Below are 115343 nucleotides of genomic sequence, written 5' to 3'. Positions count from 1 at the left end.
TGAGCTTGGGGCCCAGGTTCTCGCGGCGGATGTAGAGGTAGAGCAGCTCCGCGTCGGTCGTCACGTGCTGCTCGGTCAACAGCCGGGCAAGCGCGCGCGGACCGGTGCCCGAGGGAATCTCCACGGTGACGGGCGTGGCGAGGGTGACGGCGGTGGCGGCGAACTCGGTGATGCGCTGCTCGCGCAACTGGTACCAGCCGCCCGCGGCGGCGCCCGCGAGCAGCGCGAGGACGAGGAGGGCGAGGAGGACTTTCTTCACTTACGGCTCCGGGTCGTAGTCATCGGCGTGGAGATGGGTCTCGGGCGGCCGGTGGGCATCGAGCCAGCCCTGAAGGATGAACTGCGCCGCGAGCTGGTCGATGACTTCCTTGCGGCGGGCGCGCGAGACGTCCGCCTCCAGCAGGGTGCGCGTGGCGGCCACGGTGGACAGGCGCTCGTCCCAGAGCTCCACGGGGATGGACAGGGCCTGAGCCACCACGTCCGCGAACTTGCGCGAGGCCTCCGCGCGAGGCCCCTCGGAGCCGTCCATGTTGAGCGGCAGCCCGATGACCATGCGGCTCACCTCATGCTCCTGCGCCAATCGGCCGAGCGCGGCGAGGTCCGCCTTGAGCGAGGTGCGGCGCACCGTGGTGACGGTCTGCGCCGTCAGGCCCAGGCCGTCCGAGACGGCCACGCCGATGGTCTTGGTTCCGTAATCCAGGCCGAAGGTGCGCATGGGCGCGGGACTCTAACCGCAATCTCCCTCAGCGGACCGCTCCGTCCGCGGTCGGGGACGTGTCCTGGTTGGTCGCCGACCTAACTGGCGGATTTCGCTGGAGGGGTCCCCGCCGCGGCCGTCGGCACCCGTGCTGCAACCCTCACGGCCCGTCCGACAGACGGAGCGCGGCGTCCAGCGGCAACCACTCGAACCCGCCGCGCGGGAGTTTCCATGCTCGAAGTTTTGAAAGGTGTGGCGAACCTGCTGGGCGGTCCCATGAGCAGCGTGGTGGACCTCGCCGGCAACGCCCTGGGCCTGCCACCCGTTGTCACGAACGCCGTGAAGACGGTGGGGGGCGTGATGACGGGCAACGTGATGATGGCGGCCAGCGGCGCCATCGGGGTGGCCGAGGAGCTGTCCAAGCATCCCCCCGCGAAGACGGAGTACCGCGCGCAGCAGGACGCATCCCGCGCGTGTGATGGCTATGCCCGCCGGTCCGCGCCCCCGTCCAGTCCGGGCAGTCCGCTCGATCCGAAGCTGCTGGACCACGAGGTCGCGCTCAAGACGGTCGAAGCGAACTTCAGCTACCTGGACATGTTGGATGGAAAGAAGGACGGCTCGCTGTCCAAGGCGGACCTCCAGCGCGTCGCCGCGGACCGCGACGTGTCCCCCTCGCTGCGAGATGCCGCGCGCGTGTTGGTGTCGGACTCGGCCCGCTTCGAGCAATGGGAGACCACGCCGGGACTGACCGGGAATCCGTTCGCGGTGATCGCCTCGATGCGCGACGATGACCGCATCACGCTGCTCAATGTGAAGGGCGCGCTCGCGGGACTCTCCGCCGACTTCGCGAAGTACGGTCGCCCGGAGAAGCCAGAGGCTTCGCGCCCGTGCCCGCCGTCCGAGCCTCCGCCGAAGGGTGTCGACGGGGCGCCGTCCACGCCGGGCGGCACTTCGGGCACGGGGTGTTCGCCCAGGCCCGGCGGAGGGGCGCCCTCGTCGGGAGGCACGTCGTCGTCGGGCGGTACGTCGGGCGGTACGTCGGGCGGTACGGGCGCGTCGAAGGACGGCGCCCTGGACCCCGACTTCGAGGGGTATCGCGACGCGTTGAAGGTGCTGTCGGGGAACTGGGACACCTTCGACACGGCGGTGGGGCGCAAGGACGACAAGCTCACGATGGCCAACTTCCACGCCATCCTGGCGGACAAGGCCGCCTCCCCCACGCTCAAGCGCTGCGCGCAGTTCTTCGTGGACCACTCGGCGTACTTCAACCGGCTGGAGATGGCGGCCGGCATCGGCGGGCCGGATGGAACGGCGAGCCGAAAGGACCTGACGGCGGCGCTCCAGTCCGTCGCGGCGGTGCCGGAGCCCGAGTCCTCCACTTCATCGTCTTCATCATCGGGCAGTGGCAGCAAGGCCTCGGGCGGGAGCAGCTCGAAGGTGCGGGACATCCTCGACAACCCGAACATGAGCATCGAGGAGAAGATCCAAGCCATCCTCATGGTCATCACCGAGGACACGGACGACGAGCTGCTGTCGGTGATGAACGACATGGCGAGCGCGCGGGATGAGCGCGCGAAGCTCGGCACGGGTCAGAAGGACAAGGAGCGCGCCGCGAAGCTCGACACCAGCATGCAGGAGTTGGAGCTGCGCCTGCAGAAGCTGATGGAGAAGCGCAAGGCGATGTTCGACCTGATGAGCAACATGTCGTCCAAGTTCAACGAGATGGCGAAGACGGCGATCTCCAACCTGCGCAGCGCCTGAGGTCCGCCATGAATCGAATCATCAAGCACGCAGAGGGCATGGAGCCGCGGATGGACGTGGGCACAGCGCGCAAGCTCAAGGCGTTCGCGCGAGGCGAGTCGACCTGGGCCGAGGTGGAGGGGATGACGTTCGAGGAGGCGAAGGCCATCGCGCAGGTGGGGTGTGAGCTGGCCGCGGCGGGGCGCCTGGACGAGGCGCGCATCCTGTTCGAGGGCCTCGTGGAGGGGAACCCGCGGGACTCGGCGGCGCGGGCCGCGCTGGGCACGGTGTACCAGAAGCTCGGACGCCTCGATGAGGCCGTGGCGGAGTACAGCGCCGCGCTGGCGCGGGACTCGGCGAACCCGGTGGCCCTGGCCAACCGAGGCGAGCTGTACCTGCGCAAGGGGGAGCGTCAGGGCTTCACGGACCTCGCCAATGCGGTCGAGGTGGATCCTCACGGAGAGACGGCGGCGGGGCGTCGCGCGAGGGCGCTGGTGAAGGCCATCGCGTTGGTGGCGGTGGAGCAGTTGCGGGGGGACGCCACGCCGTCGTCGGCGTGAAGGGGGTGGGCGCGACAGGGGGCGCGCCCGCGGGGGGAGGGAGTGCCACCGGCCTGAAAGGGGGAAGGCCGGTGGCGGCTGCCGGTGGGTGGGCTCGGGCGGCGTGTCGAGGGAGTTCAGGGGAGCCCGCCCGCCGGCCGCTTTTTCAAGGCACAGGGATGTCCGCGATTCGTTCGCCGATGGGGGGATGGCTCATCCCCTTGAGCACGACCCAGCGAGGGGGCTCGGGGTCCATCTTGTTGACCCGAGCGGCCTTCACCAGCATCCGCCGGAAGGCCTGGGGATCGCCGGTCAGTCGCAGTCCATAGCGGTCCGCTTCGCGCTCGCGTTCACGAGAGAAGGCGCCGGAGAGCGGGCTGGACAGGATGATGACGAAGAACAGGAGGAGAGAGATGAGGGGGAGGGTGCGGATGTCGGCGAAGCGCGTGGCGCCCCACCAGGCGCGTGCCTGCGCAAGCCGCAGCAGTCGGTCGATGGCGAACAACAGGGCCAGCAGGGCCAGGGACGAGGCAATCCGTCCAGGCCAGCGGCTCTCGTTGACGTGGCCGGCCTCATGGGCCACCGCCGCGAGGATCTCGTCCTCGCTCAGCTCGCGGACGATGACGTCGTTGAGGACGATGGTGCGCGTGGGCCCCTGGCCCGCGAAGTACGCGCCCACGCGCCGGGAGGCGACGGAGGTCTTCTCCACCACCACGTCCGCGAAGGCGATGTCCGCGCGGGCCATCAAGCCGGTGATGCGCGTGCGCAGCGTGCCGGCGGGGAGGGGCGCCTGATCGAAGTAGAGCCGAGCGCGGTAGGGGTCCAACGCCGAGGCGACGAGCATCAGCACCGCCACCGGCACTCCGAGCACCAACCACCACCGGCGCACGCGGCGCGCCAGCCCATACAGCCCGATGACGAGTGCCACCACTGCGGCGGCTCCCAGGAGCGTGCCCTTGAGCAGGTCCCAGGCGAAGGCGCCGGGCGTGTACGTGGACAGGCCGTGGCGATGCTCCAGGACGTAGGAGAACCAGACGTCCACCGGCAGGTAGAGCACCTTGATGAACAGGTCCACGCCGAGGGCGAAGAGGATGGCGGCGCCCCATCCCGACTCGCCCCACAGCCGGTCCATGGCGTGGAACACGACGCGCAGGACGGGGGCCTCGCGCAGTGCGCCGAAGCGGCGCTCCAGGCCCGCCGCGGCGGCGCTGGCGCCTCGGTAGAGCGGGTGGACGAGCACACCCAGCATCAACGCGAGGAGGCCCAGGCTCACGAAGGGATCCACCGCGGCCCGGATGTAATAGGGCAGGTGGTACGCGTGAATGTCCGCGAGCTGCTCAGGAGTGAAGAGGGGCTCCATGCTCCGTCACGCTATTCCCGGAGCCCCTCCCATGCCCAGCCAGGGGGACGTCAGGAGTGAGGCGCGGACGGGTTGGGGGGCGTGGGCGTGGGCTCGCCCTCCGCGTCCGCGTCCGCGAGGAGCAGCTTCTTGACCTTCTCCAGGCTCTCGCGCGTCCGGTCCACGAAGGCGCTCTGGGAGCCAATGCGCTCGGCGGCTTCCAGCGTCCGCTCGTAGATGTTGATGGACTTGGTCAGGAGCACGCGGATCTTCTTGCGCAGTTCCTGGCGGTAGACCTGGGCCTCCTCGGCGTTCAGCTCCGCGGGCGCGGGCGAGTTCACCATGTTGTCGTAGAGGTTCTCGTACAGCGCGCCAATCTGCGCGCCGGAGGCGGTGGCCCAGTAGCCGTTGCCCACGCGGATGGAGCGCAGGTAGTGCCCTTGCGCGGACAGCAGCAGCTCGGCCTTGTAGTTGAGGTCGTGCGCGAGCGCGTCGCTGCCCTTGGCGGGGTCCAGCTTCACGTCCTCGTAGTGCAGCCGATAGATCTCGCCGATGAAGAAGTGGGCCTGGGCCGGGAAGTAGTCGTCCACCTCGGCCTTGTCCTGGAGCGCCTCGTAGGTGGTGATGGACTTGCGCAGCGTGGTCTCTGCGTCCTCGGACTTGCCGGCCTCGAGTTGGCAGATGCCCTGTTGGACCTGGGCCTCCACCCGGCGGTTGATGCTCAGGTCCTGTCGCGCGGCGATGGTCGCCAGCATCGTGGCGGCCTCGTCGAAGCGCTCCAGATGGTAGAGCGTCTCGGCGACGCGGAAGGCGGCGTCCAGCGCGTCATCCTGTCCGTGCGCCGCGTCCGCGAGTTCCGAGAAGCGGTGCCAGGCTTCCTCCCACTCCTTCAGCCGCTGGTGCGACAGGCCCGCGTTGTAGAGCGCCTGCCGGCGATGCGGGCTGTTGGGGTGGAAGTCCACGAGCCGCCCGAAGTAGCGCGCCGCCTGCTTGAAGTCGTTGGCGGCGAAGGCGGAGGTGCCTCCCGCGAAGAGCTCCTCGTCGTTGAGGCGGTCCAGTTCCAGGTCCGCCGTCACCGTCACCGGCTCGAACTCCAGGACCTGCTGGGTCACCGGCGGCGCGTCCGGCTTCACGGCCGTGCCCGCGGTGCGGCAGCCCGCGAGCCCCAGGCCCAGCACCCCGAGCCATACCCAGCGCCGGACGCCCCGGGCCCCGTGTGTCCTCTGACAACCGTTCACGCTGACATCCTCCTGGGCCGGTGGACCGGCCCCCTCCGGACAGCGGCGGAACGCTGGGGGTTCCCGCCTCCCGTGGGGTTCGTGCAGCTTAATGCGCGCCGCGCGCCCCCGCCTCCCCGACCGACGGGCGCCGCGCGCCCGGCGCATGCGTGGGACTGCACAAGTGCGCCCGGCGTGCAGCGGGCGGGCGAGCAGGGGCGCTCAGGCGAGCACGTCGTCGCCGAGCAAGTAGCGGCCGGTGTTCCACAGGGCGGTGAGGTCGTGCACGTCCAGCCCGAAGCGGGGCACCTGGATGATGGGCGTGCCGGGGCAGGCATCCTTCAACTGCGCGATGCCCCGCAGGTCCTGCTCCGCGAGGACGCGAAGCTCGCGCAGCGTCTCCTCGACCTTCGTGCGGCGACCGGGAGCCAGCGTGGCGGCCTCATCCCAGAGCGATGGGGCAGGCAGCGGGTGGACGCGGTTGACCACCAGCGCCAGCACGTCCATGCGGTTCTGCTTCATCAGGGCGTGGAACTGGATGGCCTCGTCCAGTCGCTCCGGCGAGGGGCTCGTGACCAGCACGAAGCCTGTTCGCGCGTCCTCCAGCAACGCACGCACGCCGCGCGCCCGCTCGCGGAAGCCCTCGTTCATGCTCGACATGGCGAGCATGAAATTGGACAGCTCCTGGAGCATCTCCGCGCCGGTGAACTTGGCCAGCGCGCGCGTCACGTAGCTGCCGCCGAGGTTGAAGAGGGACAGGCCCACCTTGCCCGCCTTCAGCGCGGGTGTGAGCAGCCACTTCGCCGCCTCGTTGTCGAGGAAGTCGAGCACGCGGTTGGGCGCGTCGAGGAAGTCCATGGCGTGCGCCGTGGGCGGCGTGTCCAGGACGATGAGCTCGTAGTCGTCGCGGCGCCGCAGCTCCCAGACCTTCTCCATGGCGATGTATTCCTGGCTGCCCGCCAGGGCCGTGGAGAGGGACTGGTAGAAGCGATTGGCGAGGATGCGCTCGCGCTGCTCGGGCGGAGCCACGCGGGTGATGAGGTCATCCCACGTGGCCTTCATGTCGAGCATCATCGCGTGCAGCGAGGCCTTGGGGCTCACGCCCATGGGCTCCAGCACCGAGGCGGGGACCTCCGCCTCCGCGTTGCCCAGCGCCTTGAGTCCCAGGGAGTTGGCCAGTCGCTTCGCCGGGTCGATGGTGCACACCAGACTGGAGCGCCCCTCCACCGCCGCGCGCAGCGCGAGCGTGGCCGCCACCGTGGTCTTCCCCACGCCTCCCGAGCCGACGCAGATGAGGACGCGCTTGCTCGCGAGCGCGGGTCCGAGTGCCGTCGTGCTCACGTCTCTCCCGTCACCAGGGGCTCCAGGTGCCCCATCACCTGCTCCACCGCGTCGCGTCCGAAGCGGGGAACGAAGAGCCGCGGCACCGCATACACGGGCGCGTGCAGGTTGCGCTCCAGCTTGGTGCCCGCCAGGACCGCCAGCGCCGCCCGGTCATGGTGAGCCTGGGCCACGCGCTGCAACTCGGGATGGCCCGCGAGGGCCTCCAGGTCGCCGTCCGTGAAGCGCTCGGGGAAGGACTGGTTGAGCACGGCCGCGTGCGTGCGGATGCGAACCTTGTCCTTCAGCGCGGCGTGCAGCTCCACCGCCTCGTTCACCGGCATCTCCTCGGGCAGCGCCACCAGCACCGCCGCCGTGACCGCCGGGTCCACGAGCAGGTCGCGCATCTTCAGCGCCTCGCGCGTCATGGGCCCGGGGGGCAGGGTCTGCAGCAGCACCTGGGGCACGCTCAGGAACGAGATGGCGTGGCCCGTGGCCGGCGCGTCCAGCACCACCGTGTCATAGCGCCAGCGCCCATCCGGCAGCTTCTCCTGCAGGTGGAACATGATCTTCCCCAGCAGCACCAGCTCCTGCAGCGAGGGGACGAAGCGCAGGAAATAGCGCACCAGCCGGTTCTCGAAGACCGTCTTGTAGAGGGTCTCGAAGCGCAGGACCATGATGCCGTACTCGCGCATGGCCTCCTGGGGACGCACGTCCACCGCCCAGAGGTTCTCTTCCAAGCGCTTCACGTCGGGGCCCGCGGGAGGGCGCTCCAGGAGCCCGCTGATGCGCTCTTGGGTGTTCACCTCGCACACCAGGGTGCGGCGGCCCGCACGGGCCGAGCGAAGCGCCAGCGCGGCGGCGATGGTGCTCTTGCCCACGCCCCCCTTGCCGGAGACGATCCACAGTCGTTTGTCGAGCAGTCCGGCCATAAAAAACGAGCGGCGAACCGTAGGGATGGCCCCCTCGGGAGTCAACGACCGACCGCCATGGGCCACCCTCAGTGTCGCCCGGCTTGACACGCCGCGTTGGAGCCCCACAGAGTGCGGCGTCTCAATCCCGACTTCCCGAGGGCCGTGCGAGCCGTCGGGCGAAACGCACGGTCATGCTCAAGAACAACCCGGTGATGAAGAAGCTCGTGGAGACGGGCGAGGAGCGCGTTGGCAAGCTGGCGCAGCAACTGCTCTCGAACGAGAAGTTCGTCGCGGCGGTGCAGACGCTGGTGTCGCGCTCGCTGGCGGCGAAGGGGACCATGGACCAGACGCTGCGCACGGCGCTGTCTGCCATGAACCTGCCGTCCACGGCGGACCTGGAGCAACTGCGCGCGAAGGTGGACGACCTGGAGCGCCTGCTCGCGTCCGTCGAGGGCAAGCTGGACGCGCTCGTCGCGGCGAAGTCGAAGAAGTAGCCGCATGCGGCGCATTGCCTTCATCAACGAGAAGGGCGGCACCTGCAAGACGACGCTCGCGGTGAACACCGCGGCGTGGCTCGCGCGGGAGCGAGGGCAGAAGGTGCTGCTGGTGGACCTGGACACCCAGGGCCACGCGGGCAAGGTGCTGGGCCTGGACGTGCGGCGGCTGCCGCGCAACGTCTTCCACCTGCTGACGGACGCGGCGGTGCGCTTCGACGAGGTCGTTCAGCCCTCCCAGGTCGAGGGCTTGGACGTGGTGCCGGCCTACAAAGAGATGGCGGACTTCCCCGTGGCGGTGGCGTCCGACGCGCGCCGCGCGCACCGGCTCGCCGAGCGACTGAAGGCCGCGGAGGCCGCGGGCTACGACACGGTCGTGTTCGATGCGCCGCCCTCGCTGGGCCTCACCACGCGCAACATCCTGGTGGCCTCCACCGAGGTGGTGGTGCCGGTGGCGCTGACGTACCTGGCGCTGGATGGCTGCGCGGAAGTGGCGGAGACGGTGCGGCAGGTGGGGGAGGCCGAGGGGTGTCCTGAGCTGCGCGTCACCAAGGTGGTGCCCACGCTCTACCGGAAGACAGCGCTCGCCACGGCCATCCTGGAGCGGCTCAAGGCGTACTTCCCGGACGCGCTGGCGGCCACGCCGCTCGGATACAGCGTCAAGGTGGACGAGGCCCAGAGCCACGGGAAGACCATCTGGGAGTACGCGCCGCGGAGCCCTGGCGCGCGGATGCTGGCGGCCATCGCGGCGGAAATCCATGGCGAGCCCGCCCCGAGGCGAGGGCGGGCGGCTCGGCGCGCCTGAGGGCGGCTACGGCGCGCTCGGGTCCTTCTTCTCCAGCGACTCGAGCTTCTTCTCCAGCTCTTCCAGGCGCTGCGTGAGCGACTGCATGTCGCGACCAAGCGCCGGCAGGTTGCCGGTGAGGTTCTCGACGACGTGCTTCACGCGCTCGTCAATCTTGCGCTGCCAGTCCTCGAACGCGCGCTGGCTGGCCTTGAGCAGGTCCGCGGGATTGAGGCCCGCGCCGCTGGCGTCCGACGGGGCAGCGGCCTCCTCGGCGGGGGGCTCGGAGGGGGGAACCTCGTCCGGGCGGCGGCCGTCCTCGCGGCGCAGCAGCTTGTCCAGCCGGGACTCGGCCTCCTCGCGGATGGACGCCACACGCGGCGTGACTTCCTTCTGGATGAAGCCGGAGATGGACTCGCCGGGGTGGCGGATGATTTCCCGCAGCACCGACAGCGGCATCTGGTTCTTCTTCTTCTCCTCCTCGAAGATGATCTGCGCGAGCGTGACGGAGGTCAGGTCCTCCTTCGTGCGGTTGTCGACAATCCGCACTTCGGTGCCTTCCTTGATCATCGCGGCGATTTCATCGAGCGTGACGTACCGGCTCTCCACGGTGTCGTAGAGCTTCCGATTCGTGTACCGCTTGATGATCTTCGGCTCCTTGCTCGGAGCGCCTGCTTGCTCGGCCTCGCTCATGTCTATCTCCGACCCAGGCGGCTGGATGCTTCCTGACTGTGCCATGCCTGGGTCTCGAAGGGGCGGATCTCGTACCAGAGGGGTTGGGAGCGAGCAAGCCGCCCGAACCGTGCTCGCCGTGTTCGCCCGGTATGCCTATACTCGCGTCCCCTGCCGGGCCTGCTGATGATCGTCAAGTGTGAGCGGTGCCAGACGCGGTTCAAGATCCCCGACGAGAAAGTCACCGAGAAGGGGGTCAAGGTCCGCTGCACCAAGTGTCAGAACACGTTTCGCGTCGCGCGTGAGCCCGCGTCGGACCCGAGCGCCCTGGTGGCTGCTCCGGAGCCGTCCGGGCAGGTTGACCCCTTCCAGGACTTTGGGGTCGCACCTGACCCCAAGGGCGTGGAAATCACGCGCCCTGGGTTCTACGGCGCGGGGGTCGAGGCGACGCGTCCGCTGCCCGCGGCGTCGTCCTGGAATGACGTCGACATCGATGTGGACGAGGAGGGCAACGAGGAGCCCACGCGCACGTTGACGCTGCCCGTGGGCGTGTATCCGCCCGCGCTGGCCGGAGGGCAGCCGAGCCCCGAGAGCCTGTCCGGCGAGGATCCGTTCTCGGACTTCATGACCGCGCCGGCCACCGCGCCGCTCACCAGTGACTTCGACCTGGGCGCGGAAGAGGTGGGCGCGGCGCCTCCTCGCGCGCCGACCCCCGCCGCGCCGCCGCGGGCCATGTCACCGCCGCCGGCTCCGCCGCGTGCGCCGGTTCCGGCGGTCGCGGTGCCGGTGGCCTCGGCCGCGGTGAGGGCCCCGGTTCCGCCGTCCGCGCCCCCTCCGGCGCCTCGGGCTGAGTCGCTGCTCCGCGCCGCCAGCGCGCCCACGTCCGCTCCCGCTGGGGCCAGCCCGCTGGGGCCCCTGCGGACCGCCAGCGCGCCCGCTCCGGTTGCCGTCGAGGAGGAGGACCCCTTCGCCTCGCTGGACCTCGACGCTCCGTCGCCGGTGGCGCCGCCTCCCGTGGAGGAGCCCGGGTCGACGGTGCAGGACACCGTGCCGACGGAGAACCTGGGCGACCTGTTCGACTTCTCGGGCGGCGCCTCGGGAGAAGAGGGCCTCGGGGCGACGGACACGGGGCGCGCGGCGCTGCTCGGCCACGAGCCTCCCGCCGAGCCTCCGGGCGTGTCGCTGCTCGGAGACCTGCCCGCGCTGGACGCCTCGGATGCGCCCACGGGCATGTGGCGCGACGTGGTGGACCTGCAGGACGTCCCGGCCAGCGCGGGGCCCGCCGTCTCCGTGGCGAAGCCGTCCGCGCGGCCCGAGGACGTGGGCATTCCCCAGCGCAGCGGTTCCAGCCGAGCGCGCAAGGTGACCGGGCTCGTCGCCAACGTGGCGATCGCGACCGTGCTGGTGGTGGGCCTGGGCGCGGTGGGCCATGTCTACCTGCGCGAGGGACGGCTCGACCTGTCCGCGTTGTCCCCCGAGCGCCTGCGCGCGCTCGTCACGCCGACCGCGTCTCGTCCCCTCCAGGCGCGCGACGTGTCCAATGGCCTGTACGAGACGCGCGATGGCCAGCAACTCTTCCTGGTTCGCGGCGAGGTGCGGAGCACGGCGACCTCCGCCTCGCGCGTCCGCGTGCGTGCCGCGCTCTTTGACGGGGACCAGCGCGTGCGCTCCACGGAGGGACTGGCCGGAGCGCTGCCCACGCCCGAGGACCTGTTCGGCCTGTCCACCGCGGAGTCCGTCTCCGCGCTGCGCCAGCGACTGGACGCGGCCGCCACGGTGGTTCAGCCCGGCGGCGCCGTGCCCTTCCTCGTCCTGTTCCACGAGTACCCGGCGGACCTCGCCAGCTTCCGGTTGGAAGTGACGCTCGAGTTGGCGCCGGCCTCCGCGCCACCGGCCCCGAAGGCGGAGTAGCAGGGCATGGCCACGCTGGACGAGGCCCGCACCACCGCGCGCCACCTGCACGCCCTCGCGGGGGGCCCGGGCGTGCGCCGCAAGGCCGCCGCGCGCGAGCTGGCGCGGAGGGATCCGCTCGACGCCAACGAGCTCATCGGTCACTTGCTCCTGTTGTCCCGCGAGGGCTGGGAGCCGGCCACCTGCGTGCTGCCGGACTTCATGGCCGCGCTCGCCGAGGAGTCGGAGAACATCCCGCACGCGGCCGCGCTCAAGCGCCTGGCGCACGTGCAGTCCCTGGAGTCGGTGGCGGACCTGTTCGCGAAGGGGCCGGCTCGGCGCGAGTTCGACGCGGATGCGGCGGCCCGCTCGGATGCGCTGGCCTTCAGTCAACCGCTCGGACACCTCAAGCAGCAGGCCCGGCTGACGCGCGACCCGGACGTGCTCTCGCGGCTCGCCACGGTGAGCGACCCGTCCGTGCTGCGCAACGTGCTCATCAACCCGCGCCTCACCGAGGAACTGGTGGTGCGCATCGCCGCGCGGCGCCCCGCGCGTCCCGAGCCCTTGGTGGAAATCTGGAGGTCGCCGCGCTGGTCCGTTCGCCACGCGGTGCGGCGCGCGCTCGTCTTCAATCCCTACCTGCCGGTGGATATCGGCGCCAAGCTCGTCCCGCTGCTCAACGCGGCGGACCTGCGCGAGCTGGCCTCGGACACGAGCGTGCACTCCGCGCTGCGTGAGCAGGCGACCCGGTTGCTCACCGAGGTTCCGCTCGGGCGCTAGCGCCTACGGACGGCGGTCCTTCGGGCCCTCGGTGAACTCGGCGTCGCTGGAGCCGCGGCGGCTGGTGGGCAGCTGCTTGGCGTCCACCAGGTCCTGCCCGCGCGAGGCCTTGCGGAACGAGTAGACGAACTTGCCCACCGCGTTGCCGAGCTGCCCCATCCTCGACGCCGAGAAGACGACCAGCAGGATGAATCCGAGAACGATGAGCTCGCCGAGGCCCAGCATGATGCGGGGCACAGTGCAGCAAAGGGCGAGGGGAGGCAAGCCGCGCGTCCGGCGGCGAACGCGCCACCCCACAAGAGTCTGCCCGCCCGGCGGGATTCCGGCGCAGACTGGCCGCCATGCTCCTGCTCGCCCACCGAGGTGCCAGCGCTGACGCCCCCGAGAACACCCTGGAGGCCTTCGCGGAGGCCGTGCGTCAGGGCGCGGATGGCATCGAGCTGGACGCGATGGTGTGCGCCTCCGGCGAGGTGGTGGTGTGCCACGATGAGCGACTGGAGCGGCTTTCGGGGCAGCCCTGGGAGGTGCGAGACACGCCGTGGTGGAAGCTCCAGCGCGCGGACGTGGGCTCCTCGCTGGGCTTCGCGCCGGCGCGCATCCCTTTGCTGGAGGAGGTGCTGGACGCGCTGCCGGACCACTTCCTGGTCAACATCGAGCTGAAGTGCGACCGCTTCGATGACGGCGGGCTCGCGCGTCGCGTCGCGGAGCTGGTGCGCGGGCGGGACATGGCCGAGCGCGTGGTCGTCTCCAGCTTCAACCCGCTGTGCCTCTTCCGGCTCGCCGCCGCGGATGCCTCCTTGCGGCGCGGCTTCCTCATCGACCCGGACAAGTCCTGGACGCCTCAGGCCCATGTGCTGAGCCCGCTGGTGTCCTCGCACTCGGTGCACCCGTTCCACGAGGCGTGCACCCAGGAGCGCATGGCGGCATGGCACGCGGCGGGCCTGCGTGTGGCGGCGTGGACGGTGGACTCGCCCGAGCGCGCCCAGGAGTTGGACGCGCTGGGGGTCTCCTACCTCATCACCAACCGCCCGGGCCTGATGCGCGCGGCCCTGCGCGGCGCCTAGAAGTCGAGGCCCAGCGTGGTGTTGACGGAGAAGACCGCGGGGAGGCCCCGGCTCTCCGTCACGGACGGGTCCGTGCCCGTGGGCATGTCCACGCTGCCCGTGCGCGTCAGCGACAGCTCCACGCCCAACTGCAGCGCGCCGCCGATGAAGCGCGCGCCGCCGTAGAGGCGCTGGTTCATGTTGTCGCCGAAAGAGACCTTCTGGTACGCGGCGGCGTTCACCAGCGCGGCGCGCGAGTTGTCCGCGAGCGAATCGTCGAGGGTCTGCCCCGTGTCGAACTGGAGCGTGCGCGAGGTAGCGCCCACCATCACGAAGTCCAGGCCGCCGTACGGCGTCAGCGTCACCATGCCGCCGATGGGGAACTGCTTGCCGATGCCGATGTCCACGCCGAGCGTGGTCAGGTCCAGGTCATGTGCGCCGAACAGCTTCGTCACGTGCCCGCGGACGCCCACGTCGGGCAGGTAGGTGAAGCCCTCGTTGATGGCCCACTTCACCTCGCCCGTGGCCGTCACCATCCGGCTCTTCTCCACCCAGCCCACGCGCCCGCCCAGCTCCAGCGAGAACGGCAGGCCCTTGCGCACGTGGAGCGAGGGCACCAGCACCGTGCCCGGCTGCGCCTTCTCCGTGGGGATGCGGACCGTGTCCGGCAGCGACACCACGGACAACTCCATGTTGAGCGCGTAGCCCGAGTGCCCCGTGGTCTGCGGCGGCATCAGGTTGGTGGACGTCATCACCGCCGCGAACGTGCGGGCGAACGCGCGGAAGTCCGCGTTGGCCGTCGCGCTCCCGTTGACGACGCCCTCGCCCGTGCGCGGGTTGCCGAACTGCGAGATGTGCAGGTCGTTGTCATCCGCGTACGCGGTCATTCCCGACAACACCGTCGCGAGCGCAATCCACCGACTGAACGTCCGCATCTGGGGTCACCGCCTCCCGGGCGCGCGCGGCCCGGAGGCGCCCACCGCGCCGGACGCTAGACCCGGCCCACCTGGAGCGTCAACAAAACGGGCGGCCTTGCTCCAGCACCCCGGTGGGGAAGTTGGAGCAAGGCCGCCCGAGTCAGGCGGACCGCGCAGTCGCGCTGGCTACTGCGGCTTCACCGGCGTGGCGGTGGCCGTGGACGGCGCACTCACCTTCTGCGCCACCTCCGCCGGGCGGCGGCGGATGACGAGCGTGCGGCGGCTGGCGAACTCCGTGCTCTCTCGCGCCACCACCAGCACGTTGTTGTTGCCCTCCTTGAGCTGGAAGTCCGTGGAGAACTTCAGCGTGTTGGGCTCGCCGCCCTTGGGGTCCACCGCCTTGAAGTAGACCTTCTGGTCGTTCACCAGGACGTACACGTCGAGCAGCCCGTTGGGGTCCTTCACCGTGCCGGAAAGCGTGAACTTGTCACCATTCGTGACGAGCCCCCCGTGCGACGGGTCCGCGTCCAGCTTGATCTCCGGCGGCTGGTGCGTGGTGGCCCACGCGATGCTCTTGGGCGGCGTGGCGCGGCCCGTCTTCACCTCGCGGGCATCCTGCGCGCGCACGAAGCCCACCCGGTCCTTGTCCAGCTCGACCTTGTAGTAGCCCTTCGTCACCGCGGTGGAGGTCAGCACGGTGCCCTGGGGCAGCCGCGCCACCGGACGCGCGTCCGACGTGGGCGCGCCGAGGATCTCCGCCTTGTCCGCCACACGCACCAGGCCCTTCTTGGCCTCCAGCGTGGCGACGGGCGCGTCCTTCACCGGCAACTGGAGCTTCTCCAGCACGAACTCCTCCAGCGGCTCGTCGAGGATGGCCAGCTTCAGCGGGAAGGTGTCGCCCTTGAAGCCCTTCTTCACCTCGAGCTGGAAGCGCGCCGTCTTCGTCTCGCCGGGCTTGAGCTCGCCCAGCTTGAAGCGCCCCTTCTCGATGAAGATGTTCGCGTCGCCGCCATTCTTGATCTGCGCGAACGAGTCCAGCGCCGGGCCCGCGCCCGTGTTGGTGACGTCCAGAATCACCGAGACGTCCTCACCGCGCTGGACCACGCCGTCGCCGTTGCACTCGGCGCAGTCATCCACCACCTGCCAGTTGAAGGCGAACGACGGGCGGGGCAGCTCCAGGAAGCTCAGCTCGGACACGAGCGTCTCGGGCAGCGGGCCGTTGTCGTCCACGAACTTCACCTTCACCTCGTCGCGGCGGCTGGTGAGGTCCTTGGGCAGGCGGACCTGCACCTTCCAGGACTTCTTCTCGCCCGGGTTGAGCGCGCCGAAGACGAACTCGCGGCGATCCAGGATGCCGTTGTCGCTGTCCGTCCACGCGCGCACGCGCTTGAGCGGCTCGGTGCCCTTGTTCTCCGCCGTCAGCACCATCTCCAGCATCTCGCCGGCCAGCACCTTCTGGTCCGCGCCCGGCGAGAAGCTCGCGTCGAGCTTCACGTTCTTGGGCGTGGGGCCCGCGCTCCAGTCCACCCCGAGCGCGCCGATGGCGCCGTTGATGCGCTGCTCCTCTTCCTGACGGCGCTGCTCGATGAACGCCTTGCCCTGCGCGAGCTGCTGCGGGCGCGTGTTGGCCGGCACGCGGAGCACGAAGTCCCGCGCGAACTGGACCTCGAAGTCCTCCTTGATCTCCTCCTGGGACTCCGCGTCGAGCTGGTCATCCAGGTCCTCGCCCTGGCCGGCCACGTCCACGTCCAGCAGCGGATCATGCTCGCCGTGCGCGCGCTTGTCCTTCGCGTCCTTGGCGTCCTTCGCGGCCACCTTGGGCTCGGCCTTCTTCGCCGCCTCTTCCTTCTTGGCGATGGCGGCCTGCTGCGCCTTCTCATCAATCTTCAGGTACTTGATGCTCTCCCACGGCTTCTCGCGGTCCAGCACGTCCTCGCGCTTCTTGGCCGCGGTGGTGGAGTCCGGGTTGCTGAAGTGCTGATCCAGGTCCGCCTCGCCCATGCTCTTGCGCGGCGCGAACACGTCCAGGCGCTCCGCGGTGACGCGCGTGGGAACCAGCTGGATGTCCGGGACGATGCCCACCTCCTGGATGGAGACGTCGCCGGGCGTCAGGTACTTGGCGATGGTCAGCTTGAGCGCGCTGTCATCCGGGAAGTCGTACAGCACCTGCACGCTGCCCTTGCCGAACGTCTGCCGCCCGATGATGACCGCGCGGTTCAGGTTCTTCAGCGCGCCCGCGACAATCTCGGAGGCCGAGGCGCTGCCCGCGTTCACCAGCACCGCGATGGGGTAGTTCTCCTCGCCCTCGGTGGGGTGCGCGCGCTTCTCCTCGCGCAGCTTGTCCGACAGGCCCACCGTCGCGACGATGGTGCCGTTGGACACGAACGTGTCGGACACCTGGATGGCCTGCTCCAGCAGACCGCCGGGGTTGCCGCGCAGGTCGAGCACCAGGCCCTTGAAGCCGCCCTTGGTCTCGGCCACGCGCCGCATGTCCGTCATCGCGGCCTCCAGGTCGCGCGTGGTGTTGCCCTGGAAGTTCTTCAGCCGCACGTAGCCCACGCCGCCAGCCAGGAGCTTGTGCTGCACGCTCTCGATGGAGATCATCGCGCGCGCCAGCGTCATGACGCGCGGCTTGTCCCAGCCCTCGCGCTCTACGGTGATGGTGATCTTGCTGTCCACCGGACCGCGCAGCTTGGACACGGCCTCGTTGAGGTCCATGTTGACGGTGGACTCCTCGCCAATCTTCTTGATGCGGTCGTCCTTCTGGATGCCGGCGCGCGCCGCGGGCGTCTTGGGCAGCACCTTCACCACGGTGAGGTTGCCCTCCTTCATCTGGATGACGAAGCCCAGGCCGCCGAACTCACCCTTGGTGGACAGCTTCATCTCCCGGTACAGCTCCGGGCGCAGCAGCACCGAGTGCGGATCCAACGTGGACAGCATGCCGTTGACCGCCGCGTACTCGATGTCCCGCGTGTCCTCGATGGGCCGCATGTTCTTGGACAGGAAGTCGAAGACGTCCTTCAGTGCGAAGGACATCTTCCACAGCGAGTCCACGTGGGAGATGTCGAACTCGCGCGTCTTGCCGTTGACGTTGACGGTGAGCTTGCCGGCGTCGGCGTTGCCATCCACCAGCACGTCCGGGACGCTCTTCTCCACGTACTCCAGCGAGGAGATCATCATCTCCTTGGGCTTCACCCGCTTGGGGTCGACGTAGTTCTCCTTGACGTACAGGATGACCTTCGTGAGCACGCGGAGGCTGTTGAGGTCGTGCGGGGCCTTCTCACCCTTGCCCTGGGAAGGCAGGGCCCCGTCCCAGGAGCCTTGCCCCGCCTCGGCAGCTCCCAGGGTGAGCGGCAAGGGCGCGCGGTCGCTGCCCGCGAAGGCCCAGGCGCCAAGGAGCACGGCGACGGCGATGATCCGGCGGAAAATGCGCGGCATTTGATTCATCCAAGCTGGAGCGGTTTTCGGCGCCCCGGGTTGTTGCGAGAAAGCCTTGTGAATCCGAAAGGTTGACGGCGAAAAACAGGCACTGGGGGCAGCCGGCCAAGCCTAATCACGGGTTCCCGGTGCTTCAAGGCATCGCCCGCTGCCGAGGATCGAGAACGTCTTCGGCGGGCAATGCGTTCCCGCCCGCTGTGGCCAGACACGTGGAGCGCCCCTTTATTTCATGGGGAGCGAGCGCGCGGGTCCCGCATCGGGGGGCGGAGGCAGCGCGCCGGCCGCGCGCAGGCCGCGGTACAGAAGCGTCCCGCCGATGATGGCCACCGGGAGGAAGAAGGTGTTGAGGATGGGCACCCAGAGCAGGACGTAGACGCCCGCTCCAAAGCCCAGGCACAGGGCCGCTCGCTCGCGCAGCATGCGGCGCACCTGGGCAAAGGGGTAGAGGTGGCGCGTCATGGGCGCGGCCAGGTGTTCGCCAGCCATCCACAGCATGGTCCACAGGCTGGCGAGCACCGTGAACGCGATGCTGCCCACGCCCGGCACCAGGTGAAGGGGCATCAGGACGAGCAGCCCCAGCATCAGGAACGCCACCCGCGCCAGGGTATGGAGCACCCCGGTGACGGTGCCGCGGACGAAGCCGGCCAGGGTGAAGGGGGGGACTGCCTCGTTGCCGCACTCGGCCTCGGTGGCCTCGGACAGCGGGTCCTGCAGCGGCGCGAGGAGCACCGGCGGCACCACGTTGGCGCCCACCACCCAGGCGACGAGGGCCGTCAACACCAGCACGAGGTACCAGCCCATGCGGCCGTACCAGGACTCGGGCTTGGTCCAGAGTGACTCCAGGAGCCCGGGCGCGTAGCGGTAGAGGACGACGGCGAGCCCCACCAGCGCCACGGCGGTGATGACGGCGCAGGCGGCGGACAGGAGGAAGAGACGCCGGGAGCCGAACGCGAGCCGGAACGCGCGTCCGAGCAGCCCCAGCCCCTGGAAGAAATCCGACAGGCGGGCCTGGGGGGCGATGGCGGGAACGACGGGGGAGGGGGGGCTCATGGCGCGAGAATGCTCAAATGAGGGCGAGGTCCAGTCCCCCCGTTATATAGGGCGCCCACATGTCCCTCGACCTCAAGCGCGCGACCTCCGAGCCCATCACCTCCGTCGACATGCTCGTGGACGGCTTCCGCAGTGCGGAAAAGCCCCGGTCCGAGCATCGGCTGGGTTTGGAGCACGAGAAGTTTGTCTACCCCGCCGCGTCGGCCCAGCCCGTGCCCTATGAGGGCGCCTCCGGGATTGGCGCCCTGCTCGGTCGGATGGAACCCGCGGGGTACCAGCCGTTCCGCGAGACGCCGGAGTCCCCTGTCATCGCGTTGCAGCGCGGCATGGCCGCCATCTCGCTGGAGCCGGGCGGGCAGCTGGAATTGTCCGGCAGTCCCTTCCGCACGGCCCGCGAGGCGCACGCGGAGAACCTGGGCCACCTCGCCGAGGCCAAGGCCGCTGCCGAGTCGCTGGGCCTGCGCCTGGTGGCGCTGGGCTACCGCCCCACGGGCACGACGGCGGAGATGCCGTGGATGCCCAAGACGCGCTACCTCGTCATGCGGCGCACGTTGCCGGAGCGCGGCCGGCTGGCGCTGAACATGATGCTGATGACGTCCACCGGACAGGTGTCGCTGGACTGGGCGGACGAGGCGGACTGTGTGCGCAAGACCGTGACGGTGGCGCGGCTGGCCCCGCTGCTCGTGGCGCTCTACGCCAACAGCCCGCTCCTGGAGGGCAAGCCCTCGGGCTACATGTCGTTCCGCAGCCGCGTTTGGGAAGAGGTGGACCCCACGCGCTGTGGCTACCTGCCGTCGTGGTTCGATGGCTCGTTCTCGTACAAGGCCTATGTCGACTGGGCCATCGATGCGCCGCTGCTCTTCCTGCGCCGCAACGGGCAGTACCTCTATCCCAAGCTCACCTTCCGCCAGCTCATGAAGGAGGGCTTCGAGGGGCAACCGCCGGACCTGGGCGACTGGACGGACCACCTGTCCACGCTCTTCCCCGAGGTGCGGTTGAAGAAGGTGCTGGAGGTGCGCGGCGCGGACTGCGCCAGTGCGGCGATGACGGGTGCGCTGGGGGCGCTGTGGCGCGGCATCCTCTACGACGCCACCGCGTTGGAGGAGGCCGGGAACCTCTTGCCGAAGCTCACCTTCGCGCAGCACCAGGCGTTCCACGACACCGCGCGCCGCGAGGGGCTCGAGGGCAAGCTGGGGGCGCAGTCACTGAGCGCGCTGGCCGCGGAGATGGTGGCCATCGCGAAGCGCGGCTTGGAGCGGTTGGATCCCGCGGACGCGCCGCTGCTCGCGCCGCTGGCGGAGGTGGCCGCGTCGGGCCGCTCGCCCGCGCGCGCGGTGCTGGACGCGTGGACGCAGGACCCTCGGCCGGAGACGCTGCTGTCTCGCTTCGTGCTGTAGCGCCACGCGGGGGTGGCGGCCGCTGTCAGAAGTGGCCGCCCACCGCGAGGTTTCCGTTGAAGAGTCCGCCACGAGACTCCTGCTGCGTGCCGGGGATGAGGGTGAGGCCCTCGCCCCCGATGAAGCGGTAGGTGGCGCGGACGCCCGCGAAGATGTGGCCGACTCGGTAGTCCACACCCGCGGCGAGCGGGAACTCCGTCTGCACGTCCGTCGAGTAGACGCCCCGCGTGTCATCCGAGGGGTTGAGGTAGCTCACGCCGAAGCCCGCGCCGATGAAGGGCCGCCAGTTGCGCTTGAGCAGCGGGCCAAACTTGCCGAGCAACGTCCCATTGTGGCGCCAGAGCGAAGCGTCCGCGGGGACACGCGAGTCGTCGATGGGCAGTCGCTGGCCCTCGTAGCCCAGCTCCACTCCGACGAGTGACCAGGGCTGCGCCAATGCGTTGATGCCGAAGGTGGGGCCCACATCCGTGCGCTTCCCCAGGTCACCCGTGAAGGACCCAATGCCCATGCGCACGTCGAAGCCGACCTCGACGTGGCGCGCGTGGAAGTCGAAGGCCTTCGCCACCTGCGTGGCATCCGCCGCGAGCGCGGGGCTGGCCATGGCGCAGGTGCCCGCGACCAGGAAGCGTCTCGCCACTGCGTGCCATTCCATGCGCGTCCTCCCGGGCGTCTGTTGGCTGGCGGAAGGATGGGCACCTGGGCGCCACGCCGCACGCGCGGCCCAGCGAGCGGTGGGCGTCCTGCTCCCCCTCGGGTCGAGCGGCGTACCTCTTGGATGGCGCCGGTCGCGGGCCTCAGCGCCGGCCGAAGAGCTTCTTCAGTCCGGAGAGGAGCCCGGCGGGGCGCGGCTCGGGAGCGGTGGCGAGGGGCGAGCGAGCGATGATGGCGTCGCGTGCCGCGTCGTCCAGGTCCTCCGTGGACAGGGCGACGGGCTGGCGCTTGCCATGGGGGAGCGTGGCTTCCAGCGAGAGCGCGCCATCGGCGGACAGGTGGAAGTGCAGCTCCGCGTCGCCTGGGCGCTCGACCACGAGGGAGAGGCGGCCGAGGTACTCGTTCTCCGCGGCGGGGGTGGCTGTCCCTTGGAAGAGGGTGAGGTCCAGCGCTCCGGGGAGGACCGGGAGCACCAGCGTCTTCGTGGCCGGGAGTCGCGTGTTGCGCTCCAGGACTCGGCGAAGCGCGCCGCCTTGCTCGGCCACGCCGATGGGCAGGGAGAGCACCTCGGAGATGGTGGCCGCGGGACGGCCCGCCTCGGCGAGCAGGAGCGCCTGGCCCAGCAGGGCGGCACCTCGGGCCACCGCGCCACGCGGATCCGCTTCCTCGCGCACGGGGACGCCGAGGCTCTCTTCGAGCCGCCGCCGCACCAGGGGGGCACGCGACTGGCCACCCACGAGGACGACCGCGTCGAGTCCCTGGGGGGACAACGCGTTGGACTCGAGGACCTCGCGTGTCACGGACACCACGCGCTGCGCGAGGTCCGCGGTGAGTGCCTCCGCGCGCTCTCGCGTGAGCGGCGGCACGGTGCCAGCGGGGAGTGAGACCTCGGCTTGCTCGCGCTCGGAGAGGGTGAGCTTGGTGTTCTCGGCGGTGCTGCGCAGCGGACCCCAGTCGAGGAGATGCTCGGGACGGGGGACACCTTGCTCGGAGAGGTCGCTGACGAGCGCCTCGGCGATGCGGGCATCGAAGTCGAGTCCGCCGAGCGTGGGGTCCGCGCCCGTGGTGATGATCTCCAGGTCATCGCCAGTGACCTGGACGACGCAGACCTCGAGCCCTCCTCCGCCGAGATCCACCACCAGCACGCGCTTGCGAGCGAGCCCTCGGCCGTGACCGTAGGCGAGCGCGGCGGCAGCCCCGTTGGTGAGGACGCGAGGGACATCGAGGCCCACGATGGCGGCCGCTTCGCGAAGGACCGCGCGCTGGCGCTCGGTGAAGTGCGCGGGGGCGCAGATGACCGCGCGGGTCACATTTCGGCCGACGAACGTCGAAGCCGCATGGCGAAGCTCTCGCAGCAGCATCGCCGCGAAGATCGTGGGAGCGACGACGCGCCCACCGAGCTCCACCCCCGCGTCACCGCGTGAATCGGTGGCCACGGTGAAAGGAAGCTGTGGTCCGAGCCAGCGCAACAGCGGTGAGCGGGCGCGCAAGCCCAGCAGTCGCTTCAGGGCGCCGGTCGCGCGGCGGGGGGCGCGTGAACTCTCGACGAGCGCGGCGGAGCCCACGAGCAGCTCACCACCGCTGTCGACCGCGAGCATGGCCGGCAGGTGGGGCTCATCCAGGCCGGGGAGGGGCACGAGCGTGGCCGAACCGTCATGAAAGACGGCGACCCGCGCATGCGAAGTGCCGAGGTCGATGCCGAGGACCACCTCGGGAAGCGTGGGGGTGGGACCCGAGACCGGAACCTCCAGCAAGGCACGGCGCCGATTGCGAGGGAGCGCGGAGTCGGAGTCGAAAGCGGGCTCAGCGCGAGGAGTCGCCGGGAGGGAGTCCGCGCCAATGTGAGGCAGTGCCCGGGCCGCGTCTGAAGTGTGGGAGGTATTTGCCGCCCGGGGCTCCGTTGCAGGCACGTGAGAGTGCGCCGCAGGAGGAGGCGAAGACGCACCCTCGGCGGGGGTGTGAGCCACCTCCGGAGACGTCACCCCCGAAGCACGAGTCGAGGCCACCTCGGAGTGCATCGAGTCGAGCGATGACGGAGGACTCTCGGCACCGCCTCGACGTGTCTCCGCGTGCACTTCGAGTGGCCCGGTCGCAACGCCATCTCGAGGCGTCGTCGAATCCGTCTTCGACGGAGGTGCCTCCGCCGTGACTCGATGCTCCTCTGCACTCGTTGCGAGCGAATCGCCCGTGGAGCCATTTCCTGGAGGGGTCGCATCGAGTGGCGACCGAGGCGTCTCCGCCGTGGCCTGCTGATGCGCCTCCGCGTTCGCCGCGAGCGGCCCAGTCGCGAAGCCATTCCCCAGCGCCGCTGAGTCGAGCGGCGAGCGAACACTCTCGACAGAACCCTGCGGTGCCTCGGCGCTCGTTGCGAACGCTCCAGCCGCGACACCATTCTCGCGGCGTGTCGAATCGAGCTGTGGGCGAGGACTCTCGGCAGTGACCTGCGGTGCTTCTACGTTCGCCGCGAGCGACTCGGTCGCGACACCATTCTCCCGAGGCGTCGAGTCGAGCCGCGAGGGATGCGCCTCGTCAGCGTCCTGCGCGGCCTTTGTGTGTGTCCCGAACGACTCGGTCGCGGCGCCATTCACTAGATGCGCCGAGTCGAGCTGCGAGCGAGGATTCGCTGAAGTGTCCTGCGGTCCCTCCGAGTTCGCCGCGAATGACTCAGTCGCGACACCATTCTCCTGAGGTGCTGAGTCGAGCTGCGAGCGAGGCGCCTCCGCAGTGCCCTGCGGTGTCTCTGGGCTTGCCGGGAGCGACTCAGTCGCGGCGACATTCCCTGAAGGTATCGAGCTGAACTCGGAGGGATGAGTCTCGGCAGTGCCCTGCGGGGTCTCTGCGTTCGCCGCGAGCGAGTCCGCCGCGGCGACCTCCCCTAGCGGCGCGGAGTCGAGCTGAGCGCGAGGCACCTCAGCAGTGACCTGTGGCGCATCTACATTCGCAGCGAGCGGGTCATGCGAGGCGCCATCCCCTGACGACGTCGAGTCGAGCGCCGAACGAGACGTCGCGGGCTCATGGCCCAGAAGGTCCACCGTCGGCACGGCGGTGGAGTCTGTCGTCGCTCGGCTGAAGTCGCCCGAGTTGAGTTCCGACCCCGATGCCTCGGGTGACGGATTCGTCAGCTCGGTGTTGCCAATGTGGGCCGAGTCAATCGCTGGGCTCGCGGTCTCTTGCACCTCGAAACGGACCGGTGGTGCCCCCTCGTGAGGACGCATCGGCTCCGCGCTGTTTGTCGAAGCGATGACCGCCGAATGCTCGGCTTGAACCGGTGACGTGCGAGCGGACGAGGGCACGTCGCTGGGCAGGGATGCGGACTCGAACGCCGCCGCGAAGGCATCGCCCTCGGCGTCGCCCGTGCTCGACGTCGCGTTTCGGTCAACGTTGTGCGTCGAATGGCTGTCGGAGGCGGCGGATGAAGTCGCGCTCTCGCGAATCAGCGGGGCGACAGATGGAGGGGTCTCCGTTCCTCCTTCGAGCGAGGACTCACTGATGCCTTCGGGGTCGGATGTCCTTGTGCGTGCGATTGCCTGTGTCGCTACGCCGCTTGGCTCATCGAGCGTGTCCGCGCTGCCCGTCGCTGCGGATACCGACTCAGGAGATTGCCCCGTCGCGAGCGCATCGGCGGCGAATGCTTCGCGGTGGGACGTGGCCTCGGGTGACACGTCCAGGCTGCGCGGATGCGCGGTCTTGGAGCCAGACTCCGTGTCGAACTCTGTGACCTGAGTGGGCGCTTCCGCACGCTCCTCGGCGCTAACGCGATCGCGCAGGCTGGGAAGCACATCCGACTTGTTCGGGGCTTCTGTCTCGTCATGGCCGTCAATGCGAGCAGAGGCAGAATGGGCGCTGGAGTCAGCGTCGTCCGAGTCTGATGCCGCCAGAGAGGGACGGTTCGAATCCTCCCAAGCAGGACGGGTTGCAGGAGAGGTCGACGGCTGGCCCGCTGCTGCTTTCGAGAACGCGCTGCCCGGCTGAAGCAGCGAGGCGGGTTCGAGCGACTCAACCGAATGCGGCGTCGCCAGCAGCCTCCCGTCACCGTGGCTCGTGTCCGAACGTGTCGGAGCGTCAGTCGGTCGACTCGGCGGTGGCCCTGCGGAGACGCTTGGCGCGCCGAGTTGCGTGGTCCCGAGCTTCGCGGTGAATGCGCGCGGTACCTCGTTGGACGTGTCCTCGTCCGGGGCTTGATACCAGGACGGCGTCTCCGTGCGCGGGGGACTCGTCCGAGTCTCCGCGCTGACGTGCGAGCGTTCGTGTTGGCTTCGAGGTCCTTCATCCGCGGCTCGCGAACTCCGCGTGTCCTCGCTGGAAGAGAGGGAGGGCGGGTGAAGAGCGTCGCCGTGCGCAGCCCCAGGCGCGTGGTGTGTGTCGTCGCTGTGAATGGGCGCGGAGCGAGCGCTTCCGTCCGTGGCCGTTGGGACGTGCTGCGAGTCCTCACCGTATGCGGTGGAACGGGCGAACTCGGTGTGTGTCGTGCGCTGCTCGGACTCTGCGTGGGCGGCGTGTCCCATCGCATCCGAGGGCAGCCACGCATCCAGCCGCTGTGCCTTCACTTCATCTTGGGAGACCGGCGCGACGGGGTCCGGCCCGCGAGGCGGCTCCAAGAACGACGGATTGACGTCGATATCGAAGTCGTCGGGCTCTGGAGTGGGTGGCGGGGGCGCAGGGCGGGGCGCCGGTGCTTGAGGTGGCCCGGCGTGATGCGACGGAGGGGTCCGCCGCACGAGCCCCGGAGGCAGCGCCGCGCTGTCCTTCAGCAAGGCCTCCGCGCCGCCTCGCTTCGCGACCACGCGGTCGATGAGCGCCTTGCTCGCGGCATCGAGCTTCACGAAGCGCACCTTCATCCCGGTGCGACCGCTGCCCGCCTCGGACTGCGTCTTCATCACCACGCCCTCGCCGCGCAGCAGGCGAGTGCCATCCGCGAGCACGAACTCGAAGGCCAGCCCGGTCCCCTCGGGCTTCAGCGCACGCGTGGCGACGAAGACGCCCGCACGCGCCACGTTCGAGCCGTACTTCTCGATGAACTCCTCTTCCGTCGTGTACGGGAGCCGGATGCGCAGCGGCAGGAGCTTGGGGGTCTGCCCGCTCATCGCAAGGGGATCCGCACGTCCCCGCCAGAGCCCTGGACCACCAGGGTCAAGCTGCCATCTTGTTGCAGGGTTGCCGGCGGTACTTCGAACAGCAAGACGAGGTCCGAGCGCTCTTCCGGAGGATAGCTGCGCGTCATCGGCCGCGTGCCCGCCACGGCCTGCGCATCCCGCGCGAGCCGGTACACCTGGGCCTGCGCATCCTCGAGTCGCGCGCCGTCCATGGACAGCGTGACGGCCGCCGCGCCCACGTTCTGCGTGACGAGCTGCACGCGCAGGAACAGGTCCTCCGTGGTGAGCCCCAGCTTCCCATTGCCCTTGAGCGAATGGGAGGACTCCAGGGACGTGAGCTTCATCGCCACGGTATCGACGTGCACCGTGTCGGTGTGCTCGGGGAGGGCGAGGCGGTGCTTGCCCCCCTCGTCACTCACCGCCGCGAGGTCCGCCAACGTTCCTCGAGGCGGCGCCACGGCGTCGGGAGGCGCGGAGGGCGCGCCTCCCTTGCGGACCCGGTCCGCCTCCGCGCGCAGCTTCTGGAGCGTGCGGTCCTCGGCGCCCGGGGCCTCGCTGGGCGAGGCATCATCCTTCGTGCAGCCCCCCACGAGGAGGGCCGCCGCCAGGAACGCCACGGGCAATTGCGAGGACCGGGAGCTCACGCCGCGCCCGCGCCCTTCACCAGCTCGTACAGCTTTTCGAGCGCCGCGGGCAGCTTGGACGGATCCGGACCACCGGCCTGCGCCATGTCCGCCTTGCCGCCGCCCTTGCCGCCCACTTCCTTGGCCATCTCGCGAACCAGGTCACCCGCGCTGATGCCCCGGGCCACCACGTCCTTGGTCGCCGCCACCAAGATGATGGCGCGGCCGTCCTTCTCGCCGCCAATGGCCACCACGCCCGAGCGGATGCGATCGCGAAGCTGATCCGCCATGCCGCGGAAGACCTTGTCGTCCGCGGGGTCCACGCGCGTGGCCAGCACCTTCATGCCGTTCACTTCGCGCGCCTGCTCCAACAGGTCCTTGCTGCCGGCCGTCTGCGCCTTGACGGAGACCTCCTCCACCTTGCGCTCCAGCTCCTTCGCCCGCTTCTGGGTCGCCTCGATGCGCTTGGCGATGTCCTTGGGCGAGGTCTTCAGCAGCTCGGCGGCCTTGCGCAGCTCGTGCTCCTGCTCGCGCACGTGCTGGAGCGCGCCCACGCCGGTGACGGCCACGATGCGCCGCACGCCCGAGGCCACGCCGCTCTCGCTCACCACCTTGAACAGACCGATGTCGCCGCTGCGCCGCACGTGCGTGCCGCCGCACAACTCGGTGGACTCCGGATGCACCGTGACGACGCGCACCGTGTCGCCGTACTTCTCACCGAACATCGCCACCGCGCCGGACTTCTTCGCGTCCTCGATGGCCATGATGCGCGTCTGCGCCTCGGCGTTGTCGCGGATCCAGCTGTTGACCAGGTCCTCGACCTGCTCGAGCTGCTCGAGCGTCGCCGGCGAGAAGTTGGAGAAGTCGAAGCGCAGCGACTCGGGAGCAACCACCGAGCCGGCCTGCTTCACGTGCTCACCCAGGACGAGCTTGAGTGCCTTGTGCAGCAGGTGCGTGGCGGAGTGGTTCGCGCGGATGGCCTTGCGGCGCTCCACGTCCACCGACGTCTGCACCATGTCTCCGACCTTGAGCGTGCCCTCGGACACCTCGGCGGAGTGGACGATGAGTCCTTGCACCGGGCGCTGCGCGTCCAGCACGCGCGCCACGGCCTTGCCGCCATGTCCCACGATGCGGCCGGTGTCGCCCACCTGCCCGCCGGACTCGCCGTAGAAGGGCGTGCGGTCGATGATGATCTCGACCTTCGCTCCGGCCGACGCCTGCATCACCTCCACGCCGTCCTGCACGATGGCGCGGATGCTGCCTTCGCCCTCATGGCCCTCGCCGGTGTAGCCAAGGAACTCGGTGGGGCCCAGGTTCGCCAGCAGCTTCTGGTAGACCTCGCCGACCGCCTTCTGCCCCGAGCCCGAGAACCCCGCGCGGTTGGCCTCGTCCTCGAGTTCCTTCTTGAAGCCATCGAGGTCCACGTCGTGGCCGCGCTCGCGCGCGATGATCTGCGTGAGGTCCCACGGGAAGCCGTAGGTGCCGTGCAGCAGGAAGACGACCTTGCCGGAGAGCACCTTCTCGCCGCGCTGCTGGAGCCGACCCAGCTCCTCGTCGATGAGCTTCAGGCCGCGGTCGAGCGTCTTGCGGAAGCCTTCCTCCTCATGCTTCGCGACCTCGAGGATGAAGCTGCGGCTCTCGCGCAGCTCGGGATAGGCCTCGCCCATCAGCTCGATGACGCGATCCACGACCTTGAAGAAGAACAGCTCCTTCAGGCCGAGCAGCGTGCCGTGGCGCACCGCGCGGCGCATGATGCGGCGCAGGACGTAGCCGCGGCCCTCGTTGGAGGGCTGGACACCATCGGCCACGAGGAATGCCGTGGCGCGCGCGTGGTCCGCCACCACGCGCATGGAGGCGCCGCCCTCTTGGGTGTACGCCGTCCCTGTCAGCGCGCTGACGGTGGAGATGATGCTCTGGAAGAGGTCCGTGTCGTAGTTGGAGCGCTTGCCCTGCACGACCGAGGCGATGCGCTCCAGACCGGCGCCCGTGTCGATGGACGGCTTGGGCAGCGGGATGAGCGGGGCGTCCTTCTCCTTGCGCTCGAACTGCATGAACACGAGGTTCCAGATCTCCAGCCACCGGTCGCAGTCACACGCGACGCCCTGGCACTTGTTGCCCTGGGCCTCCTCCACACAGGGGATGTCATCGCCCTGGTGGTAGTGGATCTCGGAGCAAGGACCGCACGGGCCGGTGTCGCCCATGGCCCAGAAGTTGTCCTTGAGCCCGAGCTTGTAGATGCGGTCGCGCGCGACGCCCTGCTTGGCCCACAGCTCGTAGGCTTCCTCGTCCCACGGGATGCCGCCCTCGCCGTTGAACACGGTGACGGCGAGCCGCTCGGTCGAGAGGCCCAACGTCTTCGTCACGAACTCCCAGCCGTACGCGATGGCGTCGGACTTGAAGTAGTCGCCGAAGGAGAAGTTGCCGAGCATCTCGAAGAACGTGTGGTGCCGCGCGGTGTAGCCCACGTTGTCGAGGTCGTTGTGCTTGCCGCCTGCGCGCACGCACTTCTGCGACGTGGTGGCGCGGCTGTAGTCGCGCTTCTCGCGGCCGGTGAAGACGTCCTTGAACTGCACCATGCCGGCGTTGGTGAAGAGCAGGGTCGGATCGTTGGCGGGCACCAGCGAAGAGGAGGCCACGCGGCGGTGGCTCCGCTCTTCAAAGAACGCGAGGAACGCCTCGCGAATCTGGGAGGCGGTGAGGGCGGAAGGCATGGTGTGGGTATATGCCACAAGATGGCGCGGCGCAGCAGTTCCTGGTCTCGGGCGGGGAGGGGGGACAGGGGGCTCTGCCCGAGGGGGCGGGTCCTCTCGCGGGTGCACGGGTGTGCAGCGTCGGGTGGGTGACGCTCGGGTGCCGGACCCGGGGGGCGTCCAATCGGCCCCCCGCTGTTCGGGGAAGCGTGCGCGGGGCTACACTCCGAGTCCCCCACCATGTGGCCGTCCACCGCCTTTCTCCTCTGTCTCCTGCTCGCGCCGTGGGCCGCCTCCGCGCAGATGGACACGCGCATCGCCTTTCTCGGGCGCCAGCTCGGGCAGGGGAAGGACCCGCGTACCCGTTCCCAGGCGGCCCTCGTGCTGGGCGCCACCGAGGACCCCGAGGCGGTGCCCGTGCTCTGCTCGGGACTCCGTGACCCCAGCGAGTTGGTGCGCTCGGCGGTGGCCAAGGGGCTCGGGTCCCTGCTGGAGCCTGCGGGCCTGACGTGTCTCCAGGAGCACAAGGGCGAAGCGGACGCAGGGGTCCAGGCGGTGGTGGCGGACGCCATCCAGGCCTTGAAGGGCTACCAGGCGCGTGCGCCTCGCTTGTACCTGGCGGTGGACGCGGTGAAGGACCGGACGGGCACGCTGTCGCCGGACCTGGTGAAGGCCACGGAGACGCGTCTGCGCTCCCGGCTGATGCGCAAGGGGGCGTGGCTGGCGCCGGCGCGCGAGCCCAAGGCGGCGGCCAAGGGCGTGCTGAAGAAGTGGGGCGTGCACGGCTACCGCATCACCGCTGAGATCCAAGCCGCGGAGAACGGTGGGCTGAGGATCGGCATCGTCTGCATGAGCTATCCCGAGCTCACGTTGATGGGGCAAGTGGAGGTCCATGCCGCGGGCGCGCCGGCCGCGGATCTCCTCAAGGCGCTCATCCCGAAAGCCATCGAGGAAGCAGCGGACACCTTCGAGTGGAGCAGCGAGACATGACGACGACGAGCACCGCGCCCGGCGCAGCCCCCCGGCGGCGCTGGCGCAACTTCCTCCTCGACGCGAGCTTCCAGCTCAAGCTCACCGCGTACATCGTCGGGGTGTCCCTGGTGCTGGCGGCGCTGTTGGGCGTGTTCCTGGTGCGCGCGGCCAACTCGCTGATGCGAGAGACCTCCACGGCGGTCGAGGCGCGTTCGCGCGCGGCGGAGGTGAGCCGAGAGTTGTCCGGCGCGACGCTGTCCAACGAGCTGCTGACGCACATGGCGGACCCCTCCTTCGAGGCGAAGTTCCGCGAGCAGGCGCGGCTCATCGACGCCAGCTACGAGGCCGAGCGGTCCGCCATCGTCGCGCAGCGCGCCGAGCTGGAGCACCACCAGCAGATGACCTGGTGGGTGCTGGGGGGCTGTCTGGTGGGCTTCATCGCGGTGGTGGCCCTGGGCACCATCGTCGTGACGCACCGGGTGGCCGGCCCCTTGTTCCGCATCAAGCGCATGGTGGGCGACGTGGCCGAGGGTCGCCTGCGCCCACCTCCCTACGGCCTGCGCGATGGGGACGAGCTGCGCGACGTGTTCGACGCCACGCTCGGCATGGTGCAGCGCCTGCGCACCCTGCAGGAGGAGGACGCGCGGGTGCTCGCGCATGCGTTGGCGCAGGCGCGCAAGTCGGGTGCGTCCGGTGAGTGGGTGGAGGCGCTGAGCGCGCTGGAGGCGCGCTACCGGGAGCGGCTGGCGCGGTGAAGCGACCGGGCGATGCCTCGGAGGACGCTCGCGAGCTGCGCGACGCCCTGGAGGTGGCTCAGGCGGAGCTGCGTCGCACGCGCGAGCACCTGGACAAGCTGAGGGCACATCACGCCAGGGAGCGTGACGCCCTTCAAGACGCGCTGGAGGAGGCGCGGCGCGAGGGACGCCTCCAGCGTGCGCGCGCGGAGCAGGCGGAAGCCCGCGAGGCCGAGCTGCGGCGGTCGCGCGAAGCCACCGCGTCCCGGTCTCGTGAGCAGGGGATGCACGTCCCCTCGCACGAGCCCGAGCGACCCCTTCGCCCGGCGAACACGCTCGTCGCGTTGCCGCGTCCTCCTGGCGTGACGGAGGAGGTGGTGCGAGCGCTGTCGGAGGTGCTGAAGCTGTCCGCGGTGGACATCCGATTGCGACTCTCCCAACCGCCACCGGTCCTGCTGGCGAGGGTGAATGAAGAGGCCGCTGCCACGCTGGTCGAGGCGCTGCGCGCGGCGAGCTTCACCCCGGTGGTGTGCGAGTTGGCGTCTCGCTCCACGCTCCACCTGCCTCGGGTTCGCACGTTCGCGCTCGATGTCGAGCGGCTGCACCTCACGACCGAGATGGCCGTGCCATTGGAGGTCTCCCTCGCGGATGTCCGATTGCTGGTGCGGGGCCAGCGAGCCCGCGTGGCGCCCGCGCCCGAGCTGATTCCCATCTTCCCGCAGTCCCCTCGCTGGAGGACGGCACCGGCCGCCGCGAAGCACGCGTCCACCGAGCACTTCCTGTGGGTCTTCGGCGAGGGCTTCCGCGCGTCCTTCGATGAGGGCACCGAGCTGGGGGGGATGGGCGCTGCGCGCCGCGCGCCGACGCACGTCGCGGGCCTCCAGGCGTTGATGGAGGCCCTCCGGTGGCGCGCTCCACATGCCGTGGTCGATGACCGGCTGCTGCGCATGCCTCGCCTGACGCTGCCCTTCGTGGACGAGGACCAAGGCCAGGAAGTGTTCGCGGACCTGCTGTTCCAGGCCGTTCGCGCGGGGCTCTGGCCGTGAGGCTCACACGCGGGTGTTGTCGGCGGTGAGCCCCATCTCCTTCAGCTCCGTGTGCAGCAGCAGTCGGGCCTGAGCCCAGGGCAGCGCCTCCACGCGGTAGCCCGCCAGGGCTTGCATCAGGTGCGGGCGGTAGCTCGCGTGGCCCGGGTCCGCGACGATGACGATGCCGCGGTCCGAGGCCGAGCGGATCAACCGGCCCACACCTTGTCGCAGCAACAGCAGCGCGCGGGGCAGACGGTAGTGGAGGAAGCCCAGATACTCGTTGCCCTTGGCGATGGGCTCCTCGCGCGCGGCGACCAGCGGACGGGTGGCGGGCTCCAGCGGGAGCTTGTCGATGAAGACACAGCCCACGCCGCGCCCGGGGATGTCCACGCCCTGCCAGAAGCTCTTGGTGCCCAGCAACACCGTGCCCGTGTCGCGCTCCTGCCGCGCCGCGAGCGAGCGACTGTGGCCGCGTGACTGGCGCATGACCTCGATGCCGTGGGGCTCCAGTCGCGATTGGACCTCGCGGGCCACACGCTCCAATCTCCGCGTAGAGGCGAAGAGGCCCAGCAGCCGGCCTCCCATCACCTGCGCCAGTCCAGAGACGCGGCCCGCGGCCCAATCGATGAAGGGCTCTTCATGCGCGCGCGGCGCATCCGTGACGAGCACGACGAGCGCCTGCTCCCGCAGTTGGAACGGTGTGCTTGCGCGCAAGAGCCGCGGCGCCGGAGCCTCGTTGCGTCCATCCAACCCGAGCCGCCGCAGCACGAAAGGGAAGCCATCGCCGGTGCCCAGCGTGGCGGAGGCCATGACGAGCGTGCGCTTGCTCGCCGCGAAGTCGCGCGACACGTAGCTGGAGACGTCCACGGGCTGCGCGCCGACGCTCCATCGCTGGCGGCGAGGCTCCGCCGTGGCGGCGTAGCACCGCCCATCCATCGGCTCTCCCGACAGTTCGCCGGCGAGCACGGTCAGCTCTTGCAGCTCCGTGTTGGCGCCGGACAGCTCGCGCTCCAGGGACGGCATGCGCGCCGCGAGCTCCGGCAGGGCTTCCAGGGTGCGCACGGACAGCAACAGGTGCAGGCGCTGCAACGCGCCTCGGACCGCCAGGAGTCCGTCCTGAACGGGAGCCCAAGCGGGCAGGGCGCGCACGGTGGCGGTGACGCGCAACTCGGGGGCGTAGGCGCCTTCCTCGGCGTCCTCGCCTGGCGTCGCGGAGGTAGGCTCGCACAGGGCGGTGATGCGCTCGCCCAGGTCGCGCGCTTCGACGAGCAGGCCCTGGAGCGCGCTCTCGACCTCGCCCATCACCGTGCGCGAGTCCGCGCGCCGTGTGGTGCTCAAGGCTCGGCGCAGCTCGGCGAACAGGCCGTGCCGTCCGTCGCGACCGTGGAGTCGCTCGGTGAGTCGGAAGAAGGCGGAGTCGGACAGCTCCACCGCGAGCGCCGTGGTGGCGACGTCCTCCACTTCGTGCGCCTCGTCGAGGACCAGGTGCTCCAGCTTCGGGTAGCGCGCGGGCCAGGCGAACGCGAGTGACTGGTTGATGACGAGGACATCCGCCTCGCGCGCCTGCGCCACGGCCGAGTGGTAGAAGCAGCGGTGGTGATGCGGGCACTTCTCGCCCAGCGTCGTCGCCGCCTCGGAGCGCACCGCCGGCACCAGCCCGAGCAGCACCGGGAAGCGCTCGCGGAACCAGTGGCTCAGCTTGTCGAGGTCCCCATCGCCACTGCGGCGCAGGTACGCGCGCAGGTACGCCCGAGGCGCGCGGGCCGCGTGGCTCATGCCCGGCTCCACCCGCGTGGCTTCCAACGCGCGTCGCCGGCACAGGTAGTTCGACTGGCCCTTCAGCAGCGCGTAGCCGAACGCGCCGCCCGTGGCGCGATGCAGGCGCGGCAGGTCCTTGTCGAGGAGCTGGTCCTGAAGGGTCTTCGTGTGCGGCGCGACGCCCACCTTGCGGCCATTGCGCGCGGCGAACAGCGCGGCGGGCGTGAGGTACGCGAGCGACTTGCCCGTGCCCGTGCCGGCCTCCACCGCCAGGCGCCCACCCTCCGACAGCGCGCGCGCCACCGCGTGCGCCACGTCGAGCTGCGCGGGGCGGCTGAGGAAGCCATCGCCGCGCTTCTCCATCGCGCCCTCGGGGCCGAGCACGGCGGTGACCTCGTCGATGTGGACGGGCAGCACGGGCGTATCCGGCTCGGGCTCCGGGCGAGCCGTGGGCCCCCCGACTCGCAGCCGCTCGGGCTTTGCGCGCAGGAAGCCCTGGGTCTCCAGCGCGAGGGGCGCGGGCCGCTGGCGACACATCTCGCGCAGCCCCGTGAGCAGCTCCAGCAGCGGGCGCTCCTCCTCGTCGAACGTCGCCGCGTCCCCGGTGCGTCGCGTGGCCACGCGCCGATCCAACGTGGAGAGCAGGTCCGCGATGTCATCGCCTCGCCCGCCCGCGATGCACGCGTCCATCACCTGCACGAGCACCGCGTGCACCGCCTCGCAGTCATGCAGCGCGCGATGCGGCTGGCGCACGCCCAGCTTCGCCCAGCGCAAGAGCGACTCCAGCGAGTGGCTGGGGAGCTCCGGATGCAGGTAGTGCATGAGCTCGCACGAGTCGAGCACCGGCGCCTGGATGGGCCCCAGCACGTCCGGGAGGAACCCCTTCTCGAAGGGGGCGTTGTGCGCCACCACCGTCCACCCGGCGAGCCGCTCGCGCAGCTCCGCCGCGTCCGTCCCGAAGCGAGGGCGCCCCGCGAGGTCCGCGTCGCTCAGGCCCGTGAGCCGGCGAATGGTGAGGTTCAGAGGACGAGAGGCCGCGTACAAGCGCCCGAGGCGCTCCACCTCTCGGCCCTGCTCGAAGAAGATGCAGCCAACCTCGATGATCTCGTCCACGCGGGGATCGAGTCCCGTCGTTTCGAGGTCGAGGAAGACATGTCGGGTGAAGAGCTCCGCCGCGCCGCCCATGAAGGGCTGGCAGCCTACCTGCCCCGGTGCGGCGCGCCAGTCCTCACCAACCTGCTCAGTCCACCAGGAAGGTCCCGGAGACCATCTTCCCCATCGCGCAGCCGTACACCAGCTTGCCGGACTTGCTCGGAGTGAAGGAGATCTCCACCGGCGTGTTGAGCGGGAGCTGGGTGTCGATGTGGTACTCGTCCATCACCAGCTCGGTGGCGCACGTCTGGTCCGTCTTGCGCGTCACCACCAGCTTCACGGGCTCGCCCTGCTTGAGCGTCACGGGGCTGGGCTCGAAGCCGTGCTCGTTCACCGTGAGGTCCACCACGCGCACGCCGTTCTCGCGCTTCTCCGGGACCTGCGGCTGACTCGGCGCCGCCGCCGTGCCGGACTCCTTCGTGCAGCCCTGCTGCGAGGCGCCCAGCGCCGCGAGGGTGGCCGCCGCGGTGACCGCCAGCCACGGCTTGATGATGCGAGAGAAGAAGGGGCGCATGGGGACCTTGGACGGCGCGAACGGAGGGACAGCGCGGACGGACGCCCCGGAGCGGGACGCCCGTCCTTCAGCGGGCTTCAGGCCTCGGGCGTGGCCACGGGCTCGAAGCGCAGCAGGGCGTGCAACGGAACGAACAGCTCGTGTCCCGGCTCTCCCAACAACAGGTCGAAGCGCCCCACATGCATGATGGGCGCCTGCACCGTGATGCCGTTGCGCAGCACCAGCTTCACCCTGTCGCCCAGGTGCGGCAGGAACGGGCGCGGATCCGAGTAGGGCCGCTTGTCCGGCTGACGCGCCACCTGCGCCGGCTTCTGCGTGAGCTTCGCGTCGCGCTCCACGGCCGGCAGCAGTCGCTCCCAGTCCGCGCGCCGCGCGATGAGCACCACCTGGAGCTTCTCCATCCGGCCGGTGCGCTCCAGCGTCAGCGCGATGGCCTCTTCCGTCACCAGGGTGTCCAGAAGTGAACGCTCGGCCAGCACGACCGACAGCTCGGTCTTCTGCTGGATGAGCGTGGAGAGGAAGTCCGACACGGTGGCGTTGTCCACCTCGCCGCGCGCCTGCTTGATGGCGGCCTTGCGCTGCGTGCGCTCCTTGCGCGCCATGAACTCGGCCACGGTGAGGCCGCTCTGCAGCACGCCGAAGGCGTCGCCCAGCGTCAGCGCCGAGTTCTGGCCCATCAGCTCGTAGACCTGATCGAACCGCTTGGCTTCCTCGGCGTGGAGCTTGCGCCAGATGCGGCACTTCATCTTGCCTTCGAGCTCGCCCTTGGCGATGCGCGCGGGCACGTGCTCGCGCGTGGCCAGCGCGAGAATCTGCTCGGGCGTGGGCGGCGGCCGGGGCGTGCTGGGCCGAGGCGCGAAGCGACCTCCGCCGAAGCCTCCCGGACGCGGCGGGCCCGACGGAGCGGCGCCTGGCGCGCGCGGACTCATCGGCCGCGGAGCGGTGCCAGCCAGAGGCCGCGGTGCGGGGCGCGCCGCCGCCTGCGCGGACGTGTCCTCCACGGGCTCCGAGGGCGCCGCTGGAGCGGCCGGAGCCGCGGGCTGCGCCGGCCGAGGCGTAGGGGCCACGCCCGTGGGCCGCGGGACGGGCGAGGGACTGGGCGCCGCGCCCACGGGCCGAGGAGTCGGCGTGGGCCGCGGCGAGGCCGAAGGGGTCGCGGGTGGAGTCGTCGAAGCGCCTCCGGGCGTCGTGCCCGGGCGCCGGATGACTTCGACTGCGGGGACCACCCGCCGTGTCTTCCGATCGTTCACGGTTGTACGTTACCTGATGCGCGCTCGCCGGGCATGCCCAGACTCACGGCTGGAGGGATGCTGAGAGGTCGACTTTCCATCCGGACGGCTCCCTCACCATCCGAACCTCGCTTGTGCCACCCGATGAGCGAACGAGCACGGTGGCTTCGTCGCCCTCCTGGCGCACCAGCGAGACCTCCGTAACATCGGGAGGCGGGGGGACATTCGCGAAGAAGAGCGCGAGCGGCTCGGGCTTCACCTTCCCACCCGAGGCCTCGCTCACCTGCTGCGCGCGCTTCGCCAGCGTCTGCTGAGTCCCTTGTGACAGCGCGGCGTATGCCTTCTGCAAGTCTTGCTCATCGCGCTGGGTCAAGCCGCGCTGCGCATGCCCGTGGAAGGTCCGGTAGGCCTTCATGGGCGTGTCGGGCTGATTCACGCTGCAGCCGCCCACGGCGAGCAGGACCAGCAACAGACAGGTCGTTGTGGAGGTCGCGCGCATGAATCCCGGTATTAGGTCAAAGCGTCGCCGGGGGAAAGCCTCAGGTGAGGCCGCCCGGGTGCTGGTGGACGCGATTGCGGCCCGCGCCCTTGGCTTCGTAGAGGCTCGCGTCGGCGGCGCGCAGCAGCGTCTCCGCGCTCGGCAGGTCCGTGGCGGGCACCGTCGCCAGCCCCAGGGACGCGGTCAGGCGGACGCTCTGTCGCGTCCCGTCCGCCCTGGGATGCACGACCTCCAGGTTCTCGATGGCTTCGCGCACGCGCTCACAGGCGCGCAGGGCGTCGGTGGGCGCGGCCTCGGGGAGCAGGGCGATGAACTCCTCTCCGCCATAGCGCGCCAGCAGATCCACCTCGCGCAGTCGGGCGCGCGCCGTCTGCGCCACGGCCTTGAGCACCTCGTCCCCGAAGGGATGCCCGAAGGTGTCGTTGATGCGCTTGAAGTGGTCGATGTCCAGCATCACCAGCGACAGGTGGGACTGGTAGCGCCGCGCGCGGAGGAACTCCTCGTTCATCCGCTCCTCGAAGTATCGCCGGTTGAACAGGCCCGTGAGCGCGTCGGTGCGGCTGAGCGCGAGCAGCTCCTCGCGCTTGCGCGCCAGCTCCTTGTTGGCCTTGTCCAGCTCGCGGTTCTTCTCCACCAGCGCGTCCTGCAGCACCTTCAGGCGCAGCATGGACTTCACCCGCGCGCCCAACTCCAGCATGTCGAAGGGCTTCACCAGGTAGTCGTCCGCGCCCAGCTCCAACCCCTCCACCTTGCCGGCCGCCTGCCGCGCCGTCATCAGGATGACGGGGATGAAGCCGAAGCCGCCCTCGCCTCCATTCGCCTTGACGATGCGGCACACCTCCACGCCGCCCAGCCCCGGCATCTCCACGTCCATCAGGATGAGGTCGGGCCGGTTCTCGCGGATGGCGGACAGCGCCTGGGCGCCGTTGTTCGCCTCGCGAAAGGTGTAACCATACGGAGACAAGCCGTCGCGGACGTGGGCGAGCTGGGCCGGGTCATCGTCCACCAGCAACACGGTGCGACCCATGAACTCGTTGCCGGGCGGTGATCGACGGGGGACCTCCTGAGTCTTCTTCCTGTCGCCGTCTCCCATGCTGAGTCGCCCCCGGTGCCGTCCTCCCGCCGAGCGGGAGCCCCGGCGATTCTCACCCGGCGTGTCATGGAAGCCAAGAGGTCCCGAGGGGGCGCCCGCCCCAAGGGTCAGCCTGGCTTCACCAGCCGTGCCCTGTAGACCGGCTCCCCGCTCGCCAGATAGCGCCGCTCTCGCGTCGAGGGCACCTCCTCCGGGTCATAAGGATGGAAAACACCGGAACCTAGTGGATTCTTGAATCCCGAGGCTTCCAGGATGGAGAGCATGGTCACGCCGCGGTCCTGGACGTCGGTGCGCATGTCGAAGCGGCCGCCCGGAGCGAGCTTGTCCAAGAGGAGTTGGGTGAACTCCGGCTGAATGACGGCGCGCTTGGCGTGGGAGCGCTTCCACCAGGGGTCAGGGAACTGGAGGTGGATGCAGGCCAGGGAGCCCGACGCGAAGATGCGCGGGACGACGAAGCGGGCGTCGGACTCGATGACGCGCAGGTTCTTCAGGCCGAGCTTCTCGCCGCGGGCCTGGGTGTCGCGCGCGTACTTCTTGCGCCACTCGAAGGCGACGAAGCGCACGGTGGGGTTGCGGCGGCAGTACTCCAGCGCGTGCCCTCCCGCGCCCGAGCCAATCTCCAGCTCCAGGGGGCCGGTGAAGCCGAACTCGGCATCCCAGTCCGGGGGGGTGTCCAGGGTGACGAACTTGAGTCCGACCGGGTCGGGGAGCAGAGGAGGGCGGGGCATGGCGGGCGCGAGGGGGCGCCTCTAAACATGGAGGCGCGGCGGTTGACCAGGGCAAAAGCGCTGGCGGTGGTATACCGGGGAGCCATGAAGGTCTTCCACTCGGTGCCGGAGGCCGGGCACCAGCTCGCTGGGCAGGCGCTCGCGCTGGGCAACTTCGATGGCGTCCACCTGGGTCACCAGGCGCTCTTCGCGGAGGCGCGCCAGCACGGTCCCGCCGCGGCGCTCACCTTCCTGCCGCATCCGGGCAAGGTGTTGCAGCCCGAGCTGGCGCCCAAGCTCATCACCCTGTTGCCGCGCAAGCTGGAGCTGTTCGAGGCGTGCGGCCTGTCCGCGGCCGTGGTCCAGCCGTTCTCGCGCGAGTATGCGCGGGTGTCTCCCGCCGACTTCGAGCGCGCGCTGCTGGACGAGCTGAAGGTCGCGCACCTGGTGGTCGGCGGTGACTTCACGTACGGCGCCGCGCGAGGCGGCACGGTGGCGACGCTGCGCGAGGCGGCCGCGCGCCGAGGTGCCCAGGTCCACGTGGTCCCGGTGGTGAACGTGGACGGCGTGGTGGCCTCCTCGTCCAAGGTGCGCGAGTACATCCTGGAGGGTCGGGTGAGCGCCGCGCGTCGGCTGCTCGGCCGCCCGTTCGACCTGGATGGCACGGTCGTCTCTGGCGCCGGGCGGGGGCGCACCATCGGCTTCCCCACCGCCAACGTGGACACGCAGAACGAGCTGCGCCCCGCGCCGGGGGTGTACGCCATCCGTGTGCGCCTGAAGGCGGAACCCAACGGCCCCTGGCGCCCGGGCGCGGCGAACATCGGTGTGAAGCCCACCTTCGGTGGCTCGGAAGTCACGATCGAGGCGCACCTGCTGGACTTCAGTGGGGACCTGTACGGCCAGGAGCTGCGGGTGCAGTTCCTGGAGCGGCTGCGCCCCGAGCAGCGCTTCGGCTCCGCCGCCGAGCTGGTGGGGCAGATCAAGCGCGATGTCGAGGCCGCACGCGCGGTGATTGCCCGCGCCGACGGTTGACGATTTCCCGTGTCCCTTCAATGGGTTGGCGTGACCTCAGGGCCACGGGGGCGCCTTGACAGTCCTCGGGTCCGTTTCCTCTAATCCCGAGGGAATCGTGCCAAGGTGAAGACCCACTGAAGCACATCCCCGTCGCGCTCCGAGCGCGGTGGGGAGCTGGTCCGTTTTCTCCATCCGCTCAAGAGGCTTCAAGAATGTCCGGTCGACTCGGTGAACTGCTGGTGCGTGAGAACCTCATCTCCGTCCAGCAGCTGCGCAAGGCCCAGGAGGAGCAGCAGAAGAGCGGCACGCGCATCGGCACCGCGCTCATCAAGACGGGCGCCATCGAGGAGTCGAAGCTCACGGACTTCCTGTCGAAGCAGTACGGCGTGCCGGCCATCAACCTGAAGGACTTCGACATCGACCCGGACATCATCAAGCTGGTTCCCAAGGAGGTGGCCGAGAAGCATCTGGTCATCCCGGTGAACCGCGCCGGGCCGTCGCTCATCGTCGCCATGTGCGACCCGTCGAACATCTTCGCGGTGGACGACCTGAAGTTCCTCACCGGCTACAACATTGAGACGGTGGTGGCCTCGGAGGTCTCCATCCGTGAGTCCATCGAGCGCTACTACGCGGAGAAGGGCCCCTCGCTCGAGGACATCGTCGGGGACGTGGGCGACGACATCGAGCTCGCCAAGGAAGAGCACGAGAACCTCGAGGAGATGGCCAAGGCCGCGGATGACGCGCCGGTCGTCAAGCTCGTGAACCTCATCCTCATGGACGCCATCAAGAAGCGCGCGTCCGATATCCACATCGAGCCGTACGAGAAGGACTTCCGGGTCCGCTTCCGCATCGACGGCGTGATGTACGAGGTGATGCGCCCGCCGATGAAGCTGCGCAACGCCATCACCAGCCGCTTGAAGATCATGGCCTCGCTCGACATCTCCGAGCGCCGCCTGCCTCAAGACGGCCGCATCAAGATCAAGATGGGCGGCGGCAAGGAGATGGACTTCCGCGTGAGCGTGTGCCCCACGCTCTTCGGCGAGAAGGTCGTCATGCGTCTGCTCGACAAGAGCAACCTCCAGCTCGATATGACCAAGCTGGGGTTTGATCCGAAGCCGCTGGCGGACTTCAAGGAGGCCATCGACCGGCCCTACGGCATGGTGCTGGTGACGGGCCCCACGGGCTCCGGCAAGACGACGACGCTGTACTCCGCGCTGTCGTCGCTCAACGACGTGGGCACCAACATCTCCACCGCGGAAGACCCCGTCGAGTTCAACTTCGGCGGCATCAACCAGGTGCAGATGCATGACGACATCGGCCTGAACTTCGCGGCCGCGCTGCGCTCGTTCCTTCGCCAGGACCCCGACATCATCATGATCGGTGAGATCCGCGACTTCGAGACGGCGGAGATCGGCGTGAAGGCGGCGCTCACCGGCCACCTGGTGCTCTCCACGCTGCACACCAACGACGCCCCGGGCACGGTCAGCCGTCTGCTCAACATGGGCATCGAGCCGTTCCTCGTGACGGCCTCGCTCAACCTCATCCTGGCCCAGCGTCTGGCGCGCCGCCTGTGCCCGGCCTGCAAGAAGCCCGCGGACAAGGTGGATGAGCAGGCGCTCATCGACGCAGGTGTCCCGCCGGACAAGCTGGGCTCCTTCACCATGTACGAGAAGGTTGGCTGCCGCGACTGCAACGACCGTGGCTACCGCGGCCGCGTGGCCATCTACGAGGTCATGCCTTTCTGGGATGGCCTCAAGGAGCTGGTCATCAACGGCGCGTCCGCCGCCGAGCTGAAGCAGGAGGCCATCCGGTTGGGCATGAGCAGCCTGCGCATGAGCGGTTTGCGCAAGATGATGGATGGCCTCACCACGCTCGAAGAAGTGGTGGGCAACACCGCGCCGGACCGCTTCTAGTCACCGCTTCTCCTCCCTACCCCCGAGACAGGACACGCATCCGTGGCCAACCTGCACCAGCTCCTGAAGGCGATGGTCGAGAAGGGCGCCTCCGACCTCCACATCACCACCGGCTCTCCGCCGCAGCTGCGCGTGGACGGCGAGCTGGTGCCGCTCAAGACGGCACCGCTCACGCCGGTGGAGACCAAGCAGCTCTGCTACTCCATCCTCACCGACGCGCAGAAGCACAAGTTCGAGGAGGAGAACGAGCTGGACTTGTCGTTCGGTGTGAAGGGGCTCTCCCGCTTCCGCGCGAACATCTTCATGCAGCGCGGCGCGGTGGCCGGCGCGTTCCGGACCATTCCGTTCAAGATCCTCACGTTCCAGGAGCTGGGCCTGCCGCCGGTGGTGGCCGAGCTGGTGAAGAAGCCGCGCGGCCTCATCCTGGTGACGGGACCCACGGGGTCGGGCAAGTCCACCACGCTGGCCTCGATGATCGACAAGATCAACACCGAGCGTCATGAGCACATCATGACCATCGAGGACCCCATCGAGTACCTGCACCCGCACAAGAACTGCCTCGTCAACCAGCGCGAGGTGGGTGCGGACACGCGGAACTTCAAGACGGCCCTCAAGTACATCCTCCGCCAGGACCCGGACGTGGTGCTGGTCGGTGAGTTGCGCGACCTGGAGACCATCGAGGCGGCGCTCACCATCGCGGAGACGGGCCACATCTGCTACGCGACGCTCCACACCAACAGCGCGGTGCAGACCATCAACCGCGTGCTGGACGTGTTCCCGCCGTACCAGCAGCCGCAGGTTCGCGCCCAGCTCTCCTTCGTGCTGGAGGGCGTGATGAGCCAGTCCCTGTTGTCACGCGCGGGCAGCCCGGGTCGCGTGCTGGCGCTGGAGGTGATGGTGCCCAACCCCGCCATCCGGAACCTCATCCGTGAGGACAAGGTCCACCAGATCTACTCGTCCATGCAGGTCGGTCAGGCCAAGTACGGCATGCAGACCTTCAACCAGGCCCTGGCGGCGCTGCTGAGTCGGCGCCTCATCTCCCAGGACGAGGCCTTTGGCCGGTCGAGTGATCCAGACGAGCTGCGCAACATCCTGTCCACGAGCAGCGGTTCCGGGCAGGGCCCTGGTGGCCAGCGGCCGGCCGGCGGTACGGGCGCTCGTTAGTTTTCGGGAATGAAGACCACGGGGTAGAGTCGCCCCCCTCCGCGGAGGTCCAGGTATGGCAGCACCGGCAGTGCAACAGAAGGCGGCGGCGCCCAAGAAGAACACGGCCCAGTTCCTCTGGGAGGCGAAGACCAAGGGCGGAGAGACGAAGAAGGGCGAGATGGAGGCCATGGACGTGGAGGCGGTCAATGCCCGCCTCAAGTCCCTCGGCCTCAATCCCACGAAGGTGCGCAAGAAGGGCGCGCTCGATGGGGAGATCTCCCTGCCCGGCATGGGCGGCGTGACGGGCAAGGACATCCTCATCTTCACCCGTCAGTTCGCGACGATGATCGACGCGGGTCTGCCGCTGGTGCAGTGTCTGGACATCCTCGCCAGCCAGATGGACAACCCCGCCTTCAAGAAGGTGGTGTTCGCCATCAAGGGCAAGGTGGAGCAGGGCAGCACCTTCGCGGACGCCCTCAAGGACCACCCCAAGGTCTTCGACGAGCTCTACATCCAGCTGTGCGCGGCCGGTGAGGTCGGCGGTATCCTCGACACCATCCTCAACCGTCTGGCGGCCTACCGCGAGAAGAGCGAGAAGCTGAAGCGCAAGGTCAAGGGCGCGATGACCTACCCGGTCATCGTCATCCTCGTGGCCATCGGCGTGACGGCGCTGCTGCTCCTCAAGGTGACGCCCGTGTTCGCCAAGATGTTCGCGGACTTCGGCCAGAAGCTGCCGGCGCCCACCCAGATGGTGGTGGACATCTCCGAAATCGCGCAGGCGTACTACCTGCACGCCATCATCACCATCACGGTGGTGGTGGTCTCGTTCAACTACAGCTACCGCCAGCCCAAGGGCCGCAAGTTCTGGGACCGGGCCTTCCTGTCCGCGCCGCTGTTCGGCACCGTGCTTCGCAAGGTGGCCGTGGCGCGCTTCACCCGCACGCTGGGCACGATGATCTCCTCCGGCGTCCCCATCCTGGACGCGCTGGACGTGACGGCGAAGACGGCCGGTAACCGCACGGTGGAAGAGGCCATCTACTACGTGCGCGGGAAGATCTCCGAGGGCAAGAACATCGCGGGTCCGCTCCTGGAGACCAAGGTGTTCCCGTCCATGGTGGTGCAGATGATCGGCGTGGGCGAGGCGACAGGCGCCATGGACACGATGCTCAACAAGATCGCCGACTTCTACGATGACGAGGTGGACACCGCCGTCAGCGCGCTCACGGCGATGATCGAGCCGCTTCTCATGGTGTTCCTCGGCGGCGTGGTCGGCGGCTTCCTCATCGCCATGTACCTGCCCATCTTCTCCATTGCCGGTGCCATCAAGTAGTCCCGCGGAGGTTGGCGCGCGCACGCAGTCCAGTGGACTGGGCACGCGCCTGGTGTGGTTGGTGTCGTTCCGGACCGTGTCGGCGAGCCTGTCGCTCGTCATCACGGTGGCGCGGCTGCTCACGCATCCGTTGCAGGAGCCCAGCCGCGCCGACTCGTGGTTCTTCGCCGTCATCGTCGGCGCGTACATCTCCACCGTCGTCTCGGGCCTGCGGCTGCGCCGGGGCACGGCGGGCAAGGGGGATGCCGCGGGACAGGTGCTGAGCGACGTCGTCATCGCCACCGGCCTGGTGTACCTGAGCGGTGGGGCGGACTCTCCGCTCACGTTCCTCTACAGCCTCGCGGTGATGGGGGCGGCCGCGGTGCTCGATCGGCGCGGCGCGCTGTGGGCCGCCGCGGGCTCGATGCTCGCCTTCACGGTCATGCTGGTGGGGGGGCGAATCGCCGTGGCGGAAGGGGGGACCGTCGTCACGGGCCGGCTCCTCTTCGTCCTGGGCGGGAACGCGCTCGCGCTGGGGCTCATCGCGGTGCTGTCGGGCTACCTGTCGCGGCAGCTCTTCGCGGCGGGTGGGGCCCTGTCGCAGAGCGAGGCGGACCTGCGGCGGCTGGGACGGCTCCAGCAGCAGATCCTCTCGTCGATGCCCTCGGGCCTGGTGACGTGCAGCGCGCAGCGCCGCATCACCTTCGTGAACGCGGCGGGCAGCCTCATCCTTCATGTGGAGCCGGCCGCGTGCGTGGGACAGCCTCTTGAGAAATTGATGCCCGGCGCCGCCGCGCTGGCCCCGCGCGCGTCCCGCGGCGAGCTGTCCGTGGAGACGCCTGGAGGCCGCAGGACCTTGGGGCTGTCCGTGACGCCGCTGGATGGCGAGCCCGGCGCGCTCCTCATCGTCTTCCAGGACCTCACCGAGCTGCGGCGCATGGAAGAGGACCTGCGTCGCGCGGATCGTCTGGCCAGCCTGGGGGCGCTGTCCGCGCAACTGGCGCACGAGCTACGCAATCCACTGGCCGCGATGCGCGGCTCGGCGCAGCTCTTGTCGCAGGAGTACGCGCGCGACGCGATGGTTCAGAAGCTCACCGGCATCCTGGTGCGCGAGGCGGACCGGCTGGCGCGGCTGGTGGAGGACTTCCTTCGCTTCGCGAGGCCGCCCGAGCCCCAGCGTCGCCAGGTGGCGCTGGAGGCGCTGCTGGTGGAGACGGTGGACATGCTGCGCGCGGATCCGCTGGCGCGCGAGGTCAAGGTGGAGGTGTCCGCGCCGGACCGGCTGACGGCGCCGGTGGATCCGGATCAGCTCCGGCAAGTGCTCATCAACCTCGTGCGCAACGGGGTGCAGGCGGCGGGGCCTCGGGGCGCGGTGCGGGTGGCGCTGTCGCAAGCGGAGCGTGAGGCGCAGATTCGCGTGTGGGACTCGGCGGGCAGCATCACGGAGGAGATGATGGGGCACCTGTTCGAGCCGTTCTTCACCACCCGGGATGGCGGCACGGGCCTGGGCCTGTCCACCGCGCACTCCATCGTTCGCGCGCACGGGGGCAGCATCCGGGTGCGCTCGCATCCCGCCGAAGGCACGGAGTTCATCGTGGGGTTGCCGCTGTGAGCGCGACGACGGGAGACGTGGGGCTGCGCGGGCACATCCTCGTGGTGGACGACGAGCTGTCCATGCGCGAGTACCTGGAGGTCCTGCTCATCCGAGAGGGCTACTCGGTGACGAGCGTGGCGGGCGTGAAGCCCGCGCGCGAGGCGCTGGCTCGCGAGAGCGTGGACCTGGTCATCTCCGACATGAAGCTGGGCACGGGCAGCGGGCTGGACGTGCTGCGCGAGGCTCGGAATCGGCGTGAGCCGCCCGAGGTGGTGCTCATCACCGCCTTCGGCACGCCGTCCGCCGCCGTGGAGGCCATGCGCGAGGGGGCGTACGACTACCTCTGCAAGCCCTTCGACAACGAAGAGCTGCGGCTGCTGGTGCAGAAGGCGCTGGAGAAGCGCGCCCTGCGGCAGGAGAACACCCACCTGAAGGCGCGGCTGTTGCCGGGGCTGGGCGGGCTCCTGGTGGGGCAGAGCGCGCGCATGCAGTCGGTGTGGCAGCTCGTGGAGAAGGTTGCGCCCAGCCGGAGCACGGTGCTCATCGCGGGCGAGAGCGGCACGGGCAAGGAGCTGGTGGCCAAGGCCATCCACCTGCGCAGCCAGCGCGCGGCGCAGCCGTTCCTGCCCTTCAACTGCGCGGCGCTCAACGAGGGCGTGCTGGAGAGCGAGCTGTTCGGTCACGTGAAAGGGGCCTTCACGGGCGCCACGCACGAGCGGCAGGGCCTGTTGGCCTCGGCGGGCGAGGGCACGGTGATGTTGGACGAGGTCGGGGAGATGCCCCTGGCCACGCAGGTGAAGCTGCTGCGCGTGTTGCAGGAGCGCAAGGTGAAGCCGGTGGGCAGCGCGGCGGAGGTGCCCTTCGTGGCGCGAGTCATCGCCGCGACGAACCGCCGGCTGGAGGCCGAGGTGCAGGCGGGGCGTTTCCGCGAGGACCTCTTCTATCGGCTCAACGTCATCACCGTGGAGCTGCCGCCGCTGAGAGACCGCGTGGGAGACATCGCGGTGCTGGCGAACCACTTCCTGTCGCGCATGGCGGAGGAGCTGGGGCGACCGGGCCTGCGCTTCGCGCAGGAGACCCTGGCGCTGCTGGAGCACTACGCGTTTCCAGGCAACGTGCGGCAGTTGCAGAACATGGTGGAGCGCGCCGCCACGCTGTCGGACTCGGACTTGCTGGGACCCTCGACGCTGCCGCCCGCGGTGCGGGGCGAGGCCGAGCCCGTGGCACGTCACGCCGAGGCCGGGGAGCCGTCGCTGGGGTCGGGCTTCAACCTGGAGCGCCACCTGGACGACAGCGAGCGGCGCTATCTGTTGTCCGCGCTCAAGCAGGCGGGGGGCGTGAAGACGCGCGCGGCGGAGTTGCTCGGATTGTCGTTCCGTTCGTTCCGCTACCGGCTGGCCAAGCACGGCCTCACGGATGACTTGGACGAGCCGCATGCCGCGTCCGGGCGAAGCTCGGGGGGCGGGAGCGGCGCATGAGCGCGAGCGAGGTTCGTCTCGCGCCCCTGTCCCTGGCGCATGCGCCGGCGATGCTCCGGTGGATGCGGGAGCCCTCGGTGCGGTGGGGCGTCGGCGTGCGCGCCGAGCCCTCGATGGCGCGCACGGTCGAGTGGATCCACCGGGCGCTGTCACCCGACAGCGGCGTGCATGCGTTCGCCATCCTCGAGGCCGGGCAACATGTGGGCAACGTGGTCCTGGACCGGGTGGATGCCTGGCTGGGGACCGCGCGGCTCTCCATCTACGTGGGCGAGTCCACCCACCGAGGCCGTGGCGTGGGGCGCGCGGCCGTCAACCTGGTGCTGCGTCACGCTTTCCGGACGCTGGGCCTCTTCAAGGTCTGGCTGGTGGTCCACGAGGAGAACGCGGCGGCGCGGCGCACCTATGCCTCGCTGGGCTTCGTGGAGGAGGGGCGCCTGCGCGGCGAGTTCCTGCTCGGGGAGCGGCGCGTGGACGCGCTGTACATGGGGTTGCTCGCCTCGGAGATGCCCCACGTGGACGAAGAGGTGACGACGTGAAGGTCGCGGTGCTCCAGTCCAACTACCTGCCGTGGAAGGGGTATTTCGACCTGATGCGCTCGGTGGACCTGTTCGTCTTCTACGACGATGTCCAGTTCACCAAGAACGACTGGCGCCACCGCAACCGAATCAAGACGCCGCGAGGGCCCGAGTGGTTGTCGCTCCCCGTGGGCGCGAAGATTCACCGGCTCATCTGCGAGGTGACCTTCACCGAGCGCACCTGGGCCGCGCGCCACTTCGACATCCTCCGCCAGAACTACCGGCACGCCGCCTTCTGGCCACGCTACGAGCCGCTTCTCAAGGAGGCCTTGCTCGGGCGCGAATGGACTCACCTCTCCGCGCTCAACCAGCACCTCATCCTCCTCCTGGCGAAGGAGCTGGGCATCACCACCGCGTTTCGTGACTCCCGTGAGTTCACGTTGGCGGGACACAAGGGGGCGCGGCTGATGGACCTACTGACGCAGCTCGGGACGACGCAGTACGTGTCCGGTCCCGCCGCGGCCGCCTATCTGGACCCCGCCGCGTTCGCCGCCGCGGGCATCCAGCTCACGTACTTCAACTACCGGGGCTACCCCGAGTACCCGCAGCTCCATCCTCCCTTCGTTCACGAAGTGAGCGTGGTGGACCTGCTGCTCAACCAGGGGCCGGACGCGCCCCGGTCCATCTGGGGCTGGCGGGAGCGCGTCGCGGCGCTCACGCCTTGATGGCAGTGAAGCCCACGTACTTGTAGAGGGGGCGAGACAGCGGCAGCGCGGCCTTGAGCGTCTCGTCCACCATCGCGGCGTTGCTCTGGCGCACGTCGGAGGCGACCCCCGGGGCATTCACGAGGGCGGCCTGGCCCAGGAACCAGTAGTAGTGGAAGTCGACCTGGCCGAAGCCCGCGCGCTGGAGTTGCTCGCGCAGCACCTCCTCGCGGAAGCCACCGAGGAAGTCCTTGCCGTACTCGGCGTGGCTGAACGTCTCGGCGTCGATGCCGTAGGTGCGCTGCATCTCCTCGTCCTTGTACGCGACTGCCTCGATTTCCCGGCGCAGCACCGGCGCGTAGTTTCCACCGCGCTCCAGCGACTCCACCTGCTGCCAGAAATAGAAGTTGGGATCGAGGTCCGCGTAGAAGCACCCGCCCGAGCGCAACGCGCGTGCCGCGGTCTTCAGCGTGGGCTCGACCTCATAGAGGTGGTGCAGGAACGAGTAGGCGGTGACCAGGTCGAAGGTGCCGGCCTCCGCGGGGAAGGTCCCCGTGTCGTGCTGGTGCAAGGTGATGTGGGAGGGGCCCGTCCGGTCCACCTGCTCGAGCATGGCGGCGGTGACGTCCACGCCATGAATCTCGGGAACGAAGTGCTTCGCGATGCGGATGACGAACCCGGTGCCGCACCCCAGGTCGAGCATGCGCGTCGCCTGGGTGCGCGCGGCCAGCTCCCGCAGGCGCCCTTCCACGAAGCGCACATTCTCCGGGCGGAAGTGAGGCTCCGTCTTCTCGTAGATGGCCGCCAGTCGCGAGTGGACTGCGATGTTGGCGGCAATCACCTGGTCATTCTTGGCCGTGGTCACTACTCGGTCTCCTGCTGGAACTTCCGCAGCGCGGGGGGGGCGTAGTACTCGTCGAGCGAGGCGGGCACCTGCGCCAGGAATCCTAGCTTCTGCCGCGCGCGGGGGGACAGGGTCGACAGGTCCATCTGCGCCATGGCGCGTGGAATGTCGATGCGCTGCTTCATGTAGGGGCGGCACATGTTGAGCGTGAGCGCGTGGCGCCACTGCGCCGTCCGGTTCACTCCGCCCGCGTGCCACAGCCGTGCGTTGAAGAAGAAGCCGCTGCCCGCGGGCGCGATGACGCGGCGGGCCCGAGCGAAGAACTCCTCCTCGGACGGGGCCTCGGCTTGGGTGTGGGACCCGGGCAGCAGCCAGGTCGCGCCGTTCTCCTCGGTGAAGTCATTGAGGAGCAGCGTGGCGCCCATGTTGGTGACGTACCCGGGAATGAGGCGCGGGCAGTCGACGTGGATGCGCGTCGAGTAGTTGTTGCCCCGGGGCGGCATTGACGAGGACGTGTAGGCGTACACGATGCAGCCCGAGCCCATGACCGCCTCGAAGGGGCGCATGACGGGCTCCTGGTCGAAGAGCGTCCAGAAGGCGCCGCCGTACAGGGAGCACACCAGGACCATGTTCTCGTCACGGTAGGCGCGCCCTTGGTGCCAGGCCTTCTCCTGCGCCACGGCCCCCGCGAGGTCCTCACGCGCCTGGGCGACGTACTCGGGGGGCATCACGCCTTCGACCACGGCGTAGCCTTCGGTGGCGATGCGCTCGCGGAGTTGCTCGGGCGTGGGGTGCTTCAGCAACTCGGCGGCGCTCATCGTTGGGCCTCGTGGACTTCTCGCACGACGTACAGCGGGCGGTTCTGCACCTCGCGCAGGATGCGGCCGATGTAGAGACTGGCCAGTCCCACGACGAGAATCTGCACGCCGCCCAGGAAGACCGTGATGGAGATGGTGGAGGTGTAGCCGGCCTGGTAGTCCACGAAGAACAGCTTGCTGATGACGAGGAAGAGGACCATCAGCAGGCCCACGAGCGCGATCCCCATGCCGAGCGCCGCCGCCATCTTCAGGGGCAGGTCGGAGAAGGAGATGATGGTCTCCAAGGCCATTCGCAGGCGGCGGCGGAAGTTGTAGCTGGAGCTGCCGCGTGTTCGCCGCTGGTGCCGCATGGGTTGGTAGGCGTGGCGGAAGCCGAGCCAGAACTCCAACCCCGGGATGTAGCGACTCTTCTCCGTGAGCGAGTTGTACGCGTCCACGAATCGCCGGTTCATGATGCGCAGCGTGGCGCTGTTCTGCGGCACGGCATAGCCCGTGAGCCGGTTGAGCACCGAGTTGAACGCATGCGACGTCACCCGGTTGAACCAGGTGACGTCTCGCATCTCGTAGAGGCCGTGGACGATGTCCGCCTCCCCGCGCTCCAGGTGCGCGAGCAGGGCGGGGATCTGGTCGGGCGGGTCCTCCATGTCGACGTTGAGCATGCCGACGTACTGCCCGCGCGCGTGCTGGTAGCCGCACGACAGCGCGATGTGCTGGCCGAAGTTCCGGCTCAGCTCGATGACGCGCACGAACTTGAAGCGTGGCAGCACGTCATTCACCAGCACGTGGACGGAGGCGTTGCGGCTCCCGTCGTCCACGAAGATGAGCTCGGCGTGGTCCTCGATTCGCTCCTGTCCGAGGTGGCGCTGGAAGACGCGCTCGAACTCGGCGGCGAAGTCGGCCGCCAGCTCGCCGTCGTTGTAGATGGGGACCACGAAGGAGTAGCGCGGGCCCTCGCGGGAGGATTCGGTTCGGGTATCCAGCGCTCGACTCACGACCCACGAGCCCCCTGTTCGATGCCGCGGATGAGCGCGGCGGAGGCATGGTCCACGTCTTCCAGACTCATGCCTCCGTGGAGGGGGAGCCGCAGGAGGCGAGGCGCGAGGGCCTCGGTCTCGGGAAGGCCCGGTGTGGTCTCCCCCTCGGCTCGCACGCGCGCCTGCAGCGGTGACAGGTGCAGCGGCTCGTAGTGGGAGGCGACGCGGACTTGATCACCCGCCATGCGCTGGATGAGCGCCGCGCGGTTGACGTGGGCCGGAAGCCTGAGGGCGAACAGGTGGGCCGGATGCTGCGTCCCCTCGGGAGTGGCTTGGAGCTGGAGGCCGAGGCGGCCCTGCTGGTCCACGAGGCGCTCGTGGTAGCGATTCCACAAGGCCATCCGGTGACGCTGTGACTCCTCGGCGTGCTCGAGCTGTGCTGCGAGGACCGCCGCGAGCACATCCGCCAGCAGCCAACTGCTACCCGCCTCCTGCCACGTGTACTTGTCCACCTCACCGCGCAGGAAGCGCGAGCGGTCCGTTCCCTTCTCGCGGAGGATCTCCGCGCGCACGGCCAGCGCGGGGTCGGTGATGAGCAGTGCGCCCCCCTCGCCGCACGAGACGTTCTTGCTCCGATGGAACGAGAGGGCGGACAGTTGACCGAAGCTGCCCAGCGGTTTGCCGCTCGTGGTGGCGAAGAGCGCATGGGCGGCGTCCTCCACCAGTCGGATTCCGCGCGCCGCGCACATCCGCGCGATGCGCTCGGTGTCCTGGCTCACGCCTCCATAGGGCATGGTCACCACCACCGTGGTGCGAGGCGTCAAGGCCGCCTCGAGCTGCGGGGCCTCCATGCTGAACGTGTGCGGATCCACATCGGCCCAGCGCAGGCGAGCGCCGCGCAGCGCGAACGCATTGGCCGTGGACGAGAAGGTGTACGAGGGCAGGACGACCTCGTCCTGGGGGCCCACGTCCAGCGTGAGCGCCGCGAGCTCGAGTGCGTGCGTTCCCGACGGAGTCAGCAGGACCCGGGCCCCTGCTGTCCGCTCGCTCAGCATGCGGCTCGCCATCCGAGTGAAGGGCCCATCGCCTTCGGTGTGGCCCGAGGCGAGTGACTCGCTCACGTAGCGGGTCTCGTTCGGCGCGGAGCAATGCCGGGTGAAAAGAATCAATGAGCACCGGGGGGAAGAGGGGCGGTGCGCGGAAGCATGATGAATGAGGGCCGCGCCCGTCAACGCGCGCGCGGGTCGCTCACGTCACCTCGTGCGGCCGCCGCACGGGCTGGTAGGCTGGGGCCCACATGACCACGCGACATCGGGTCGGCCTGCTGCTCTGCGGCGTTACCCTGTATGGCTGTTTCTTCGGGCTCACGCAGACCGCGCCGGGCATGTTCGTCAGCTTCCAGCCCCCATGGACCCAGGTGAGTCCGGGGGAGGCCTATCTCTGGCTTGGCACGCTCTTGCTCGCGCTCCCGGGCGCATGCCTGATGGGCGTCGCCCTGGCGCCGTGGATGGTCCGTGCGCTGGCGGCCGTCAGCGCTCGCGTGGAGCGGATGACGCCCACGGAGCAGCGGATGGGGGCGGTGATGGGGGCGTGTCTCGCGTTCGGGCTGGCGCGTGTGGGCCATGCCTTCTTCCTGCGAGACTTTCCTTTCACTGATGACGAGTGGGCTGCCCGCTTCGGCGGGCAGGTGCTCGCGCTGGGGAAGGTGGCGCTGCCTCGGCCCGCGCAGGTCGCGGCATTCCCGGACCTGTTTCTCTATGGCCATGGCGGGCAGTGGGCGGGGTTGGACTGGTTGGGCGTGCAACTCGCCTGGGCCACGGCGGAGTTGACGGGGCTGGGGCCCGCGGTTTTCGCGCTGGCCGCCGCGCTGGGCGTCCTGGGCGTGATGGGCTGGGGGGCGCGACGTCATGGGCCGACGGGGGCGTTGCTGGCGGCCGCGCTCTACCTCGCCTCACCCATGGTGGAGCTGTTGTCTTTCACCACGCATGCCCACGTGTTGTCTCGCGCGGGGCTGGCGTTGGGCCTCTGGGCGTTCGTGGTCGCGATGGACAAGCGGACGGGCAGGGCGTGGTTCTGGACGGGATTGGCGCTGGGCGGCGCGGCGATGACTCGGCCATTCGAGATCGTGGCGCTGACGGCGCCGTTGATCATCACCGAGGTGGTGTCCGCGGTCCGGCGGAAGGAGGCCGGGCGCATGGTGGGAGGGCTCGCCCTGGGACTCGCCATTCCGCTGGTGGCGACGGTGATTCACGCCGTGGTCGTGACCGGAGGAATCATCCCGCCGCGGCTCGCCTCGAACAACGAGGTGATTCATCCCTACCTGTCGTACTTCAAGGGCGTGTGGAGCCCGGAGCGGTTCTGGGAGCGGTTCGGCGCCAACTTCAGCTACAACCTGGTGATGCTGGCGCTGTGGTTCCTGGGGCCGGTGGGACTGCTGCTGGTGGCGAGCGGGTGGGTCTTGGATCCGCTGTCGCGACGGCTGGGGTGGGGTGTCGTGGCCAGTCTCGCCGTGGCGCTCATCCACGATGACCATGGCCTCCACATGGTGGGCCCCATCCACTACTCGGACGCCGCGGTGCCGCTCACGTTCATGGCGGTGGCAGGGACCGTGAAGGTGTTGGCGCTGCTTCGCGAGCGCGCGTTGCCCACGACCGCGCTCGTTGGCGCGCTCTGCCTGAGCCTGTTCCTCGCGATGGGCACCTTCACGGTCTGGAATGGGCTCGCGCTGCGACGGCAGGCGGAGATCCACGAGCAGCTGTACTCGGTGGTGGATGACCCCGCGCTCGAGGACGCGGTGGTGCTGGCGCCGAAGTACGGTCAGGTGTGGCTCTCGTTTCCCCGCTTCAAGCAGCAGGGCTCCTTCGTGTTCGAGTGGCGGCGCCCCCGGCCGGACTTGAGCGATCGGGTGCTCGTGGTGCACGACGGCCCAGGCGTCGAAGCCGCGCTCCGCGCGCTCATGCCGGAGCGGCGCTTCTATCGCCTCCGCCGAGACGCGGCGGGGCAGGTTGGCCTCACCGCGCTGACTCCGGGTTGAGTGTCTCCAGGGCGTTCCTCCATCACCTGGGGCCGCGTGGTGACGCGCCGCGCTTCGGGTCAGGGGGCGGTGTCGGAGGTGGCCCCGTTCAACGCGGGGGCAGGCGCCGGCTGGGCGCGCTGCCACGCTTTCAGCACGGCGGGAGCGCTGGGGGAGAGCGCCCGGGCCTCGTCGAGAGCCTCCCGCGCGGCGGGGACGTCGCCCAGCGTCAGCAGGACCTCTCCGAGCGATACGCGGGCGTCGGTGCTGTGTGTGTCGAGCCGCGCGGCCTCGCGAAACGATTGGGCCGCGCCCGCGAGGTCACCCAGCGCACGCCGCGCTTCGCCCAGCCGGAAGTGAAACGAGGGCAGGGTGGGCGCGCTGGGGATGGCTGCCTCCAGCAGTTCGCGCGCGCGCGCGGCCTGTCCGCTCTGGAGCAGGGCTTGCGCCAGGGCCTCGACCGCGGGTGAGTAGGTCGGGCGCACCACCACGGCATGCTCCAGGACCGGGAGCGCGCGCTCGGCCTCGCCTTCGCGGAGCAAGGTGGCCCCCAGCTGATAGGCGGGGACAGGAGATGCGGGTTCCACGTCCACCGCGTTCGACCACAGGCTGACTTCGTCCTGCCACACGAGGACCTGGCTGGAGGTCTTCGCGGTCGCGACGACGAGAACGCCAATGCCCACGAGCAGCGCGACCGAGCGTTGAGGGGCCCGCGTCGCCCACGCGTTCCAGGCCATGGCCAACAGGATGCAGAGTCCCGCCGAAGGCAGATACGCATAGCGCTCCGCCACGGGACTCTCTCCGAGCGCCCGCAGATGGAGCGCGGGCAGCAACGGAAGAATGAGCCAGAGCAGTCCGAGCCAGGCGAGTGGCACGCGTGTCCGCAGCCGCGCGAGCGCGACGAGGAGCGCCACCAGGACCAGGGCTCCCAGCACCACGGGGCCCTCGGTGAAGGACGTCGAGGGCTCGAAGTCATGGAAGATGCTCAGCCCGGATGGAACGGTGAGCAGCCGCGCGTAGCTCGCGAGGAGGGGCAGGGCATTGAGCCCCGCGATACTCGGGGGGATGGCCGCCCAGCCGGAGTTCACCACGGCCCATCCCACCGCGTTCCAGCGCATCGCGAGATAGAGCCCACCCGCCGCGCAGAGCGCCCCGTAGCGCCACGCGAACTCGCGACGCGGGCGCGGGCCCTGGGTGTCCATGAACTCCCAGGCGAGCAACATGAGGGGAACGAGCGCCGCGACCTCTTTGAAGAGCAACGCGACCAGCCACAGCGCCGCTCCCGCCACGGCGCGCCGAGGTGTCAGGCCGCGTGTCGCGAGCATCCACATCGCGCCGAGTCCCGCCGTGGTCGTGGCCACATCCATGAGACCGCTGATCCACGCGACGGCCTCCACGTGCACCGGGTGCACGGCGAAGAGCAACCCCGCGGCCAGCGCTAGGTCGGGGCGCAGTTCTCCCGCCAGTCTCCGCGTCAGGGACCACAGCGTGACCGAGGCCACCGCGTGCAAGAGCACGGAGAGCAGGTGGTAGGCCCAGGGACTCACGCCCGCCAGGGTGTGGATGACCAACAGCGCCACATGGGTGAGCGGGCGGTAGAACGCGGCGCTCGCGGTGGCGGCGGAGTTGAAACCGAAGAGCTGGTGCCGGAAGACCTCGCCGAGCCAGACCGGAGACTGGATCCACGGGTTCGCGTCCACGAGCGCATAGTCGTCGTAGACGAAGCTCCCCGTCAGCGCGGGGAGGTACACGGCCAGGGCGACGAGCGCCACGCTCAAGCCATGGAGCCGCAAGCGGCGCGCACTCGTCGCGGAGGCCTGCTCGATGGATGGGCTCACGGCAGGCGGCTCCACGTTGGCGAGGCGCAATGACGGAGGACGATGGGGCTGGAGGGGAAGACCACGTTGGCACGATACCAAGCCCTCCCGGCGGTCACAGTCGCAAGCGACGCCCGTGTGCGGTGCGGTCTCACGAGGGGCGAGCGTGCGTGGGGGCAGGGGACAGGTGGGGAGGCGCCGGGTGTCCCCGAGGGGGCGGTGGTACATTGCCGGCCTCTGTTCATGGCCCCCGACCTTCCCTCTCCTGGTTCTCCACGCCCTCGGGTCCAGGCCCTCTGGGTCGTGGCCCTTGCGCTCCTCGTGTATGCGGGCGCGCTCGCCAATGGCTTCGTCTACGACGACGTGTCGCTGTTGCTGGACAACCCATGGATCCGCTCGTTGGATGGGCTGAGGACGGCCTGGGGCCAGTCGCTCTTCGGGTTCGCGGAGGATCCGACCGACGCGCAGGTGGGCGCGGGCTACTACCGCCCCCTGGCGCACGTGACGTTCTTCGTGCTGCGCGCGGTATTTGGCACCAGTCCGTGGGGATACCACCTGCTGCTGGTGCTCGCGCATGCGGCGGCCTCGGTGCTCGTGTGGTGGCTGCTGCGCTTCTGTCTTCGCCGCGGACAGTCGAGCGCCTCAGCGGAGTGGGCTGCCGTGGTGGGGGCCTCGCTCTTCGCGGTGCATCCGGTGCACGTAGAGGCTGTCGCGTGGGTCAGCGGCTGGATGGACCTGGGGGCGACGTTGGCGGTCCTCGTCGCTGTGCGTCTGCTCTTCCCTGGGCCTGTGTCCTGGGGGCGCTCGTGCTGGGCTGCGGCGGCCTGGCTGACGGGGCTCCTCCTGAAAGAGACGGCCATCGTCCTGCCTGTCCTGGTGTGGAGCCTCGAGTCACTCGCGACGGAAGGTGAACCGCGAGGACTGCGCGAGCGACTGCGGCGTTACGGGCCGCTCGCGTTGGCGCTGGGCGTGTACGCGACATTGCGCCTCAACGCCTTGGGATGGGCGCTGCCTCGGACCGGCCACCGGATGGCACAGGGCTCGGCGAGCGGGCTGGATGCCTTGGCGCTGGTGACGGAGCTGGGCGGGAAGTTGTTCTGGCCGCATCCGCTCGTGGCGGTGCCTCCCTCGACCTGGGTTCGCTCACTCTGGGAGCCGCGGGTGTTGCTGGGGGGCCTCACCGTCGCTGCGTTGGCGGGACTGCTGCTCCTCTCGCGAAGGCTCGGGTTGCGTGCGCTGTGGGCAGGTTTGGTCTGGTGGTGGGTGCCGCTGCTTCCAGTCCTGGTGCTCCAGGCCAGAGGCGTTGAGGCCTATGCGGAGCGCTACCTCTACTTGCCCTCGGTGGGATTCATCGTCGTCGTCGCGGTCGCGCTCCGCGAGGTGTTGACGCGATGGTCCTACGTTACACGCGCGGCGGCGTTCGCCTCTGTAGGCGTGGTGGCCATCGCGGCCCTGTTGACGGGGCTGCGCGTACCGGTGTGGCATGACGCCATCTCGCTCTGGGAGGACACCGTGAACCGGGCACCTGGGCGTGCTCTGGCCCATGCCTGGCTCGGTGCTGCTTATCTCCATGAGCGCCGCGTGGAGGACGCACTTCCTCACCTGGAGATCGCGGCGCAGTCCTTGCCGGGGGAGTTCCGGGTGCGAAGCGATCTCGCGGTGGCATATGCCCAGCTCGGCCGCTTCCCTGCGGCGATTCACGAGTTGGAGGCGGCTGTCCGCTTGAAGCCTGGCAGCGCCACGCCACGCCACAACCTGGGGCTCGCATTGCGGCGAGCGAGGCGCATGGAGGACGCGCTGGTCGCGTTCCGCGAGGCCTCCCAGCTCGAGCCCGAGTTCGCGGACGCTCGCCTGGAACTGGGTCGGACGCTCTTGCAACTTGGCCGCGCGGCGGAGGCAGTGCAACCCCTGGAGGAGGCCCTTCGACTGCGCCCAGACTCAGAGCCCACGCACCGAGCCCTGACCTCGGCTCGGGCCGCGCTCACGGCGGGCGCCGCGAGCCTCGCCCCTGGGCCCACCCAGCCCTGACGGAGCCGCTACCGGAAGTCGCGGCGCTCGAAGATGAAGACGGCGATGGCGGTGAAGATCGCCGCCCAGGCCACGCCATACGCCGCGGCGGACAGGAACGTGCCTGCGTCCACGGTGAGCGCATAGGTCGCGCGCGGCCGGAAGTTCATCCGCTCCAGGTTGGGCAGCACGTAATAGAGGACCCGGCCCAGCGTCTGGACGAGGGGATTCTCCGAGTACTTCGCGATCTCATACATGTCTCCGGCCAGATGCCCGGCGAAGTAGAGGCCCGTGGTGCAGATGGCCGAGACCGCGGGCCCCGAGAAGCTGGAGAACAGGATGCCCGCGCTGCTGAGCACGAGCAGCTCGAACCAGAGCCCCGCCGCGGCGACGAGCTGCGTGGAGGTGATGGCCGCGCCGAACATCAGCAACTGGCTGAGGAAGATGAGCGTCATCGCGGCCACGAGCACCGCGAGCGTGAGCATGTTGCCGGCGAGCCGCGCCACCAGGAACTGCGTGCGCGACACCGGCTTGCTCACCATGAGGAAGATGGTGCGCCGTTCAATCTCCCGGCTCAACAGTCCGCTGGAGAGGAAGATGGTGAGGAACGCGAGGATGAGGCTCATCGTCCCGAGCCCGAAGTCCGTCAGCACGCGGTCGAACGTGTTGACAGTGACATCTGTCACCAGCGTGGAGGAGAGCAGGACGACGGAGGCGAAGGCGCCCACGACGACCGTCACCTTGTTGCGGCGCGCTTCGCGGAAGCCATTCCACGCCATCGCGGTGAACGCGTTCATGTGTTGATCTCTCCGCCCACGCTCGTGGCCCGGCCTGATTCCTTGAGGGCATCCATGAAGAGTTGCTCCAGCGAGAAGCGCGCGGGCTGCACCCGGTTCACGCGGCCCCCCGCGCCCAGTACGCCCCCGAGGAGTCGCTGGCTGTTCGTGTCCGATACCTGTAGCAGCACGCGCCCGTCGAGCGCCTGAGCCGACTCCAGCGGCACGCCGAGCTGCTGCACCTGATCCAACTTGAGGTTCTCCACCACCATCTCGACGGTGGGGACCTGCGCGGACACCAGCTCCTGCACGCTGCCCTCGCGCACGCGGCGCCCGCCCACGAGTACTGCGAGGCGATCGCACAGCGCCTCGACGTCCGGGATGATGTGACTGCAGAACAGGACAGTGGTGCCCTTGTCGCGCTCCGCGAGGATGAGGTCTCGCATCTGCCGGCGCCCGAGCGGATCCAACCCGCTCGTGGGCTCATCGAGGATGAGCAGCTTGGGGCGCCCCACCAGTGCCTGCGCGAGCGCGACGCGCTGGACCATGCCCTTCGAGTACCGGCGAATCTGGAGCTTCTCCGCGCCGGCCATCTCCACCGCGCCGAGCACCTCCGTGACGCGGCGGTCCAGGTCATGGCCACTCAAGCCGGACAAGTGCCCCGCCAGGGTCACGAACTCGCGCCCGGTCAGGTAGTCGTAGGGCGAGGGATTCTCGGGCAGGAATCCTACGAGCCGTCGCGTGGCGGCGTGGTCCACCGGCTGCCCGTACAGCCGCGCGGTGCCGCCGCTCGGCCGCACGAGATTCATGAGGATCTTGATGGTGGTGGATTTGCCCGCACCGTTGGGGCCGAGCAGGCCGTAGATCTGCCCAGCGCCCACCTGGAGATCCAAGCCCTGGAGTGCCCGCACGGTGCGGTTGAGCCAGAAGCCGACCTTGTAGGTCTTGGAGAGGCCCTGGGCCTGAATGGGAGGAGCGTCAGGGGATACCGGTTGCATGACCGTCCGTCTCCGGGTTGCGAGGGTGGGGAACGATCCGGGTGCCGTCGGCGGCCCGCTCGTCGTAGATGACCTCCAGGCGGAACTTCGACGCCGTGGAGTAGGTCCGTCCGTCATCCGCCAGGTAGAAGTGCCCACCGAGCGGATCCTCGGGGAGCTGGGTGAGGAGGCCGGGCTCGATGAGCGCCTCCATGCTGGCGGGCAGCTTGCCGTGGTTCTCGCGGTAGCGAGCCACGACGCTGTCGAGCTGCCGGAGCACGCGCTCCTGGAGGATCTCCTGGATGCGGCGTTCGTAGTACGCGCGGCTCTCGTCGTCCTCGGCGCTGTCTCGCATCATCTCCGCGAGCGACATGCTCGTGTCGAAGTCGCCGGACTGCGCATAGAGCCGCGTGGCCAGGGCGGTGTACCAGGGCGGGGCGTTGGGGCGCTTGGACAGCCCCATGATGATGTCACCCGCCTCCTTGTACTGGTGGTGGAAGAACATCAGGTTGTAGGCGAGCTGGAACTGCGTGCGCTCATCCTCCGGAACATTGAGGACGCCCTTGCGCAGGAGCTGGGTCGACTCGTTCGCGTTGGCGTAGTGCTCGCGGCCCAGGTGGATGGGGATGGTGATCCCCGCGAACGTGTAGACCTTCGCGAAGCGCGGATCGAGATCCGTCGTGAGGTCCGCGTAGTAGTAGATGTCGCGGTGGTCGAGGGCCGATTGCGAGATGCCCACCCGGTTGATGGTGAGAATCCAGAAGTAGTCGGCGACCAGCCCCAACTGTCCCCGGAAGACCGTGCGGAGCAGGCCGGGGCGCGGCAGCAAGGGTTTGCCCCCCGACCGCAGCGCGGACGCGGGCGGTGCCGAGAGCAGGCACAAGGAAAGCAGTCCAGCGGGCAACAGCAGGGCAGGGAGCTTGCTCATGGGCTCGGTAAAAACGCACGCGGGGCTCTCGGTCTTCCCGAGAGCCCCGGTGGGGATGCAATGCCTCCCAGGTTCAACGGGAGGCGGATGACATCACGGGCAGCTCACGTCGTTGTACGCGTTGCCCGGCTCGCCGCCGGAGATGGCGGTCGCGTCATTGCCGCAGGTGCCGGTCAGCGCGATCGTCGTGGTGGACGAGGTGATGGCCCACGTGTCCGCGTTGTCGTCGTTGTCGACGTTGCCAACCGCGGAGGCATTGAAGTCACAGCTCGGGCAGGTGCCCACGACGCCAACGGTGGTGACGGGATCCGCAGCCGTTCCCGGCGGCGTGGGGAACCGGGCAACGTCCTGCTCGATGCAGCCGACGGTGTAGGACCGGAGGGTGACCGCAGCCGCATTCTTGCACGCCGGCGCCAGGCCGTAGCTGTAGCGGTTGCCGGCCTCCGGCGTGAAGCCGAGGGTCTTGTAGTTGCTGAGGTACTTGTCCTTCTCGCCGAAGTACGCCTTCTGCGAGGTGTACAGCGCCTTCAGGTTGGTCTTCGCCTCAGACTGCTTGGACTTGGCCTGGAAGCGGATGAAGTTCGGGATGGCGATGGCGGCCAGGATGCCGATGATGGCGACCACGATCATCAGCTCGATCAGGGTGAAGCCACCCTTCTTCCGGAAGAAACGGATCATGTGCTTGGGACTCCGCGAGAAGGCGCAGGGGGTTGTTGAGGGACGACGCGGGGAGAAGTAGCACGAACAGTGCCACACCGGCCAGGGGGCCATCCCATGAATATTCCCGTGGAAGTGCTCGCCCGGGATGCTTCCTGGGTAGGCGGGCTGCCAAAAATTGTCACCCGCGTTGACGGAATTCGTCGATCGCGCACACGCAGCGGACGGGTAGGATGGACGGCTCCGTGACCTTCTCGTCCGTGTCGGGTTGGGCCGAGTCCCTCTTCCTCCTCTACCTGTTCGTACTCGGGCTGTGCGTGGGGAGCTTCCTCAACGTCGTCATCGCGCGCGTCCCGGAAGAGCTGAGCATTGTCCGTCCCCGCTCGCGCTGCCCGAAGTGCGGTCACGTGCTGGCTTGGTATGAAAACATCCCGGTTGTTTCATGGCTCTGGCTGAGGGCGAAGTGCCGAGCCTGCCGCGCGCCGATCTCCCCGCGCTATGTCCTGGTGGAGTTGCTCACGGGATTGCTGTTCCTTGCGTGCCAGCGCCGGTTCGGTTGGACCTATGAGCTGGTGCCGGCGCTCGTGCTGGTGATGTTGCTGGTCCCGCTCACGTTCATTGATTTGGAGCATTGGATCCTCCCCTTCTCGCTGACGCTGCCGGGCATCGCGGCGGGCGTGTTGCTGGCGATCCCGCGCGGCACCGACGCAGTGCGAGGCGCCGTGGTGGGCGCGCTGGTGGGATTCCTCGCGTTCCGGCTCATGGAGTACTTGGGCTGGAAGGTGTTCAGGAAGGAGGCGCTCGGGGGAGGGGACAAGTTCCTCGTGGCGCTCCTGGGTGCGTTCCTCAGCTGGCGCGCGCTGCTGGGCATCCTCTTCTTCTCGTCGTTGCAGGGCGCGGTGGTGGGCGTCGCGCTGCTCGCGCTCACTGGTCGCGCAGGGCCCAGCGGAGAGCCCGCTCCGGAGGCGGCGACGGATGCGGCTCCTTCCGAGGGTGAAGAGTCCCCTGCCGAGCCCGAGCTCAAGATGACCTGGGAGTTCACCCGACCCGGATTGTCCTGGGGCAAGCGGTTGTTGCTCATCCCCTGGTGCCTCGTGTTCCAGCCCATCCCGGATGCGCCAGTGGATGAGGAGGGAGAAGAGGAGGACTGGGTCCCAGGGCCGACCAACATCCCTTTCGGCCCCTGGCTCGCGCTGGCGGGCCTGGAGCTGATGCTCCTGGGGCCTTGGCTCGCGACCGTGCTGCCTCGTGAGGTGTGGCTGCTCCTGGGCGGTGTGCGGTGAGTCGGGGACTCGGGTGAAGTGGCGCATCGCCAGCGTTGCGTTCCTGCTGGGGTCGCTCTCCACGGGGCTGACCTGGTTGACGCTGCAGCCGGTGCTGATCCGCCTGCTCGAGATTGCGAGGCGCTTCGCGCTTCCGGGGACCGCCGAGGCGGAAGGGCTGGCGCGCGTGCGCGGGTTCCTGCCGTTGGCGCTTGGCCTGGATCTGGTCGCGTTGTCCGTGCTCGCGTACCTGGTGCTCGACACCACGGTGGGACGTCCGCTGCGCGCCACGGAGGAATCGGTCGAACAGCTCGGGAGGCTGGAGCTCGACCTGCCATTGTCCGCGCAGGGCGGGCCGCTGATGTCACGCATCCAGCGCGCGCTGCAGCGGATGGCGGAGGCGCTGCGCCAGGAGCAGGCCCTCACCCGCAGCCAGTTGGACGAACTGCGGCAGGCGAACGCGCGGCTGGCCCACGCGCAAACGGAGCTGGTGGCGTCAGAGCGTCTGGCCACGGTGGGCAGGCTCGCAGCCGGCGTGGCGCACGAGGTGGGCAACCCCCTGTCCGGCATCCTCGGGTATCTGTCCCTGGCCCGAGCACGCGCCCAGACGCCTGAGCTGCGTGACTACCTGGCTCACATCGATCAGGAGGTGCTGCGGATCGATCGGATCATCCGTGGGCTGCTCGACCTGGGGCGGCCGGCGGCCTCCGTGTCGACGCCGGTGGAGGTGGGGCAGGTGGTGGAGTCGTGCACTCGACTCGTGCGCGCGGGCCCGGAGCTGTCCGGCGTGGAGGTGGCCTTCGACCTGGAGCCGGGCGTGCTGGCGCGAGCGGACTCGGGGCCGTTGTCCCAGATTGTCATCAACCTGTTGCTCAACGCCGCGCAAGCGATGGGCGGGCAGGGGCGGGTGCGCGTCACGTCGCGCCGCGAGGGTGATGCGGTGCGCGTGGACGTGGAGGACTCGGGACCCGGCATTCCGAGCGAGGTGATGCCGCGCCTCTTCGAACCGTTCTTCACGACGAAGGGGCGCCAGGGGACGGGCCTGGGGCTGGCGGTCTCCCTGCGTCTGGCTCAGGGGATGGGAGGTCGGCTGACGGCCGAGAACGCGCCTGGTGGGGGCGCCCGCTTCTCGGTGTTCCTGCCCGCCTTCCTGCGCGGTCCGGAAGTGTGAGGGGGGCCGGCGAAGCGGCTAGGATGCGCGCACGCCCATGCCCGTGTTCCGCTCGATTCTCGTCGCTGACGACGAGCCCTCCATTCGCCACGTTCTGACCCTCGTCCTCACGGACCGGGGATACGACGTCCGCGCCGTCGCTGACGGGGACGAGGCACTGCGCGAGATGGCCGCGCGCCCGTACGACGTCCTGCTGTGTGACGTCCGGATGCCGAAGAAGGATGGCCTGTCCGTGCTGCGGCAGGCGCTGGCGGATCATCCCGCGCTGACGGTCGTGGTGATGAGCGCCTATGGCTCTCAGGAGCAGGCGCTGGAGGCCGTGGCGGCAGGGGCCTACGACTACGTCCAAAAGCCCTTCAAGCCCGAGGAGATCGCCTTCGTCCTGAGGAAGGCGGAGGAGCGGGAGCGGCTCGTCCGCGAGAACCGCCGCCTCCACGACACGCAGAACCCGCTCGCGCCGCTCGGGCTCATTCTGGGCGAGAGCGGCTCGCTTCAAGCCGTGCTCAAGCAGGTGGCGAAGCTCGCGCCCGTGGACACCACGGTGCTCATCTCCGGCGAGAGCGGCACCGGCAAGGAACTCATCGCGCGCGAGCTGCACGCGCGCAGCCGCCGTGCGGCCATGCCTTTCGTGGCCGTCAACTGCGGCGCCATTCCCGCGGGCCTCATCGAGAGCGAGCTCTTTGGCCACGCCAAGGGCGCCTTCACCGACGCGCGCACCGCGCGGCACGGCTTGTTCTCCGAAGCGGATGGCGGGACGCTGTTCCTCGATGAAGTGGGTGAGCTGCCGCTGTCCGCGCAGGTGAAGCTGCTGCGCGTGTTGCAGGAGGGTGAACTCCGCCCGGTGGGCGAGAACCGCGTGGAGAAAGTGGACGTGCGCGTCGTGGCCGCCACGCTCCGAGACCTCGCCAGGCTGGTGGAGAAGGGCGAGTTCCGCGAGGACCTCTACTACCGCCTCAACGTGGTGAACCTCCGCATGCCGCCGCTGCGCGAGCGTCGCGAGGACATCACGCTGCTCGCGCGCGCCTTCATCGGGCGCTTCAATCGCGAGCTGAATCGGGACCCCCCCGTGCAAGGGATGTCCCCCGAGGCGGAGGCGCTGCTCACGGCCTACGGTTGGCCAGGCAACGTCCGTGAGCTGGAGAACGCGATGGAGCGCGCGGTGCTGCTGGCCGAGGACGCCCTCATCCAGCCCGCGAACCTCCCCGAGCGGCTGTGGACCGCGCCAGTGCCGACCCCCAGCGATCCTGGCGGCAACAGGATGCAACAGGTTGGAACGGACCTGTCACTCAAGCGGGCCATCCGAGATCTCGAGGAGTCCTTCATTCGCGCGGCCCTCCGTCGCACGAAGGGAAATCGCACCCGGGCCGCCGAGGTCCTGGACATCAGCCACCGGGCTCTCCTCTATAAAATCAAGGAGTACGGCATCGACCCGGATGCCGAGGCCGAGCGGGGTTGAGGGCCGGACCGTCACGTTGTACGGCCGTGCATTTGACGAGACCCCGCCGGGGCCGGAAAATCGGGCCTCCGCGGCGGCAGTGTGGGGAGCCCGCGATTCAAGCAATCCTGGCTCTCCCCCGACCGCAGGGCAGGCGGGCTCCAGGCACTTTTTAGGAGGGGGTGCAAGCCAGTGCTACGCTGGCTTCCTCTCCGACGGAGTCAAGCATGGCGAAGGGCAAACTGGCACTGGGCCTCGATATCGGATCGACGTCGATCAAGATGATCATGCTCAAGGAGCAACGCAAGCGCGGCGAGATCGGCTTCGCGCTGCAGAGCTTCGGCATGAAGCCCTTGCCTCCCGAGGCCATCGTCGATGGCGCCCTGATGAACTCGACGGCCATCGTGCAGGCCGTGCAGGAGCTGATGTCCGAGCTGAAGGTGAAGGGCAAGGAGGTCGCCATCGGCGTCTCCGGTCACTCGGTCATCATCAAGAAGATCCAGATGCCTCGCATGAGCCAGGAAGAGCTCGAGGAGAGCATCCAGTGGGAGGCGGAGCAGTACATCCCCTTCGACGTGAAGGACGTGAACATCGACACGCAGATCCTCGACGGCGGCGGCAATGACGCCACCGGGCAGATGGATGTGCTGCTGGTCGCCGCCAAGAAGGACATGATCAACGACTACACCACCGTCGTCTCGGAGGCGGGGCTCGCCCCGGTGGTGGTGGACGTGGACGCCTTCGCGGTCCAGAACATGTTCTCCACCAACTACGATCTCCCGGAGAAGGAGACGGTGGTGCTCATCAACGCGGGCGCCTCGGTGGTGAACATCAACATCATCGCCAACGGCGTGACGGTGTTCACGCGCGACGTCACCATCGGTGGCAACCAGTTCACCGAGGAGATCCAGAAGCAGCTCAACGTCTCCTATGAGGAGGCGGAGGCGCTGAAGATTGGTGGCAACCGCGCGGACGCGGACGCCGTCGTTCCGCAGGAAGTCGAGCGCGTGCTCTCCAGCGTCGCCGAGCAGGTGGCCGGAGAGATCCAGCGCTCGCTGGACTTCTACGCTGGCACGGCCGCCGACTCGAACTTCACCAAGGTGTACCTGTCGGGTGGCACCGCGAAGATTCCCGCGCTGTTCAAGACCATCGAGGCTCGCACGGGGGTGCCCGTGGAGATCCTCAACCCGTTCCGCAAGATCGAAGTGGACAACCGCAAGTTCGACCCCGCGTTCATCATGGACGTGGCGCCCATGGCCGCGGTGGCAGTGGGACTGGCGCTCCGGCGTCCGGGCGACAAGCTGGGCTGAGCCGCTGGCCACGAGGAGACGACTCACATGATGATCCGCATCAACCTCCTGCCCGTCCGGGCAGTCAAGAAGCGGGAGATGGGCCGGCAGATCCTGGTCCTCTTCGCGGTGGTCCTCATCGGCGCGCTGGTGGGCAACTACCTCTGGTACGCCAATCGCGATGACGAGTTGCAGCGCGCCCGGAAGGGCATCGCGGACACCCGCGCGAAAATCGCCGCCCTGGAGAAGGTGATCGGCGAGGTGAAGAACATCAACGCGCGCAAAATCGAGGTGGAGAAGAAGCTGGCCGTCCTGGACTCGCTGCGCAAGGGCCGCAACGGACCGGTGCGCATGATGGACGCGCTCGCGTCCGCGACGCCCAAGAAGGTGTGGCTCAGCGGCTTCACCGAGAGCGCCAACGCGGTCAGCATCAGCGGCTCTGCGACGAGTCACGACGAGGTCGCCGAGTTCATGCGCGGCCTGGGCAGCATGGTCTGGACGCCCAAGGGAATGGGGCGCCTGGTCGAGCAGCGGCGTGATGCGAAGACCTCTCGCGTGGAGCTGCTGTCCGCCGAGGTCGCGGTAGAGGAGTTCTCGGTGGGCGACATCAAGCCCTTCTTCGCGAACATCGACCTGACCAGCGCGGTGCAGTCGAAGCCGACCCAGCCGGGAGTTCCCGCCGTGGTCGACTTCAACATCACGCTCACCGCCGACTACGCCATCTGAGCGACGAAGGAACGTCCCGCCATGGAAAAATACCTGGATCAGCTCGCGAAGGCGTCACCGGCGGCCAAGTTCGGTGGTCTCGCGTTCGCCGTCATCGTCATCACCGCGCTCAACTTCTTCCTCGCCATCCAGCCGACGGAGGAGGAGATCACCCGCCGCGAGGCCGAGCGCCGCACGCTCGACCTGGAGCTGGCCGACAAGAGCGAGATCGCCCAGAACCTCAACGAGCGCCGGCGCGAGATGGACGTGCTCGAGCAGAAGCTCGCGGAGGCGCTGACCGAGCTGCCCGAGAAGCGGGATGTCGAGGAACTGCTCGCGCAGATCAACGACATCGGCAAGAAGTCCGGCCTGGAGATCTCCCGCGTCGAGCCCGACAAGGAGTTCGTCGGCGGCGGTGAGTTCTTCGCCCGCATCCCCATTCGGATGACGGTCAGCGGCAACTACCACGAGATCGCCATGTTCCTGCAGGAGATGGCGAGCATGCGCCGCATCGTGAACGTCAACAACATCCGGCTCGGCGAGCCGACGATGAAGAACGAGAAGGTCGTGCTCCAGAGCAACTTCCTGGCGACGACGTTCCGGTTCATCGACACGAAGAGCAACTAGAAACTTGATCCGCCTGGCAACTAGGGCGACAAGGGATCCGAGGATGAAGACGTTCAAGGCCACGATAACTGCTGCGATGCTGACGCTGGCGCTCCCCGCCTGCGAGTCCAGCCCGCGGCCGCCTCCTGCTCCACCGCCGCCTCCCAAGGCCGCGGCGGCAGCGCCAGAGCCCAAGGCCGAGGTTCCGGCTCCTCCGGCGTTCGTCTACACCTACAGTCCGGTGGGCAAGCGGGATCCCTTCCGCAGCCCGCTGGGCGAGCTGGGCCCCATCCAGCGCGATCAGCCCGAGCACACCTGCAACGAGCCGTTGTGCGCGTTCGACATCGACCAGCTGAAGCTGGTGGCGGTGGTCACGGGCGACGCGAGCCCCATCGCGATGGTGGAAGACCCCTTGGGACGCGGCCACATCGTGCGTCGCAACACCCGCATGGGGCGGCAAGGCGGCAAGGTGACACAGATTCTCCGGGACTCGGTCACTGTGACCGAGGTCTTCACGGGGGCCAAGGGCGAGCTCATCTCCAATCCGGTGAGCATGCAGCTCAAGGCCGACGCGAAGCTGGACCCCGCCTACAACCTGATGACGGGCAAGAACTGGGAGTAGCGCCCCTAGGCGCGCCCGCGGGCAGCTGCCCGCTTCCAACTTGTTGAGGGGACGCATGCTCGAGAAGAGCGCTGTGACGAGGGGCAAGTGGATCGTGGCGGCCGCATGGGCGGTCGTCCTTGTTGGCGCCACGGTGAATGGCGCTGAACTGAATACGCTGCGCGACTTGCAGGTCGCGCGCACGGGAGCTGGCGCCCAGGTGGTTGTCACTGGGAACCGGCCGCCGACCTTCACCGTCTTCCGGCTGAGTGGGCCGGAGCGGCTGGTGGTCGACCTCTCGTCTGCGGATGCCACGGGCATCAAGGGGCACCATGATGGCTCCGGCCCGGTGACGGGCGTGGTGGCATCGCAGTTCTCCGATGAGCGGGCCAGCGTGGGCCGCGTCCTCGTGGCGCTCGACAAGGCGTCTCAGTATGACGTTCGCGCGGACGGCAATCGCGTGGTCATCTCCGTGGATGGCGCCGCAGAGGCTCCCGCGGTGCAGACCGCGGCCGTCGCGCCCAAGCCGGCCGAGGTGAAGCCCGTCGCCGCTCCGGTCAAGGCCGCGGTGGCCGAGGCCCCCGCTGCTCCGACGGTGAAGCCGGCGGTGGCCCTCGCCCCCGCCAAGGCCCCTGAGGCTGTCACGCCGGTGAAGGCCGTGGTTGCCGAGCCGGTGAAGGTGGCCGAGCCGGTCGCGCCCGCGAAGCCCGTGGTCGTCGCCGAGGCCGCTCCGGTCACCAAGGAGCCCACGAAGGCGCCGCTGCCCGAGAACGTGGTCGCTGCCGAGGCGGATGAGCGCGAGGTGGCCAACCCCGCGCACCACATCACCCAGCTGGCCCTCAACAAGGACACGCTGCGCGTGGGCACCGATGGCGACATCGCTCGCTACGAGGTCCTGGAGCTGGCGGATCCGCCGCGCCTCGCGGTCGATGTGTACGGCGTGGGCATGGCGACGAAGGCTCCGCGCGTGAAGGGTGGGGTGCTGGATGCCCTGCGCGTGGGGGCTCACTCGGACAAGGTTCGGCTGGTGCTGGTGGCGCGGGGCGCGATGCCCGCGTACCGCGTGGACCGCACGCAGAATGGCCTGGAGGTCGTGCTCGGCGAGTCCGTGGCGCGCAAGCCGGCGCCGAAGGCGGAGCCCAGCGCGATGGTCGCGGAGATCTCCGAGACCGAGCCGATGCGCTCGACCCCGATTCCTACCCCGGCCGCCGCGCCGCAGGCCGCGATGGTCGACGTGAAGGACCTGTCCTTCGACGAGAGCCCCGCGGGCGGCCGCATCCAGCTCAAGCTCTCGGGCCCGGTGGTGTGGAAGGTGGACCGCCCGGATCCCCGCAGCGCGGTGCTGACCCTGGACAACGCGAAGCTGCCGCGCAAGTTCGAGCGCAGCCTGGACACCAGCGCGCTGGAGACGCCGGTGAAGATGATCAGCGCCTTCACGGTGCCGGGTGAGGGCCGCAAGGTGCGCCTGGTGGTGGCCGCGGACGGTGCCATCGAGGAGAACGTCTCGCAGGGCTCCAACACGCTGAGCTGGCGCCTGGACGTGAAGGGCGTGAAGACGGAGGAGGTCGCCGTCGCTCAGCGCACGGCCGGCTTCACCGCCGAGGCCCCCGCCTACGCCGCCGAAGGCGCCCCGCAGCAGTCGCGCTACAAGGGCAAGCGCGTGTCCTTTGAGTTCAAGGACATCGACATCCAGAACCTCCTGCGCGTCATCGCGGAGATCTCCAAGCGCAACATCGTCGTCGCCGACGACGTGTCGGGCCGGGTGACCATCCGCCTGCGCAATGTTCCCTGGGACCAGGCGCTCGACCTCGTCCTGCGTACCAAGCAGTTGGGCAAGGAGGACCTGGGCAACATCATCCGCATCGCGCCGCTCAAGACGTTGGAGGAGGAGGCGCGGCTCCGCCAGGAGCGCAAGAAGTCGCTCCAGCAGCAGGAGGAGCTGCTCGTGAACCTGCTGCCCGTCAACTACGCAGTCGCTGGCGACATGGCCGCGCGCGTGAAGGACGTCCTCAGCGACCGCGGTTCCGTGACGGTGGATGCGCGCACCAACGTGCTCATCGTGAAGGACATCCGCTCGCACGTGGAGAAGGCCCGCACGCTCGTGCGCAGCCTCGATACGCAGACGCCGCAGGTGCTCATCGAGAGCCGCATCGTCGAGGCCTCCACGACCTTCAGCCGGTCGCTGGGCGTGCAGTGGGGTGGTCAGGCTCGCATGAGCGCGGCCACGGGCAACTCGACGGGACTCATCTTCCCGAACTCGGTGGGTGTCACCGGTGGCGCGGGCGGCACGGCGATTGGCGTGGCTGGAACTCCGAACTTCGCGGTGAACCTGCCGGCCGCGGTGGGTGAGGGCGCCGGTGGTGCGCTGGGCTTTGTGTTCGGCTCCGCGGGTGGCGCGCTCCAGCTCAACCTGCGCCTGTCCGCGGCGGAGAACGAGGGCACGGTGAAGACCATCTCCGCGCCCAAGGTCACCACGTTGGACAACAGCCTCGCGCGCATCAGCCAGGGTCTGTCCATCCCGTTCAGCCAGACGTCCGCGAGCGGCGTGAATACGACCTTCATCGAGGCCCGCCTGTCGCTCGAGGTGACGCCGCACATCACCCAGGACGGCAGCATCCTGATGTCCATCAACGCGCAGAACAACCAGCCTGACGCGTCCAACACGGGCGCCAACGGTCAGCCCTCCATCCAGCGCAAGGAGGCCAACACCCAGGTGCTCGTGAAGGACGGCGACACCACGGTCATCGGCGGCATCTACGTGCGCCGCGGCTCCACGGCCTCGCAGCGGGTCCCGTTCTTCTCGAAGATTCCCGTCCTGGGCCTGCTCTTCAAGCGGCAGACCGAGAGCGACGAACGTCAGGAACTGCTCATCTTCATCACGCCTCGTATCCTCAACCGCCAGTCGATCGCGCAGAGCCTCTGATTCGGCTGCCGCGTCCTCTCACAGGAGAGCGTCTCTCTATGAAGCGCGTCTTTTTCGCCGCGGCTGTGCTGGCCCTGGGTCTGGGGGCCTGTGTTGACTCGCCGACCGAGATCCAGGTCTTCGATGCGAAGCAGCTGGATGTGGAATGCAAGGTCACCGCGACCGATCCGAGCATCCTGAACGGCTCGGTCAACTTGAACTACGCGGTGAGCTACATCGCGGCGTTCATGGTGAACTCCAGCCTCAACCAAGGCCCGGTTGTCATCGGGAGCCTGCCCGTTGACGGCACATCGGATCCCGACGCGGTCTACATCGACCGGATGTCGGTGACGTACAAGGCGACCCTGCTGGACTCCTCGGTCGGGGGCTCTTCTGGGACGAATCTCAGCATGGACCCGGAGGAGGTGCCGGTTCGCCTCGCGGTTCGGGGAGCCACGAAGGACAACATCGTGGTGCTCGACCTCGTCACGGTGGCGGCCTACAACAAGCTGAAGGCCGCCGTGACCGCTGGTCAGTACGCCCAGGTGCTCGTGACCTTCAAGTTCAAGGGAAAGACCGCGGGAGGTGCGAAGGCGGAGTCGAACGAAGTGACCTTCCCGCTCAGCGTCAGCAACACGCCCATCAAGATCCCCACCTGTGCGTCAGGGGTGATCTTCAAGGCGGTTGGGCCGTGCGGCACCTTCGGGGGCCAGGATGGCGTCTACCCGGAGTGCGTGAACCCGTAGTCTCCTCGGGCCCGTCGCTGGTCCTCCACGAGCGCTTGCCATGTCCTTCCGCACACACCTCGAGTCGGTGGTCAATCAGGTCGACGGGGCCCTTGCCTGCAGCGTGATGGGCTTCGACGGCATCTCCGTCGAGACGTTCCAGAAGGACGAGGCGGTCGAGGACCTGGACCTGTCCGGGGCCTGGGTGGAGTACGCCAACCTCCTGACGCAGCTGAAGAACGCCGCGGAAGCGCTGAAGACGGGCGCGGTGACGGAGGTGAGCATCAACAGTGAGAAGGTGCTCACCATCATGCGGCTGGTGTCCCCGGAGTACTTCCTCGTGCTCGCCCTGAGCGCGGAGGGGAACTACGGCAAGGGGCGTTACGTCCTGCGCGTGACGGCGCCCAAGGTTCGCGCCGAGTTGTAGCGGGGAGGCCCGAGGGCCTCCCATGCCTGTCGGGCAACGCACCGCACGCACTGCTCCTTTCCTCTTTTCAGGAACAGGGGCATGGGCTAGACACCCCGGACTTTTCGCAGCTTTCGTAAGTCCGAAGGAGTCGGTCCCATGGCCGGTGTCATTGACACGTCCGAGTTTCGCAACGGGTTGAAGATCGAGATCGACGGCGAGCCGTTCGTCATCGAACATTTCCAGCACGTGAAGCCGGGCAAGGGCTCGGCGTTCGTTCGGACGAAGATCCGCAGCCTGATCAGCGGTCGCGTGCTCGAGCCGACGATGAAGTCCGGCGACAAGGTCGGCCGGCCCGACATCGAAGAGAAGAGCATGGAGTACCTGTATGCTCAGGGCGACGACTTCTACTTCATGGACAAGCACAACTACGAGCAGACGTTCCTCACCAAGGACGTGCTCGGAGAGGCGCGCAACTTCCTGAAGGAGAACATCAACGTCGATGTGCTCTTCTACAATGGCAAGGCCATTGGCGTGACGCTGCCGAACTCGGTGGACCTGAAGGTCACCACGTGTGACCCGGGCGTCCGAGGCGACACCGTGTCCGGCGCGCTGAAGCCGGCGACGCTGGAGACAGGCTTCACCGTCAACGTTCCGCTCTTCATCAACGAGGGCGACGTGCTCAAGATCGACACGCGTGATGGCGGCAAGTACCTGACGCGCGTGGCCACCGCGGGATAGTCGTCCGCATCGCGGCGACTTCGGAGGGAGTGGACGTAATGGCAACGAAGCGCAAGGCAGTCCGGGCGGCCGCGCCCGCCACCGAAACGCGTCAGGCGGGGACGACGTCCCTGGACGTCGAGGCCCTCCGGCAGATTGTGGAGATCCTCGAGTCGTCCGACGTGACGCGGCTGGTGTGGACGCGCGGCGACGAGAAGCTGTTCATCCGCCGTGGCCATGCTCCGGAGACCACCATCGTTCACCACACGGCGCCTTCCGGGCCGAGTGTGACGGTGGCGCCGCCGGCGGAGTACGCGGCCCCCGCAGCGCCGCGCGCGCTGGCGGCTCCCGCTCCGGCCGCGACGCCGGCAGCGGCTGCCCCCGAGAAGGCGGCGGAGAAGCCGGGGCTCGTGATTTCGAGCCCGTTCGTGGGGACGTTCTACCGGACGCCCGCCCCGGATCAGCCCGCGTTCGTGGACGTGGGCTCGGTGGTGAAGAAGGGGCAGATTCTCTGCATCGTCGAGGCCATGAAGCTGATGAACGAGATCGAATCCGAGGTCTCGGGTCGCGTGGCGGAGATCCTCGTCGAGAACGGTCGCCCGGTGGAGTTCGGCCAGTCGCTGTTCCGCATCGAGCCGGTCTGAGCCTGAGGTGCGGGTGCCCGGCTTGTCCCGGGCGCCCCTCCAGGCACTCTCAAGGAGCACGGCGTGTTCAAGAAGGTGCTGGTTGCCAACCGTGGGGAGATTGCCCTGCGGGTCATCCGTGCCTGCCGCGAGTTGGGTATCGCCACCGTGGCGGTGCACTCCACGGCGGATGCCAACGCGCTGCACGTGCGCTTCGCCGATGAGGCGGTGTGCATCGGGCCGCCGGCCTCCAAGGAAAGCTATCTCAACGTCCCGCAGTTGCTCTCCGCGGCGGAGATTACCCGCGCGGACGCCATCCACCCGGGCTACGGCTTCCTCTCGGAGAACGCCGAGTTCGCGGAGGTCTGCGAGAACTGCAAGATTCGCTTCATCGGTCCCCGGCCGGAGATGCTGCGGCTGATGGGCAACAAGGTGCGCGCGCGCGCTGCGGCCCGTGAGGCGGGCATGCCGCTGCTGCCGGGCAGCCCTGGCACCGTGAAGGACCCGAAGGAGGCCGAGGCCTTCGCACGGGAGATTGGCTTCCCGGTCATCCTCAAGGCCGCCGCCGGTGGTGGTGGCAAGGGGATGAAGATCGTCCGCGATCCGAGCGCGCTCGCCCAGGCGTTCGCCACCGCGCAGGCCGAGGCCGTGGCGAGCTTCTCCAATGGCGACCTCTACATCGAGCGGTATGTGGAGAAGCCGCGCCACATCGAGATCCAGATCGTCGCGGACGAGCACGGCAACATCATCCACCTCAATGAGCGTGAGTGCTCGGTGCAGCGCCGGCACCAGAAGCTCATCGAGGAGTGCCCGTCGCCCGCGCTGTCGCCGGAGCTGCGCAAGAAGATGGGCGAGGTGTCCGTCGCGGCGATGCGCAAGCTTCGCTACAACAACGTGGGCACCATCGAGTACCTGCTCGACGAGCGCGGGCAGTTCTACTTCATGGAGATGAACACCCGCATCCAGGTGGAGCACCCCGTGACGGAGTTGGTCATGGGAATCGACCTGGTGCGCGAGCAGATCCGCATGGCCTACGGCCACCCCCTGCGCCTCAAGCAGGAGGATGTGCAGATTCGCGGGCACGCCATCGAGTGCCGCGTCAACGCCGAGGATCCCATCACCTTCGCGCCGTGGCCGGGGAAGATCACCGGCTACAGCGTGCCCGGTGGCTACGGCGTGCGCGTGGACTCGGCGGCCTACGAGAACTACACGGTGCTGCCGTACTACGACAGCCTCCTGGCCAAGCTCATCGTGCACGCGGAGGACCGCGAGACGGCCATCCGCCGCATGCAGCGGGCGCTGTCCGAGTATGTGGTGGAGGGGATTCGCACCAACATCCCGTTCCACCGCGCTGCCCTGGTCGAGGATGCCTTCCTGGAGGGCAACTACGACACCCGCTTCGTGGAGCGACTCCTGGCCAGCGAGACGGGGACCCACCGGCTGAAGAAGGCCGTGGAAGAGACGCCCTAGGCGCTGGTGCGCTGGGCGTGACGCCTGCCTGGTGGCCAGCCACTCAGGCGGGTGATCCGGCCCCGGGGGGGACGCCGGGCTGTTTCTTGACCCGCATCGGAGGATTCCGTTAGCCTCCGACATCCCCCTCAGTTGAGGACAGAAACCCCCGAAGTTCCTCGGGGTTTTGGCCTGCCGGAAGCCCACGCTCGATGGACAAGAACAAGATCATCGAAGCTGCCGCGAAACTCGTCGCGAAGGGTGCCTACGACAAGGCCATCAAGGAGTACCAGAAGGTTCTGGAAGTCGATCCGAAGGACATCCGGGTCCTCCAGAAGATGGGCGAGCTGTACCAGAAGAAGAACGACAACCCCCAGGCGGCGCACTTCTTCACGAAGGTGGCCGAGAGCTACTCCTCGGACGGGTTCTTCCTCAAGGCGGTCGCCCTCTACAAGCAGGTCCTCAAGCTCAACCCCAACCTGCTCGAGGTGAACCTCAAGCTGGCGGAGCTGCACCAGCAGCTCGGGTTGATGTCCGAGGCGATGGCCTACTTCCAGATTGTCGCCAACCACTACGACAAGGCGGGCGACACCAAGGCCTCTCTCGACACGCTGAAGAAGATGGTGGATCTCGACCCCGAGAACGTGGCGTCGAAGATCAAGCTCGCGGAGCTGTACGCGCGCGAGAACATGGCCAAGGAGGCGCTGCAGGAGTTCAAGCGCGCCGCCGAGTACCTCAAGCGCAACTCCCGCATGGAAGACTGGCTCCGCGTCGCGGAGCGGTTGTCCTCGCTCGAGCCGGACAACCTCTCGCTGGCCAAGGAGCTGGCGGCGGCGTACCTCCAGCGCGCGGATCAGAAGCGGGCGCTCGCGAAGCTGCAGGTGTGCTTCAAGGCGGATGGCCGCGACGTCGAGACGCTGACGCTGCTGGCGCAGGCGTTCCAGGGACTGGGCCAGACGTCGAAGACGGTCTCCGTCTACAAAGAGCTCGCGAAGATTCATCAGGAGCGCGGCCGCGCGACCGAGGCCGAGGCGGTCTGGACGCAGATCGAAGTGTTGGATCCGCAGGATCCGGATCTGCTCGCCCGCCGTGCGCCGCTAGAAGAGCCTCCCGCGCCTGCTCCGGCCCCGGCGCCGCAGCCCGCCGCCCCCGTGGCCGCGGCTCCTCGTGCCGCGGCGCCTGCCCCGGTCGCGCAGCCGGCTCCCGCGCCCGCGCCGGTCCAGGCGCCTTCCGCGCCGCAGGGCATGGGCCGCGAGCAGCTCTCGAAGCTGCTCACCGAGACCGACGTCTACGTGAAGTACGGGCTCCACGACAAAGCGCTGGAGCACCTGCGCAAGGTGTTCTCCGTCGATCCGGAGAACCTGGACGCGCACGAGAAGGCGTACCACATCTACGTCGCCGCCAATAACGTGGCGCAGGCCTCCGAGCAGTTGCTCAACGTGCTTCGCCTGTGCACGCGTCGCGCGGATGTGCAGCGCGCGCAGCCGTACCTCCTGAACATCCTGCAGGAGAACCCGGCGCATCCGGAGGTGCCGGCGTTCCTGGCGGTGCTGCGTTCCGACGCCGCGGTGGCCGCGCCGGTCGTCAGCCCGATGATGGTGGAGTCGTTGGGCGAGGACGCCATCCTGGTGGACTCGAACGACGATGAGATCCTCGTCGCGGAGCCGCCGGACGATGCGCTCGCGCAGCCTCCCGGGGATGAGCTGGCCCTGGCCGCGCTGAGCCACGGGACGGACTCGGACGAGGTCATCGACGACGGCGCCGACAGCACGGTCGTCAGCGAGGAGGCCCTGGTCGGCGAGCCCATCACCTCGAACGAGAACGAGGTGTTCGAGGACTCGCCCGCGCCGGAGGACCTGGCGGCGGCGGCGCTGTCGGATGCGTTGGTGTCCGACGACGGGCTGATGTTGACGGACGAGCCCGGGTTGTCGTCGATGCACGACGACGAGCCGCTCGTGTCGGGTGGAGAGGACGAGACGTCGTTCGCGGACATGTCGTCCGACGAGGACATGTCCGCTCCGAGCGACGACCTGGGCGCGATGGCCCTGGGCGACGAGGAGGACGCACCGCCCACCCGTGTCCTGTCTCCCTCTCGCGCGCTGCTGGATGAGGCGGCACCGGACACGTTGCAGCTCCCCGCGCTCTCGGAGGATGAGCCCGCCGAGTTGGGGGGCGCCGCGTTCGAGGAGGACGAAGTTCCCACGCGCGTGGGCATCGCCGCGCTGAGCAGCAGCGACTTCGACGCGCCGGGCCTGGGCGAGGAAGACGACGCTCCCACGGCGGCGCATGCGATCGCCTTGGCGGCCGCGGACCTGTCCCCGCTGGAGGACGACACCGAGGCGACGGCGGTGGCCGAAGTGGAGGCCCTGCCCGAGACGGAGGCCCTGCCCGAGGCAGAGGCGGAGTTCGAGGACGAGCCCGCGGCCGAGGAGTGCGACGAGGCCTCCTTCTTCCTCGACCAGGGCTTGCTCGAGGAGGCGCGAGAGATCCTGGAGACGGTGGCGATCGCCTTCCCGGGCCACGCGCGCGCGGGCGAGCTGATGGCTCGCCTGGAGGAACTGGAGGCGCAAGGCAACGCGCCCCAGGATGAGGCGCCCGCCGAGCCGCTCGCCGTGCCCAGCGTGCAGCCCGTCACCGAGTCCACGGGGGAGCGCGATGCGTTCGACCTCGCGGCCGAGCTGGCGGGGGAGATCGACGGCCTGGGCGGCGAGGCGCTGGCGGAGGCGCCCCCGGCAGAGGACGACTTCCAGTACTCGGTGGACGAGGTCTTCGCCGAGTTCAAGAAGGGCCTGGCGAAGGTGGTGAAGCCCGAGGACGTGGACACGCACTACGACCTGGGCATCGCCTACAAGGAAATGGGCCTGCTGGACGACGCCGTCCACGAGTTCGAAGTGGCCCGCCAGGGCTGCGTGGGCACGAAGCGCGAGCTGGACTGCCTGACGATGACCGGCATGCTTCACACCATGCGCGGCCAGCCCGCCGAGTCGGTGCGCGTCTTCAAGGAAGGACTCGCGAGCCCGCTGGCGGTGGGGGAGGTGGCCAAGGCCCTCGGCTTCGAACTGGCCAGCGCGTACGAGGCGCTGGGCGAGGCGGGCAAGGCGCTGTTCCATTACCAGCGCGTGGCCTCGCAGGACGCGAAGTATCGCGAGGTGTCGGCGCACGTGACGCGATTGGCGGCGACGACGTCTCCCGAGAGCGACGAGGCTCCCGCGGCCGCGAAGGGCGCCGCTGGAGGCAAGGGCCCGAGCGCCGCTCCCACCCAGGTGCCAGCCGCTGGCGCGCCCAAGGCGCGCAAAGTCGGCTACGTGTAGTGTGCTGCCACGAGGTCCGGCGAACCGATGACGACCTACCTCGATTTCTTCGAACTCACCCAGGAGCCCTTCTCCAACGCTCCGGTGAGTCGCTTCTATTACAACTCAGCTCAGCACTCGCAGGCGCTGACGCGGCTGATGCACGCCGTGGGCTACATGAAGGGCCTGTCCATCCTCATCGGGGACATCGGCGCGGGCAAGACGACGCTCGCCCGGCGCATGCTCGACTCGCTGCCGGAGTCTGAGTACGAGGCCGCGCTGCTGGTCATCATCCACTCGGGCATCACCGCCCACTGGCTGTTGCGGCGGATCGCGCTCCAACTGGGCGTGGAGAATCCCGCGCAGGAGAAGCTGGCGCTCCTGTCCCAGCTCTACCAGCGCCTGCTGCAGATTCACGAGTCCGGCAAGAAGGCCGTCGTCCTCATCGACGAGGCGCAGATGCTGGAGACGCGGGAGATCATGGAGGAGTTCCGGGGGCTGCTGAACCTGGAGGTCCCCGAGCGCAAGCTCATCTCCTTCGTCTTCTTCGGCCTGCCGGAGATCGAGAAGAACCTCAAGCTGGACCCTCCGCTCGCCCAGCGCGTGGCGCTCCGCTACAAGCTGGAGCCCTTCACGGCGGAGTCCACCGAGGCCTACATCAAGCATCGGCTCCGGCTGGCGGGCTGCCCGCGCATGCCCTTCACGGCCGAGGCGCTCCTGGCGGTGCATGCGCACTCGGGGGGCACGCCTCGCGTCATCAACACCTTGTGCGACAACGCCCTCTTCGAGGCGTTCCTGGCCCGGCAGGAGAGCATTGGCGCCGAGCTGGTGAATCGCATCGGGCAGAACCTCGGGCTCCAGGGCGGGGCGGCCGCCTCGTCGGCGAGCGAGCAGGCGGCGCCAGCGACGTCACTGCCTCGCACGGCGAAATCCAAGATCGATCTGGCGGAGATCGACCGCTACCTCGAGGGGCTCGGTAAGCTGTAGCGGTCTTGGCATCCCAGGGCCGCAACGGTGCGCGCAAGGCGCTGCTCGTGGTGCTCCTCGTTCTCTCGGGGAGCATCCTGGTCCTGCGCACTCAGGCCTCGTGGGATGCGGCGTGCACGCTGGCGCGGCGCCACCTCCCGGGCGTGCTGGGGATGGACGTCGGCATCGGGCGGTGCGAGTTGGATCCGCTGGGCTCGCGCGTGCTGCTGCATGGCGTGTCGCTCTTCACGCCGGGCTCCGACACGCCGTTGTTCGCGGCGGATCTCGCGGAGGTGCGCTTCGGCTTCTTCGGGCCGTTGGGCCGGCGCTTCACGTTGGGGCAGGTGCGTGTGCGGCACCCGCGCGTCAACCTGGACCTGTCTCAACCCGCGCCCGCGGCGCCGCGCGAGCCGGGGCGTTGCTTCCTGGCGCCGTTGGATCGCCTGCGCATCGCGAAGTTGGACATCACGGGCGCGGAGGTGCGGCTCGTGCTGCCTCGCGGCCGGCGGGTGGACATCACCAACCTGGACGTGGGCTGGGTGGAGCGCTGGGGCGTCATGGAGTTCGACGTCGAGGCGCGCAGCGGACTGGTGCAACTGGGCGCGGACGGCGGCGAGCTGGCGCTGGGCCGGTTGGTGTTCACCGGCGTGTTGGACCCCACCGAGGCGCAGCTCGACGTGGAGCGCGCCGAGGTCACGCTCGACGACTTCACCACCACGCTGTCTGGTCGCGTGGAGACGCTGTGTCAGCCGCAGCTCGCGCTGGACGCGCAGGTGTTCCTGCCGCTGCAGACGTTGCATCGCGCGCGCCTGTTGCCCCGGCCCGCCACGGGGCACCTGTGGTCTCGCCTCTCCGTCACGGGGAGGCCCGCCGCGCTCGCGGTGTCCGCGGACGTGTCCGCCAGCAACCTCGCTTACGAGAAGTACGGGCCCGTGAGCCTCACCGCGCGGTTGGCGTACGTGGGGGATCGCGTGCGAGTGGAGGAGCTGTCAATCCCCGTAGGCAGCGGGCGCGTGAAGGTGGCGGGCTCGCTGCGGTTGATGCCCGACCTGCCGGTGGAGGTGTCGCTCACCACCGAGGAGGCCTCGCTCGGCCGCATCCTGGAGCGCGCGGGCATCGTGGGGTCGTGGGTGGACTTCCCCGCGAGCGTGACCGCGCATCTGTCCGGCACGTTGCTTCCTCGCCCCAATATCTCAGGGCCTTTGGAGCTGCGCGCCGGGCGCTTCGTGCTCGCCACGCGGCCGTATGACGCGCCCGAGTCCCTGGGCAAGACGCTGCTCGAGTTCGACCGGGCCCGCGCGCAGACGCTGGTGAAGCTGCTGCCGGACCGGGTGACGTTCGCGAACATCACCGCGGACTCGGGGCGCTCGCGGGTGCGCGGCGACGTGACGCTCTTCTATGACAAGGCACGTGGCCTGGACATCCGCGGCGGCGGGGACCTGGAGCTGGCGGACTTCGGTCACATCGCGAAGCTGCCCTGGTCGGGTCGCGGCTCGGCCACGTACGTCATCACCGGGCCGTACTCGGACGTGAAGGTGGAGTCGAGCCTGTCGCTGCGCGACTTTGTCTTCTGGAACCTGGGCCTGGGCGTGGTGCAGGGCAAGCTGACGTACTCGGGGGGCGTGATGGCCTTCCCCTCGCTCACGGGCCAGAAGGGGCGCACGCAGTACTTCGGCAAGGGGGCGCTGACGTTCGGGCGTGTCTTGCACGCGCGCCTCGACGTGAACGTGCCGCAGGGGCGCACCGAGGACCTGGTGGACGTGGTGGCGGGCCTGAGCTCCTCGCTCGCGGTGATGCAAGGGCCGCTGACGGGGACGGCCTCGGGGCGCGTGGAGATCGACAGCCCCGTCGAGAAGCTGGAGGGCCTGGTGGCCTTCGACATGAAGGACACCCGCTACTACGGGCGGCGCTTGGGGGCGGGCTCGGCGCGGCTGCGCTTCGTGGATGGCAAGGAGATGGTGCTGGAGCGCACCGTGTTGGAGGGGCCGCAAGGCCGGCTGTGGGCCGAGGGCACGCTCCTGTTCGCGGGTGGGCTGGACTACCGCTTCGGGGGAGACCACCTGTCGTTGACGGAGGCGGTGGGGCCGGAGCTCGGCGAGCGCATGGGCATCCAGGGGGTGCTCGAACTGGATGGGCGCGTGACGGGCAACGGGGAGTTGCCGGTGGTGGAGGCCTCGCTCAAGGGGCCGCATGTGATGTTCGCCTCGCGAGACCTGGGGGCCATGGACCTCCAACTGCGCCAGGTGGGCAAGGACCTGCGGGTGGACGGCCATCCGTTCCGAGACGCGCAGGGCTGGATGACGATGAAGGTGAAGGAGCCCTATCGCTTCGACTCCTCCATCGCGTTGCAGCTCCCGGAGATTCGCCCGCTGCTGCCTCAGGCGTCGTATCTCCAGGGCGTGTCCGGCTCGCTCGCGGGCCGCGTGTCCGCGCAGGGCCCGTTGCTGGACCCCGCGTCCTACGAAGCCTCCGCGCAGGTGCAGAAGCTGGTGCTCACCCGCGGCGAGCTGCGCGCGGACAACAAGGGCCCCATCTCGTTGACGTATCACGCGGGGACGTTGGAGGTGTTGCCCTTCCGCTTCAGCGGGACGTCGCTGGACGTGACGCTGGGCGGCTCGGTGAGTGGCAAAGGCATGGCCGTGAGCCTGCGTGACGGCGCCATGGACGTGCGCCTCTTGGAGCCCTTCCTGCCCGGAGTGGAGCGCGCGAGCGGGCTCCTGCGCGTGGACGCCGAGGCGACGGGCACGTTGGACGAGCCGTCCCTGGTGGGCTCCGCGGAGCTGTCCGACGTGCGCGTGACGATGCGAGACCTGCCCGTCAACGTGCGCGGCGTGTCGGGGCGGTTGGAACTCACGGGCCAGCGCGTGCTGCTGGAGCACTTGCAAGGGCAGCTCAACGACGGGCACGTGTCCGCGCGCGGTGACGTGCGGTTGGAGCGCTTCAAGCCGAAGCGCTTGGGACTGACGCTGCAACTCGACGAGGTGCCGTACCGGTTGACGGAGGACCTGCCCATCACCGTGTCCGGCCTGCTCCAGGTGATTGGCCCGCCGGACGGCCTCACCGTCACGGGGGGCCTGGACATCGTCAAGCTGCGCTATCAGAAGTCGGTGGACGTGGAGTCGCTGCTCAAGGGGCTTCAGCGCCGGACGGCGATGGTGGGCGGCTTGCCGGGCGAGCGCGCGCGCGACCCGTTCGTCACCTGGGACGTGAACGTGCACTTCGGTGACGTGCGCGTGGAGAACAACCTGGCCAAGGCGCGGCTGCTCGGGGACGTGCGGCTGACCGGCACGGACGTGCGGCCGGGGCTGCTGGGGCGCGTGGAGGCGGCGGAGGGCAGTCAGGCGTTCTTCCGCAACAACCCGTTCGCCATCAACCAGGGGCAGGTGGAGTTCCGCGACCCGACGGGGATCGACCCCGTGTTCGAGGTGCAGGCGCAGACGCAGGTGCGCGAGTACGTGGTGCGGCTGCACGCCTTCGGCAAGCCGGCGGACCCGCAAATCATCTTGTCGTCCGAGCCCGCGCTCACGGAGGGTGATGTCCTGTCGCTGTTGACCCTGGGCGTGACGAGCTCGGACAAGGACACGGCGGCCTCGGCCAGCGCCGGGCTGGCGGCCGAGGCCCTCTTCAACGTGTCCGGTCTGGACCGGCAGCTCCGGCGCTTCTTGCCGAGCAACCCGGTTCTGCGCGACCTGTCCCTTCAGATCTCCACCACCTACAACGACGCCACGCGGCAGGCGGAGCCCACCGCACAACTGGAGTCGAAGTTCCTGTCGGAGAAGCTTAAGATCGGCATGACACAACCGGTGAGCGGTCGCGGGACGCGGGCGCGGGCCGAGTATCGATTCGACGACCGACTTTCCGCGCAGGCCCAGTGGGACAACGAGAACAGCGAAGCCTCGTTTGGAAACCTCGGGCTCGAGCTGAAGCTGGGCTGGGAGGTCGAGTAGCCGCGTGGGTCGCGCTGGCGCTCGCGTGGGCGTGCGCGGTGGGGCCGTGGCAGGCGCGCGCGGAGGACGCTCCCGAGGTGGTCTCGGTGGAGCTGCACCTGCCGGGCGGCACGGACGCCGAGGGGCTCTCGTCGCTCGTCGCCGTGCGCAAGGGACAGGCGCTGTCGCCGAGCGCGGTGCGTCGCTCGGTGGAGCGGCTGTGGGCCACGGGGCGCTTCTCGGACGTGGTGGCGCGCAAGGAGGACGTGCCCGGTGGCGTGCGGCTCGTCTTCCTGCTCACGCCCTTGCTGCGGCTCTCCACCGTCTCCGTTCACGGCAATCAGGTCCTCACGACCGCCGAGGTGCTGGAGGCCAGCAACCTGCTGGAGGGCGGCCCGTTGGACCCCGAGGAGCTGGAGTCCGCGGTCGGCGCGGTGCAGGAGGCGTATCGGGCTCGGGGCTATGACGCCGTGAAGGTGGACGCCTCGCAGGCGCCCGTGCCGGGTGGCGGGGTGGCAGTGACGCTGCGCCTGGAGGAAGGGCTGCCCACGCGCGTGCGGCAGGTGACATTCCTCGGCGCTTCGGACCTGCCTCTGCCGCGACTGATGGACACGCTCGGCATGCGCCCGGGCGACGTCTTCGACCGGGGCAGGCTGGAAGCGGGGCTGGAGCGGCTGCGCGTGTTCCTGCGCGAGGACCACCGCTGGAGGGCGCGCGTGGGCGTGCCCACCGTGACGGTGGAGGAGGGCGGGGCGGCGGTGGCCGTTCCGTTGAGCGCGGGGCCGCGCTTCACGATGCGCTTCCGGGGCAATCACCGCATGCCCGATGTCCTCCTGGCGCGTGTCGCCGCCTACGAGGGGGAGGACACGCTGGATGACGTGGTGGAGGCGCGGCTCGCGCGCAAGCTGGAGGCCTTCTACCGACAGCGTGGCTTCCATTCGGCGCGTGTCCGGGCGCACTCGGTGGAGCGCGCGGACGGGGCGGTCGCCGCGCTCACGTTCGACGTGGAGGAGGGCCACCCGCTGCGGGTGACCGAGGTGCGCTTCCACGGCAACACGGCCGTATCCAGCCAGGACCTGCGCGCGCAGCTCACCGCGCGCGTGGCGGCGGGCGAGACTCGGCCTGAGCTGGACCTTCCCCTGCGCGATGATCCCCTGGCGATGGAGGGGCGCCACCCGCCCGACATTCAAGGCGTGGAGCCGCCGCCCGACCCCTCCACGGTCTATGTGGAAGAGGCGTGGCTGGACGCGGCGGACGGCATGACGACGGCCTACCGCGAGCAGGGCTTCTCCTCCGCGCTGGTGACGTTCCGTGGCCTGACGATGGACACCGTCCAGCACACGGCGGTGGCGGACTTCGACGTGGAGGAAGGGCCGCGCGCGCTGGTGCGTGACGTGCGCTTCGAGGGCATGCCGGCCGACGTCCACTCGGAATGGACGCGCGCGATGTTGAGACGCGGCGCGCCGCTGAGCTTCGAGCGGGTGGAGCAGGTGCGCGCCGCGACCGAGCGCGGCTTGGGGCACGAGGGCTACCTGTTCGCCCACGTGGCCAACAAGGTCACGGTGGATGGCGAGGGCAAGGCCGCGAGCGTGGTCTTCGAGGTGGACGCCGGGCCCCGGGTGCACGTGGGCAAGGTGCTCATCCAGGGCCTGACGCGCACGGATCCAGACGTGGTGCTGGCCTACCTGGACCTGAAGGAAGGCGCGCCGCTGTCGATGGAGGACCTGGCAGATGGGCAGCGGCGGCTGGCGCGCCTGGGGCTGTTCAAGCAGGCCGAGGTGTCGCTGGCGGATCCCAATCGGCGCGAGGGCTCCAAGGACGTGCTCGTGTCGGTGCAGGAGCGGGCGCGGTTGGATGGCGAAGTGTCCGGCGGCTACTTCCTGGTCGACGGTCCCCGCGTCACGTTGGACACGGCGTGGCGCAACGTGGATGGCAAGGGCCTCAACGTGCTCGCGCGCGGCAAGGTGAACTACGCGGGCTGGAGTGCGCAGGCGCTGGGCTCGGACCGGAGGCCCGCGGGGTGTGACTCAGGCCTCGCACAGGGCTCGGCGTGCGACTCGGACCTGGATGGCCTCAGCGGGCTCGGTGGGCGAGGCAACCTGGCGCTGTCGCAGTCGCGGCTCTACTTCCTCTCTCCGCAGGAGGTGGGCGCGCGGCTGGACCTGATTGGCGAGCGCGTGCACCGGCCCTCGTACCTGTCCACGCGGTTCGCCGCCGTGGCGGGCTTGGACTGGGCGGTGTCCTCGTGGCTGAACCTGTCGCTCCAGTACGAGGTGGAGAACAACCGGCTGCGCTCACGCGCGGGCGTGTTGGAGTTGGTGAACCGCGCGGATCAAGAGCGCCTGCGCTATCCGTTCGGTGACTTCGCGCTGCACTCGCTGCGACCGGCCGCGACGCTCGACTTCCGTGATGACCCGGCCAATCCCCGGCGCGGCATGGTGCTGACGACGAGCGCGGAGTTCATGCGCGGGCTCAGCGTGCGGCCCACGGATGTGGCGGGAGATCGCGTTCCGGCGTTCCCCATCAACAGCGTGAAGCTCGCGGGCAATCTCAGCGTGTACGCGCCGCTGGGGCGCCGCGCGAGCGTGGCGTTGAGCGCGCGCGCGGGCACCATCGTGCCGCTGACGGAGGGCGCGCAGAACATCGGCTCGAAGCTGTTCTACCTGGGCGGCTCATCGAGCCTCCGAGGCTTCCGCGAAGATGGCGTGCTGCCGCAGGACGTGCGGCAGGCGCTGCACCAGCGGCTGAGCGATTGCCGCTCGCTGATTACGCCCTCGGGTTGCTCGGAGGACTTGAAGGCCGTGCTCGCGGGGCAGTTCCCCACGAGCCAGGGCGGTGAACTCTACACGCTGGGCAAGGCGGAGCTGCGCGTGCCCGCGCTCGCCGCGCTGGACCTGGGCCTCTTCATCGAGGCGGGCAACCTGTGGCAGGACCGCACGCTGTTCGACCCCACGGAGTTGCGCTACTCGGCGGGCGTGGGGTTGCGCTACGTGACGCCCGTGGGCCCGCTCGCGTTCGACGTGGGGTTCAACCTGGACCGCGACGAGGCCGTCAACGAGGCCCCCACGCAGTTCCACTTCAGCATCGGGGCGTTCTGATGACCGGGCCTCTGGCGGGACACGCGTCCTGGCGCCGCGGTGTGATGGGGCTGAGCGTCCTGGCGATGCTCGGGGCCTGGGCTGGGTGTGGACATGCGGCGCCGGCGGAAGCGAAGCCCGAGCGGCCCAAGTGGATGCCCCCCGACGGAGATTGTCCCAAGGGCTCGCAGCTCCAGATGCAGCGGTTGGGGCTGAAGCCGGGGGACCGCATCCCCGTCATCGTGGACAGCATCCAGGACCATCCGGGCCCGGCTCGTTACAACTACAGCTTCGTCATCGCGACGCCGCGCGCGGACGGCGAGAAGATGCTGCCGGGGGCGCGCATTGGCGGGCGCTTGTTCGTGACGAAGCACCGGGTCTTCGGGCGGTACGACCGCATCTTCGTCCCCGAGAGCGGCGCGCTGTCCGTGCCGTTCTGTGGCGTCCTCTTGGATTCGCGTTGGGATCGGGATGGCGAGGGGCTCATCGCGTACCCGAGCCCCATGAAGGGCTTCTCCGTGGTGCAAGACAACACTGGGGTCATCCTCGTGGTGGACCGCTACCCGTGAGTCATCCACTCGATGCCTGGACGGCGCGGCTCGGCGGCGCGGATCCACGCGAGGTGTCACGCGCGTTGGAGGCGATGGGGACGGCGCTCGAGTCCGAGGATGCGCGGGCGCGAGAGCGGGCCGCGGGCATCCTGTTGGAGACCCTGCCGCGGGCGCGGGCGACTTCGCGGGCCGCCATCCTCGCGCTGCTCCAGTCCTCGTGGTGGCCGCCCCAAGTCTCCTTGGCGGAGCAGGCGTTCGGTGCCGTGGTCGCGGCGCTGTCGCGTGCCGACGCTGACTCTCCGGAAGTCGTAGACGCGGCGATGGTGCTGGCCCACGTCTGTCGCGTGGTGCCCGAGCAGATTCCTTCCCTGGAGGCGGCGCTGGCCCACGCCTCGCCCGCGGTGAGGCGTGCCGCCGCGAGCGCGGTGGGGCGGGTGGGCGTGCCCGCGCTGACGCTGCTCCCCGCCTTGCTCCCTCGCTTGGACGAAGAGGGCGAGGTCGGGGACACGGCGTTGGAGGCCTTCGTCTCGCTGGCTCCCTCGGCGCCGAACAGCACGGCCTCGGTGATGCTCGCGTTGATTCAGCGCACCGAGGGCGCGCGGCGCTACCTGGCGCTGGCCTCGCTGCGAGGACTCCTGGAGGAGCTGCACCGGCAGCGGCTCCCCCTACCTGTCCTCCCGGACTTGGAGGCGGCGTTGCTTCAAGTGTGGGACGACGCCGAGCCCACGGCGGGCGTCGAGGCGCTCGTGATGCTGGGGCTCGCCGCGAGTCCCTCGCCGCGCGCGGTGAGCGCCCTCATGCAAGCCTTGCGGGCGGACCGCGCCGAGGTCGCCGCGACCGCTGCCTGCGCCCTGCTGCGAAGCGGGTGGGCGACCGAGGAGGCCGTGGGCGTGCTCGGCGCGCAGCTCGTCTCGGACGTACCCGACACGCAGGGCGCTGCGCTGACGGCGCTGGAGTCGCTGGACCGCGAGGCGCTGGCCCGAGCCCGGAGTGTCTTGGCGTCATGCGCGAACACGGCGAGCCCGCTGACGCGCGATGCCCTGCGGGCCTTGCTCTCGCGCGCACGCTGACCGCGCGACTACGCGTGGCGCAGGAAGAACGCGAGCGTCACGAGGATGCTGAGCGCCGAGACGCAGCGGCGCAGGCCGCGCGCATCCAGGCGCCGCGCGAGGCGAGCGGCCCCATAGCCACCCATCACCGAGGACCCGAGGAGCGCGAGCGTCTGCGGCCACCACACCTTGTCCGCGACGATGAAGCAGACCACCGCGACCGCGTTCGTCGCGGCGACCAGCAGCGTCTTGGCGGGGGTCGCGGCCCGAAGGTCCACGGCCCCGAGCAGACCCCAGACCGCCATCATCATGATGCCCACCGCGCCCCCGAAGTAACCGCCGTAGATGGCGAGCACGAACTGCGTGGCGAGCACGCCACGCGGCCTGGGCTGGACGTGACGCCGCACCCACTTGCCCACGGAGGGACCCGCGACGAATGCGACCGTGGCGAGCAGCAGCAACCACGGGATGAAGGCATCGAACGCACGGCTCGGGGTGCGCAGGAGCAGCACCGCGCCCACCAGCCCTCCGGCCACGCTGGTGACGAGCAGCGTCCGAAGCGGCAGGCCATTCAGTGACGTGAGGTCGTCTCGGTAGGCCCAGGTGCTGGCCAGGCTGCCGGGCAACAGGGCGACGGTGCTCGATGCATTCGCGCAGGCCGAAGGCACGCCCGCCCAGAGGAGCACGGGGAGGGTGACGAAGCTGCCCCCGCCCGCGACGGCGTTCATGGCGCCCGCGAGCGTCCCCGCGAGGCAGAGCAGGACGAAGGTGTTCATACCCCGAGGCTTTCTCGGCGGCGTGCTCTGGACAATGCGCCATTCCCAGAGGGAGCCTTCGAGAATTCCGAAGGCTGGACCCATGCGCTTCGACCTGACCGACCTGCGATTGTTCCTCCACATCATCGACCAGGGCAGCATCACCCGAGGCGCCGAGCGCTCTCACCTCGCGCTGGCGTCCGCGAGCGCGCGCATCCGCGCGATGGAGGACGAGCTGCGCGTGCCGCTCCTCGAGCGGGAGCGGCGAGGGATTCGGCCCACGGAGGCGGGGCGGGCCTTGGCGCACCATGCGCGTGCCGTGTTGCAGCAGGTGGAGCACTTGCGCGGGGACCTGGCCACCTTCGCGAGTGGACTGAAGGGACAGGTGCGCCTGCTGACCAACACCGCGGCCCTCACCGAGTTCCTTCCGGCGCGGCTCGGCGCTTTTCTCTCCACGCATCCGCACGTGGACGTGGACCTGGAGGAGCGTTCCAGCGCGGAGATTGTCCTGGCCGTGGCGGAGGGGCGCGCGGAGGTGGGCCTCGTCGCCGACTCGGTGGACCTGGGGCGGCTCCAGACCTTTCCCCTGCAAGTGGACCGCCTGGTCCTGGTGACCGCGCGGGGGCATGCGCTGGCGACGCGGCGAAGCGCGCGCTTCGAGGCCATCCTGGACGAGCCCTTGATTGGCTTGGAGGAGGGCAGCGCGCTCCAGGAGCACCTTGGGGTGCACGCGGCCCGCATGGGGCGGAGGCTCCGGTATCGGGTGCGCCTGCGGAGCTTCGACGCGGTCTGCCGGATGGTCGCGCACGGCGTGGGCGTGGGCGTGGTTCCTGAGTCCGCTGCCACCCGGTGCCAGCGTTCACTCCCTTTGCGCAAGGTGGCCTTGGAGGAGCCCTGGGCCGTGCGCCAGTTGTCGCTGTGCGTTCGCGCGTATGACGCCCTGTCCACGAACGCGCGCCTGCTGGTCGACTCGCTGCGCGGCGCAGCTGTCTCCGAGCGAGTTCGCTGAGGTGAATCGCACCCGTGTCGCTGGACGACGATGCTTGAGGTGGCTGTCGGGTCCCGCCATCCTCCATGTCTGGGATTGACGCGGCTCCGCGAAGCAGTGTCCAGAACCGAGCACTCCGAGCATGCCCCGCAGGGCAATCCCGCTGCGCGCCGGCTCCATTGGTCTCATAAAGCAGCATTTCGCGATAATCGCGAAATAGCTGGAGGAGCGATGACGACGCTGAAGCTGGGAGTGTTGACCCTGTCGCTGCTGCTCGCCACCCCGGTGCTCGCGGGAGCGGCGGAGCCGGATGTCTGGATAACGATTGGCTCGGATGCGCTGGTGCCGGCGCGGGCCTCGTTCCAGGGGCAGGGCTTGGAGTTGCCTTCGGTCGTGCGTGAGAAGGATGGCGTGGCGGTGCTGCGCGTCCCCGCGTCGCAGGTGGAGAAGCTGGCCGAGGTCATGCACTCCAAGCTGAATCGCTGCGCGGGCTTCATCGCGCATGACTCCGAGGCGCAGGCCCTGGCCGCGGTGGAGGCGGGGGCCACGCCGCGTGTCGCGCCCGCGCTGGTGAGCTACACGTTGGACAACGCGGCGACGGTGAACGCGCTGCTCCCCCAGGTCGCGGAGAGCAGCCTGCGCAGCACCATCACCTCACTGTCCACGTCATGGACCTCGCGCCGCTACAACCAGCAGGGCGGCCTGGATGCGGCCAACTGGCTGAAGAGCCGCTGGACGACGCTGGCGGCGGGGCGCGCGGATATCTCCGTGGCGTTCTTCACGCACCCGGCCTCCACGTCGCCGCAGCCCTCGGTCATCCTCACCATCCAGGGGACTTCGCTTCCCAGCGAGGTGGTGGTGCTGGGCGCGCACCTGGACTCCATCAACGTCAGCGGCTCCAACCTGAGCGCCCCCGGCGCGGATGACGATGCCTCCGGCGTGGCCACGCTCACCGAGGTCATTCGCGTGGCCGTGGCGAAGGGCTACCGTCCGGCGCGCACGGTCCAGTTCATCGCCTATGCGGCCGAGGAGATTGGTCTGAAGGGCTCGGCCGCCATCGCCGCTCAATACAAGAGCAGCGGGAAGAACGTGGTGGGCGTGCTCCAACTGGACATGACCAACTATCGCGGCTCCAGCTACGACATCGTCCTGGTGTCCGACTACACCACGGCCGCGCAGAACACGTTCCTCACCAACCTCATCAAGCAATACATGCCGGGCGTGACGAGCACGTCCACGCGGTGCGGGTATGCCTGCTCGGACCACGCCTCCTGGTACAACCAGGGCTACGCCAGCTCCATCCCCTTCGAGGCGCTGATGGGCCAGGACAATCCCTACATCCACAGCGTCAATGACACGCTGACGCAGACCGCGGGCTCGGCGCAGAACTCGGTCAAGTTCGCCCAACTCGCCGCGGCCTACGTGGCGGAGTTGGCCAAGGGCACCGCGTCCACGGCCCTGGACACCGCGCGCCCCTGACGTGACGGGCTGGCCCGCGTGGCCATTCCCTTGACGCGCGGGGGCTCGCCCACCGAGCCTCCGCGCTGCACCATCGCGAGGGGATGTCATGCGTCACGGTGTCGTGAAGGGAATGCTTGTCCTGCTCGCGCTGCTGGTCTGCGCGGGGTGTCAGCGCTTCTTCGTGCGGACGGACGCGCTCCAGGCCGTGAAGCGGATCGCCATTGTTCAGCACGCGGTTGATCCGAACGGCCTGCGCGGCGCCACCCATCTGCTGGAGGCCAAGACCCGGACGGCCGAGGCGAACGTGAAGACCTTCGCCCGGATGTGGACGGAGGGGCGCTACGAGGTCGTGCCGCTCGACGTGGTGACGGCGCACCCAGTCTATGTGTCGGTGAGCACGCCGGAGGTGGCGGGGTACTACACCGCGCCGGGGATGCGCTTCGTGACGGGACGGCAGGCGGTCGAGTCCACCACGCTCGCGCCGGAGATGGCTCGGACATTGGCCACGGCGCTGGACGTGGACGCGGTCGCGGTCATCTACGAGCGCTGGAGCTTGTCGACCGAGGTCGTGGGCATCCGGTCTCGGGCGTTCTCCACGCTCGTCGTCACCGTGTATGGCCGAGACGGCGCGCCCGTCTGGACGGACGAGGCGTTCGGCGAATCCGAGGCGACCCTGGCGACGCCCGGCGGCGTGGTCGCGACCGAGCTGCCCGCCCTGGTCCTCGCGTTCAATCAGAGCTGCGCGGCGGCCTTGGACGTGATGCAGCGTCGGTTGGCCGCCGCGCGCTAGGGCCGGGCGCGCGCTATTCCGCGTAATAGAAGGCGTTGCCCCACTTGAAGGCAGTCGTCCCGGCGGGAGCGGTCATGATGTAGCAGTTGGCGCCATCATAGTACCCCTCGCTGCACGTGCGCCCCGGTCCCGCGGACACGTAATAGCTGTTGTTCCAGATGAAGGGCGTGCCCGACGGCGGGAAGCGCTTGATGTAGCAGTTGGCGCCGTCGTACCAGGGCGTGAGGTAGGTGCCGTTGTGATAGCGGACCTGCGCGCCGCACGGCCGGTCGGGATCCGTCACGCGCGCCAGCCGCATCTCCGTGTTCGCGCCACCCCAGACCATGGAGTGGATGAGCAGTCCGATGTTGCCGGTGTTGTCGTAGCTGAACGAGTTGGCGTTGTGGTCGTCCTCGTCATCGATGTGGATGTAGCCCGGCTGACGCCAGTAGGACGAGGCGTGGTCCGACGCGGCGAACACGCCGTACTCGAAGCCCAGCCAGGGGAAGCCATGCATCCCGCTGCGCGTCGTGGCCATGAACAGACAGAAGTTGAGGGACGTGTTGCGGTTGGACACGTTGGGCCAGATGTTGCCCGTGAAGGTGTTGCGGTTGTTCGAGTCCTCGTTGTCCATGTTGCGGGTGAAGGGAATCCCGCCCGGCGGGCAGCGGGACCCCAGGCGCAGCACGGAGTAGGTGGCCATGGCGAGGTCGCGATTCCACACGTCGACGAGGTTCGTGAAGCGCGTGCCATCCACCCGGCAGAAGCCCAGCCGCGTGCCCGCGTTGTTCTGCCGCGTCGCGCCCACCCAGCCCCAGGTGTAGTTGTCATTCCGGCTGTCTTCGTCGTCCGTGTAGAACTCGATGTACTCGCAGCCCGGCGGGCAGGCCCACGGGCGGCGGGGAATCACCCCCACGTCATAGGGGCCCAGCGCGGTGGCCAGACGCCTGGCTTCTTGCGGCGCGGGCGTGAAGGCGCAGTTCATCTTGGAGATGGCCGAGTCCTCGGGGTAGCAATCCTTCGCGTCGCAGTAGCGGCCGTCCTTGCAATAGGTCGCCTCCTGGATGGGAGACGCCACGCACTGCTCCAGCGTCGCGCCTCGGCACATGGCGCGCGAGATGTCGGCCTCGGGCTTGAAGCATTGGCCGGACTCGCTCGCTGCGTTCTCGCAGTAGCCCCCGTTCACGCACTCGCCCAGGCCGAACCGCGTCTCTGCCAGCTTGCACTCGCACAGCGCTTGCGAGGCCGCGGCGTCACGGGGCTGACAACCGCAGCCATCGCAGTAGGCCGCGTCCTCACAACGGCCCACGCCGCAGCCGCCCGCGGGCAGCTCGCACGTGGGGCTCATCTTCTCTCCCGCGCACATCACCCGGGAGATGGGCGAGTTGGAGGGATGGCAGCGCGACGTCTCTCCGCAGGCGCTGCCGTCGCAGTACTCGCCTTCCACGCACTTGCCCACGCCACACGTCGGGTCGAGCAGGCCGCAACTGCAAGCCAGCAACGACTGGGGCGCGTCCTCCGCGTAGCACTGCGTCCCATCACAGAAGCGCTTCTCGACACAGCCTTCGGGGATGGGTTCGTCGGCCTGTGCCCAGGCGGGCGAACTTCCCAGCACCGCGAGCGCGAGCAGGGGTGTCAGCAAAGACAGTCCAGGTTTCATGACGGGGCTCCGAGGGTGGGTGAGCCGCGACGGCCCGACCCTCGCCTCGGGCCGCCGAGCGGGGCGCCAGGACGGACGGCCCCGCTCGCGGCTTTGCTAGAGCACGCGCCATGCCAGGAAAGACGAGATATCCAAGACAGGTGCGATGGGCTGGGCGTGACGTGGCCTGCCACAGGGGGCGGGACGGCGTGGCGCCGAGCGCTACATCCAGACGTGACAGTGTCCGCTGGGGCCCGGTGGACCCCGGAGGGTCCGGTATAGAGTCCGGCCGTGTTCTACGCGTTCGTGCGAGCCGTGGTGTCGCTGGCCCTTCGCCTCTTCTACCGGGTGCGGGTGAATGCCCCCGTCGAGGAAGGAGAGGGGCCGGTGCTCTTCGTGGGCAACCACCCCAACGGGCTCATCGACCCGGCGCTGGTGTTCATCCTCACGCGCCGCCGCGTGACGTTCCTGGCCAAGGCGCCGCTGTTCAAGCTGCCTGTGATTGGCGCGCTGCTGCGCGGCCTGGATGCGCTGCCGGTGTACCGCAAGCAGGATGACCCCGCGCAGATGGGGCGGAACGAGGGGACGTTGGAGGCGGCCCGGGGGGCGCTGGTGGCGGGGCGGGCCCTCACCATCTTCCCCGAGGGAAAGAGCCACTCGGAGCCCATGCTGGCGGAGCTGAAGACGGGCGCGGCGCGCATCGCCTTGGGCGCGGCGCGTGAAGGCGCTCGGGTGCGCATCGTCCCGGTGGGCCTCACCTACGCGCGCAAGAACGTGTTCCGCAGCGAGGTGCTCATCGACGTGGGGCCCGCCATCGACGTGCTGCCGTACCTGCCCGCGGACGCCGCGGGAGAGCCGGACGCGGTGCGCGCGCTGACCGAGCGCGTGGCGGAGGGGCTGCGCGCCGTCACGCTGAACCTGGAGGAGTGGGCGGACCTGCCGTTGATTCAGCTCGCGGAGCAGCTCTTCGCGCTGAAGCGCGGCGGCCCGCTCGATTCGGAGCGTCTGCGCCTGTGGGCGCGCGGCATCCAGGTGTTCCGAGGCGAGGCCCCCGATCGCTTCGAGCGGATCCGCGATGACCTGTCGTCATTCAGTCACCGGCTGGAGCTCGTGCGCGCGGCGGGGCCCGCGGACCTGTCTCTGGAGTACCGCGAGGACACGGTGGTGCCCTTCGTGGTGAAGAACCTGCTGGCGCTGGTGTGTGGCCTGCCATTGTTCGTGCTCGGCATGGCGCTCTTCGGGTTGCCGTATCAGGTTCCGCGGCTGGCCAGCCGCAAGACGGAGCTGGATGTGCAGGCCACGGTGAAGTTCCTCACGTCGTTGGTGCTCGCGCTCATGTGGTGGGTGGGGCTGACGGTGGGGGCCACGCTGTGGCGAGGCTGGCCGTGGGGCGTGGTGGCCTTCGTCGGCGTGCCGCCGCTGGCGCTCCTCACGCTCTACTTCGCGGAGCGCTGGAAGGCGCTGCGCCGCGACCTGAGCGTGTTCTTCATCCTGGGCAACCGCCAGCGGCTGCGCGCGCTGCTGCTCACGGAGGGCGAGCGGCTGACCACCGAGGTGGAGCGGCTGGCGGAGGAGTACCGGCCGAGGCTGGATGCCCCGGCCACCGTCACGCGGTGACGCGCCCGCGAGGCGCGGCGTCGCGGAGCAGCCTGGCCCCCAGCAGCAGCGCCAGTCCGCCCAGCAGCACGGGGAGGGCGTTGACCTCGATGGCCGTCTTCAAGCTGGCCGCGTCGGCGATTCGGCCGATGAGCACGGGCGAGATGGCATCCCCGAGCAGGTGGATGCAGAGCACGTTGAGTCCCATGGCGAAGGCGCGGAACGCGGGCGGCACGCAGTTGACGATGGCCGCGTTGATGGGGCCGCTGTTGAAGAAGACGAGGAACTGCGCCACGCCGATGGCGATGAACGTGAACGTCGAGTCTCGCAGATTCACCGCCAGATACATGCACGGCGCGGCCAGCAGCAGGCCCAGGCCAGACAGCCACAGGCCCCCGCCTTCGCGCCGACGGTCCAGTTTGTCGCCGAGCCACCCGCCCGTCAGCGTGCCCGTGAGGCCCGCCACGGCCGTGATGGCGCCGAACACGATGCCGGTGGTGTTGCCGGGCATGCCCCGCTCGCGCTCCAGGTAGGTGGGCATCCAGAAGCCCAGGCCGCCAATGGAGAACGTCATGAGCGTGTAGCCCGTGGTGGTCGCCCAGAAGGCCGCGTTGCGCCCCAGCCCCTTGAGGCCCTCCAGGAAGGGCAGCTTCACGGGCGCGTCGGGGCCGTCCATGGCGCCGCGCTGGGGCTCGGGCATGAAGAACGCGAGGGTGCCGAGGATGAGGCCGGGCACGCCTCCCGCGTAGAAGGCCCAGTGCCAGGAGTAGCTGTTCGTCATCCACGCGCCCAGCCCGTAGCCCATGGCCGCGCCCACCGGGATGGCGATGTAGAAGAACGACAGCATCCGCGTGCGCAGGTCGCGCGGATAGAGGTCCGAGATGATGGAGGGCGCCACGGCGCCGTAGCCGGCCTCGCCAATGCCAATCACGCCGCGCGCGATGAGCAGCGTGATGAACGACGTGGCGGCTCCGCTGGCGCCGGTGGCGAGGCTCCACAACAGCACGCCGCCCGCGACCAGCAGCTTGCGCGGCATGCGGTCCCCCAGGAATCCGCCCAGGGGCGAGGCCAGCATGAACACGATGATGAACACCGTGCCCAGCCAGCCTGACTGTGTGTCGTTGATGCCGAACTCGTGCTGAATGGCCGGCAACGCGACCGCAATGATGTAGCGGTCGAGGTAGTTGATGAGGTTGATGAGGGTGAGGATGAACAGCGCGTAGCGCGCCCCCGAGGCGGCCGAGGGGGGCGGGGGCGTCACGGGCATGAGGGGCGCTCCGACTCCAGCGGACTCCGACAGGGGCGTGGCGTTCATGAGTGAGCCGCTCCCGCGCCGAAGCGATGGGCGAGCAGACCCCAGCGGAGACCCCGGTCGCTCACGCGGCACCCGTCGAGGCCCAGCGCCTTCACGGCCTCCAGGAGGATGAGCGCTCCGGCGGGGATGACGTCCGCGCGCTTGGGCTGGAGCCCGGGCAGCTTGCGGCGCTCCTCCAGCGAGAGCTGACAGAGGCGGTCGGCCAGCGCCTTCAATTCGCCCAGGGACAGCGTGCCGCCGTGCACGCGCGCGGCGTCATACGGGTCGATGGCGTGCTGGATGGCGTAGAGCGTGGTGACGGTGCCCGCCACGCCCACCAGCACCGAGCCTGGGGGCGCGGGCGGATGCGGATGCGCGGCGAAGGTCTCCCGGAGCGAGGTCTCGATGCGCGCGCGGTCCTCGGCGGTCATCGGATCCGCGTGCACGAAGCGCTCGGTGAGCCGCACCGCGCCCACGTCGTAGCTGTGCCGGAACTCCACGGTGCCCGCGCGGTTGCCGAAGATGAACTCAGTGGAGCCTCCGCCGATGTCCACCACCAACAGCGGGCCGGCCGCATCGGTCGCGAAGTCCGAGTACACCGCGGCGAACGAGAGCTGCGCCTCCAATGCGCCGGAGATGATCTCCACGGTGACGCCCGCGCGCTGGCGGGCGGCCTCCAGGAACTCGGCGCCATTCTGCGCGTCGCGCGCCGCGCTGGTGGCGGACACCGCGATGCCCTCGGCGCCCAGGGCTCGGGCCTCGTCCGCGAAGCGCGTCAGCACCTCGAGCGTGGCCTCCATGCCCTCGGGCGACAGGCGGCGGCTCTGGTCCACCCCCCGACCGAGCCGGGTGATTTCCGCCCGCTCCAACACGGGCTCGAAGCGCCCGTCCGGTGCGCGCTCGGCGACGAGCAGCAGCACCGAATTGGTTCCCACATCGATGGTGGCGAAACGAGACATTTGCGGCAGCCTACTCAACGCAGGAGCGCTTCCAAAGCCTCAGCGAGCCGCTGGTAGTCCGCCATCGTGTTGTAGAGCTGGGCCGACACGCGAATGTGGCGTTGGGGCGCGCGCGGCCATGGAACGACCGGGACCTCGATGCGGTACCGCTCGAAGAGCTGGACGTGCAGTGGATCCAACCCGAGCGGGTTCAGGGCCTCTGTGCCCGGGGGCAGCGCCACGGTGGCCATGCTGCCCACCAGTTCGTCGGGGCAGTGCGGCGCGACGCCCAGGCGCTCGCACAGCATCGCGCGCGCGGCCAGGGCCTTGGCGTGATTGGAAGCCATCACCGCGGGCCAACCTCCGGGGAGCATGCCGCCCATGACGCGCACCGCCTCGGGGACGCAGAGGAATGCGGAGGGGTCGTGCGTGCCGGTCCAGTCGAAGTCCAGCCGGAACTGCGAGCGGTCGGTGCGCGTCGCGTTGAGGCCGTGGCTGATGGCCAGGGGCTTGATTCCCGGCTGCAAGTCCCGACGCACATGGAGGAAGGCGGCGCCCTTGGGCGCGCACAGCCACTTGTGGCAGTTGCCCGTGTAGTACCCGGCGCCGAGCGAGCGGAGCGAGAGGGGCAGCATGCCCGGCGCGTGCGCGCCATCCACCAGGGTCTCCACGCCGCGCTCGCGCAGCGCGCGCACCAGCTCCGGCACCGGCATGATGAGCGCCGTCTGACTGCTGACGTGGTCGATGAGCAAGAGCCGCGTGCGCGGCGTCACGCGCGCGAGCACCGCGTCCACCAGCTCCTGCTTGGAGGCCACGGGCCACGGCAGCGTCGCCACCACCACGCGGGCGCCCCACCGGCTGGCGGCGAAGTCCAGCGCGTTGCGGGACGCGTTGTATTCGTGGTCGGTGGTGAGCAGCTCGTCCCCGGGCTCGAAGCGCAGCGAGCGCAGCACCGTGTTCACGCCCGTGGTGGCGTTGGTCACGAAGCCGAGGTCATCCCCATCCGCGTCCAGGAAGGCGCCGAGCGCGTGACGAGCGGCGTCGAGCAGCGGCTCGATTTCGCGGTGCAGGAACCGGACGGGCTCGGACTCCATCCGGGCGCGCAAGTCCGCCTGGTGGCGCAGCACCTCGGTGGGACAGGCTCCGAACGAGCCATGGTTGAGGAACGTAACTTCGGGATCGAGCCCCCAGTGGGAGCGAAAGGTCGCGCTCATGGCCCATGGACTGGACCCGAGCGCGACCCCACTGTCAACGTTGGCCCGGACTCACGGCGACGCGGGGGCCGCGCCCCAGTCAGGCGTCAGCCAGCTCCCCTTGTCCATGGGCAGGGGAAGCTGGTTGCTGCCATCCGACGTCATGACCCACAGGGTGGGCGTGCCGTTGCGGTTCGAGCTGAAGAGGATGAGGCGCCCGTTGGGTGAGAACGTCGGCTCCTCGTTGTTGCCCTGGTCCTGCGTGAGGCGCGTGATTTTGCCGGAGTCCACGTTCACGGTGAACAGGTCGAACGCGTTGCGCTCGTCGCGCGCGGTGAACGCGATGAGGTCTCCGCGCGGCGACCAGTCCGGCGTCTGGTTGTAGTTGCCCTGGAAGGTGAGCCGCCGCACGCCGGAGCCATCCGCGCCCATGACGTAGACCTGCGGGCTGCCGCCCCGGTTCGACACGAACGCGATGCGCTTGCCGTCCGGTGACCACGAGGGGCTGGTGTTGAGGCCGTACGGCGTGTCGGTGATGGCCTTGGCGCCGCTGCCGTCCGCGTTGGCCACGTAGATTTGCGCGCTCTCGCCCTCGGCCAGCGCGTACGCGAGCCGCTTGCCGTCCGGCGAGTACGCCGCGCCCGTGGCCATCTGGCCCTCGGTCACCAGGGGCTTCGCCTCGCCGCCCGGCGTCTGGACCCAGATGTCGGGCCGGTTCTTGCGGTACGACGTGTACGCCACCTGTCCGCTGGGCCCCAGCGTGGGGAGGATGTTGGTGCCGCCCTGCGTGAGCGCTTGGGCGTTGTTGCCATCCCAGTCCGCCACGAACACGTCGCGGTTGGAGCCGGCCTTGCGCACGTAGGTGATGCGCGTGAGGAACGGGCTGGGCTCGCGGGTGAAGTGCCGGTAGAGCGCGTCCGCCAGCGTGTGCGCCAGCTTGCGCGGCTGATCCGCCGGCGCGTCCTTGGCCACCTTGAGGTCCTCGCGACCCGTGGCCACGTTGAACAGGCGCAGCTCGGCGCGCAGCGAGCCGCCGTCCTGCGCGAGCGAGACCTTGACGAGCGACTCGGCGCCCACGTCCGCCCAGCGGCTGAAGTTGATGCTGCCGGCGGTCATGCCCTCCTTGGCGTCCGCGGTGAAGCTCGCGCGGTCCAACACCTGGAAGATGCCCGAGGCGGACAGGTCATAGCTGAGCGCCGCGTCGAAGGGCGCGGCCAGCTTCTTGGCGCCGGGGTCCTGCGCCACGGGCGCGGGCGCGGCCAGGGGCAGCGGCCGGAAGTTGGCGCCGGAGATTTCGATGACGGGCGCCTGGGCGAGCGCCGCGAGCGGGAACAGCAGGAGCGAGAGCAGGAGGGCTTTCATGGGCTGAACACCAGGACGACGCCGCTCTTCTGGAGCGAGTCGCGAAGCGCATCGGGAGGAGGAGAGTAGGGGGATGCCTTGCGCACGGCCGCGAGCACGGCCGAGTCGAACAGGTCGTTGCCGCTGGACTTCGCCAGGCTCACGTCCAGCACCTCACCGGAGCGGCCCAGCCGCACCGCCACCTGCGCCTTGAGGTACAGGCGCTCGGCGTCGGGGATAGTGTCCGCCACGTTGTAGTGGCGGCGCACCTGGGACTTCAGCAGGCCGTAGTAGCGCTCGCCCTCGGCGGTGGCCGAGTCGCCATCGGGGTCACCGTCCTCGGCGCCTTCCAGGTCCTCGGCGGGCTGGGACTTGGCCGTCTTGTCGAACGCGCCGAACAGCCGCTTGCGGCGGTCCTCCGCGCTCTTGTCGCCCTTCTGCGGCGTGGGCTGGGCGGCGGGCTCGGGCTTCACGCCGGGCACCGGCACGGCCACCTTGGCGGGCTCGGGCTGCGGCGCTTGCGGCGTGGCCACGGGCTTCGCCTCCACTTCCTTGGGCGGAGGCGGTAGCTGCTCCTTGCGCGGCAGGAGCTTGGGGTCGCGCGGCTTGCCCAGGCGCACAAGCGACGCCTTGATGGGCTCGGGGTTCAGGTCCACGGGCGGCCGCGAGGCGAGGCGCGCGTAGAGCACCGCCGCGAGCAGCACGCCCACGTGCCCCACCACGGAGAAGACGAGGAAGCGCGACAGCCGCGAGGGTCGCGTCAGCAGCAGGCTGTGACTCACCGCGGGGTGCATGGCCTAGCGCTTCGCCTCCTTGGGCTTGGCCGCCGGAGCCTTGGACGCCCGACCCCCGCCGGACGGGTCCGTGATCATCCCCACGTTGTGGATGCCCGCGTGCTGCGCGGCGGCCATGACCTCCACCACGACGCCGTAGGGCACATCCCGGTCCGCGTGGAGATAGACCTCCTTGTCCGCCTGGGCCTTGGCGTTGGCGGCGAGCTTCGCCTCCAACTCGTCCAGGGAGACCTCCGCGTCGCCGATGTAGACCTTGCGCGCGGCGTCGATGGAGAGCACCAGCTTCTTGTCGCTGGCCTCGACGGGGGTGGCCTTCGTCTCCGGCAGGTTCACCTTCACGCCCTGCTGGATGAGGGGCGCGGTGACCATGAAGATGATGAGCAGCACCAGCATCACGTCCACCATGGGCGTGACGTTGATCTCGCTCATGGTGGTGCGGCCACCGCCTCGGTTGCCTCCGCCCATTCCCATGGCCGTGCGCTCCCTACCGGAAGAAGTGCCGCTTGATGATGTTGAGGAAGTCCGCGGAGAAGTTGGACATCTCCGTGTCGAACACCTTGATGCGGCTGACGAACGAGTTGTAGGCGACCACCGCGGGGATGGCCGCGAAGAGCCCCGCCGCCGTGGCGAACAGCGCGTTGCCCACCGGCGCGGCCACCGTGGCCAGCGTGGCGTTGCCCTTCTCGGCGATCTCGTTGAACGCGCTGAGGATGCCGATGACCGTGCCGAACAGGCCCACGAACGGGGACGCCGCGCCCACCGTGCCGAGGAACGACACGCGCGCCTCCAACTCGGTGATTTGCGCGGTGGCGGCGCGGTTGAGCGCGCGCTCCACGTTCTCGATGCCGCCCAGCTTCGCGCTCATGGCGTCCTCGGAGGCGCCTTCCTTGGTCTGCGCCAGCTTGCTCAGCTCCTCGTAGCCAGCGCAGAACACCTTGGAGAGCGGCGAGCCCTCTAGCTTCTGGGCCGACTGGTAGATGGCCTCCAGCCGGGAGGCCTTCCAGAACATGTCGAGGAAGGTGAGGGACTGTGCTCGCGCGCGCGACAGCTGCGAGGCCTTCATGGCGATGAGGGCCCAGGACGCGACGGACACGCCCATCAGGAGGAGAAGCACCGCCAGCTCGATGAAGGACGCATCGCGGATGATCTCCACGTAGTTCATGGCGGCGAGCGCCAGGGGCAAGTGGGGTATCATTGGACTTCAGCGCCTAACATTCACGGTCCGGACGGTCAAACAAACGCGGCGCGCCTGCCCGCCTGGGCGGTGAGGTCCGGCGCTCGTGAATAATTCCCAGCCGAGGGCGTCCTCAGGCGCATACCGCGGGCCGACGACCTCAACCCCGACGTACGGATGCCCCCATGAACTCCCGACTGCTTGTTGCCCTCCTCTGTCTCGTCGCTGTCTCCTCCGGCTGCGTCATCCACGACAACGGCTGCGACACCTGCGAGGTCCAGGGCTCCCCGGGCGATGTGCGCTTCATGTGGACCTTCGGAGGCAAGCGCTGCTCCGACGACCCCAGCGTCAAGGGCGTGAACATCTCCATCCCGGGTGAAAACCTGGCCAATGGGGGGCGCTACCCGTGCAACGCCAACGGCTTCGACGGAATCATCCTCCATGACTTCGTGCCGGGGACGTACTCGTTCGACATCGAGGCGGTGAACTACAACAACGAGCGCATCTACGTGGGCAGTGGCCGCTTCACCGTCAACGGGAACGTGAGCGTGAACATCGACCTCACGCCGCTCGGCCAGCCGACCTCGTATGCGTACGTGAACTGGCTCTTCCCCACCCAGGCGGGCAGCTCCTATCCCACGTGCGGCCAGGCGGGCATCGCGTACGTGGATGCCCGAGTGGATGACAGCAACTGGAAGCGCTTCAACTGCAGCGAAGGCAGCGGCGGCAACAGCGTGCAGTCCCCCTACCTGGATCCGGGGCAGCACTACCTGGAGGTCGTCGCCCTCGATTCGCAGATCCGCCCGGTCTACTACTACGGCGGTGGGTTCGTTTCGCAGAACGGCACGCCGGTCTCCGTCACCGCCGAGACGTGGGAGATTGGTGGGGCCTCGGTGCGGTGGGACCTCTATGACGGCAACACGCGGCTGTATTGCTCGCAGGCCGGGGTCTCGCAGGTGAGCATCAACTTCCAGGACAAGTTCACCGGCAAGTGGGTGTACGGCCTCACCGGCGAGTTCTACGGCTGCGATCAGGCGCCGGTGGTGTTCGAGTTCCTCCGCCCGGGCAGCTACTACGTGTCCATCATCGCCACCGGGTCCAACGGCCGCGTGTACCGCTCGCCCTCGAACCTGCCCCCCATCGACGTGATTGCCCACCAGTTCCCGGGTCCGAACGGTGCGTTGACGGTGCCGGTGGCGCGCACCAACTAAGCGCAAGGCAGGCTGGGGAGTGAGCCGCGGGTCGGGACCTTGGGGGCCCCGGCCCGCTGTGTCTTTCGTGCCGCACCTGGCGCTGGCATCAAACGTGATAGGCAGTCCGCGCATGCGGCATGACAGCCACGGACCCATTGGAGTCTTCGACTCCGGCATCGGCGGGCTCACCGTCCTCAAGACGCTGATGGCCCATCTCCCCCATGAGAGCACCCTGTACCTGGGGGACACCGCGCGGGTGCCCTATGGCACCAAGTCCAGCGAGGTGGTGACCAAGTACTCGCTGAAGAACGCCCAGTTCCTCCAGGCCCGAGGCATCAAGCTGCTGGTGGTTGCGTGCAACACGGCGTCCGCCGCGGCCCTGCCGGCCCTGGCCGCCACGCTTCCCATCCCCGTGGTGGGCGTCATCGAGCCCGGCGCTCGCGCGGCGCTGGCGCGCACCTCGGGCGGCGGGGTGGGGGTGATTGGCACGCCCGGCACCATCCGCTCGGGGGCCTATCAGCGGGCCCTGGAGGCGGGGGGCCGCGCGGTGCGCGTGAAGGCGCGCGCCTGTCCGCTCTTCGTGCCGTTGGTGGAGGAGGGCTGGACCACGGGGGACGTACCCATGCTCGTGGCGCGCGAGTACCTGTCCGAGTTCGCCCGCGACGGGGTGGACACCCTGGTGCTGGGCTGTACCCACTACCCGCTGCTCAAGGGCGTCATCGCCGAGGTCGTGGGGCCGCAGGTGTCGCTGGTGGACTCGGCGGAGGCCACCGCGCAGGCGGTGGTGGAGCTGCTCGCGGCGAAGGACCTGATGGCCCCCGCGGGCGGCCCGCCGCCCTCGCACCACTTCTTCGTCACGGACGTGCCGGAAGTCTTCGCGGACGTGGGCGCGCGCTTCCTCGGGCGCCCCATTCCCTCGGCGGAGCTGGTGGACCTGTCGTTCTGACGGGCCCGGGCCGCTCTCAGGTCGAGGGGCGCGTGGGGACCGGGGGGGCTTCCTCGGTCGTCGCCTTCAGGAGTTCGCGGGCCGCCTGCACCACGGGGGCGTCGGTGGTGACATTGGCCTCCACGATGGCCTGGGCGGCCTCGGCGCCAATGTCGTCCTGGCGGGGCAGCAGGCCGGTGACCCGGGTGATGATCCGCTCCAGCGTGGGGAAGAAGTGCACCATCTGGAGCGGCCGGTTCAGCCAGCCCACGGTGATGCAGTAGTACTTGTTGAAGGGCGCCGTGTGGTGGATGCGGTGGTGCGCGGGCGGCAGGATGAGGTGCACGCGCTGCATGAAGCCGATGATCGCGGGCGGCGCGTCCGTGTGTGACCACTTGTGGAACTGGTTGGTCGCCATGACCCAGAAGATCATCGCGCCCAGGAAGCTGGCCATGAACACCCAGCCCGGGCTCGTCATGGGCAGGGCCACGGCGATGGCCGCCACCGGCAGGGACACCAGGCAGTTGTTGCCGTTGGTCTCGACGAAGTCGTGGCGGGTGATGGCCTTCTCGTCGACGTGGTGCTCGCGGAACGGGCGGATGAACGCCTTGCCGAGCACCGGCATGTCGGTGGAGCCCCACGTGTCGCCCATCCAGTGGACGAAGCCGGAGACGAAGTCCGCGGCCATGTAGCCCAGGAGCACCGCGCTCAGGAGCATCCATGGGCCATGGTGCGGCGACCCGGAGAGCCGGTACGCGAGGAACGCCTCCAGTCCGATGAACCCGACGATGGCGCTGATCTCCATCGCGCGGATGGCCGGCGAGTATCCCTCCGCCAGCGCCTGGGCGTCCTGCAGGCGCACCTTGTTGGTGAGCGCTTTGTCCTTCGTCATCCGTGGCTCCCTGGGTGCCTTCCGCGTGGGTAACGGGTCCCGGCTGGTTGTACGTACCCCAGCCGCTTTTAGCTTTTCAATGCGCGTGCCGCTGGCCCGGTTGCTGGACGACAGGGCGGCCTGCGTGGTGCCGCCGCGGCGCGCGGACGGAAGGGAGGGGCGGGCAGGCACGCGACGCGCGCGAAATGCGCGTGATGCTTACCTTGTGCCGTCACACCCCCGCTGCTACGGTGCCCCCCTCGGCAATGGCGAAAACCTTCGAGAAAGCCGTCACCGGCTTCAACCACAACATCAAGCACAAGGGGAAGGTCTACCACGTCCAGACCGAGGACTCGGGTGTCAACAACCCGCACATCATCACCCACCTGTTCGTGGGTGGAAACATCCTCGCGTCGAAGAAGACCTCCTACGCCGACATCCTCAATGCGGAGAATCTGGCGGAGGTCGTTCGTGAGTTGATGGAGGAGCAGCACAAGGAGATGCTGCGCAACCTCATCAACGGGGTCTACGACAGCTACGAGTCCACGGCGCGGCACTACCAGCCGGGGCAACTCGCCAGCGAGGCGGATCAAGCGCAGGCCCGGCTCCCGTCTGCTCCCGTTCCTCCCCCCAAGCCCCAACCGCCCCCGCCCCCGCAGGTCCAGCCGGTGGCTCCCGCGGCGCCCGTGTTCCTGCTGCCTCCCGAGGTGGCCGCGGCGCGAGCCCTCAAGGAGAAGCCGAAGATCAACGAGGTGGGCGTGGAGACGCTCTTCGGCGAGGACCTCATCTCCGAGAAGAGCCTCGACGAGGTCATCCTCAGCTACCTCGCTGGCGAGGGCGAGCAGTAGTCCCCGCCGCGCGCGGTCCTGGCCTCGCGCGGCGGATGTCCGGTTCTGGTCGATGCGCCGTGGGCCGGCTTTGACCGAGCACCCACGGCCTCCTGGATAATCGCGGGCATGTCGCGCACGACGACAACTCCCGGCGCCGCCTTCGAGGCTGGCGCACGCGGAGGGCACCGGGTGGTCGACGCCGAGTCGCTGACGGAGGAGGTCCTCCGAGGCATGTCGGAGTCGGACTTCGATCGACTGCCCTTCGGGGCCATCAAACTGGATGCGCAGGGCCGCGTGGTGGCCTTCAACGCGGCCGAGGCGGCCCAGTCCCGCCGCTCGCCGCAGCGCACCTTGGGCCGTCGCTTCTTCGAGGAGGTGGCGCCCTGCACGGACGTCGCCGCCTTTCGAGGCCGGCTGGACGCGCTCGCGGCGCAGGGCGGCGAGGTGACGGAGAGCTTCGACTTCCGCTTCGAGTTCGAGTGGGGCCGGCGCGACGTGCGCATCCGGTTGATGGTGCTGCGCGACGGCGCTCGCTGGGTGTTCATCACCGCGGTGGGACGCGGCTGAAGTCTCTGCCTCCTCGCGAGGGCGTGAGCCTCAGACGATGCCGCCGTTGGCGCCCACCATCTGCCCGTTCACCCAGCCCGCCTCGCGAGAGGCGAGGAAGCCGACGACGTTCGCGATGTCCTCGGGTCTGGCCAGACGGCCCAGGGGAATCTCGCGAGCCAGCGCCTCATGGTGCGCGGGGGCGATCATGTCCGTCTCGGTGGCGCCTGGAGAGACCGCGTTCACGGTGATGTGGCGCGGCCCCAGTTCCTTGGCGAGCACCATCACGAACTGCTCCACCGCCGCCTTGCTGGCCTGGTAGAGGCTGAAGCCGGGCTGAGCCAGGCGCGTGAGGTTCGTGGACACGCCGATGATGCGTCCGCCCTCGCGCAGGCGGCGGGACGCCTCCAGGAACACGTGGAAGGTGCCGCGCGTGTTGACCGCGAAGCCCGTCTCGAAGTCCTCCGCGGTCATCTCCACGAAGGGGCGCACGAAGAGGGTGCCCGCGTTGGCCACCGCGATGGTCGCGGGGCCGAGCCGCGCCTCCGCGTCATCGAAGAACCTCCGCACGTCCTCGTGTCTCGTGACGTCCACGGGCAACGCCACGGCCTGTCCTCCTCGGGCGCGGAGCTCGGTCGCGAGCGCCTCGGCCGGAGCCCGGTTCGCGTGGTAGCCCACGGCCACGGCCGCACCGTCGTGGGCCAGTCGCTCCGCGATGGCGCGGCCGATGCCCCGCGAAGCTCCCGTCACCAGCGCCACCTGTCCCGTCAGTCGTTCCATCGCGTGCTGTCTCCTGGCAATGCCGCGTCCTTTGGGAGCGGTCCGGTTGATGGAGAAGGAATGCGCGAGGCACGGCGGGTTGATAACTGGTGCCGTGTTGGAAGGACTCTTCAGCCTTCCTGAAAGCCGGGCGGAAACGCGATGGACCGCATGACGAGCATGGCGGTGTTCACCAAGGTGGTCGCGAGCGGGAGCCTGTCTCAAGCGGCGCGCGAGCTGGGCTTGTCTCCCGCGGGCGTCAGCCACCACCTCACCACGCTGGAGGACTGGCTGGGGGCGCGGCTGCTCCATCGCACCACGCGGAAGCTGAGCCTCACGGAAGTGGGGGCGGGCTTCCATGCTCGGTGTCTGCGCATCCTCGAGGACGTGGAAGATGCGCGCGGCGCGGCGGGCGCGCAGCAGGCGGTGCCTCGCGGACGCTTGAAGGTGAACGCGCCCATCTCCTTCGGCACGCGCCACTTGTCTCAGGCGATCTCGGACTACCTGCTGGCGTATCCGGAGGTGGGCGTGGACATCACGCTCAATGACCGGAAGGTGGACCTGGTGGAGGAGGGCATCGACGTCGCCGTCCGCATCGGGGCGCTGCCTGACTCGAGCCTCGTGGCGCGGCGACTCGCGCCCAGCCGCTCCATTCTGTGCGCGGCGCCCGACTATGTGGCGCGCGCGGGTGCGCCGCGGACTCCCGCCGACCTCGTTCATCACGAGTGTCTGGAGTACGCGTACCGAGCCACCCCGGGTGAGTGGCGGTTTCGCGGCGCGGACGGGCAGGAGTCCGTGGTTCGAGTGAGCGGCCGGCTGACCGCCAGCAACGGCGAGCTGCTGCGCGTGGCCTTGCTGAAGGGGCTCGGCGTGTCGCTGACGCCCAGCTTCCTCATCGGTGAGGACGTGGCCGCGGGACGACTGGTGCGACTGTTGCCCGAGTACGCGCCCCCGGAGGTGGGCATCCACGCGGTGTACCCACGCGGGCGCCACCTCTCCGCCAAGGTGCGCAGCTTCATCGACTTCCTCGTGGACCGGTTCGCCGGAGAGCCGGCCTGGGATGTGCGGCGGACGGCTCCGATGGCCCGGCCCGCGCGGGCGCAAGCGGGCTCACCTGGGCGGGCCGTGAAGGCTCGGGGCGCACCTCGGGCCTCCACCCGCAGGAAGTGAGGAGGCCCTCGCACGACGTGCATGCGGCGGCGCAGCCGAGACGTGGTAGGTTCAGCGACCCACGCCCCGGCCATGATTCAGTTCTTCCACGTGTACAAGGCGTATCCCGGCGATCCGCCGGTGCTCCAGGACATCAACCTGAACGTGGAGAAGGGCGAGTTCGTCTTCCTCACGGGCCCATCCGGCGCGGGCAAGACGACGCTGCTCAAGCTCATCTTCTGCGGTGAGAAGGCCACCAAGGGGCAAATCCTGGTGGGCGGGCGCAACATCGCGCGCATCCGCGAGTCCGCCGTGCCGTACCTGCGGCGCAACATCGGCGTGGTGTTCCAGGACTTCAAGCTGCTGCCGCACCGCTCGGTGGCGGACAACGTGGGCTTCACGTTGGACGTGCTGGGCGTGCCGCGCGCCGAGGGCCGCGAGAAGGTGCGCCGCATGCTCAAGTTGGTGGGCCTGGAGCACAAGGCGGACGCGCTGCCCTTGCGACTCTCCGGTGGAGAGCAGCAGCGCGTGGTGATTGCCCGCGCGCTGGTGAACGATCCGACCATCCTGCTCGCGGACGAGCCCACCGGAAACCTGGACCCGGCGCTCACCGTCGAAATCATGGACCTGCTCACCCAGGTCAACATCCGAGGCACCACGGTGGTGGTGGCCACCCACGACGCCACGCTGCTGGCGCGCTATCAGAAGCGCACCGTGCGCCTGGAGCGCGGGCAGATCGTCTCCGACGAGGACGGCGTCAAGGCAGCACGCCGGATGGCGGTATGAGCGCGCTGGCGAAGACAGCGTACTTCTGGCGCTCGGCGGCGGGAGGTCTGCGGCACTCGCCGTTCGTCCACTTCATCGCGGTGTCCACCATCGCCATCGCGCTGTTCGCGGCGGGGCTGGCGCGCGGGGCTTCGCGCGTGGTGGACAACCTCCTGTCCTCGCTCGGCGGCGAGGTGGAGGTGACGGTGTACCTGGCGCCGGAGCTGGGCGAGGACGAGGTGCACGGCGTGCACGAGCGCGTCCAGCAGCTCCACGTGGGAGACGTGACGGTGGTGCCGCCCGAGGCCGCGCTGGTCCGGCTTCGCCGCGAGTTGGGGGACCTGGGCGAGGCCCTGGCGGAGCTGCCCGAGAACCCGCTGCCCGCGACGCTGGAGGTGCGCGTGCCTGCGGAGCGCCGTTCGCCCGAGGCGCTGCGCACGCTCGCCAAGGAGCTGCGCGCTCAGCCTGGTGTCACGGCCGTGGACTACGGCGAGGCCGCGGTGGAGCGCTTGTCCGCCATCGCGCGGGCGCTGCGCTTCGGTGCGCTGGTGGCCTTCCTCGTCGTGCTGGGGACGACCATCATCATCGTCGCGGCGACGCTTCAGCTCGCCATCTACTCGCGGCGCGAGGAGATCGAAATCCAGAAGCTGGTGGGCGCCACGGACCGCTTCGTCAAGGCGCCCTTCCTGTTGGAGGGGTTGCTCCAGGGCTTACTCGGCGCGGGGTTGGCGCTGTTGGGATTGTGGACCTTCGGTCGTGTGCTGGGCCCCACGCTGGGCTCGCTCTTCGCGTTCCTGCTGGGCCCGGGTGTCTCCACCGCGTGGGTGGAGCCGCGCACCGCGCTGGAGTTGGTGGCGGCGGGCTGTGGGCTCGGGCTGGGGGGCAGCTTCGTCGCGGTGGGGCGCTTCCTGCGCGTATGAGCCGCCTGCTGGTCCTCATGTTGCTGCTGGGCGCGTTCTCGGCTCAGGCTCAGAAGGACGAGGAGTCGGAGCGCGCGGCCGTGCGCGAGAAGCTGGCCGCGCAGCGCGCCACGCTCGCGCTCATCGAGGCGAAGAAGCTCTCCGTGCTCGAAGGCATGGAGCTGATGGAGGACATGGCGTCGTTCTCGCGCCGGCGCGTCCGCGCGTTGGAGGGGGACCTCTCTGTCTTCCGCCGCCGCGTCGCCCTGGCCGAGCGTGAGGAGGCGGTGCTGCGCGAGGCCCTGCGCGCGCAGCTTCGCCGCCTGTCGCCGCGGCTGCGCACGCTCTACCGCCTCATGCGCCGCCGCCCGCTGGAGGTGCTGCTGTCCGCGGAGGACTTCTCCGCCCTCATGTGGCGCGCGCGCGCGCTGGAGGCCAGCATGTCCGGCGACCTGGAACTCCTGCGCACGGTGCAGCACGTGGCCACGCTCCAGCGTCAGGCCACGCTCGAACTCAAGCGGCTGCACGCCTCGCTCGCGGGGCGCGTGGCCTTCCTCCAGGAGCAATCGAAGCAGGCCCAGGCGCAGCAGGAGGCGTTGGAGGAAGTCGTCGGGCAGCTCGCGGGCGAGGCAGAGCTGGCCAGGCGCGCGGTGCGCGAATTGGAGGGCGCGGACGCGGACCTCACGCGCATGCTCAAGGACCTGCACGAAGCCCCGGCCACCAGCGGCTTTGGTGCGCTCAAGGGCAAGCTGCCGCGTCCGGCCACGGGCGTCATCGAGGTGGGCTTCGGCAAGGTGGTGAACCCGCGCTTCAACACCGTCACGGTGCAGAAGGGCGTGGACCTGCGCGCGCCCTCGGGCTCACCCGTGCGCGCTGTCGCCGAGGGCACCGTCGTCTTCGCGGGCTGGCTGCGCGGCTACGGCAACCTGCTCATCCTCGACCATGGCGATGACTTCCACACCCTGATGGCGCACCTCTCCACCGTCATCCCCACGGTGGGCGCCCACGTGTCCGCGGGCGAGAGCGTGGGCGAGGTGGGCGACACCGGCTCCCTCAAGGGCGCCTACCTGTACTTCGAGGTGCGCAAGGCGGGGCAGGCGGTGGACCCGGCGCTCTGGCTGGCTCCCGTCCCCTGACGCGCTGCGCCGAATCCAGGGCATCATTACCTTGCGGCGGACAGTCCCTTGGCAAGGAGCGGTGGGCGCATGGACCTGATGGACGGGATGCAGAAGGCGATGCGGCGCATGCTGATGGTGCGCGGTGTCCAGTCCTCGACAGTGCGCGTGGGCGGGCAGGTGGTGCACCACTACCAGCTCGAGGGGCAGGGCAAGGGGCCACCGGTGCTGCTGGTGCACGGACTGGGCGGCTCGGCCAATGGCTTTGGCCGGACGTTCTTCGGGCTGGCGCGGCGCTTCTCGCGCGTGCTCGCACCGGACCTGCCAGGTCACGGCTTCTCCAGCGAGTACCGCGGCGGACCGGTGAGCGTGCGCAACCAGTTCGACGTGCTGCGCGCGTACTGCGAGCAGGTCGTGCGCGAGCCTGCCTTGGTCGTGGGCAACTCGCTGGGAGGCGCCCTGGCCGTCACCCTGGCGGCCGAGTGTCCCCAGTGGGTGAAGGCCCTCGCGTTGGTGGCGCCCGCGGGGGCGGAGCTGCCGGAGCCGGTGCTCGGCGCGCTCCTGGGGGCTTTCTCGGTGCGCACCACCGAGGACGCGCGCGCGCTGACGAAGCGGCTCTTCCACAAGGCGCCGCTGCCGGCGCTCTGGCTGGCCTCGGAGCTGCGCAAGTTCTACACGACGAACACCGTGAAGGCGCTCACGCAGGAGGCGCTGGAGACGCGCGCCAGCCTGGAGCCCGAGGCCGTGCGCAACCTGGCCATGCCCGTGCTCTTCCTCTGGGGCGGCAGTGAGCGCTTGCTGCCGCCCGAGATTCTCGCGTGGTACCGCACGCACCTGCCGGTGCACGCGGAGGTGCACGTGGTGGAGGGCTTTGGCCACGTGCCGCAGATGGAGCGCCCGGACGAGCTGGTGTCCTACCTCACGCGCTTCGCGGATCGCACGGGGCTGTGAGCGCCGGGAATCGCGCGCGCGACCGGGTGTAGACTGCCCGCGCGCCGCGAGTGCGCACACCCCCGAGCCGGGAAAGGATGCACCGCCGTGACAGGGCTTCTGCAACCGTGGCGTGGGATGCTGGCGGCCCTCGTGCTCCTGGGAGTGCCCGCGTCGGCGCTCGCAGAGGGCGCGCCCGCGCGCGTGGTCGAGAAGGACGACTCCGCCTATCGCCAGTTGGAGCTGTTCGCGCGGGTGCTCTCCTACGTGGAGAACAACTACGTGGAGCAGCCGGACCGCGCGCGGCTCATCCACGGCGCCATCCAAGGCATGTTGGAGACGTTGGATCCGCACACGCTCTACATGCCGCCGGAAGTCTTCCGGGAGATGAAGATCGACACGTCGGGGGAGTTCGGCGGGCTGGGCATCGAGATCGCCCGCAAGGCCGAGCACATCGTCGTCGTGGCCCCCATCGACGATACGCCCGCGGCGCGCGCGGGCATCAAGGCTGGAGACGAGCTGCTGGGCATCGACGGCGAGAGCACGCAGGGCATGGACGTGGGGCGCGCGATGCAGAAGATGCGCGGCCCGGCGGGCGGGCGTGTGTTGCTCACGGTGATGCGCGCGGGCTTCAACGCGCCTCAAGAGATCGCCATCATCCGCGACCACATCCGCATCGTGTCGGTGGAGGGCGCGCTCTACGACGGTATCGCCCACATCAAGGTGAAGAACTTCCAGGACCGCACGGACCTGTACCTGCGCAAGGAGCTGGAGCGGCTGCGCGGGCTCAACGGCGGCAAGGAGCTGCAGGGGCTGGTGCTGGACCTGCGCAACAACCCGGGCGGCCTGTTGGATCAGGCCGTGGCCATGAGCGACCGCTTCCTGCCCGGCAACCTGCCCATCGTCACCACGCGCGGGCGCGACGGGCGCAACGCCACCGAGGAGCGCAGCCGAGACCGAGACACGGAGAAGGACTATCCGCTGGTGGTGCTCGTCAACGCGGGCAGCGCGTCCGCCTCGGAGATTGTCGCGGGCGCGCTCCAGGACCACGGGCGGGCTGTCATCATGGGCACGCAGACCTTCGGCAAGGGCAGCGTGCAGACCGTCATCGAGCTGGAGGACGGCTCGGGATTGAAGCTGACCATCGCGCGCTACTACACGCCCAAGGGCCGCAGCATCCAGGAGAAGGGCATCACCCCTGACTTCCTCGTGCCGGAGGACCCCAACGGCAAGGCGGGCCGGGAGTCCGTGCGAGAGAAGGACCTGCGGCGTCACTTCAAAGCCGAGCCCGCGGTGGCCTCGGAAGCCAGCGCGGCGCCGCAGACGCTGCCCGCGAACCTGCGGGACTGGGATGTCACGGCGAAGCTCTCGGACTGGCAGTTGCGGGTGGCCCTCAACTACCTCCACGGCGTGGCTGCGGGCCCGCAAAGGCCGGTGAATCGGCCTCCGGGAGGCTCGGCGGGTCGTTAAACCCCTTTCCCCTCTGGCATTCTGGCACCCAGTGCGTGTAATTCGCGACGAACGAGGGTGACAGAGTGATGCGACGTCCTTTCAATCGCGCGCTGCACGCGGCGCTGAGCGGCTGGCTGGTGGGACTGTTGGCCGTGGGTCCCGCGGCGGCACAGCAGCAGCACATGACCTTGCGGCTCGTGCCCCAGGCGCTTCCGGCGGCCACGGGGCCCCGGGTGACGGTGGTGGCCGTGCCGTTGGACCCGTCGGCTCGCGAGGACGCGCTCCGGCTGTCCTACTGGGCCGAGCAGGCCCTGGCCCGCTCCGGGCGGCTGGAGCCGGTCCGGATGGCGGACGCGCTGGACGCCGACGGCGCCCAGGTCCGCGAGGCCAAGGCCGAGGAGGGGGCCACCGCCATCAAGGAGGGCCTCCACGCCTATGACGAGCTGGACACGCAGAAGGCGCTCCAGCAGTTCGACAAGGCGGTGCGCGCCTACGAGCAGAGCGACCTGTCCCGGCACTTCACCGAGCTGAGCCACGCGCGGGTGATGAAGGCCGCGTCGCAGGTGGCCAATGGAGAGAACAAGGCGGCCGAGCTGGAGATGCGCGCCGTGCTGGCGGTGGATCCGCGCGCGCAGTTCTCGCCCAACTTCTTCCCGCCCGAAGAAGTGTCGATGGTGGAGAAGGAGCGCAAGGCGCTGCTCACCGCGAACCCGAGCTCGTTCCAGATTCGCTCGCAGCCGGTGCCCGCCGAGGTCTACGTGGACGGCGTCTTCCGCGGGGTGACGCCTGTCACGGTGACGGGCCTGCCGCTCGCGGACCACTACGTCACGCTGCTGGCGCCCGGCCATGCGCTGATCCAGGGCCGCGCGCGCGAGGGCGAGGTCTCCTTCACGCTCCAGCGCTTGCCCGCGCAGACGCGCGTGGAGGCCCTCACCCAGCGCGTGGTGAAGACCCCGAACGGGCCGGATCGCGACCTCGCGCTGGCTGAGCTGGCCGCGCTCGTGGGCGCGCCCCAGGTCGTGGCGCTGCTGGTTCGCGGCGGGCCGGGTACGGCGCCGCTCGATGTCACGGGGGTGCGCCTGGATGCCGCGGATGGCCACAACCTCGCTTACGCCCAGGGGCCGGTGCCGCGCGGGGACGCGATGGCCACGGGCTCGCAGGGGCTGCTGACGGACCTGGTGGCCACCGATGCGGCGCGCGTGAACGGCAAGCCGCTCAAGCACTTCTCAGGTGGCGCGAGCTCGGGCCGCCGCACCGCGGGCTATGTGCTGCTGGCCACGGGCGCGGCGCTGCTGGCCGGGGGCATCTACTTCGGGCTGGAGGCCTCCTCGAAGCAGGACGTCTTCAAGCGGACGCCGCAGGTGAGCCCGCGCGCCCAGGACCTCAAGGACACGGGCAAGACGTACGCCCTGGTGGCGGACGTGGGTCTCCTGGCGGGCCTCGTGTCGGCTGGCATCGGCGGCTACCTGTCCTTCACGAGTGGCAGCGAGGGCGGGTCCTCGTCGAAGGGCTCGCGCTCGTCGCCGCCCCCCGCGCGTCCGGCCGCGACGCCTGCGTCCTCTCGCTCGCTGGCGCTGCCGCCCCCGCCCAAGGGGACGCAGACGCGCGAGCCGACGCCCACCCCCGCGGTGACGACGGCTCCCGCGAAGCAGCCCGCTGCCGAGCCGGTCGCGCCGGCGCGCCCCGCCGCCGAGTCCGTGGCGCCCGCCGCCGCGCCCGACTTCGAGCCGGTGGCGCCCGCCGAGACGCCCGCGGC

At 69.4% G+C, this 115343-nt stretch carries 96 protein-coding genes and 1 pseudogene (1 of these 97 running past the window's edge); 55 read left to right on the top strand and 42 right to left on the bottom strand.

Translation table 11 applies throughout. The annotated features are described in order from the left end of the window. Positions 1–259, bottom strand: the 5' end (the start) of a protein-coding gene (gene mltG / locus KRR26_RS10465; protein WP_120202858.1) for an endolytic transglycosylase MltG. It extends 812 nt beyond the left edge of the window; only the first 259 of its 1071 coding nucleotides appear in the window; it begins with the start codon at positions 257–259; the stop codon falls past the left edge of the window. Further along, on the bottom strand, positions 260–715 hold the full coding sequence (gene ruvX / locus KRR26_RS10460; RefSeq protein ID WP_120202856.1) for a Holliday junction resolvase RuvX: 456 nt from the start codon (positions 713–715) through the stop codon (positions 260–262). It abuts the gene before it with no gap. A gap of 213 nt (positions 716–928) precedes the next feature. Between ruvX and KRR26_RS10455 the strand changes: the two genes are divergently transcribed. Continuing rightward, positions 929–2458, top strand: coding sequence for a hypothetical protein (locus tag KRR26_RS10455; RefSeq protein ID WP_217079741.1), 1530 nt, complete (start codon positions 929–931; stop codon positions 2456–2458). A gap of 8 nt (positions 2459–2466) precedes the next feature. Continuing rightward, positions 2467–2997: a tetratricopeptide repeat protein gene (locus KRR26_RS10450; RefSeq protein ID WP_217079740.1), complete on the top strand. Its 531-nt coding sequence runs from the start codon at positions 2467–2469 to the stop codon at positions 2995–2997. Positions 2998–3142: 145 nt separating this feature from the next. Here the strand turns inward: KRR26_RS10450 and KRR26_RS10445 are convergent, their stop codons facing one another. From KRR26_RS10445 to KRR26_RS10430, 4 genes are all read right to left on the bottom strand, one after another. Further along, positions 3143–4336 (bottom strand): M48 family metalloprotease, encoded by a 1194-nt coding sequence (locus tag KRR26_RS10445; protein ID WP_120202849.1) that lies wholly within the window; start codon positions 4334–4336, stop codon positions 3143–3145. A 50-nt stretch (positions 4337–4386) separates the two neighbouring features. Continuing rightward, entirely contained in the window at positions 4387–5553 is a 1167-nt protein-coding gene (locus KRR26_RS10440; protein WP_120202847.1) for a tetratricopeptide repeat protein, read from the bottom strand. A 201-nt stretch (positions 5554–5754) separates the two neighbouring features. Then, complete coding sequence (locus KRR26_RS10435) at positions 5755–6873, bottom strand: ArsA family ATPase (protein WP_217079739.1); 1119 nt, start codon at positions 6871–6873, stop codon at positions 5755–5757. Then, positions 6870–7784, bottom strand: coding sequence for an ArsA family ATPase (locus KRR26_RS10430; RefSeq protein WP_120202843.1), 915 nt, complete (start codon positions 7782–7784; stop codon positions 6870–6872). Before KRR26_RS10430 ends, KRR26_RS10435 begins: the two co-directional genes overlap by 4 nt. A gap of 173 nt (positions 7785–7957) precedes the next feature. Between KRR26_RS10430 and KRR26_RS10425 the strand changes: the two genes are divergently transcribed. After that, positions 7958–8260, top strand: a complete 303-nt coding sequence (locus tag KRR26_RS10425) for a hypothetical protein (RefSeq protein WP_120202841.1) — start codon at positions 7958–7960, stop codon at positions 8258–8260. Positions 8261–8264: 4 nt separating this feature from the next. Continuing rightward, positions 8265–9065 carry a ParA family protein gene (locus KRR26_RS10420; RefSeq protein WP_120202839.1) on the top strand — a complete coding sequence of 267 codons (801 nt, stop codon included), beginning with the start codon at positions 8265–8267 and terminating at the stop codon, positions 9063–9065. Positions 9066–9071: 6 nt separating this feature from the next. Here KRR26_RS10420 and KRR26_RS10415 read toward each other — a convergent pair whose 3' ends face one another. Further along, entirely contained in the window at positions 9072–9737 is a 666-nt protein-coding gene (locus KRR26_RS10415) for a polyhydroxyalkanoate synthesis regulator DNA-binding domain-containing protein (protein WP_120202837.1), read from the bottom strand. A gap of 165 nt (positions 9738–9902) precedes the next feature. Here KRR26_RS10415 and KRR26_RS10410 point away from each other — a divergent pair, with 165 nt between their 5' ends. Together KRR26_RS10410 and KRR26_RS10405 are read left to right on the top strand one after the other, a co-directional pair. Then, positions 9903–11627: a zinc-ribbon domain-containing protein gene (locus KRR26_RS10410; RefSeq protein ID WP_217079738.1), complete on the top strand. Its 1725-nt coding sequence runs from the start codon at positions 9903–9905 to the stop codon at positions 11625–11627. A 6-nt stretch (positions 11628–11633) separates the two neighbouring features. Then, positions 11634–12386, top strand: coding sequence for a hypothetical protein (locus tag KRR26_RS10405; RefSeq protein WP_120202832.1), 753 nt, complete (start codon positions 11634–11636; stop codon positions 12384–12386). Positions 12387–12389: 3 nt separating this feature from the next. Here KRR26_RS10405 and KRR26_RS10400 read toward each other — a convergent pair whose 3' ends face one another. Further along, on the bottom strand, positions 12390–12611 hold the full coding sequence (locus tag KRR26_RS10400; RefSeq protein WP_120203332.1) for a twin-arginine translocase TatA/TatE family subunit: 222 nt from the start codon (positions 12609–12611) through the stop codon (positions 12390–12392). Between the two features lie 116 nt (positions 12612–12727). On the opposite strand from KRR26_RS10400, the gene KRR26_RS10395 reads away from it, so the two are divergent. After that, positions 12728–13450, top strand: coding sequence for a glycerophosphodiester phosphodiesterase (locus KRR26_RS10395; protein ID WP_120202830.1), 723 nt, complete (start codon positions 12728–12730; stop codon positions 13448–13450). On the opposite strand, the gene KRR26_RS10390 is transcribed toward KRR26_RS10395, so the two are convergent. The 3 genes from KRR26_RS10390 to KRR26_RS10380 all read right to left on the bottom strand — a co-directional run bounded on the left by KRR26_RS10390 (position 13447) and on the right by KRR26_RS10380 (position 18834). Then, a complete protein-coding gene (locus tag KRR26_RS10390) occupies positions 13447–14364 on the bottom strand; it encodes a hypothetical protein (RefSeq protein ID WP_120202828.1) in 918 nt (305 codons plus the stop codon). The genes KRR26_RS10395 and KRR26_RS10390 overlap by 4 nt on opposite strands. Before the next feature lie 168 nt (positions 14365–14532). After that, a complete protein-coding gene (locus KRR26_RS10385; RefSeq protein ID WP_120202826.1) occupies positions 14533–17793 on the bottom strand; it encodes an MXAN_5808 family serine peptidase in 3261 nt (1086 codons plus the stop codon). A 213-nt stretch (positions 17794–18006) separates the two neighbouring features. Then, complete coding sequence (locus KRR26_RS10380) at positions 18007–18834, bottom strand: EI24 domain-containing protein (protein ID WP_217079737.1); 828 nt, start codon at positions 18832–18834, stop codon at positions 18007–18009. A 59-nt stretch (positions 18835–18893) separates the two neighbouring features. Here KRR26_RS10380 and KRR26_RS10375 point away from each other — a divergent pair, with 59 nt between their 5' ends. Next, positions 18894–20231: a glutamate--cysteine ligase gene (locus KRR26_RS10375; protein WP_120202822.1), complete on the top strand. Its 1338-nt coding sequence runs from the start codon at positions 18894–18896 to the stop codon at positions 20229–20231. A gap of 25 nt (positions 20232–20256) precedes the next feature. Here KRR26_RS10375 and KRR26_RS10370 read toward each other — a convergent pair whose 3' ends face one another. The 5 genes and pseudogenes from KRR26_RS10370 to alaS all read right to left on the bottom strand — a co-directional run bounded on the left by KRR26_RS10370 (position 20257) and on the right by alaS (position 29309). Continuing rightward, positions 20257–20883, bottom strand: coding sequence for an outer membrane beta-barrel protein (locus KRR26_RS10370; RefSeq protein ID WP_120202819.1), 627 nt, complete (start codon positions 20881–20883; stop codon positions 20257–20259). A gap of 142 nt (positions 20884–21025) precedes the next feature. Further along, positions 21026–22636 carry an Hsp70 family protein gene (locus tag KRR26_RS10365; protein ID WP_236068492.1) on the bottom strand — a complete coding sequence of 537 codons (1611 nt, stop codon included), beginning with the start codon at positions 22634–22636 and terminating at the stop codon, positions 21026–21028. 3081 nt (positions 22637–25717) lie between these two features. Then, positions 25718–25966 (bottom strand): annotated as a pseudogene (locus KRR26_RS36720) (hypothetical protein); the annotation flags it as partial. Next, positions 25963–26619 carry a hypothetical protein gene (locus tag KRR26_RS10355; RefSeq protein WP_120202817.1) on the bottom strand — a complete coding sequence of 219 codons (657 nt, stop codon included), beginning with the start codon at positions 26617–26619 and terminating at the stop codon, positions 25963–25965. The pseudogene KRR26_RS36720 and the gene KRR26_RS10355, both read right to left, overlap by 4 nt. Then, entirely contained in the window at positions 26616–29309 is a 2694-nt protein-coding gene (alaS, locus tag KRR26_RS10350; protein ID WP_120203329.1) for an alanine--tRNA ligase, read from the bottom strand. The genes KRR26_RS10355 and alaS overlap by 4 nt, the downstream gene beginning before the upstream one ends. 219 nt (positions 29310–29528) lie before the next feature. Here alaS and KRR26_RS10345 point away from each other — a divergent pair, with 219 nt between their 5' ends. The 3 genes from KRR26_RS10345 to KRR26_RS10335 are packed head-to-tail and all read left to right on the top strand — an operon-like array spanning position 29529 to position 32040. Beyond that, a complete protein-coding gene (locus KRR26_RS10345) occupies positions 29529–30278 on the top strand; it encodes a HEAT repeat domain-containing protein (RefSeq protein WP_120202815.1) in 750 nt (249 codons plus the stop codon). Next, positions 30275–31015 carry a sensor histidine kinase gene (locus tag KRR26_RS10340; RefSeq protein WP_120202813.1) on the top strand — a complete coding sequence of 247 codons (741 nt, stop codon included), beginning with the start codon at positions 30275–30277 and terminating at the stop codon, positions 31013–31015. Before KRR26_RS10345 ends, KRR26_RS10340 begins: the two co-directional genes overlap by 4 nt. After that, positions 31012–32040, top strand: coding sequence for a hypothetical protein (locus tag KRR26_RS10335; protein WP_217079736.1), 1029 nt, complete (start codon positions 31012–31014; stop codon positions 32038–32040). Before KRR26_RS10340 ends, KRR26_RS10335 begins: the two co-directional genes overlap by 4 nt. A gap of 3 nt (positions 32041–32043) precedes the next feature. Here the strand turns inward: KRR26_RS10335 and KRR26_RS10330 are convergent, their stop codons facing one another. The 6 genes from KRR26_RS10330 to trmB form a co-directional block, all read right to left on the bottom strand. After that, complete coding sequence (locus KRR26_RS10330; RefSeq protein ID WP_217079735.1) at positions 32044–34965, bottom strand: helicase C-terminal domain-containing protein; 2922 nt, start codon at positions 34963–34965, stop codon at positions 32044–32046. 55 nt (positions 34966–35020) lie between these two features. Further along, positions 35021–35446: a cupredoxin domain-containing protein gene (locus tag KRR26_RS10325; RefSeq protein ID WP_120202808.1), complete on the bottom strand. Its 426-nt coding sequence runs from the start codon at positions 35444–35446 to the stop codon at positions 35021–35023. A 77-nt stretch (positions 35447–35523) separates the two neighbouring features. Further along, complete coding sequence (locus tag KRR26_RS10320; protein ID WP_236068478.1) at positions 35524–36375, bottom strand: hypothetical protein; 852 nt, start codon at positions 36373–36375, stop codon at positions 35524–35526. Positions 36376–36739: 364 nt separating this feature from the next. After that, a complete protein-coding gene (locus KRR26_RS10315) occupies positions 36740–37174 on the bottom strand; it encodes a hypothetical protein (protein ID WP_120202804.1) in 435 nt (144 codons plus the stop codon). A 40-nt stretch (positions 37175–37214) separates the two neighbouring features. Next, positions 37215–38267 (bottom strand): diguanylate cyclase, encoded by a 1053-nt coding sequence (locus KRR26_RS10310; protein WP_120202802.1) that lies wholly within the window; start codon positions 38265–38267, stop codon positions 37215–37217. 107 nt (positions 38268–38374) lie between these two features. Then, on the bottom strand, positions 38375–38995 hold the full coding sequence (gene trmB / locus KRR26_RS10305; protein WP_120202800.1) for a tRNA (guanine(46)-N(7))-methyltransferase TrmB: 621 nt from the start codon (positions 38993–38995) through the stop codon (positions 38375–38377). Between the two features lie 84 nt (positions 38996–39079). Here trmB and KRR26_RS10300 point away from each other — a divergent pair, with 84 nt between their 5' ends. The 8 genes from KRR26_RS10300 (at position 39080) to KRR26_RS10265 (ending at position 48668) form a co-directional block, all read left to right on the top strand. Continuing rightward, positions 39080–40006: a bifunctional riboflavin kinase/FAD synthetase gene (locus KRR26_RS10300; RefSeq protein WP_217079734.1), complete on the top strand. Its 927-nt coding sequence runs from the start codon at positions 39080–39082 to the stop codon at positions 40004–40006. Between the two features lie 194 nt (positions 40007–40200). Further along, on the top strand, positions 40201–41901 hold the full coding sequence (pilB, locus tag KRR26_RS10295; RefSeq protein WP_120202796.1) for a type IV-A pilus assembly ATPase PilB: 1701 nt from the start codon (positions 40201–40203) through the stop codon (positions 41899–41901). A gap of 42 nt (positions 41902–41943) precedes the next feature. Further along, entirely contained in the window at positions 41944–43065 is a 1122-nt protein-coding gene (locus KRR26_RS10290) for a type IV pilus twitching motility protein PilT (RefSeq protein ID WP_120202794.1), read from the top strand. Positions 43066–43120: 55 nt separating this feature from the next. Continuing rightward, positions 43121–44377, top strand: coding sequence for a type II secretion system F family protein (locus KRR26_RS10285; RefSeq protein WP_120202792.1), 1257 nt, complete (start codon positions 43121–43123; stop codon positions 44375–44377). Between the two features lie 58 nt (positions 44378–44435). After that, a complete protein-coding gene (locus tag KRR26_RS10280) occupies positions 44436–45968 on the top strand; it encodes a two-component system sensor histidine kinase NtrB (protein WP_120203327.1) in 1533 nt (510 codons plus the stop codon). Continuing rightward, positions 45965–47428 carry a sigma-54-dependent transcriptional regulator gene (locus KRR26_RS10275; protein WP_456237607.1) on the top strand — a complete coding sequence of 488 codons (1464 nt, stop codon included), beginning with the start codon at positions 45965–45967 and terminating at the stop codon, positions 47426–47428. The genes KRR26_RS10280 and KRR26_RS10275 overlap by 4 nt, the downstream gene beginning before the upstream one ends. Beyond that, positions 47425–47964, top strand: a complete 540-nt coding sequence (locus KRR26_RS10270; protein WP_217079733.1) for a GNAT family N-acetyltransferase — start codon at positions 47425–47427, stop codon at positions 47962–47964. Before KRR26_RS10275 ends, KRR26_RS10270 begins: the two co-directional genes overlap by 4 nt. Next, positions 47961–48668: a WbqC family protein gene (locus tag KRR26_RS10265; RefSeq protein WP_328707107.1), complete on the top strand. Its 708-nt coding sequence runs from the start codon at positions 47961–47963 to the stop codon at positions 48666–48668. The genes KRR26_RS10270 and KRR26_RS10265 overlap by 4 nt, the downstream gene beginning before the upstream one ends. Here the strand turns inward: KRR26_RS10265 and KRR26_RS10260 are convergent. The 4 genes from KRR26_RS10260 to rffA are packed head-to-tail and all read right to left on the bottom strand — an operon-like array spanning position 48658 to position 52452. Next, positions 48658–49512: a class I SAM-dependent DNA methyltransferase gene (locus KRR26_RS10260; RefSeq protein ID WP_217079732.1), complete on the bottom strand. Its 855-nt coding sequence runs from the start codon at positions 49510–49512 to the stop codon at positions 48658–48660. The genes KRR26_RS10265 and KRR26_RS10260 overlap by 11 nt on opposite strands. After that, entirely contained in the window at positions 49512–50309 is a 798-nt protein-coding gene (locus KRR26_RS10255; RefSeq protein ID WP_217079731.1) for a phytanoyl-CoA dioxygenase family protein, read from the bottom strand. Before KRR26_RS10255 ends, KRR26_RS10260 begins: the two co-directional genes overlap by 1 nt. Next, complete coding sequence (locus KRR26_RS10250; protein ID WP_120202783.1) at positions 50306–51301, bottom strand: glycosyltransferase family 2 protein; 996 nt, start codon at positions 51299–51301, stop codon at positions 50306–50308. The genes KRR26_RS10255 and KRR26_RS10250 overlap by 4 nt, the downstream gene beginning before the upstream one ends. Next, positions 51298–52452 (bottom strand): dTDP-4-amino-4,6-dideoxygalactose transaminase, encoded by a 1155-nt coding sequence (gene rffA / locus KRR26_RS10245; protein WP_217079730.1) that lies wholly within the window; start codon positions 52450–52452, stop codon positions 51298–51300. Before rffA ends, KRR26_RS10250 begins: the two co-directional genes overlap by 4 nt. A 128-nt stretch (positions 52453–52580) precedes the next feature. Here rffA and KRR26_RS10240 point away from each other — a divergent pair, with 128 nt between their 5' ends. Next, positions 52581–54317 (top strand): glycosyltransferase family 39 protein, encoded by a 1737-nt coding sequence (locus KRR26_RS10240; RefSeq protein WP_217079729.1) that lies wholly within the window; start codon positions 52581–52583, stop codon positions 54315–54317. Between the two features lie 59 nt (positions 54318–54376). On the opposite strand, the gene KRR26_RS37610 is transcribed toward KRR26_RS10240, so the two are convergent. Further along, complete coding sequence (locus KRR26_RS37610) at positions 54377–56134, bottom strand: tetratricopeptide repeat protein (RefSeq protein WP_217079728.1); 1758 nt, start codon at positions 56132–56134, stop codon at positions 54377–54379. A 282-nt stretch (positions 56135–56416) separates the two neighbouring features. On the opposite strand from KRR26_RS37610, the gene KRR26_RS37605 reads away from it, so the two are divergent. Next, positions 56417–58141, top strand: a complete 1725-nt coding sequence (locus KRR26_RS37605; RefSeq protein WP_217079727.1) for a tetratricopeptide repeat protein — start codon at positions 56417–56419, stop codon at positions 58139–58141. Between the two features lie 8 nt (positions 58142–58149). Here KRR26_RS37605 and KRR26_RS10225 read toward each other — a convergent pair whose 3' ends face one another. From KRR26_RS10225 to KRR26_RS10210, 4 genes are all read right to left on the bottom strand, one after another. After that, positions 58150–58917 carry an ABC transporter permease gene (locus tag KRR26_RS10225; RefSeq protein ID WP_120202777.1) on the bottom strand — a complete coding sequence of 256 codons (768 nt, stop codon included), beginning with the start codon at positions 58915–58917 and terminating at the stop codon, positions 58150–58152. After that, on the bottom strand, positions 58914–59894 hold the full coding sequence (locus KRR26_RS10220) for an ABC transporter ATP-binding protein (protein WP_120202775.1): 981 nt from the start codon (positions 59892–59894) through the stop codon (positions 58914–58916). The genes KRR26_RS10225 and KRR26_RS10220 overlap by 4 nt, the downstream gene beginning before the upstream one ends. Continuing rightward, positions 59875–60801: a pilus assembly protein PilG gene (locus KRR26_RS10215; RefSeq protein ID WP_120202772.1), complete on the bottom strand. Its 927-nt coding sequence runs from the start codon at positions 60799–60801 to the stop codon at positions 59875–59877. Before KRR26_RS10215 ends, KRR26_RS10220 begins: the two co-directional genes overlap by 20 nt. Positions 60802–60894: 93 nt before the next feature. Then, positions 60895–61479 carry a prepilin-type N-terminal cleavage/methylation domain-containing protein gene (locus KRR26_RS10210; RefSeq protein ID WP_217079726.1) on the bottom strand — a complete coding sequence of 195 codons (585 nt, stop codon included), beginning with the start codon at positions 61477–61479 and terminating at the stop codon, positions 60895–60897. A gap of 224 nt (positions 61480–61703) precedes the next feature. Between KRR26_RS10210 and KRR26_RS10205 the strand changes: the two genes are divergently transcribed. The 19 genes from KRR26_RS10205 to KRR26_RS10115 all read left to right on the top strand — a co-directional run bounded on the left by KRR26_RS10205 (position 61704) and on the right by KRR26_RS10115 (position 88232). Next, positions 61704–62741, top strand: coding sequence for a prepilin peptidase (locus tag KRR26_RS10205; protein ID WP_217079725.1), 1038 nt, complete (start codon positions 61704–61706; stop codon positions 62739–62741). A 13-nt stretch (positions 62742–62754) separates the two neighbouring features. Next, entirely contained in the window at positions 62755–63891 is a 1137-nt protein-coding gene (locus KRR26_RS10200) for a sensor histidine kinase (RefSeq protein WP_217079724.1), read from the top strand. A 37-nt stretch (positions 63892–63928) separates the two neighbouring features. Then, on the top strand, positions 63929–65347 hold the full coding sequence (locus KRR26_RS10195) for a sigma-54-dependent transcriptional regulator (RefSeq protein ID WP_217079723.1): 1419 nt from the start codon (positions 63929–63931) through the stop codon (positions 65345–65347). A 206-nt stretch (positions 65348–65553) separates the two neighbouring features. Further along, positions 65554–66636, top strand: coding sequence for a type IV pilus assembly protein PilM (gene pilM, locus KRR26_RS10190; RefSeq protein ID WP_120202761.1), 1083 nt, complete (start codon positions 65554–65556; stop codon positions 66634–66636). Between the two features lie 27 nt (positions 66637–66663). Continuing rightward, on the top strand, positions 66664–67341 hold the full coding sequence (locus KRR26_RS10185) for a PilN domain-containing protein (RefSeq protein ID WP_120202760.1): 678 nt from the start codon (positions 66664–66666) through the stop codon (positions 67339–67341). Positions 67342–67362: 21 nt separating this feature from the next. Beyond that, positions 67363–67947: a type IV pilus inner membrane component PilO gene (locus KRR26_RS10180; RefSeq protein ID WP_120202758.1), complete on the top strand. Its 585-nt coding sequence runs from the start codon at positions 67363–67365 to the stop codon at positions 67945–67947. A gap of 43 nt (positions 67948–67990) precedes the next feature. Continuing rightward, positions 67991–68548 carry a pilus assembly protein PilP gene (locus KRR26_RS10175; protein WP_199723676.1) on the top strand — a complete coding sequence of 186 codons (558 nt, stop codon included), beginning with the start codon at positions 67991–67993 and terminating at the stop codon, positions 68546–68548. Between the two features lie 55 nt (positions 68549–68603). Beyond that, positions 68604–71450, top strand: coding sequence for a type IV pilus secretin PilQ (pilQ, locus tag KRR26_RS10170; protein WP_217079722.1), 2847 nt, complete (start codon positions 68604–68606; stop codon positions 71448–71450). A gap of 38 nt (positions 71451–71488) precedes the next feature. Beyond that, positions 71489–72175, top strand: coding sequence for a hypothetical protein (locus KRR26_RS10165; protein WP_120202753.1), 687 nt, complete (start codon positions 71489–71491; stop codon positions 72173–72175). 40 nt (positions 72176–72215) lie between these two features. Further along, positions 72216–72581, top strand: coding sequence for a roadblock/LC7 domain-containing protein (locus tag KRR26_RS10160; protein WP_120202751.1), 366 nt, complete (start codon positions 72216–72218; stop codon positions 72579–72581). Positions 72582–72719: 138 nt separating this feature from the next. Then, on the top strand, positions 72720–73301 hold the full coding sequence (efp, locus tag KRR26_RS10155; RefSeq protein WP_120202749.1) for an elongation factor P: 582 nt from the start codon (positions 72720–72722) through the stop codon (positions 73299–73301). Between the two features lie 38 nt (positions 73302–73339). After that, on the top strand, positions 73340–73924 hold the full coding sequence (gene accB / locus KRR26_RS10150; protein ID WP_120202747.1) for an acetyl-CoA carboxylase biotin carboxyl carrier protein: 585 nt from the start codon (positions 73340–73342) through the stop codon (positions 73922–73924). 63 nt (positions 73925–73987) lie between these two features. After that, positions 73988–75373, top strand: a complete 1386-nt coding sequence (gene accC, locus KRR26_RS10145) for an acetyl-CoA carboxylase biotin carboxylase subunit (RefSeq protein ID WP_120202745.1) — start codon at positions 73988–73990, stop codon at positions 75371–75373. Between the two features lie 191 nt (positions 75374–75564). Then, the gene (sgmX, locus tag KRR26_RS10140) at positions 75565–78663 is read left to right on the top strand and encodes a type IV pili formation protein SgmX (RefSeq protein WP_217079721.1); all 3099 of its coding nucleotides are present in this window, start codon (positions 75565–75567) and stop codon (positions 78661–78663) included. Positions 78664–78690: 27 nt separating this feature from the next. After that, on the top strand, positions 78691–79629 hold the full coding sequence (locus KRR26_RS10135; protein WP_120202741.1) for an ExeA family protein: 939 nt from the start codon (positions 78691–78693) through the stop codon (positions 79627–79629). A gap of 5 nt (positions 79630–79634) precedes the next feature. After that, complete coding sequence (locus tag KRR26_RS10130) at positions 79635–83555, top strand: translocation/assembly module TamB domain-containing protein (protein ID WP_217079720.1); 3921 nt, start codon at positions 79635–79637, stop codon at positions 83553–83555. Positions 83556–83593: 38 nt separating this feature from the next. Beyond that, on the top strand, positions 83594–86632 hold the full coding sequence (locus KRR26_RS10125; protein ID WP_328707106.1) for a POTRA domain-containing protein: 3039 nt from the start codon (positions 83594–83596) through the stop codon (positions 86630–86632). Then, positions 86632–87180, top strand: coding sequence for a hypothetical protein (locus tag KRR26_RS10120; protein ID WP_233576663.1), 549 nt, complete (start codon positions 86632–86634; stop codon positions 87178–87180). The genes KRR26_RS10125 and KRR26_RS10120 overlap by 1 nt, the downstream gene beginning before the upstream one ends. Beyond that, a complete protein-coding gene (locus KRR26_RS10115; protein WP_217079719.1) occupies positions 87177–88232 on the top strand; it encodes a hypothetical protein in 1056 nt (351 codons plus the stop codon). The genes KRR26_RS10120 and KRR26_RS10115 overlap by 4 nt, the downstream gene beginning before the upstream one ends. 8 nt (positions 88233–88240) lie before the next feature. Here the strand turns inward: KRR26_RS10115 and KRR26_RS10110 are convergent, their stop codons facing one another. Beyond that, positions 88241–88987: a sulfite exporter TauE/SafE family protein gene (locus KRR26_RS10110; protein WP_217079718.1), complete on the bottom strand. Its 747-nt coding sequence runs from the start codon at positions 88985–88987 to the stop codon at positions 88241–88243. 82 nt (positions 88988–89069) lie between these two features. On the opposite strand from KRR26_RS10110, the gene KRR26_RS10105 reads away from it, so the two are divergent. From KRR26_RS10105 to KRR26_RS10095, 3 genes are all read left to right on the top strand, one after another. Continuing rightward, on the top strand, positions 89070–89975 hold the full coding sequence (locus KRR26_RS10105; protein WP_120202730.1) for a LysR substrate-binding domain-containing protein: 906 nt from the start codon (positions 89070–89072) through the stop codon (positions 89973–89975). 210 nt (positions 89976–90185) lie between these two features. Further along, a complete protein-coding gene (locus KRR26_RS10100) occupies positions 90186–91433 on the top strand; it encodes a M20/M25/M40 family metallo-hydrolase (protein ID WP_217079717.1) in 1248 nt (415 codons plus the stop codon). A gap of 88 nt (positions 91434–91521) precedes the next feature. Further along, positions 91522–92205: a hypothetical protein gene (locus KRR26_RS10095; RefSeq protein WP_120202726.1), complete on the top strand. Its 684-nt coding sequence runs from the start codon at positions 91522–91524 to the stop codon at positions 92203–92205. Between the two features lie 13 nt (positions 92206–92218). On the opposite strand, the gene KRR26_RS10090 is transcribed toward KRR26_RS10095, so the two are convergent. Then, positions 92219–93844, bottom strand: a complete 1626-nt coding sequence (locus KRR26_RS10090) for a hypothetical protein (protein WP_217079716.1) — start codon at positions 93842–93844, stop codon at positions 92219–92221. A 270-nt stretch (positions 93845–94114) separates the two neighbouring features. On the opposite strand from KRR26_RS10090, the gene KRR26_RS10085 reads away from it, so the two are divergent. Then, entirely contained in the window at positions 94115–95440 is a 1326-nt protein-coding gene (locus KRR26_RS10085) for a 1-acyl-sn-glycerol-3-phosphate acyltransferase (protein WP_217079715.1), read from the top strand. Here the strand turns inward: KRR26_RS10085 and KRR26_RS10080 are convergent. Genes KRR26_RS10080 through KRR26_RS10050 form a run of 7 tightly spaced genes read right to left on the bottom strand, consistent with a single transcriptional unit; the run spans position 95430 to position 102174 of the window. Further along, positions 95430–96686 (bottom strand): spinster family MFS transporter, encoded by a 1257-nt coding sequence (locus tag KRR26_RS10080; protein WP_217079814.1) that lies wholly within the window; start codon positions 96684–96686, stop codon positions 95430–95432. The genes KRR26_RS10085 and KRR26_RS10080 overlap by 11 nt on opposite strands. Positions 96687–96730: 44 nt before the next feature. Further along, a complete protein-coding gene (locus KRR26_RS10075) occupies positions 96731–97672 on the bottom strand; it encodes a Ppx/GppA phosphatase family protein (protein WP_217079714.1) in 942 nt (313 codons plus the stop codon). A 14-nt stretch (positions 97673–97686) separates the two neighbouring features. Continuing rightward, entirely contained in the window at positions 97687–98865 is a 1179-nt protein-coding gene (locus tag KRR26_RS10070; RefSeq protein WP_217079713.1) for an aminotransferase class V-fold PLP-dependent enzyme, read from the bottom strand. A 51-nt stretch (positions 98866–98916) separates the two neighbouring features. After that, complete coding sequence (locus KRR26_RS10065) at positions 98917–100206, bottom strand: DPP IV N-terminal domain-containing protein (protein ID WP_120202716.1); 1290 nt, start codon at positions 100204–100206, stop codon at positions 98917–98919. Continuing rightward, a complete protein-coding gene (locus KRR26_RS10060; RefSeq protein WP_217079712.1) occupies positions 100203–100979 on the bottom strand; it encodes a cell envelope integrity protein TolA in 777 nt (258 codons plus the stop codon). The genes KRR26_RS10065 and KRR26_RS10060 overlap by 4 nt, the downstream gene beginning before the upstream one ends. Before the next feature lie 3 nt (positions 100980–100982). Next, positions 100983–101450, bottom strand: coding sequence for a protein TolR (gene tolR, locus KRR26_RS10055; protein ID WP_120202712.1), 468 nt, complete (start codon positions 101448–101450; stop codon positions 100983–100985). A gap of 13 nt (positions 101451–101463) precedes the next feature. Beyond that, positions 101464–102174, bottom strand: coding sequence for a MotA/TolQ/ExbB proton channel family protein (locus KRR26_RS10050; RefSeq protein WP_120202710.1), 711 nt, complete (start codon positions 102172–102174; stop codon positions 101464–101466). A 164-nt stretch (positions 102175–102338) separates the two neighbouring features. On the opposite strand from KRR26_RS10050, the gene KRR26_RS10045 reads away from it, so the two are divergent. Next, complete coding sequence (locus KRR26_RS10045; RefSeq protein ID WP_120202708.1) at positions 102339–103364, top strand: hypothetical protein; 1026 nt, start codon at positions 102339–102341, stop codon at positions 103362–103364. A gap of 112 nt (positions 103365–103476) precedes the next feature. Continuing rightward, complete coding sequence (gene murI / locus KRR26_RS10040) at positions 103477–104292, top strand: glutamate racemase (RefSeq protein WP_217079711.1); 816 nt, start codon at positions 103477–103479, stop codon at positions 104290–104292. A gap of 16 nt (positions 104293–104308) precedes the next feature. Here murI and carF read toward each other — a convergent pair whose 3' ends face one another. After that, a complete protein-coding gene (gene carF, locus KRR26_RS10035; RefSeq protein ID WP_120202704.1) occupies positions 104309–105163 on the bottom strand; it encodes a plasmanylethanolamine desaturase in 855 nt (284 codons plus the stop codon). 245 nt (positions 105164–105408) lie between these two features. Between carF and KRR26_RS10030 the strand changes: the two genes are divergently transcribed. Together KRR26_RS10030 and KRR26_RS10025 are read left to right on the top strand one after the other, a co-directional pair. Beyond that, positions 105409–105990, top strand: a complete 582-nt coding sequence (locus KRR26_RS10030) for a hypothetical protein (protein ID WP_120202701.1) — start codon at positions 105409–105411, stop codon at positions 105988–105990. A 108-nt stretch (positions 105991–106098) separates the two neighbouring features. Beyond that, complete coding sequence (locus KRR26_RS10025; RefSeq protein ID WP_120202699.1) at positions 106099–106539, top strand: PAS domain-containing protein; 441 nt, start codon at positions 106099–106101, stop codon at positions 106537–106539. 30 nt (positions 106540–106569) lie between these two features. Here KRR26_RS10025 and KRR26_RS10020 read toward each other — a convergent pair whose 3' ends face one another. After that, a complete protein-coding gene (locus KRR26_RS10020; RefSeq protein ID WP_120202697.1) occupies positions 106570–107298 on the bottom strand; it encodes an SDR family oxidoreductase in 729 nt (242 codons plus the stop codon). Between the two features lie 141 nt (positions 107299–107439). On the opposite strand from KRR26_RS10020, the gene KRR26_RS10015 reads away from it, so the two are divergent. The 7 genes from KRR26_RS10015 to KRR26_RS09985 form a co-directional block, all read left to right on the top strand. Further along, a complete protein-coding gene (locus KRR26_RS10015) occupies positions 107440–108447 on the top strand; it encodes a LysR family transcriptional regulator (protein ID WP_217079710.1) in 1008 nt (335 codons plus the stop codon). 72 nt (positions 108448–108519) lie between these two features. Beyond that, a complete protein-coding gene (gene ftsE, locus KRR26_RS10010) occupies positions 108520–109212 on the top strand; it encodes a cell division ATP-binding protein FtsE (protein ID WP_120202693.1) in 693 nt (230 codons plus the stop codon). Continuing rightward, a complete protein-coding gene (locus tag KRR26_RS10005) occupies positions 109209–110111 on the top strand; it encodes a cell division protein FtsX (protein ID WP_120202691.1) in 903 nt (300 codons plus the stop codon). Before ftsE ends, KRR26_RS10005 begins: the two co-directional genes overlap by 4 nt. After that, positions 110108–111226, top strand: a complete 1119-nt coding sequence (locus KRR26_RS10000) for a murein hydrolase activator EnvC family protein (protein ID WP_120202689.1) — start codon at positions 110108–110110, stop codon at positions 111224–111226. Before KRR26_RS10005 ends, KRR26_RS10000 begins: the two co-directional genes overlap by 4 nt. A 69-nt stretch (positions 111227–111295) precedes the next feature. Next, positions 111296–112156: an alpha/beta fold hydrolase gene (locus KRR26_RS09995; protein ID WP_120202687.1), complete on the top strand. Its 861-nt coding sequence runs from the start codon at positions 111296–111298 to the stop codon at positions 112154–112156. Between the two features lie 87 nt (positions 112157–112243). Beyond that, on the top strand, positions 112244–113605 hold the full coding sequence (locus tag KRR26_RS09990; RefSeq protein WP_328707104.1) for a S41 family peptidase: 1362 nt from the start codon (positions 112244–112246) through the stop codon (positions 113603–113605). Positions 113606–113673: 68 nt separating this feature from the next. Continuing rightward, on the top strand, positions 113674–115343 hold a 1670-nt coding region (locus KRR26_RS09985; RefSeq protein ID WP_217079709.1), incomplete at its 3' end, for a PEGA domain-containing protein.

It is taken from the genome of Citreicoccus inhibens, assembly GCF_019039035.1.
GTDB classification, from domain to species: domain Bacteria; phylum Myxococcota; class Myxococcia; order Myxococcales; family Myxococcaceae; genus Citreicoccus; species Citreicoccus inhibens.
This window is presented reverse-complemented; position numbering and strand designations above follow the sequence as displayed.

Coding starts and splice junctions, on each gene's coding strand:
- KRR26_RS10165 (WP_120202753.1), top strand. CDS start 71,489: ATGAAGCGCGTCTTTTTCGCCGCGGCTGTGCTGGCCCTGGGTCTGGGG.
- pilM (WP_120202761.1), top strand. CDS start 65,554: ATGGCGAAGGGCAAACTGGCACTGGGCCTCGATATCGGATCGACGTCG.
- KRR26_RS10390 (WP_120202828.1), bottom strand. CDS start 14,364: ATGCGGACGTTCAGTCGGTGGATTGCGCTCGCGACGGTGTTGTCGGGA.
- KRR26_RS10045 (WP_120202708.1), top strand. CDS start 102,339: ATGAACTCCCGACTGCTTGTTGCCCTCCTCTGTCTCGTCGCTGTCTCC.
- KRR26_RS09995 (WP_120202687.1), top strand. CDS start 111,296: ATGGACCTGATGGACGGGATGCAGAAGGCGATGCGGCGCATGCTGATG.
- trmB (WP_120202800.1), bottom strand. CDS start 38,995: ATGCCCCGCCCTCCTCTGCTCCCCGACCCGGTCGGACTCAAGTTCGTC.
- tolR (WP_120202712.1), bottom strand. CDS start 101,450: ATGGGAATGGGCGGAGGCAACCGAGGCGGTGGCCGCACCACCATGAGC.
- KRR26_RS10090 (WP_217079716.1), bottom strand. CDS start 93,844: ATGAAACCTGGACTGTCTTTGCTGACACCCCTGCTCGCGCTCGCGGTG.
- accB (WP_120202747.1), top strand. CDS start 73,340: ATGGCAACGAAGCGCAAGGCAGTCCGGGCGGCCGCGCCCGCCACCGAA.
- KRR26_RS10220 (WP_120202775.1), bottom strand. CDS start 59,894: ATGCAACCGGTATCCCCTGACGCTCCTCCCATTCAGGCCCAGGGCCTC.
- KRR26_RS10330 (WP_217079735.1), bottom strand. CDS start 34,965: ATGGGCGGCGCGGCGGAGCTCTTCACCCGACATGTCTTCCTCGACCTC.
- KRR26_RS10120 (WP_233576663.1), top strand. CDS start 86,632: ATGACCGGGCCTCTGGCGGGACACGCGTCCTGGCGCCGCGGTGTGATG.
- KRR26_RS10430 (WP_120202843.1), bottom strand. CDS start 7,784: ATGGCCGGACTGCTCGACAAACGACTGTGGATCGTCTCCGGCAAGGGG.
- sgmX (WP_217079721.1), top strand. CDS start 75,565: ATGGACAAGAACAAGATCATCGAAGCTGCCGCGAAACTCGTCGCGAAG.
- KRR26_RS10340 (WP_120202813.1), top strand. CDS start 30,275: ATGACGACGACGAGCACCGCGCCCGGCGCAGCCCCCCGGCGGCGCTGG.
- KRR26_RS10320 (WP_236068478.1), bottom strand. CDS start 36,375: ATGAGTCCGCGCGCGCCAGGCGCCGCTCCGTCGGGCCCGCCGCGTCCG.
- KRR26_RS10270 (WP_217079733.1), top strand. CDS start 47,425: ATGAGCGCGAGCGAGGTTCGTCTCGCGCCCCTGTCCCTGGCGCATGCG.
- KRR26_RS10020 (WP_120202697.1), bottom strand. CDS start 107,298: ATGGAACGACTGACGGGACAGGTGGCGCTGGTGACGGGAGCTTCGCGG.
- pilQ (WP_217079722.1), top strand. CDS start 68,604: ATGCTCGAGAAGAGCGCTGTGACGAGGGGCAAGTGGATCGTGGCGGCC.
- ftsE (WP_120202693.1), top strand. CDS start 108,520: ATGATTCAGTTCTTCCACGTGTACAAGGCGTATCCCGGCGATCCGCCG.
- KRR26_RS10325 (WP_120202808.1), bottom strand. CDS start 35,446: ATGCGCCCCTTCTTCTCTCGCATCATCAAGCCGTGGCTGGCGGTCACC.
- pilB (WP_120202796.1), top strand. CDS start 40,201: ATGTCCGGTCGACTCGGTGAACTGCTGGTGCGTGAGAACCTCATCTCC.
- alaS (WP_120203329.1), bottom strand. CDS start 29,309: ATGCCTTCCGCCCTCACCGCCTCCCAGATTCGCGAGGCGTTCCTCGCG.
- KRR26_RS10445 (WP_120202849.1), bottom strand. CDS start 4,336: ATGGAGCCCCTCTTCACTCCTGAGCAGCTCGCGGACATTCACGCGTAC.
- KRR26_RS10225 (WP_120202777.1), bottom strand. CDS start 58,917: ATGAACGCGTTCACCGCGATGGCGTGGAATGGCTTCCGCGAAGCGCGC.
- KRR26_RS10345 (WP_120202815.1), top strand. CDS start 29,529: ATGTGGCCGTCCACCGCCTTTCTCCTCTGTCTCCTGCTCGCGCCGTGG.
- KRR26_RS10420 (WP_120202839.1), top strand. CDS start 8,265: ATGCGGCGCATTGCCTTCATCAACGAGAAGGGCGGCACCTGCAAGACG.
- KRR26_RS10310 (WP_120202802.1), bottom strand. CDS start 38,267: ATGGGAGACGGCGACAGGAAGAAGACTCAGGAGGTCCCCCGTCGATCA.
- KRR26_RS10450 (WP_217079740.1), top strand. CDS start 2,467: ATGAATCGAATCATCAAGCACGCAGAGGGCATGGAGCCGCGGATGGAC.
- KRR26_RS10095 (WP_120202726.1), top strand. CDS start 91,522: ATGCGTCACGGTGTCGTGAAGGGAATGCTTGTCCTGCTCGCGCTGCTG.
- KRR26_RS10240 (WP_217079729.1), top strand. CDS start 52,581: ATGACCACGCGACATCGGGTCGGCCTGCTGCTCTGCGGCGTTACCCTG.
- KRR26_RS10375 (WP_120202822.1), top strand. CDS start 18,894: ATGTCCCTCGACCTCAAGCGCGCGACCTCCGAGCCCATCACCTCCGTC.
- KRR26_RS10050 (WP_120202710.1), bottom strand. CDS start 102,174: ATGATACCCCACTTGCCCCTGGCGCTCGCCGCCATGAACTACGTGGAG.
- KRR26_RS10160 (WP_120202751.1), top strand. CDS start 72,216: ATGTCCTTCCGCACACACCTCGAGTCGGTGGTCAATCAGGTCGACGGG.
- KRR26_RS10410 (WP_217079738.1), top strand. CDS start 9,903: ATGATCGTCAAGTGTGAGCGGTGCCAGACGCGGTTCAAGATCCCCGAC.
- KRR26_RS10060 (WP_217079712.1), bottom strand. CDS start 100,979: ATGCACCCCGCGGTGAGTCACAGCCTGCTGCTGACGCGACCCTCGCGG.
- KRR26_RS10105 (WP_120202730.1), top strand. CDS start 89,070: ATGCGCTTCGACCTGACCGACCTGCGATTGTTCCTCCACATCATCGAC.
- efp (WP_120202749.1), top strand. CDS start 72,720: ATGGCCGGTGTCATTGACACGTCCGAGTTTCGCAACGGGTTGAAGATC.
- KRR26_RS10080 (WP_217079814.1), bottom strand. CDS start 96,686: ATGCCCGTGACGCCCCCGCCCCCCTCGGCCGCCTCGGGGGCGCGCTAC.
- KRR26_RS10215 (WP_120202772.1), bottom strand. CDS start 60,801: ATGAGCAAGCTCCCTGCCCTGCTGTTGCCCGCTGGACTGCTTTCCTTG.
- KRR26_RS10455 (WP_217079741.1), top strand. CDS start 929: ATGCTCGAAGTTTTGAAAGGTGTGGCGAACCTGCTGGGCGGTCCCATG.
- KRR26_RS10175 (WP_199723676.1), top strand. CDS start 67,991: ATGAAGACGTTCAAGGCCACGATAACTGCTGCGATGCTGACGCTGGCG.
- KRR26_RS10195 (WP_217079723.1), top strand. CDS start 63,929: ATGCCCGTGTTCCGCTCGATTCTCGTCGCTGACGACGAGCCCTCCATT.
- KRR26_RS10255 (WP_217079731.1), bottom strand. CDS start 50,309: ATGAGCGCCGCCGAGTTGCTGAAGCACCCCACGCCCGAGCAACTCCGC.
- ruvX (WP_120202856.1), bottom strand. CDS start 715: ATGCGCACCTTCGGCCTGGATTACGGAACCAAGACCATCGGCGTGGCC.
- KRR26_RS10415 (WP_120202837.1), bottom strand. CDS start 9,737: ATGAGCGAGGCCGAGCAAGCAGGCGCTCCGAGCAAGGAGCCGAAGATC.
- KRR26_RS10015 (WP_217079710.1), top strand. CDS start 107,440: ATGGACCGCATGACGAGCATGGCGGTGTTCACCAAGGTGGTCGCGAGC.
- KRR26_RS10180 (WP_120202758.1), top strand. CDS start 67,363: ATGGAAAAATACCTGGATCAGCTCGCGAAGGCGTCACCGGCGGCCAAG.
- KRR26_RS10000 (WP_120202689.1), top strand. CDS start 110,108: ATGAGCCGCCTGCTGGTCCTCATGTTGCTGCTGGGCGCGTTCTCGGCT.
- KRR26_RS10405 (WP_120202832.1), top strand. CDS start 11,634: ATGGCCACGCTGGACGAGGCCCGCACCACCGCGCGCCACCTGCACGCC.
- KRR26_RS10380 (WP_217079737.1), bottom strand. CDS start 18,834: ATGAGCCCCCCCTCCCCCGTCGTTCCCGCCATCGCCCCCCAGGCCCGC.
- KRR26_RS10400 (WP_120203332.1), bottom strand. CDS start 12,611: ATGCTGGGCCTCGGCGAGCTCATCGTTCTCGGATTCATCCTGCTGGTC.
- KRR26_RS10315 (WP_120202804.1), bottom strand. CDS start 37,174: ATGCGCGCGACCTCCACAACGACCTGTCTGTTGCTGGTCCTGCTCGCC.
- KRR26_RS10030 (WP_120202701.1), top strand. CDS start 105,409: ATGGCGAAAACCTTCGAGAAAGCCGTCACCGGCTTCAACCACAACATC.
- KRR26_RS10385 (WP_120202826.1), bottom strand. CDS start 17,793: ATGAATCAAATGCCGCGCATTTTCCGCCGGATCATCGCCGTCGCCGTG.
- KRR26_RS10285 (WP_120202792.1), top strand. CDS start 43,121: ATGGCAGCACCGGCAGTGCAACAGAAGGCGGCGGCGCCCAAGAAGAAC.
- KRR26_RS10185 (WP_120202760.1), top strand. CDS start 66,664: ATGATGATCCGCATCAACCTCCTGCCCGTCCGGGCAGTCAAGAAGCGG.
- KRR26_RS10395 (WP_120202830.1), top strand. CDS start 12,728: ATGCTCCTGCTCGCCCACCGAGGTGCCAGCGCTGACGCCCCCGAGAAC.
- KRR26_RS10100 (WP_217079717.1), top strand. CDS start 90,186: ATGACGACGCTGAAGCTGGGAGTGTTGACCCTGTCGCTGCTGCTCGCC.
- KRR26_RS10025 (WP_120202699.1), top strand. CDS start 106,099: ATGTCGCGCACGACGACAACTCCCGGCGCCGCCTTCGAGGCTGGCGCA.
- KRR26_RS10075 (WP_217079714.1), bottom strand. CDS start 97,672: ATGTCTCGTTTCGCCACCATCGATGTGGGAACCAATTCGGTGCTGCTG.
- KRR26_RS10065 (WP_120202716.1), bottom strand. CDS start 100,206: ATGAAAGCCCTCCTGCTCTCGCTCCTGCTGTTCCCGCTCGCGGCGCTC.
- KRR26_RS10110 (WP_217079718.1), bottom strand. CDS start 88,987: ATGAACACCTTCGTCCTGCTCTGCCTCGCGGGGACGCTCGCGGGCGCC.
- KRR26_RS10070 (WP_217079713.1), bottom strand. CDS start 98,865: ATGAGCGCGACCTTTCGCTCCCACTGGGGGCTCGATCCCGAAGTTACG.
- murI (WP_217079711.1), top strand. CDS start 103,477: ATGCGGCATGACAGCCACGGACCCATTGGAGTCTTCGACTCCGGCATC.
- KRR26_RS10300 (WP_217079734.1), top strand. CDS start 39,080: ATGAAGGTCTTCCACTCGGTGCCGGAGGCCGGGCACCAGCTCGCTGGG.
- KRR26_RS10135 (WP_120202741.1), top strand. CDS start 78,691: ATGACGACCTACCTCGATTTCTTCGAACTCACCCAGGAGCCCTTCTCC.
- carF (WP_120202704.1), bottom strand. CDS start 105,163: ATGACGAAGGACAAAGCGCTCACCAACAAGGTGCGCCTGCAGGACGCC.
- KRR26_RS10210 (WP_217079726.1), bottom strand. CDS start 61,479: ATGATCCGTTTCTTCCGGAAGAAGGGTGGCTTCACCCTGATCGAGCTG.
- KRR26_RS10005 (WP_120202691.1), top strand. CDS start 109,209: ATGAGCGCGCTGGCGAAGACAGCGTACTTCTGGCGCTCGGCGGCGGGA.
- KRR26_RS10370 (WP_120202819.1), bottom strand. CDS start 20,883: ATGGAATGGCACGCAGTGGCGAGACGCTTCCTGGTCGCGGGCACCTGC.
- KRR26_RS10425 (WP_120202841.1), top strand. CDS start 7,958: ATGCTCAAGAACAACCCGGTGATGAAGAAGCTCGTGGAGACGGGCGAG.